The sequence below is a fragment of the Planctobacterium sp. AWH2_060 genome, from assembly GCF_056158425.1.
In genome coordinates this window covers 5,189,172-5,292,637 of record NZ_JBSWTG010000001.1, presented here as the reverse complement: position 1 = coordinate 5,292,637, position 103,466 = coordinate 5,189,172, and the positions used below count along the sequence as shown (strand labels likewise).

Here is a 103,466-nt window from a genome sequence, read left to right as displayed (position 1 = left end):
ATGTACACGGATGTACGAGTGTCGAAACCATTCATGGACGAATGTTTTGTTTCGACCGCTGCTAACTTTGTTAGCTGCTTCGTTTATATCCCGAAGCGGAGGCGCATTCTACGCTGTTGAGTTGAAGTGTCAATCTTTTTTTCTAAAAAATTTTAATTTTCTTTTCAAATCTAAGTTCTGAGAACCTGGACTTGAGCCGTTCAACTCAATGTGGCGCGCATTATAAGCAGATAATTTGCGATTGCAAGCGCTATTTAAGAAATTAATCATTATTTTATTAAATGCCTAAAAAAACGGTTTTATCTATAAAAAACAATTAGTTAATAGAATTCTGTATATTTAAACAACAAAAAAGCCGTCTTTCAGACGGCTTTTTAAGGTTTGACTATATAAAGCAGGTTTAACTTTCTTCGCTTGGTTTTTTATCCGTATTGTTATCAGCTACTTCTGCGGGTTTCGCTTCTTTAAAATCGGCATCACCTTCTTCTGTATCTCCCACCACGTGTTCCAGCTTAACTTTGTCTACAGTTCTGAAAGTATTAATTGGTCCGGCAACGGTATAAAGGGCAAATACGAGGAATAAAACTAATGATGGCTCAGTTGCCACAATGATAAACACAACACAAACCAGCAATAAGGCAACAAAAGGCACTTTGCCGTGCCAGTTTACTTCTTTAAAAGAGTTATATTTAAAATTGCTCACCATCAGTATGCCGGCCGCTGCGGTAATCAAACAAACCAGCACTTCTACAAATGCCAGATTGAACACCTCTTTGACCTGGTATTCTTCACCAACCCAAACCATACCAGCTACCAGTGCTGCAGCAGAAGGACTGGGTAACCCCTGAAAAAAGCGCTTGTCGGCAGTTTCAACTGTAGTATTGAATCGCGCCAGTCTTAGAGCGGCACCTGCTACATAAATAAATGCAGCTAACCATCCTAACTTATTTAATCCTGATAAAGCCCAGTTATAGGCAATCAATGCCGGTGCCATACCAAAAGAAACCATATCCGCCATGGAGTCATATTCAGCGCCAAACTCACTTTGAGTATTTGTCATCCGCGCTACGCGTCCGTCCAGACCATCAAAGATCATGGCAATAAATACGGCAACAGCTGCAGATGTAAACTGACCATTCATTGAAGCAACAACAGCATAAAACCCGGAGAAGATCCCAGCTGTGGTGAGAAGATTAGGCAACAGATAAATGCCCTTCTTTTTAGTTTCTGTCATTCATTCCTCCATAGATGAGGCTTGAAAGTATCATATTTTCCAAAATTTTTTGAGGAATATTGTCGACTTGAGCGGAAAAATTCAAACAACATATTACACAGCGATCTTAGGCCAAAGCCTGGTTAGTTTTCTTTTACTCGTTTGCTTTTATTTAATACAGTCTCTGGGTCTAAAATAATTTCCTGAGACTTTTATGGGCATCACAAATCCAGTTTCAAATCGCGAAACAGAAATGTTTATTCAAACGCTTTATTGTGAGGCTTCAAACATAGCACCAGGAGATTTTCGCAATTGGGCGCTGTTACAATTGACCGAGCTATTGGATGTCGATGCGGCCATATGGGAAACAGGGAATCTTAATAACTTGCAGTTCCATTATCTTGAACACCTGGGACTTGACGCTGACTATGGTAAAAAACTCATCGCAACACTGCATCTAAACCCTATCCGGGAAACTATTTTAAACAACCTCGATAATCCGATTTCAATGAGTGACGTTATCGAAGATTCAAAGTTCTTTAACTCTTCGCTGTATAAACAGTTATTCGAACCCTATGGTATACAGCGAATCCTGGCAACCGGCCATATTGAGCAACACAGCAAATTACACAGCTTGATTAGCTTGTACCGATTTGACCGAGACAGAGACTTCCTGGAAAAAGAAAAGTCCATCATACTGGGCTGATTCCCCTTACGGGTGGCCTGGAGTATCGGCACCAGTACGTTTATCTTCCCGGTTATGAAGTCAGCAATACATTTACCGGCAGTGGTGATACCGAAATTTGCGAAGGTGTTGTGGGCTGGTCCATGACCGCTGGTTCCAGTTGGGATGGTCCCAGCGTTATTCCGGGGGTATTTGAAGGAATGACCGTCGACAATGAAGGCTCTGCATGGAACAAAAACAGCAACCTCTTTGCCAATGCCATTGCAGGCTACCCTATCTTCGCACTCATGAATGGCTTTTCTGACGCGACTTTATTTAATCAAACCGCAGACGACCCTTGCCAATACCCCAAACCCACCTTTGTGAACCGCAAAGTATTAGGGGCAGAACTCTATACCGCACATATTCCTTTTCAGCTGGTTACCATTGGAAATCTGGCCATCATAGCCAGTGCTGGTGAGATGACCACAATGGCAGGTCGCAGACTCCAAAATCAGGTCCTTCAAACTCTTGCTTCTGAGGGAATAGATACCGCAGTGATTGCAGGTTTGGCGAATGCTTATCACGGCTATATCACAACGCCAGAAGAATACCAGTTGCAGCACTATGAAGGTGGGCACACAATATATGGTCCAAATACCTTGCCGGCCTACTTGCAAATTTACAACGAATTAGCATTAGCCATTAAAAATGAATGGGGAGTGAGTGCAGGGCCAACCCCACCTGATTTAAGCAATGACCAAATAATTAAAACCATCGGCGTAGTTTATGACGATAAACGACTCTGGGAATCGTTTGGCAAAGTCACCAAAGATGCAAAAAGCAGTTATGAAACCGGAAAACAAATTAAAGTTACATTTCGTTCAGGTCACCCGAGAAACAATTTCACTAAGATCGATACATTCGTGGAGATACAAAGAAAAGTTAATGGTAAATGGCAAACCTGGTTGAGCGATGATGACTTAGATACCAAGTTTGTCTGGCGGCGAGACACTTCGCCAGATTGCCTGGCCTGTTCTTATGTTGACGCGATCTGGATCCCGGCGGCAGACACCCCTTCTGGTAGCTACCGCATCAAACACAAAGGTTACTGGAAAAGTGGCTGGGACCGAAAGCTACGCAGTTACTCAGGAAAATCACGTACCTTCAGCATAAAATAAGGGTTTTAACACGCTTTATTGGATGGCTCCGGAAAAAATATCCGGGGTGCTTCTGAAAGTCTACACAATATTCAGTTCGAAGTGCCATCGGCGTTTTTCAAGGTAGTTGCCGCCTAAGCCGTTAAGCTGCTTCTTTTTTGCTCTCCGGATTGAGTTCCACAACATCGATCTGATCCCAGTTGCGGGTGTCGCCAGACCACCGGTTAGGATTTGTGCCCTTTGCTTTTGTATATAGATTTGCACGCTTCGCTAGTATCATTTTATCCTCACCATTGTGTCGTTGTTCCGGCGTGACGAATTTGATCCGACTATGGCGATGCTCAGTGTTGTACCATTGAACAAACTCTTTTACCCAAAGCCTCGCTTCTTCCAGTGTTTTAAAGCCTTCACTTGGCCATCGACGACAGTACTTTACTGTGCGAAACAAGGATTCAGAGTAGGGATTGTCATTACTGACACCCGGGCGACTACGTGAGCCAATGACTCCCATGTCGATCATCTTTGCCTGCATCGTCAGGCTCTTCATCGGGCTGCCGTTGTCAGAGTGCAATATAATATCTTCATTAACACACTTCTCTGACCACAGTGTGCGCTCAAGGAGGCGAGCTGCATACTCACCAGATTCACTGTCATGCACTTCCCACCCAACCACTTTGCGACTGAAGATATCCATAATCATGTAGAGATAGAAAAATCGACCAATTACCGTGGACGGACAATAGGAAATATCCCATGTCCAGACCTCGCAGGGCGCTTTAGCTTTAAACCCGTCTGGCTTTATCATACTCCCTTTAGGTTTCGCCTTGCCTCTGTGTTTCAGCTGATTATTCGCTTTCAGAACCCGGTAAAAGCTGGATTCCGAAGCCAGATAAGTCCCTTCATCAGCCAATATGGGGACTATCTGGCATGGCGATAAACTGGCAAACCGCTCCTGATTACAGGTGTCTAAAATTGCCTCCTGTTCCGCTTCAGTCAATTTATTTGCTGGCAGCGGTCTGCTCGCCTCAGGTCTTTTGTCTGCACTTATACCGCCTGCTTCTTGCCATCGTTGCAGTGTGCGAAGAGATAATCCAATTACCTCACAGGCTTTGATTTTTCTGGCTCCAGCCATAACGGCTTCGTCAACCAATGATACATAATATTGCCTATCCGGGAGTGTGGTTAACTGTCCTCGTCTTCCCCCCAGTAGGCATTTAACTTTTTTCTCAGCACCAACAAAGCCGCTGTTTCAGCTAAAGCCGCATCCTTACGTTTGAGTTCCTTCTCCAACTCCTTAATGCGCTTTTTGTCGCTTTTGCGCTCCTGCGCCTGTTGTTTACGCTGCTGAGCTTCTGTCTGATTACCTGAGATACAGCTCTGTTTCCATTGCTGAATTTGCTCAGGATAAAGACCATGCGCCCTACAATATTGACTTAATTCAACTTCCGACAATGTGGCCGTCTCTAAAACCACCGAGAACTTCTGTTCTGCCGACCAGTCTTTAGGGTCATCACTTTTAGTCAAGTTGTAGTCTGCCTCTAAGTATTTATCTCGCCAACTACACAGGGTAGAAAGGTTGATACCTTCTCTCTGTGAAAATTGGCGCAATGATAAACCGCTTTCAACTAACTTGCTAACAACTGCCTTCTTATGCTTCTCTGGATAGTGTTTCACTCAAACCTGTCATCCGCCCCCTGTCTAACAATTCGAAAAACTGAGGCGACAACTATCCTGACACAGGGGGCCATTCGGGGTTCCCTTTACACGCAGTAAGCTAAGTATTCAGATGACACAACAATGAGAGGTATCAGGGAAGATACCTCAATCAATGCCAGCACAGGGACGTGATGTCATTGATGGTCATTGTTGTGCTGAATACGACGGTTACGCTTTGCGTGTCAAGGGCTGCGGAGGATTCTTAAGGAGTGCCGCAGGCAGCATTCCTTAAGGCGCTGCCGGCGCCCCGGCTAAACAACAGCAATAGTTGAAATCTTAATGCTTTCCGAACAATTATCTTTAGCTGGTGATAACTACCAATTGAAGTAGGTGGGTTAAGGCTGAAAATAAAAAAGCACCAACCAAGGTGCTTTTCTACTGTTTTATCGGGTGGTTGCCTTAAGCTTTAGTAAAACTTAACTGGTCATTTTCAACGTCCACCTTAATCTTATCGTCCTTTTTAAAGTCACCGGACAACAATCGTTGCGCCAATGGGTTTTCAATTTCTTGCTGAATTGCCCGTTTCAGTGGGCGAGCACCAAACACAGCATCAAAACCCGCTTCTGAAATTTTGCTTAACGCCGCATCTGTGACTTCTATACTCATCTCCTGCTCTTCCAGCCGCTCACGTAAATGCTGCAACTGAATTGAGGCAATAGATTTAATGTGAGATTGCCCAAGCGGATGAAATACCACAGTATCATCAATACGGTTAATAAATTCCGGACGGAAGTGCTCGGCTACTACCTCCATTACAGTGTTCTTCATTTGCTCATAATCTTTTTCCAGGTGCTGTTCCTGAATCAGATCCGAGCCCAGGTTACTGGTCATAATGACCACAGTATTTTTGAAGTCAACCGTCCGCCCTTTGCCATCCGTCAGACGACCATCATCCAGCAACTGCAACAGAATATTGAAGACATCCGGGTGGGCTTTTTCCACCTCATCTAACAGAATAACCGAATATGGTTTGCGTCTTACCGCTTCGGTCAGATAACCGCCTTCATCGTACCCCACATATCCGGGAGGTGCGCCCACCAAACGTGCGACTGAGTGTTTTTCCATAAACTCAGACATATCTATGCGCACCATGGCATTTTCAGTATCGAACATAAACTCAGCCAACGCTTTACACAGCTCAGTTTTACCGACACCGGTAGGCCCCAGGAATAAAAACGAACCTATGGGGCGATTGGGATCAGACAACCCGGCTCTGGAACGACGAATCGCATTGGATACCACGCCGACAGCTTGCTGTTGACCAATAACCCGAGAATGCAACTGCTCTTCCATTTGCAATAACTTTTCTTTTTCGCCTTCCAGCATTTTATTTACCGGTATACCAGTCCAGCGAGACAGTACATCGGCAATTTCAATATCAGTAACCTTGTTTCTCAGCAATGTGGAATGCTGCTGTTTTTCTGACAGGTTGGCAAAGTCCAGTTTTTGTTCCAGTTCAGGTATACGCCCGTACTGCAACTCAGACATTCTGTTCAGATCTTGTGCCCGACGAGCAATTTCCAGATCCAGTTTTGCCTGTTCAAGCTCTTGCTTGATGTGTTGCGCGCCCTGCATGGCCACTTTTTCTGCTGACCAGACTTTTTCCAGCTCCGCCAAATTATGTTCCAGCTTTTCTCGCTCCAGCTCCATGGCCGCTAAGCGTTTAAAGCTGGCTTCATCGGTTTCTTTGGAAAGGGCTTGTTCTTCCAGTTTGTACTGAATGATTTTGCGTTCCAGACGATCCATATCCTCTGGCTTAGAATCAATCTGCAAGCGAATACGGGATGCCGCTTCATCTATTAGATCTATCGCTTTATCTGGCAACTGACGGTCGCTGATATAACGATGGGATAAGGCTGCGGCTGCAACGATAGCCGGATCGGTGATATCAACCGAATGGTGCAACTCGTAACGTTCTTTTAAACCACGCAGTATGGCGATGGTATCTTCCACTGTCGGCTCTTCCACCAACACTTTTTGGAAGCGACGTTCCAGGGCGGCATCTTTTTCAATGTATTTGCGGTACTCATCCAAAGTGGTGGCACCCACGCAGTGCAATTCACCGCGCGCCAACGCAGGCTTCAACATGTTACCGGCATCCATGGCCCCTTCGCCGCCTTTACCCGCGCCCACCATGGTGTGCAACTCATCAATAAATAAGATGACATTCCCTTCTTCTTTGGCTAACTCAGATAAAACCGCTTTCAAGCGTTCCTCGAATTCACCGCGGTACTTAGCACCAGCCACCAGCGCGCCCATGTCTAGTGACAAAACGCGCTTGTGTTTTAGTCCTTCAGGCACTTCTGCATTGATGATGCGTTGGGCCAGGCCTTCCACAATTGCGGTTTTACCCACGCCAGGTTCACCGATTAATACCGGGTTATTTTTGGTACGACGCTGCAACACCTGGATTGTGCGACGAATTTCCTCATCGCGCCCAATTACCGGGTCCAGCTTGCCCTGCTCTGCTCGAAGAGTCAGGTCGGTGGTGTACTTTTCCAATGCCTGTCTGACATCTTCGGCATTGGGATCAGTCACTTTTTGACCGCCACGCAATTTCTCAATGGCAGCTTCAATATTTTGTTCGGTAGCGCCTAATTTACGCAATAGCTCACCCAACTTGCCCGGCTCTTTGGTAGCAGCCAAAACAAATATTTCCGAGGTGATGTAATCATCTTTGCGCTTTTGCGCCACTTTATCGCACAAGTTCAAGGTGACAACAGCTTCCTTGGAAAGCTGGACATCGCCACCAATGCCGGAGACCCGTGGTAATTTATCAAGTGCTTCAGCAAGTACAGAGCGCAAACTGTTAACGTTGACGCCAGCCGCTTCCATTAACAATTTAACGGTGCTGCCTTCCTGATTCATGAGAGCCATCATGATATGAACCGGCTCGATGTATTGATGATCCCGTCCTAACGCGAGGGATTGCGCATCAGATATAGCGACCTGAAATTTACTGGTTAAGCGATCTAATCTCATTCTTACTTCCGAATAATGCTAACTACAGAACTAGATGGGTTTGCTGGGCACAGATTCAAGAATAGATTTAACTAAAAATAATGCAATTGTGTTGAAAGGAGTTATTGCAACCAGATAAGCGTTGCCATTCGTCCGGTCTGTCCGTCTCTGCGATAGCTAAAAAAGCGAGCCTCATCTGAATACGTACATAGCCCACTGGAATAGACCTGGTTAACACCGCAGGCATTGAGTTTCATGGTTGCTATTGCAAATATGTCCGCCAGATATTTACCGCCGGATAAAGGCTTAAATGCATTTTGCTGTGAGGCAAACGCCTCGCGAACTTCGCTTCCAACCTCAAAGGCTTGGGGTCCAATCGCGGGGCCCAACCAGGCTAATATTTCCCCTTCAGGCGTAATGGTTTGAATTAATTTCTCTAATATTCCAGCCGCCAACCCCCGCCAACCACAATGAAGGGCTGCCACAAAGCTACCAGCGGTATCAGTGAGCAATACAGGTAAACAATCAGCTGTCATTACCACGCAAACACATTGCTTAGCACGGGTATAACTGCCGTCCGCGGTATTGTTTTCAATGAACTGATGGTTGAGTTCGATGATATCAGTGCCGTGCACCTGATTGAGCCATAAGGGCTGTTCGGGACAGGGTAAATTATTGCGATTTTGCTGCACCGACTCCGCGGCATCACCTACATGTAAGCCCAGGTTTTGCGATGCAAAAGGCGCCTGGCTTACGCCACCGGTGCGCAATGTAGAAATGGCCTTAACCGAATCCGGTGCAGGCCATTCAGGAATAAGATAATGGGACATGAAATTTATTGACTATGCAAACTCATCAAAGGCTTCGGTGTCTTCCCGCAGAGCCACCAACAAAGCTTTGATGTCGTCTGGTAACGGTGCCTGCCAACTCATCCACTCACCTGTTAACGGATGGAATAATCCCAACTGCACAGCATGTAAGGCCTGACGTCTGAATCCTCTGAGCTGTTCTGTTAACTGCTCTGTCGCGCCTTTTGGCAATTTCAAGCCAATGCCATAAAGCTGATCGCCCACCAGGCTGTGTTTAATGTAGTCCATGTGCACGCGGATCTGGTGAGTACGGCCAGTTTCCAGTTTTAATCTCAGATGGGTATGTTCGCGAAACCGCTCGATAACGCGATAATGGGTAACCGCTTCTTTGCCCATTTCTTTAACGGCCATCGCAACGCGCTTTGTACTGTGACGGCCGATAGGCTTGTCTACAGTGCCGCCGCCTACCATTGCGCCAATGGCAACCGCTTCATATTCACGGCTGATTTCTCTGGCCTGTAACTGGGTTACCAGTTGTGTATGAGCTGCAATGTTTTTCGCCACCACCATTAAGCCAGAGGTGTCTTTATCAAGGCGATGTACGATACCAGCACGGGGAACCACTGAAATATCAGGATAATGGTATAGCAATGCGTTTAGCAATGTACCGGACTGATTCCCTGCTCCGGGGTGCACCACCAAGCCTACGGGTTTGTTAACAATAATGATGTCATCGTCTTCATACACTACGTTAATTGGCAGATCTTCAGGCTGATAACCTACTTCATCTTCTACCTGTGCTTCCAGCTCCAGGATTTCCACCCCTTTCATTTTTAGTCGGGGTGTCGTAACCACCTCACCATCGACTTTAACATTACCTTCCAGTATCCAGTTTTTTAATCGGGAACGCGAAAAGTCATCGAAACACTCGGCCAGGCACTGGTCGAGACGCATACCAGCATGTTGAAGTTCTAATTCAGCACTTAATGAAACAACTTGCAAAAGAATTTCCTAATAAACTCATCAACGCGAAAACCCCTTGAGGTCTTCAGCTCAGGTTCAAAAAATTAGCGTTATGTTACCAGAATTCGGAACTTTTATAGCAGTTAATTGTTCTTATCAGCACTGTAATCGTATAGTATTGCCGGTCGACGCTTAGTGCGACCCGAATTAAATGAACAACAAGATAAAATTTTATATGAATCGAACAAATATTAGACGCGCCCTTATATCTTTGCTATTTACTGCCGTTCTGGCAGCCTGCTCGTCTTCACCGGATGATGAAGATTTAGCTCTGGCCAACAAAGGTGCTGAAGCTTTATATGAAGATGCTAAAGCAGCTATGAAACTGGGCAACTATAGCAACGCAGCGGCCATTTTGAGTGCCCTCGATTCGCGCTACCCGTTTGGACCATTTTCCAGTCAGGTACAGTTGGACTTGATTTTCGCCTATTTTAAGTCTGGTAAAAACGATGAGGCTTTGGCCACTATAGACCGTTTCACACGCCTTAACCCAAATCACTCTGACGTTGATTATGCCTACTACATGCGTGGCTTGGTGAATATGGAGTTTGATAAGAACTTCTTCCAGGAGTTTTTCAATCTGGACCGTGCAGACAGAGATACATCGAAGGCACGCGAAGCCTTTAATGACTTTAACAATCTGATCTTTAAATTCCCGGAAAGCAAATACGCAGCTGATGCGAAAAAGCGCATGGTATTTATTAAAGATCGCCTGGCCCGTTATGAGTTAGCCATAGCCCGTTATTACATCAAACGCGAAGCTTATGTAGCAGCGGCTAACCGAGGTCAGTATGTTGTAGAAAACTTTTCAGACACAGTACATGTGCAAACCGCCCTGGAAATCATGGTGGAGTGTTACGACTCACTGGGACTGGAAGAACTGAAAAACAATGCCCTGGAAACCCTGAGGCTAAACTATCCAAATAGTGACCTGTTGGGATAAGTTTTATTCAGCTAAACAGATTATAAAAAACGCGCTTCGGCGCGTTTTTTTGTGTCTGTTTAAGAGAAATCTAAATATTTGGCAGGAACGTTTATCTTGGCTAACGGTTTGATTGTTTCTCTCACTATTACGCTGACACTGCCAATTTACGTCGTCAAATTCACCTTTTAAACAAGTAAAAAGCTGGTCATTTTTCGTTCACATCGAATTGATCTAGATACTGTTTAAATATACACTATAATTATATTAGTGCTGATATTGCTTCTCAAAGCTCAGTCATATACATCAAAATTTTTCGAGGCTTGTTTGATATGTCTAACACTACACAACATGTTGTGCGATCTACCGATGGTGGTTGGGTGGTGCGAAAAGGTGGTAGTAGCAAAGCTACAAAGCATTTTGATACGCAAAGCGAAGCTATCGCTTGGGGAAGAGAGATAGCCAAAAATCAAAATGCTGAGTTTTTTGTTCACGGAATGGATGGAAAGATTCGTGAAAAAAACTCATACGGTAAAGATCCACATCCACCAAAAGGCTAGTTCAAGAATTCATGGAAGAATTTGAGTCAAATGTTTTTGTAAATTGTCCCTTCGATGAACAATATCGTGAAACACTATTGTCTATCGTTTTCACATTAAAACACATTGGCTTGCGTCCCAGACTCTCATTAGAACGTGTTGACGCAGCTGAAACGAGGATCGAAAAGATAGTCAGTTTAATTCGGCAATCCAAATATGGTATTCATGACTTATCAAGAATGGTCTCCTCAGACAACAATGAAACTTTCAGAATGAATATGCCTTTCGAACTGGGTATAGATTATGGTTGCCAAAAATTGAATGGTGAACCATGGAGCAAAAAACAAATCCTAATACTGGATACTGAGAGATATAGATATCAAAGAGCTATTTCTGACCTATCCGGCTCCGATATAAGAAGCCACCACGATGATCCCATGAAAGCAATTATTGCAGTAAGAAATTGGTTTAATGTGATACTTGGTCAAAGAATCAAAAGTGGTAACAAGATATGGCAAGATTATAATGATTTTCAGGCAAGTCTATACGTTGAGTTGATAGAGAAGGATGGTCACCAATGCATAGAAGAGGTTGAAGTCGTTGAAATAATTCAACATATGAACAGGTGGCTAGCCTAAAATATTTGCTCTCAAACTACCAGCAAGTAATAACCAAAACAACTCTACCGAATATTCTAAACTAACCAGGCAAAATATTTATCTTTACAAATTAACTAGCTTTCAGGAAGAACACACCATGATCGATTTTATTTCGAGTTCGGACGCCAAAGTACTCAAGGACTTAGCCACTTCATTGGGCATAATTTTTGGTGGAATGTGGGCATTTTGGAAATGGTCTTTATCCGAGTATTTCAAGAAAAGAAATGAAATCCCTTCGATAGATGGAGAGCTAGTATGGGAGTTAACATCCCTTTCAAAAAAACAAGATGCTCTAACTGTGACTTGTAATTGGCGAAATGCGGGCAAAGTAGTACTGCCGGTCAATACAAAAGAAACTCGTTTCACCGTGTATGAATTGGAAAACGATGTTGAGGTGGGCGCTATAGATACGAAACATGGATCACATAGAGTTTACGCTGATCATAAGCCTTGGGAAAAATGGCCTGCAGTTGTACTTGAACCATCAACGACCAGTAAGTTGGTTGCCCACTTTGTGCTCGAAAGAAGAAAGACTTACATAATTGTCTGCAGATTGGAGGCTGCCACTAAGCCAAGCAAATACAAACAAGTTTGGACAAGAGAAATAATTTGGAATCACGAGGTTACAACGGAAACCTAATATCGCAACGATTCGAGTCTGGAGAAATTTTACTTTACCCGGGAACCAGCCGCTTTTAATTAAAGCGGCTCGCTTATTTAAAGAATAAATGGCTAAAGGGGTTTAACAAACGGGCTAATCCCGAAGTAAAATGCAATGGCTGGTCCACAAAGCTAAACACCAAACAGCCATCGTCATGATTTGAAACCGGCATATGAGTATTATCGTGGTTCATCAGGATAAAATCGCCGGTATCGTAACATCGATGCCCATCTTCAAATTCACCATTGATAACCAGAGTCAGCTCATTGCCCCTGTGAGTATGCTCGGGCACGCTGCCACCTTTTTCCATATAGATAAAGTGACCTTTGCCGGTTTCGCCAAGGTCTACCGGAGCCTGCCACAACTTGCCGACTAACTTCGACCAGGAATCGGTTTTTGCAGCAACTCTTCTGAGCGCTCTGGGCAACTCAAACTGTCGTCCTTCCAGTTCCAAAAAGGTTTTTTCTGCTGCAGGGGCCGCCTTAATGGGATCCAGATTCATGATGTCATGCATCATGTTACCGAAGCTGATATCCGGTTCATTGGTGAGCGGCTCAGGAAATTGCTGTGCACTCAACTTTTCGTTAATTGACTCTAACTCGTCTTGGCAATAAGGACACATGTCAACATGGGCAGCAATCACTAACGCCCATGCGGGATTGGCCTCACCTTTGGCGAATTGGACCAATTGATTGTGGTCGGGGTGGTACTTAATCATGTTCCTTTAATAACTCTCTTAATCTTTGTAATGCCAAACGAGTGCGCGACTTTACGGTCCCCAAAGGGATTTGTAATTCGTCTGCGACTTCCTGCTGGGATTTGCCTTTAACATAAATTGATTCGATCACGACCTGCTGTTTAGGCGGCAGCTTGTCCAAGTATTCTCCCACCTGGTCCAGGGTGGTTTGCTCTTCAATATCCGCTTCGGTGGGATCGGCAGTTTGCTCTACCAAAACAGGCCATAAATCATCGGAACAAATGTCCTCTTTGCGATTTTTTTGTTTGCGCAACATGTCAAAACGTATGTTTCTGGCTATGGTGAATATCCAGGTAGAGGGGGAGCCCTTATCCTGATTGAAGAGATGGGCTTTTTGCCAGACGTTGGTCATGGTGTCCTGCACCAATTCCATCGCCAGCGCGTCGTTGCCTATTTGTCGCAAAGCATAAGACTTAACGCGTGGAGCAAAAAAACTGAACAGTGTGGCATACGAGGATCGACATCTCGTTTCTGCCACTTTACGCAGGCAATCAGACATTTCATCAGCGCATTCTTTGGGTTCTCGAACACGCCCCTGCTCTTTAGTCACCGACATTCCAACCAGCATAGTTTCTACCTTAATATGAGCTTATATAAAACTACGGGCTTTAGCGATAAAAAGATCAACTGATCAGTGATTCTAAAAAATCTACGACAACTTTTGGGTTTTGCTGCGTCATCAATTGCTGCTTATCGGCGGCTTTTATCGGCAACAATTCCAGCCATCTGAAAACCACCCAGGATAAGTCTTTGAGAGGCGGATCAACATAAAGGGTGTGTAGTTCCGGATAGCTGGCAATGATCTGCACTAAACGCTCTTGCAATAGTGGCGCTTCAATATCTGGAAAAGTTTCTGAGGACCACAATGCCAATTTTGTTACTTTACCAACCCGCAAGCCATCATGCTGAGTTTCAATCTCTTCAATTGTGAACAGGTATTGCCCTTCTACAGTAATACCGAGCAGGCCGTCCTCAAGCATGTCAAAGTCGATCACTTTGACAAAGGTGCCGATTGGATAAATATGTTGGTTTTTATCCTTGTCGCCATTGGCGTTAAACATGCAGATGCCAAATCCGGTTTGTGCCTTCAGAGTCTCTTTCACCATGCGCAAGTATCGAGCTTCAAAAATCCGAAGCGCCATCTTGCCGCCGGGGAATATGTGGGCAGACAAAGGAAATAACGGAATTTGCAGAGGATCTGACAAAATTTTGTTCTCCGAATAACACAATTACTGTTAATTACTCAAACTCGCGGAAAATGGATTAACCTTGATCTTAAATTCCTTCTGGCCTGTACTTAATCGCAGGAACATTCAGACTCTACCACGAGTAACTTAAATGTCAGTTTTAGATGACTTTACCGATTTCTACAAAGATTTACGAGCAGACAAGCTGGGAAGATTGCCAGCGATTTACCATCAAGAGATAGTGTTTACTGATCCCGTGGGTAGCCACGTAGGGTTAAACACCGTGCATGATTACTTTAAACACCTGCTGGAAACCACCCAGCGCTGTGAGTTCCAGATTCACAATACCGCCAACTCTGCAGATTGCGCCTTTGTTCGCTGGATGATGATACTGGAGCATCCCAAGCTGGCTGGAGGCAAGAAAATTAAGCTGGACGGCGTAAGTGAGCTGAAAATAGAAAACAACTTAATCGTTGCGCAAACCGATTTTTATGACATGGGCGCCATGTTCTACGAGCACATTCCGGTTTTAAAAAGCCTTATCAGGATAGTGAAAAACAAAATCAACGACTACAAGGAATAACTGTGGCTAAAAAGATAGCAATTATTGGTACCGGGATATCAGGATTAACCTGCGGATATTTATTGCATAAGCATCATGACATAACTGTATTCGAAGCGAATGACTACATTGGTGGTCACACCGCCACTGTGGATGTTGAAGTGGCGGGTAAATCTTACGCTATCGATACCGGCTTTATCGTCTTCAATGACTGGACCTATCCCAACTTCATTAAATTGATGGAGCTGTTAAAAGTCCAACGGCAACCCACTGAAATGAGTTTCAGCGTCAAAAACACGGCCCAAAACCTTGAATATAACGGCAACACCCTAAACACCTTGTTCGCACAACGACGCAACCTGATCAGACCCAAATTTATCCGCATCGTCAGAGATATTTTAAAATTCAATAAGATCTGCAAGCAAGAACACAGCGCAGCAAGCTTTGCTGAAAACGCTACCTTGGGGGACTTAATAGATAAGCATCAGTTGAGTGATGATTTTGCGCATAATTACATTTTACCTATGTGTGCCGCTATCTGGTCATCCAGTCTGGAAAGTGTCAGGCAGTTCCCTTTGCGCTTCTTTTTGCAGTTCTTTATGAATCACGGGTTGTTGAATATCACCGACCGACCGCAATGGTACACATTGCCTGGCGGCTCTCGCAGCTACATTGGCCCATTAACGACCAGTTTTAAAGACCGAATTTTTCTGAACAGTGGCGTAACAAAAGTGGTTATAAATGAGCAAGGTTATTTTGTCAAAAGCCACAACGAAAACCTGAATGGTATTTATGATGAGGTAATTTTCGCCTGTCATAGTGACCAGGCGCTGAAGATGTTAGATAACCCCAGCGCACAGCACAAGGCAATTCTGGGGGGCATTCCCTATTCCGACAACGAAGTGGTTTTGCACACTGACACAAACCTGTTACCAAAACGTCCATTGGCCTGGGCCAGTTGGAATTATCTGCTGGATGGAAACAGTGATGAGCAAACCGCACCGGCAACACTGTCTTATGATATGAATATATTGCAGCGTCTGACATCCGACACCACCTTCTGTGTCACCCTGAATGCTACTCACAAAATCAACCCGGAAAAGATTCTGCGTAAATTTAACTATGCACATCCGCAATTTAGTGAGCAGACCATCAAGGCACAGCAACAGCGGGAACAAATTTGTGGTGTTGAGGGATTGCACTTTTGCGGTGCCTATTGGTACAACGGTTTTCATGAAGATGGCCTGAAGAGTGCGTTAGATGTATGCCAACGTTTCGGTGAAACCCTGTGAATGAAGACGATATTCATTTAAACAGTGCTCTGTACATTGGTGAAACCTGGCATCACAGGTACAGCCCTAAAGTGCACAGTTTTAAATACCATATCATGATGTTCTGGCTGGACCTGGACGAAGTTCAGCTTCTGGACAAACAATTGCGCTTTTTCAGTGAAGGCCGCTTTAACTGGGTACAGTTTCGGCGCAGTGACTACCTGTCTAAAAACCAAAACAGTCTGAAACAGGAAGCGCTGGAAACCATGTCTGCGCTTGCCGGTAAAAACTTAACAGGCAAGATATTTCTGCTTTCGCCACTGCGTATCTTAGGAATGTATTTTAGTCCGGTTAATTTTTACTACTTGCAGGATACTGACGGAAACTTCACCCACATGCTGGCTGAGGTGAGCAACACACCATGGAATGAAAGGCATTGCTATCTGGTGGATTTAGCACAACAAAGCGCCACGGATAAGGCCTTTCACGTATCGCCATTTAACCCCATCGACATGCAATATCAATGGCAAATAGCACCACCTGGTCAATCACTGAAATTACAACTGGATTGCATAAAAGAGCACAAGCACTTTTCCGCAGCGATCGCTCTTAAACGCTCCCCCTTAAACAATCGCACTATGGGCAAAACCCTGTTTAAATTCCCCCACATCACCATAAAAACCCTGTGGGGTATTTATTGGCAAGCGCTGAAACTATTGCTAAAAAGAATACCAATTTACGATCATCCGGATAGAATATAGCGTTTTTTTCGGGGTGAATTAAAGTGCATAAAAGAGTTAGCGGCTGTCTGGTGGTGCTGTCAGCTATGGCGATTCTTGCCGGTTGTAGTAGTAACAACCGCATCACGCAAATTAATGGGCCTGATGCCGTTATCAAATACAATGAAAAAGACACCAGCAAAGTGCGTTTTAACAATCTGAATTCCAAAAAGCCAGAATATCCGGTGACCTGCAAAGAGGATTGTTACCCAGAATCTCCCTGGGTTGAATGCCAGACTCCGGCACAGAATTGTCGATACACAGGCCCTCAATCAACCACTGAATTACAAACCGGATTTGAAATACAGTGGCTGGGGCACGCCAGCTTTTCCATTAAAAGCTCAGATGGCAGCCTGGTACTGCTTGATCCTGTCAGTCGGCAATTCGACTGGCCGGTTAACTGGGCCTTCCAACTGACAGGCGGTGTTAAACGCAGTGAACCGGCATGGCTATCTGAGCAAACACTAAAATCTGCAGACGCCGTTTTGTATTCCCATATTCACTATGACCATTTTAACAAAAGTGATATTGAAGCTATCGGTAACCGCGCTGAGTACTATACACCTATGGGTTTTGCAGAGCATTTCCCTGATGGTGGTTATACTATTAATGAGATGAGTTGGTTTTCCGAAACTACAGTGAATGAACTCAATTTGACCTTTGTACCTGCCAATCATTTCAGTGGCAGGATTTGGGTTCCCTTTTTGTACGAAGACGAAGACACCACGCTTTGGGGCGGTTGGGTAATTGAGCAAGCAGAACACAAAGTTTTCTTTGCGGGTGATACGGGCTATTCGCCACATTTCAAAGAGATTAGAAACCGTCTTGGGGCAATGGATATCTGTCTAATGCCGATTGCGTCCTATTATCACCCAGAAGCAGGGGCCTGGTACCGATTTGTTCACACCACGCCTGAGGACGCACTCATTGCCGCCGAAGAGCTGGAATGTAAGGTGATGATCCCCTGGGGTTATGGCAACAACAGTTGGCAAATGGGAGATCGCAGCTCCCACTCTGCCCTGCTCAGACTTTTGCATATGCACCAGCAGTTAAACTCCTCTGTACCACTACTAATTTTGAACGAGAATGACACTGTTCAGCTATAACCGCTAAATCAGTCGCTAGTCTTCATCCGGGCCATTAATACTGTCGGAGATTTTTTTCAGACGCTGCAATGCCTTGTAGTTCACCGATGATTTGGGGAACTTACCTTTTGCAGAGAGTTTTCCGGCATCCATACCGGTAAGAATGGTGACGGCTTCATCGACGTTAGCAACACAATAAATGTGGAATACGCCTTTTTTCACCGCTTCCACCACTTTAGTGTTCAGCATCAGGTTGATCTGATTAGATTTTGGGATCACAACCCCTTGCTTTCCGGTGAATCCGCGGTGCTGACAGAGTTTAAAGAATCCTTCAATCTTCTCATTTACCCCGCCAATGGATTGTACCTCACCATACTGGTTAATAGATCCGGTAACCGCCAACTCTTGTTTCACCGGCACGCCGGTTAAGGCAGACAATAATGCCACCAGCTCCGCCAGTGAAGCACTGTCGCCATCCACATGGCCATACGATTGTTCGATAGCAATATTAGCGGATAAGGTTAGTGGGAAATCCTGTGCGTATTTATGCCCCAGATATCCGGTTAACAACATTACGCCTTTTGAGTGAATGGATTGCCCCAGCTCTACTTCACGCTCTATATCCACAACGCCATTAGAACCGGCATACACGGTAGAGGTAATTCGCGCAGGCGTACCGAACACACTGTCACCAATTTCCAGCACAGTAAGCCCATTGATCTTACCAACAGCCTCCCCTTCGGTATCAATTAATACCTGACCTTCTTTGATGTCGTCCAGAAGCGCCTGACTGATACGGCCACTGCGACGCGTTTTCGCCTCCAGCGCTTCATTGATATGCGAGACATCCATTTCAATCGCACCTTTTTGGCGACAGAAATAGGCAGCTTCTTGCAGCAGTTCGATTACATCGGCAAAGCGGGCAGACAATCGTTCCTGATGCTCCGCTGTGCGCAAACTGTATTCAACCAGTTTGTGCATCGCGGGGTTTGAAATACTGGCCAACTCCAGTTTTTTCACATGATTGCGCACCCGGCCCACGAAATCATACAAGTTGCCCTTGTTCAGCGGGATCTCAGAATCAAAATCCACCAGCACTCGGAATAACTCTTCAAATTCGTCATCATATTCCTGCAGCATGTAATACAAATCTCGCGTGCCCAACAAGATCACTTTGACACCCAAGGGAATTTGCTGGGGATTCAGGGTGATGGAATTCACCATGCCATAGTCATGTTGGGAAATATCCAGTTTTACTTCACCAAACTTGAGCGCCAGCTTCAACGACTCCCAGACAAAGGGCTGATGGATCATCTTGTCGGCATCCAGCAACAGATAGCCGCCATTGGCTTTGTGCAGAGCGCCTGGTCGAATCATACGGAAGTTGGTAAACAATGAACCCTGTATATTGCTATATTCAATGCGACCAAAAATATTCTGATAAGTAGGATTGGGCTCATACACCACCGGCGCGCCGCTGTCCGGCTCATGGCTGGTGATGATATTGGGCAAATACTGCTCTTCTAATATGGTGCGTTTGTCGTATTCGTCATGCTTGTCTTCTTTACTATCCGAAGCAAGCACCTCCACTACAATCTTTACCAGATCCGGCTTCATCTGACGCAGAAACTTCAAGATCCCCAGGTCGGCACTGTATTTATGTTCCAGCTGCTTAAGAATAGGTTTAATGGCCTGTTCTGCTGTTTCCTTTTTCAAGATCCTCAAACGTTCTGATGACTCCCGCTTCCATTGCGGTAACTCAATTAATTTTTCGTTGAGAATTTCTTCCAGGTCATCGATAAGATCATAAAAATACTGACGTTTTTCATCGGAGAGTTTGGCGAACTCCTCATCATCAATGGGCTTGCCATTTATTATTGGAGAAAAACTGATAGTGCCATCTTCTTCGTAAAGCGCGACGTCCTTCTTTTGAGCATAGCTTTCGATTTCATCAATAACCTTGTCATAGCGCTGATCATACTCTCTGGCAACCGCGGCTTTCTTGCGCTGGTAGCCCGGGTTGTCATACACCGCCGGAAAGGTATCCAGCAACTCGTCTATGAGTTCATTAATTTCTTTGACCAACTGTTTACCCTCACCCGGAGTTAATCTCAGGGCGATCGGTTCCCGCTCGTCGTCAAAGTTGTTGATGTAGCACCAGTCATCAGGCGTGTCAGTTTTGCTTACAAATTTTTCTACGTATTCCTGCACCAGGGTATAACGCCCTGTCGCATGCTCTCCCATGACATAGAGATTGTAGCCTTTTGCATCTATGCCTAAACCAAACTCCAATGCTTCGCGAGCACGCTCCTGGCCAATAAAGGTACTGTGTAACACCGCATCATCTTTCAGAGCATGATTAATGATCCGTTTGTGGATATTGGCAGAAAGCTGTTCTGGCGTTAATGGTGCAATAGACTTCATGACTTCCTTAATAAATCGTCGCTTTTTATCATTTCTAGCCTAGTGAAGCTTGATTATTTGTCGCTGTCAAACCATGATTCACTTTGAGCTTTTTTCTGCCCATTTTTCGTTCGACCTGATAGGCAAATAACCATTGTTGAGTAAAGTTATGTTTCTTAAGCCCCTGTATCGCCTTTCCCTGATGTCTCTGTTAATGACTCCGTTTGTACACTCTGAAGTAATCAACATCAGTCAGCATGGTTTTATCATTGAAAACAAGGTCACTACTGAAGCTACTCCGCAACAGGCCTGGCGCGCCTTGATAGATAATGTTGGTCAGTGGTGGCCAGCCGATCACACCTGGTGGGGCAAATCAGAAAACCTGAGTATTGATGAGCAAGCAGGCGGCTGCTTTTGCGAAGAGTCAGGAAACAACTCCGCAGAACACATGCGTATCAGTTTTGTAGATCAATACAATTTGCTGCGTATGACTGGTGGTTTAGGCCCATTGCAGGGCATGGGCATGCACGGCGCGCTAGACTGGAGCTTTGAAGAAACTGAACAGGGGCAGACGCAAATCACGCTGAAATATACCGTCAGCGGCATTAATCCTGGCGGCTATGACACCTTAGCCCCCATAGTCGATAAAGTGCAGGCTCAGCAGTTGGGTGGCTTGGCTAGTTTTATAAAAAAACCCGAATAAAAAACGGTGCATTTAAGGCTTTTGCAAGATTCCAACGGAGAATGCTCAATAAATAGTATTTTTCAGCATCAAGGCTCTAATTAACGGTTGTTCCACAGGTATCGACTATTGTATTCTTGCAGTAATTTTATCACTCGGAAAATGAATACCGAGACTGCAGAAAAAGTTGTATTAAACGGAACCCTGAATGACCTCAGAATATAGTCCTCAAGAAATCGAATCCAACGTTCAAAAATACTGGCAAGAAAACCAATCATTCAAAGCCACAGAAGATGACAGCAAAGAAAAGTTTTACTGTCTCTCCATGTTCCCCTATCCCAGTGGTCGCTTGCACATGGGTCACGTGCGCAATTACACCATAGGTGACGTGATTAGCCGCTATCAGAGAATGCAGGGTAAAAACGTACTGCAACCCATCGGCTGGGATGCATTTGGCTTGCCGGCGGAAAATGCAGCAATTCAAAATAAGACGGCTCCGGCAAAATGGACCTACGCCAATATTGATTACATGAAGCAACAGTTGCTATCTCTGGGCTTTGGTTACGACTGGGACCGAGAACTGGCCACCTGTAAAAAAGAATACTACCAGTGGGAACAGTGGTTTTTCACCCGCTTATATGAAAAAGGCCTGGTTTATCGCAAAAACTCTACAGTTAACTGGGATCCGGTGGACCAAACTGTACTAGCCAATGAGCAGGTTATCGACGGTCGAGGTTGGCGTTCCGGTGCTTTGGTTGAGCAAAAAGAGATCCCTCAGTGGTTTATTAAAATTACCGCATACGCCCAGGAATTACTGGATGAGCTGGACAACATGGAAGGCTGGCCGGACCAGGTCAAAGCCATGCAACGCAACTGGATTGGTCGTTCTGAAGGTGTAGAGATGACCTTCAAAGTGGCGGATTCTGACGAGTCCTTTGATATCTACACTACCCGTCCAGACACCTTAATGGGTGTAACTTATGTGGCACTTGCCGCGCAGCATCCATTAGCGCTGGAAGCCGCAAAAAACAATGCTGAACTTGCCGCCTTTATTGATGAGTGTAAAAACACCAAAGTGGCGGAAGCGGATTTAGCCACCATGGAGAAAAAAGGCTGTGCCACCGGGTTAATGGCAGAGCATCCCATTACCGGTGATTTAGTACCTGTATGGGTGGCTAACTTCGTATTGATGGATTATGGCTCCGGTGCCGTAATGGCAGTACCGGGGCACGACCAAAGAGACTGGGAGTTTGCCACTAAATACGGATTGGATATTAAGCAGGTTATCGCACCTGTCGGCGAAGAAAACTGCGATCTGAGCCAGGCGGCTTACACTGAAAAAGGGTTGTTGATCAATTCTGGTAAGTTCGATGGCCTGGACAGCGAAGCGGCCTTTAAAGCCATCTCGGATGATTTAATCGCCGCAGGTAAAGGCAAGATAAAAGTGAACTTCCGATTGCGTGACTGGGGTGTTTCCCGTCAGCGTTATTGGGGAGCTCCGATTCCAATGATCAACCTGGAAGATGGTACTTCTGTGCCGGTACCGCCGGAGCAGCTGCCTGTTGAGTTACCGGAAGACGTGCAAATGGATGGCGTAACCTCGCCCATCAAAGCGGATCCTGAGTGGCGCAAAGTGCAAATTCAGGGGCAACAAGCAGAGCGTGAAACGGATACCTTTGATACCTTTATGGAATCCAGCTGGTATTACGCAAAATACAGCTCTCCTTCTGCAGAGCAAATGTTAAACCCTGAAGAAGCTAACCACTGGTTGCCAGTAGATCAGTACATCGGTGGTATCGAACATGCGATTCTGCACCTGTTGTACGCACGCTTCTTCCATAAGTTATTGCGCGATGAAGGGTTAGTTAATTCTAGCGAACCTTTCACCCGCCTGTTGTGCCAGGGCATGGTACTCGCCGATTCTTTCCGTCGGAAAGACGAAAAAGGCGGAGATATCTGGTTTAACCCTGCAGATGTTGAAGTGCAGCGGGATGAGAAAGGCCGCATTACGGCTGCTATTTTGAAATCTGACGGTCAACCGGTAGAACACTGTGGCATGACCAAGATGTCTAAATCCAAGAACAATGGTGTTGATCCACAATCCGTTATTGAATTGTACGGTGCTGACACTATTCGATTATTTACTATGTTCGCTGCACCACCAGAGCAAACCCTGGAATGGGTTGACTCAGCGGTAGATGGTGCCCATCGATTCCTGAAGCGTTTCTGGCGCTATGTCACAGAAAACATGGCTCAGGGCGAAGTAGATGCACTGGACATTAACAGCCTGAATGGTCAACAAAAAGCTTTGCGCCGCGATCTGCATAAAACCATTGCTAAGGTGTCTGACGACATTAATCGTCGTCAAACCTTTAACACTGCCATCGCAGCCATTATGGAGCTGTTAAATACGGCGCAAAAAGCACCACAAGATTCTGCTCAAGACAGAGCTATCGCGCGTGAAGTCGCGGTTGCCATGACTCAGATGCTGAATCCTATCACGCCACACATCTGCCATGAATTATGGAAGTTGTTAGGCCATGAATCAGATATTGAAACGGCCGGCTGGCCAGTAGCTGATGAAGCTGCCATGGTTGAAGATGAAAAACTGATCGTGGTACAGGTAAATGGCAAAGTCAGAGCCAAAATTACGGTTGCCGCTGATGCTGCAAAAGAAGCGGTAGAAGCAGAAGGCCTGGCCCATGAAAACGTGAAAAACTTTACTGAAGGTAAAACCATCCGCAAAGTGATTTATGTGCCTGGCAAACTACTGAATATCGTGGCTAACTAGTGGGTTCGCGAATTTTAAGAACAACGCTTCTGGCGGTACTTTCCATCACAATCACTCTGATGAGTGGTTGTGGTTTTAAGTTGCGCAACGACTTTCAGATTGCCGAGCCATTTCACAAAGTCAGAGTTCTGAATGCCACGCAGAAATCACCGCTCACCGACGTATTGATCAAACGTCTGGGAGTCTATTCTGCCGAAGTCATCAACCAGACTCATCCGAAGCAACACCATCAGTTTCAGGTGCCTACCCTGTTTATTTTGCCTGAAAAGCTGGAACGACGCCTGTTATCCCTGTTCCCCACCGGACAGGTGGCAGAATATGAATTGGTATATTTCTGTCAGTATCAGGTGCAATTACCCAGCGGTGATATTAAGAACTTTGAGTTCCAACTCACCCGTGAATATCAGGATGATCCTGACCAGGTACTGGCCAAATCTCGGGAGTTAGATTTGATACTTTCCGAAATGCGTCGCCAGGCGGCAGATCGTATTATTCGTCAACTTAGCAAGACCGATAATCAAAACTGATGCAGATCTACCCCAATCAATTTGCACAACACCTGAATAAAGGGCTACCTAACAATATTCTGGTGTTTGGCGAAGAGCCACAGCAAAAGATGGAAGCCTTGCAACGCATCAGAGAAAAAGCGCAAGTAGAAGGATTTACCGAGCGTCACAGCCTGGTGGCCGACGCCCAGTTTGAATGGCAGCATCTGATTGATGCCTTCCAAAGCATGAGCCTGTTTGCTGAAAGGCAGCTCATTGAACTGGAATTGCCCACCGGTAAACCCGGCACTGAAGGCGCAAAAACCTTGCTGGATATCAGTGGCAAAGCGAATCCTGATATCGTCCTGGTGATCCACGGCGGTAAAATTGGCAAAGATGTGCAAAACACCAAATGGTTTAAATCACTGGATAAACAAGGGGTATTCCTTTCCTGTTTTCAGCCTGAGGGCAACCGATTAAGCCAGTGGATCACAGAGAAACTGCGAGACAATGGTATTCAGAGTACTCCTGAATTAGTGGGCTTTTTCTGCGATTTCTTTGAAGGCAACCTGATAGCCGCCGTACAGGAAATGGAAAAGCTGAAACTGCTGTTTCCGGATGGCCAGATATCCCGCCAGGATATTTCCGGCATGGTGTCGGAGCAATCCAGATACAATGTTTTTCAGCTCACCGATACATTGCTTTCAGGCGATGCCCAAAGATGCATCAAGCTATTAGGCCGCCTGGAAAGTGAAGGCATAGAGCCAACCATTATTTGTTGGGCCTTGACCCGCGAATGGCAGGTATTGGATGCTTTGTCACAGGCACAGCAGGCATCCCAGCCCGTTGACCGGGTGTTTAGCAGCCATCGCATCTGGAAAAATAAACAATCTATGTATCTCAATGTGCTGAGACGTTTAAACAGTCAACAGCTCAATGAGATCCGCGATAAACTATCCGCTTTTGATATCGCAATTAAGAGTAGCGCAGTGCAACGCCCCTACGTGGAACTGTGCCACTTGTGCTTGCTCTTTGTTCCTATGGCATTGAGCGGTATTCAACTGGAATACCACTGAGAGCCCCGTCTGTAAGGGGCTAAATCAGGAAAACGTTTTACCGACAAAGTTTTAATGACGTTATTTTATAAGGCTTTGCCAGGTGAATGACTTATACTTAATATGACAGTAGTAAATGTGCAGGAGAAAAATTGGAGCACGAAGAACTTAAACGTTTTGTGAAAGACAAAATCGAAGATGTAAAAGGCAGAGACATTATTGACATCGATGTTACCGGAAAAAGTACGGTTACCGACACCATGCTTATTTGTTCAGGTAACTCCAAACGCCACGTCGTATCAATCGCACAGAATCTGGTGCAACAAAGCAAGCAAATTGGTGAAAAACCCCTTAATGTTCAGGGTCAGGACACCGGTGAATGGGTGCTTATTGATTACGGTGATGTGGTGGTACATGTCATGCAGGACGAAACCCGCGATCATTATCAATTAGAGAAGATTTGGAACTAAGCCTTTACAATGCAGATTAATGTCGTTGCCGTAGGCAACAAAATGCCTGACTGGGTTAGCCGGGGCGTTGAAGAATACTTACGCCGTATGCCACCCGATTACCGGGTATCCTTTACTGAGATCCCACCCGGAAAGCGCACCAAAAATGCCGATATCGCCAGAATCCTGCAAAAGGAAGGTGAACTGATCCAAAACGCGATCCCAAAGGGCAATCGCGTTATTGCGCTTGAAGTCACCGGTGCCGCCTGGGACACCCATAAATTGGCACAAAACATGGAAAAATGGCAACTAGACGGCCGAAATGTTAGCCTGATGATTGGTGGTCCCGAAGGTTTGTCAAAAGATTGTTTGAACCTTGCCGAACAAAAGTGGTCTCTATCTCCATTGACATTACCCCACCCCTTAGTTCGTATCATCGTAGCTGAAAGCTTATTTCGGGGTTGGTCGCTGAATAATAATCATCCATACCATAGAGAGTAAACAATGGCGCCAAAGCGCGTAGTCATTAGAGACCATTCCGCAGAAGCTAACCTGTTTGCCCGGCGCTCATTCATAGCCCTGATCATTATTACTATGATGGCGTCTGCGTTGCTGTTGAATTTGTATCACTTGCAGATCACCCGCCACGACGATTATCAAACCCGCTCTAACGGCAATCGCATCAAAGTATTGCCAGTGGCCCCTAACCGCGGGCTGATTTACGACAGAAACGGCGTACTACTGGCAGAAAACAGACCGGTATTCAGCCTGCAATTAGTGCCCAATGAAGTCAAAGACTTAGAACAAACCGTTACTGAGCTGGCAGAGCTTTTAGAGATACCCGACAACGAAGTGGAAGACTTTTACAAAGATTATCGGGGCCACCGTCGCTTTAAACCCGTGACGTTGTTAAACCGCTTAAGCAAAGAAAGTGTCGCCCTGTTTTCCGCCAATCAACATCGTTTTCCGGGCGTTTCCATCGAAGCCCGACTGACCCGCTACTACCCACATGGTGATACCCTCACCCATGTTTTAGGCTATGTTTCCAAAATTAATCAAAAGGATCTGAAAAAACTCCAGGAAGCGGATCAGGAAGCTAATTACGCTGCCACTTATGACATTGGCAAACTGGGCATCGAAAAATATCACGAAGCCCTGCTGCACGGTCAGGTTGGCTCACAGGAAGTTGAGGTCAATAATCAGGGACGTATCATTCGCACCTTAAATTTTGTACCGCCAGTGCCGGGTAAAGACATCACGCTAAATATCGATGTCGAGATGCAAAAAGTGGCACAACGAGCGTTGGAGGGCAACCGGGGGGCGGTGGTGGTATTGGATGCCAGAGACGGCGGCGTTTTGACTTTGTACAGTAACCCTGCTTACGATCCCAATCTGTTTGTTCATGGTATCAGTCGTAAAAACTATGGCGCACTACTCAATTCTGCCGATAAACCCCTGATCAATCGAGCCACCCAGGGTCAGTACCCACCAGCTTCCACAGTCAAACCCCACCTGGCCCTGTTAGGGCTGGAAAACAATCACATTACACTAGAATCACAAATTTTTGATCGCGGTGTATTTACCCTGAAAAACGTCACCCACAAATGGCGTGACTGGCTTTCCTGGGGACATGGCCATGTCAATGTCACAGATGCCATTGAGCAGTCATGCGACACCTTTTTTTATGATCTCGCCTATCGCATGGGCATTGACGAGATCAGCGGCTACATGGCGCAGTTTGGTTTTGGAGAATATTCCGGATTGGATCTATACGAAGAGTCCAGTGCCATTCTGCCCTCTCGGGGATGGAAAAAGGCCCGAATGGGTGAACCCTGGTATATGGGGGATACCATAGTAGTTGGTATTGGCCAGGGGCCCTGGACTGCGACTCCGATACAGCTCGCCAGCTCCGTTACCGCTCTGGTGAATCATGGCAAGCGCTATGTGCCACAAATATTCCGGGGCATTCATCAGGAGGGACAAACCCTTGTAGCTGAGCCCAAAACACGAGAACCCATCGAAATCACTGACATGACCAACTGGCATATAGTGTTAGACGCTATGTATGGTGTTAACCACAGGGAAAAAGGCACTGGTCGCAGTGCCTTTAAAAACACCAGCTATCTTTCTGCGGGTAAAACCGGAACCGCACAATTAGTATCTATTGCTCAGGGTGAAAAGTACGATGCAGAAAAAATAGACGAACGGCACCGCGACAATGCCATGTACGTGGGTTATGCCCCATATGATGCACCTGAAATTGTGGTGGCAGTGGCGCTGGAAAATGCCGGTAGTGGTGGCTCCCAGGCGGGCCCAATCGCCAGAATGATCATGGACCAATACTTTGGTGAAGGGAATGCCACCTTAGCTCAAAACAGGAATAACTAAACCGTGAATTCTGAAAAAATGGACTCCAGAAATCAGTCATTTCTGTATAAGCTTCACCTTGATGGCCCCTTACTGCTGGGCCTTTTGACCCTGATGATAGTGGGTCTGTTTACAATTTATTCTGCGGGCGGACAAGACTGGGCCTTAGTGCAACGCCAGATTATTCGTCTGGGGCTTGCCACATTTGTGATGCTGTTGCTGGCTCAGGTTTCTCCTACCGTGTTCCGGCGACTTTCGGTGTATGTCTACATCGTGGGGGTTTTGTTGTTAGTGGCGGTATTGGTGATCGGCGTTACCGGCAAGGGAGCACAGCGTTGGTTAGATCTGGGCTTTTTCCGCTTCCAGCCTTCAGAATTGCTAAAGCTGGCCGTACCCATGATGGTGGCCTGGTATATCGGCAGAAAAGACCTGCCTCCGCGCACACTAAATGTACTGGCAGCCCTGTTTTTAGTTGTCACGCCCACCTTGCTTATTGCCAAGCAACCCGATTTGGGTACCTCATTGCTAATTGCCAGTTCCGGCATTTTTGCTATTTTCCTGGCTGGGATCCGCTGGAAACTGTTGAGCTTTTTCGCTGTAGCAGTATCCGCTTTCACCCCAATTCTGTGGTTCTTCCTGATGAAGGACTACCAAAAACAGCGGGTATTAACCTTCCTTAATCCCGAGTCTGATCCTCTAGGCTCCGGCTACCACATTATCCAGTCTAAAATTGCCATTGGCTCTGGCGGTATGGAAGGCAAAGGTTGGCTGCAGGGAACACAATCACAACTGGAGTTTTTACCCGAGCGCCATACAGATTTTATTTTCTCCGTTTTCAGTGAAGAATTTGGTTTTCTGGGTGTGGTTCTGCTGATTTGTTTATATCTGTTTATCGTATCCAGAGGCATGTATATCGCCATGCGCGCCCAGGAGGCATACAGTAAACTGCTAGCTGGCAGTATTACCCTGACCTTTTTTGTCTATGTATTTGTAAATATGGGCATGGTATCTGGCATTTTGCCGGTTGTGGGGGTGCCATTACCCTTAGTGAGCTATGGCGGCACATCAATGGTGACATTGATGGCGGGATTTGGCATTCTAATGTCAGTGGCAACCCGACGAAAGCTACTTTCGCGAGAATAAAAGCCCAAAAAATCAGACCAAAGCAATACAGTGGAGCAATAACAATAATAAGCTCCCAAAATAAAGAGGCTATTGGCATGTGTGCGCTAAAAAATTTTACAAGGCAACTTAAGCTTGCCCTGCTTGGCTGTGTGTCTTACACCATGGCCGTGAGCAATGTTTCGGCTCAGGAAACCACAACCCCATCGTCAGTCGATGAGCGGGTTGAACAATTCATTACAGATACCGTTGCTGAATACGGACTCGATGCACAGTTTGTTCGTAAAACTATCTTGGCTGCCAGTAAAAATGACGTGGTTCTGGAAAAGATTGCCCGTCCCTGGGAAGCCAAACCCTGGTATCAATACTACCCAATCTTTTTAACCGAAAAGCGTCTCGAACGGGGACTGGCATTTTGGCAAAAACACCGCAAAACACTGGCCAGGGCAGAAGCCGAACTGGGCATTCCGGCCCATATCATTGTGGCGATAATCGGTGTAGAAACCTTTTATGGTTCCTACACCGGCACCTATCCGGTGTTAGATGCACTTTATTCGCTGGGCTTTCATTACCCGCCCCGCTCGGCTTTCTTTAAAAAAGAACTAGCGCAATATCTGAAGCTGGTAAGTGAAGAAGGCTGGGATCCACTTGCAGCTAAGGGCTCTTACGCCGGGGCTATGGGCTGGGGACAGTTTATCAGTTCCAGCTATCGTCATTACGCCATTGACTTTGATGGTGATGGCAAACGGGATTTACTCAATAACCCGGTGGATGCTATTGGCAGTGTGGCCAACTACTTTAAAAGCCACAAATGGCAAACTGGCGAAGCGGTGGCTTTCAAAGCCAGTATCGGAAATGAGCAAGCGTTGGATTTGGTGGAAAGCGACTTAAGCATCAATCATACTTGGCAGCAACTCTCTGAAGCCGGAGTGGTGTTACAGGATTCTATTCAGCCATCGCCTGAGACCCCAGCAAAACTATTGGCTTTGGATTTGGAAGAAGGAAAAGAGTATTGGGTAGTATTGGATAACTTCTATGTAATTACCCGTTACAACCACAGTCCTCTGTATGCCATGGTGGTATTTCAATTTAGCGAGCAGCTAAGAACAGCGATGCAGAGGCAGTAACATGAACCGCATACTGTTTTTGTCTGTTGTGGCCATGTTGTCGGGCTGTATGTCCACAGATCGCTATAGCCAAAAGCATGACTCGGCCCCAAAACACACCCCGGTTGAAGTCAACCTGATTGACGCTCAGCCCCAATACGTGGAATACAAAGAAGCCAACAATCGTCCTTATACCGTGTTAGGCAGACATTACTTCCCAATCCCGGAAGGGAAAGGTTATGAAGCCGAGGGAGAAGCTTCCTGGTACGGCCAAAAATTTCATGGTCACCTTACCGCAAACGGTGAGATTTACAATATGTACGACATGACTGCGGCCCATAAAACGCTGCCGTTACCGTCGTTTGTAAGGGTAACCAATACGGCGAACAATAAAACCGCGATTGTGCGGGTCAATGATCGCGGCCCATTTCACAATGACCGTATCATTGATTTGTCCTGGGCCGCCGCGAAAAAACTGGATGTACTGAAGACCGGCACAGCGCAGGTAAAGCTGGAAGTGATTCATGTGGACGAGGATGGTGTGATCACCATAGGTAAACAGCAGCAATCATCGCCAGAAAAACCCGAACAACAAGGAACTTTTATTCAGGTTGCCGCGTTATCGGACAGTCAAAAGGTTTCAGAGCTGGCCAAGGGGTTGGCACAGCTGTATCAGGTACCCACTCATACACCTGAAGCCGACGGCATTTTTCGTTTGCGCCTGGGACCACTAAGCAGTGATATCGACCCGGAAAAATTATTGCAGGAACTGCGCAGTAATGGCTTTTCTGAAGCCTATAAACTGGTCACTGCCGAATAACACAATTTTTAACGAATGGTTTTTTATTACCTCGCCGTGATCTGTTATATTACGGCGAATTTTCTCAGTCTCAGCGGATGAGATCAAACAGCAACCTATAAAGTCGGATTGAAAATGTTAAGAAATACCAAGCTTTATTCTTTTGTTGCCGCTGTCGCGCTCTCTGTGAGTGCCGTTTCCAGCAGTATTGCAGCAGTCATTGTGCCGCCAGCTCCGGAGGTCAATGCCCAGGGTCATATACTCCTGGATTATCAAACCGGACACATTATCTCAGAACAAAACGCCGATATCAGACTTAACCCGGCCAGTCTGACCAAGATGATGACTCTGTATGTCATTGGTCAGGAATTAAACTCTGGCAATATCGCTCTGACGGACATGGTCACCATTTCAGAAAACGCGTGGGCGAAGAACTTTCCTGATTCGTCAAAAATGTTCATTGAAGTAGGTACTGAAGTGTCTGTCGAAGACTTGATCCACGGTATTGTTGTGCAAAGTGGTAACGATGCCTGTGTGGCTATGGCCGAACACGTCGCCGGAAGTGAATCAGCCTTTGCCACTATGATGAATTCTTACGCAGCCAAACTGGGCATGAATTCAACCAATTATGTCAATAGTCACGGCCTGCATGATGAAAGCCATTACACCTCCCCACGCGACATGTCTATTCTGGCGAAAGCTTTGATTCGAGATGTGCCTGACGCCTACAAGTACTATTCAGTTAAAGAATTTACTTACAATGGTATCAAGCAATACAACCGCAACAGTTTGCTTTGGGATCGCAGCATGAGCGTCGACGGTATTAAAACCGGCTACACTTCTGACGCCGGATACAGCCTGATCACTTCCGGCACTCAGGATGACATGCGTTTAATCAGCGTGGTCATGGGCACAGAAAGCGAAAGAGCCCGTAAAGTCGAAAACAAAAAGCTGTTGAAATACGGCTTCCGCTTTTTTGAAACCATTACCCCCTATACGGCAGGAGAAAGCTTTGTTTCTCACCGTATCTTCATGGGCGACCGCGACACGGTTGATTTGGGTATCACGGTTGACACCCCCATTACTATTCCAAGAGGGCAACGCAAAAACCTGCAAGCCAACTTTGAGTTAAATCAAAAGCTGGAAGCACCGCTGGAAAAAGGCGAAGTGGTGGGAACCCTGTACCTGCAACTGGAAGGTGAAGACATAGCAGAATACCCGCTAGTTACGCTGCAGTCCGTTGCTGAGGGTGGCTTTTTTGATCGCATGACCGATTACATCAAGCTTAAGCTTGGTATGGACAATTAAGATTCCACTTTTTGTTGCCCCGCTCGGGGCAACCATTTCCTTTCTCCGCTTACATTCAGGTATAATGACAGGCTATTTCGAACTATTTGAGTAGAAGTCATGGATACGCGTTTTGATGAACTACTAGATTTCCCCTGTAATCAAACCTTTAAGGTAATGGGTGTTGCCGGTGAGCAACTGCCACTGGACGTGATTGCTTGTCTGCAACAGCACGCGCCCGGCGATTACCATCCTACTATTAAGCCCAGCTCAAAAGGCAATTATCATTCGGTGTCTGTTAGCGTCAGAGTCACCAGCAAAGAGCATATGGAAACGATATACACTGAGCTTGGCAAGCTGGAACTGGTCAGGGTTGTTTTATAATTGATGATTGTCAGACAATTAGAAACTCAAGATTACATTCCTATCTGGAATGAGATGCAATCCTTTACCGATAACCGCGATAAGGACACGTCAGACGAAATCTGGTTAGTGGAACACAACCCGGTATTCACCCAGGGCCAGGCCGGTAAAGAAGAGCATATTTTAGCACCGGGTGACATTCCGATTGTCAAGGTGGACCGAGGCGGACAGGTTACCTATCACGGTCCCGGACAACAAATGATGTATATCTTATTAGATATTCGCAGGCTCAAAACCGGTGTCAGAGAGTTGGTAACTGCGCTGGAACAATGTATCGTCAACACCCTGAAAAAAGATGGCATCGAAGCCTACCCAAAAGCTGATGCGCCTGGCGTCTATGTCAATGAGCAAAAGGTCTGCTCGGTGGGATTGCGCATTCGCAAAGGGTGTTCTTTTCACGGTTTGGCGTTTAACGTCAACATGGACTTGTCGCCCTTTCAACGCATTAATCCCTGCGGTTATCAGGGACTGGAAATGACTGACAGCGCTCGCCTTGGCGGTGTAGATAACATGAAAGACGCCGGCAACGCTATAGTGCAAGAGTTTTGTTCTTTGCTGAACATCCAGGATTTACAATTTAAAGAAGGTTTCAATGAGTAATGCAAAACCCGCCGCAGGTGTAAAACTGCGCGATGATGAAAAAGTAAAGCATATTCCAATCACCATCATTCCTACTGAAAAGGAAGAGATGCTGCGTAAACCTGAGTGGATAAAAATAAAATTACCTCGCACCACAGAGCGCATTGAGAATATTAAAAAGACCCTAAGAGCTAATAAGCTTCACTCCGTTTGTGAAGAAGCCAGTTGCCCTAATCTGGCTGAGTGCTTTAACCATGGTACCGCTACCTTTATGATTCTGGGTGATATCTGTACTCGCAGATGCCCGTTTTGTGACGTTGCCCACGGTAAACCCCTCCCCCCCAGTGCAGAAGAGCCGCTTAAACTGGCAAAAACTATCGCTGAAATGCAGTTAAAGTACGTGGTTATCACCTCGGTAGACAGAGATGATTTACGCGACGGTGGTGCCCAGCACTTTGTAGACTGTATCAACGCCATTCGCGAGCATAGTCCCGCGACAAAAATTGAAGTATTGGTACCTGATTTCCGCGGTCGTATGGATCGCGCACTGGAAATATTCAAACAAGGTGTTCCTGATGTGTTTAACCACAATCTGGAAACCATTCCACGCCTGTATCGTGAATGTCGTCCTGGTGCCAACTATCAATGGTCACTGGACTTATTGAAGAAATTTAAAGCGCAGCACCCGGATGTTGCCACAAAATCTGGACTTATGATGGGAATGGGAGAAGAAATCCCGGAGATTGAAGTGGTATTGGAAGATCTGCGCGCTCACGATGTGGACATGCTGACTTTGGGCCAGTATCTACAACCCAGTAAGCACCATTACCCGGTTAAGCGCTATGTGCATCCTGAAGAGTTTAACGCACTCAAAAGCAAAGCCGATGAGCTGGGCTTCTTACATGCTGCTTGTGGACCGCTGGTACGCTCCAGTTATCACGCTGATAAACAAGCTGCGGGTGAAGAGGTTAAATAACTCCTTTGGCAAACAGAGGTTACAGTTCTGACTGTAGCCTCTGAGAAAACTCCTTGGCGTGAATAGCGAATTGTTCTAACACTTTATCTTCTTCGGTTTCCGGAACCCAGCGATCGATCTCTACGGGCTTACCCTGTTCATCAATGGCCACAAACGAAATAATACAGGTGCAGGTTTCCTGTAAATCTAACTCTTTGGGATCACCGGCATTTACCGTGATAAATATATGCATACTGGTCTTGCCGGTATGGGCAACTTTGGCATTCAGTACCACTTTTTGCCCCACCAGAATAGGTTTTTTAAATCGGATCCCACCCACTGAAACTGTTACACAATAACAGCCGCTCCATTGCGAGGCACAGGCATAACCGGCCTGATCCAGCCACTTCATCACCATGCCACCATGCACCTTACCTCCGTAATTAACATCGGTTGGCTCGGCTAAAAATCTAAAATCTATTTCGCGTTTGTGTAACATACCCTTCTCAACATTCATCGCTGTTGTTATTCAGTATTGGTGAGAAGTGCCGTTTTAGCCAGGTATTGTTGATATCCGTTTTTTATCGCCACTCATTGTAGCGTTGCCACCATTTCTGGGCGGCCGGTACATTGCCCACTTGCTCTAACGATTGAGCGATATCAAGCGCGGCGGTTCGCAAATGCTCACGGGATTGCAGGCGTTCAAGCCAGATAGCTTTGTATATATCAGGAATATACCCCGTATCGTGAAACTCCATAAAAGTGAGTTTTTCGGAAAACTTGTATGCCTGAGCACTGTGATTTTTACAGGTATTGGCTCTGGCAAATACAAGATTTTGGGACAGGTTCTGCCACTTATCCAGCGATACGTCATCCAGAGTTTGAGATTCAGGTACTACGATGACGTTAGGGAACTCCTGTTCTCCTTCGCAGTAATAGTGGGCAAACTGCTCACTTAATGGATATTCATCAACAAAGCCCACAAAGTGCGCCAGTTCGTGCACAAACACCGAGTACTTGTCAGCTAAATCCAGATACATCACGCCGTTAACCACATTGGCCTTTCCTTGTTTGGCAAAGATGGCTAAATGCGTGAAACTGTCGGGCTCCAACACTTTATCCAGAAAGTGCAAAGGGCACTCAATACGATAATTGTTGGTAGCACGACTGCGACAATTGAAGCCGCTGTCTTCAATCCAAATGGGAGGATTGAGGCAAATAGGTAAACTGGCCAGCCTTTTATCCTGATTAAATGTCTGATAAAACTCATGAGCTTGCTTAATCGAATCCAGCGAAGTGGCAATAAACTGCAATTGCATTGAACACTGAAGTTCACTTTGATTAACCTTGACTGTTGTAGCTGGTTTATTCCAATAGCCAGAAATGAGGTCTATGTAGGCTTTAGCCTGTTTGCCGCCTGCTTCAGCGGCTTTTTCTAGCCAGTTTCGGGCTTCCTGGCGATTTCGGGTGCGCCAAAAATGGAGTGCCAGGGTCGTGGCTTCATTGGCATCTTTACGCGCAACTTTTTTCAGCCAGGGCAATGCTTCCGTGTAATCTTCATGAAACCAGTGCCACTGATACAGCGCCCGTTGCGCCGGAAAATAATCGAGTTCGGCAGCAGCCTGGAGAAAGTGAACCTTAGACTCGGGGGTATTGTCGTGTATGCCTAATTCAAACAGCGCCGGAGCATAATCGCGCTCTCCAGCTGCCATTAGATGCATTCTTTTTTCGGAAGGACTTTCGGCTCTCATGGCCAGAAAAAAACGGGCTTCAGGCATATCATCCTGCGCCAGAACTCTGACCCAATGAAGTGCTTGATTTTGCTCTGCCAGCTGCAACAAATGATATGCTGCACTGTCATCACCTAATTTAAAAGCGGCATAATAGTTAACTTCTGGCGCAATGCCCTGCTCTGCCCAGGCGATTAATCTGGGCACATAGCTGCAGCCGGAACCCAGCAACTGCCCGCTTAACAGGATCATTACCAGCAAATAGAACTTTGCTTTAATTAAGAGAAGCAGTTTTGTAAAAATAACCGGTCCCGCTCAAATTAATTGAAGTTCTGTTCGCGCAGCATGTTGAGCTCCAGACGTGCATATCGGTGTTCAACGTACTGATAAACATTGGTGCTCAGGGTTAACTTAAAGTAGTTAGAGGCCTTGCCGTATTTTTCATTGGCAGAGTGATGTTTGCCAAGATAAAAATAAGCTTCACACAATCTATCTGTCAGCTGTTCCTGCGAAGTCACGCCGTTAACCAATACTGATAGCAATTGATTTTCGCTTATCCTGCCCAGGTATAAGTCGACAATTTGGGTAGCCCAGTTATCGTCACTGAGCTGCTCTCTGGCAGTCAACAAAGATTGATAGGCGTTATCTGCATCTATTTCACGTTCAATGATGTAATGCCACAAAGCGCGATAAGGATCGTGTTTGTCTTTTTGATAAAACAGTTCCAGATCCTGTACAGCCAATTCAGGGCGACCGCCGTAATACAGTGCTATACCGCGATTAAGCAGCGCAAAATCGTGATCCGGCTGAATTTCCAACGTGGAGTCAAAAGCGTCATAGGCCTGAATAAAGTCACCGTTTTGGGTGTGGTGAATGCCAATAAAGTTATGAGCTTCGGCCATATCAGGCTTAAACTTCAATGCGCTGTCAAAATCGTATTGCGCCAAACCTCTTAACCCGACACTGTCGTATAATGTGCCGCGTTGATAAAGCAATTCTGCACGTTGTTCGTTGCTGATCTGCTCTACCTCTGCCAATACCTGGTTGAGACGGGCGAGTGCCATCTGACTTCTGAAACTAGCAGGTGCTGGTTCAGCTAACAATAAATTGCCCATTTGCTTGGGAGCGTCTTCCGTGTCCACTGCCGCGGTATTGACCGCACAACCAGATAAACTGAGCAATGCCACTAACAGACCGCCGGATACAGCCAGTCTGGATTTCAATGTATGCACGATTTTCTTCATTCTTTCCTGTTACTTAGGACTTTTTACTTTGTTTGGCCTCATAGGCCGCTAACTGCTCTGGTGTCGCGGGTAGTTGATGTTTTTCCTTCCACTCAGAATACGGCATGCCATAAACGATTTCTCTGGCCTGCTCATAGTCTATTTCCACGCCTTCCTCAGCGGAGGCTTTAACATACCATTTTGACAAGCAATTTCGACAAAAATCCGCCAGAATCATTAAATCAATGTTTTGCACCTCTTTGTGATTATCGAGGTGATTGAGTAATTGACGCAGTACCTTAGCTTCTATTTTGTCTCTGGTAGATTGTTCCATGTTTTGCCCGATTTTCGAAATACTATTGTGTAACTAAAAATGGGAGCATAAGCTCCCATTTCAAGTCATCTTTGGCTGATTTAATTATTCAGCGCTGTTGCCTTCTTCCGCAGGCTTTTCTTCAGCAGGTTGTGGTTTTTCCAACAACTCTTTAATGCTCAGACGTACGCGGTTCTGACGATCGATTTCCATAACCTTAACGTCAACCATTTCGCCTTCTTTCAGGTAGTCAGCAACCTTATTCACTCGCTCATGAGCGATTTGTGAAATGTGCACCAGGCCTTCTTTGCCAGGCAACACTTCAACAAAGGCACCAAAGTCTACAATACGAGTAACTTTACCGTTGTAAACCTTACCTACTTCGATATCAGCTGTTATGGCTTCGATTGCCGCAATCGCTTTTTCAGCTTTAGCTAATTCAGTAGCGAAAATCTTGATAGTGCCGTCATCTTCAATCTCGATGTTACACTCAGACACTTCTGTGATTTGGCGAATGTTTGCGCCACCTTTACCGATAACATCACGGATCTTGTCTTGCTCAACCTTCATGGTGTAGATACGCGGTGCAAATTCAGACAGGTCTGTTCTGTGACCACCGATTGCCTGGTCCATTACGCCCAAGATATGCAATCTGGCTTCTTTCGCTTGCTTAAGCGCGATCTGCATGATTTCTTTAGTGATACCTTCGATTTTGATATCCATCTGCAGAGCAGTGATACCTTCAGAAGTACCCGCTACTTTAAAATCCATATCACCAAGGTGATCTTCATCACCTAAGATGTCAGAAAGAACAACAAAGTTTTCATCACCTTTAACCAGCCCCATTGCGATACCCGCAACAGATGCCTTAATAGGTACACCTGCATCCATCAGTGCCAGGGAAGTACCACAAACAGAGGCCATTGAAGAAGAACCGTTAGATTCTGTGATCTCAGAAACCACACGTACAACGTACGGGAACTCTTCAGCACTTGGCATTACTGCCTGAATACCGCGCTTCGCCAATCGGCCGTGACCAATTTCACGACGCTTAGGTGAACCCACCATGCCAGTTTCACCAACACAGTAAGGAGGGAAGTTGTAGTGCAACATAAAGCGGCTATTAGAAACGCCACCTAGTTCGTCAATCATCTGTGCGTCACGCTCAGTACCCAAGGTAGCGGCAACAATCGCCTGAGTTTCACCACGAGTAAACAGGGCAGAACCGTGAGTACGAGGTAAAATACCAGTAGACACGTCCAGGGCACGAATCATTTGTGGATCACGACCATCGATACGTGGTTCACCCGCCAGAATGCGAGAGCGTACTACGTCACTTTCCAGTTCGTGCAACAGTTCGCGAACTTCTTTTTCGTCCAGTTCTGCGTCAGCTTCAAGTAAAGCGGCAGTGGCTTTTGCAGTAGTTGCATCAACCGCAGCTTTGCGCTCAAGCTTGTCAGAAATCTGATAAGCCGCAGCCATTTCAGCTTCTGCAGTGGCTTTGATTTTTTCTTTTAATTCGGTGTTTTCAACCGGAGGCTGCCAATCCCATGCAGGAGTATTAACTTCAGCAGCAAACTCATTAACAGCGTTCACTACAGCCTGCATTTCCTGGTGACCGTACATAACAGCACCCAGCATAACTTCTTCAGACAATACAGAAGCTTCTGATTCCACCATTAATACCGCATTGGAGGTACCTGCAACCACTAAATCCAACTGGCTGTTTTCTTGCTCAGAAGTCAGGGTATTCAAAACGTACTGATTGTCTTGATAACCAACACGCGCAGCACCAATTGGGCCATTAAACGGAATACCTGAGATCGCTAATGCGGCAGAAGTACCGATCATTGAAATGACGTCAGTTGGAATTTCTGGGTTTGCAGAAACAACTGTGATAATTACCTGAACGTCATTCTTAAAACCTTCAGGGAATAAAGGTCTGATTGGACGGTCGATCAGACGGGCAATTAACGTTTCGTTTTCAGAGGGTCTGCCCTCTCTCTTGAAGAAACCGCCAGGAATCTTACCAGCCGCGTAGGCTTTTTCCTGGTAATTAACGGTTAAAGGGAAGAAATCTTGGTCAGCTTTCGCTTCTTTTTTACCAACAACAGTAACCAATACTGCTGTGTCGTCCATGCTGGCCATAACGGCTGCTGTGGCCTGGCGAGCAATAACACCGGTTTCCAGTGTTACTGTATGTTTTCCATATTGGAATGTCTTTGTAATAGGAGTCACAATGTATCCTTTAATATCTTACTTTTACTTTCATTTTGCGGCGCACAGTATAGCTAGTGTTGTGCATTAAAAACAGTCAAAAACATCAGTTTAGTGCAATTTTATTACTCTGACAGGGTCATGGATTTGTAACAATTCACAGAAGTACATGATTATTTGCAAACAACGGGATTTCAGTCCTTCGATTACGTCGGCATTTGTAACTCAGGTGAGCTAATCAAACCTGCAAATCCGCTTTGCATGACGCCGCAGTGCAGCATACACTAGCTGTAAGTTCTGATGTAAAAAGCCGATAAATTAATGCTCAAAAAACTGTGTTTGTTATTTTTGCTGCTAGTGCCGTTTTATTCTCAGGCCAATACCTCGTCTTTTGAACAGGTCAAAAACACAGTGTTCTGGCAACAGCTTTACAACCAGCAATATCACACCCTGTATTGCGCCATGTCCAACAACACATCGCAAGACGTAACAGTGGGCCACGTATATCCTATGGCCTGGATGGCGAATGCAATGAATTGCTCAGCTGAAAACGACTGTGATTACGCCCGTTACCTGGAAGCCAGTTCAGATTTGCACAATTTGTGGCCTACAGCAGAAAAATCCTTACGTCTCAGACAGCACTATCTGTTTATTGAAAGCGATAAAAACAGCGGCGAAGCCAGTTACTGCAATTTCACTATTTTTGATAAGGGCATAGAACCCAGAGAGTTTGCCAAAGGCGAGCTGGCCCGTTCAATGCTCTATATTATCTGGCAATACCAACTCCCCGATTACGGACAATTGCCACTAATGTTGAAGTGGCACAAAAGATACCGACCGAACTCAGAAGAAAAGTGGCGCAATGAACGCATCCTCGCAATTCAGGGCAAAGAAAACCCCTTCATTACTAATCCTGGCTTTGTGGATGAAGTATTTAGAAGTTTTTCTGGTGACTGATAATTTACTTCATTGATTCGCCATGTGCATCACGACAACTGCCTCAAAAAATAGGACACTTTTAATTCAGAAAATGTTGTGAAATTAGCAGTATTTAGATTCGACCTTGTAAAAACAAAAAAATCAATATGAACAATGCCAATACAACACTAATTTTCAACAAAACTTTTACGCCTTTGAATATCAACCCTACGGCTTTAAACAAAGTCCAAAAAGCAGCGCTGACTAAACCATACGCTACAAAACCACCAAACACATATTCAGATGTTTCCGCCCCCTCTCTATACATCGCAAATCCGATAAAAATAGCCGCAATTAAACCCAGAAAACCAGCGTAATATTCACTTTCACTTTCCAGTTTTTTAGGGGTACTTGTTTGCGCTGATGTAATAACATTTTGCTCATTCTTTTTTTGAGCAGCTAAGTGATTTCGCTCAACAGATTTTTGTTGTTCGTCCCAAAACGCCTTGTCTGCCTGTTCTTTTCTAACGCGCTCATCCTCGATACGACGACGCTCCCCCTCATTAACCATTGTTCCGGTATCATGTCCGGCTTGGGCCTGCTGAATTTCATAAGCTTGCCACTGGGCAGTATTCGGTTTATGAGGATTAGACATCGATATTCTTGTTAGATCTGTTGATTTGTTTTTTACTTTAATGGAATTCTCTAAATTTGCATACTTAGTTTACCATCTAACAAGGACAGAATCATGAATAGTTATGGTCGGCACCGTAGACCAGGTGATTTTTACTTCTGTGTGGTTAAGTAGGGTTGTTTTATACGCCATTTAGGAGCGCTCGTATTCTAATTTTTTGCTGTAATAGTAAAGCGATAAATATTCACAAATTGCTCCAGGCATTTTTGTACTCGGGCTATCCCTGCCCTCGCCTTTCAGGCCATCGTCGTTCCTCCGATGTTCTGGATTGTTCCCGACAATCCAGTCGAACCGAAGGGTTCTCTTCACATACTCTCTCACCGCCATATACGAAAAACCCCGCTTGATGTGATAATTATTGATTGAGTGGTCTGATACCAGAAACTGCTACATATAAAAGACGATTCGGAAAAAGGGGCCAGGTGCGAGATTCAACCAGAGAGGAATTGTAAATACTTCCCTGTATTTTGTCGCTTCGCGACCATCGCAAGCGATGTCCACCAAGATTTGTAGGAACAAATCAGAACAGACGGAGGCTGGCTTGCGAAGCAAGTGGCGTACAGGGATGTACGACATAAAAATGCTCCCGGCTTTTTTGTACTCGGGCTATCCCTGCCCTCGCCTTTCAGGCCATCGTCGTTCCTCCGATGTTCTGGATTGTTCCCGACAATCCAGTCGAACCGAAGGGTTCTCTTCACATACTCTCTCACCGCCATATACGAAAAAACCCGCTTGATGTGATAATTATTGATTGAGTGTTAGGCATACGAAACAGAGGAGGAGGGATTACGAAATACATCCATGTATTTCGCCCTTCGGGCCGTCGCAAGCGACGTTCCAGATTGCTCCCGGCAATCTGGTCGAACCCTCCGGGTTCGGAATCCATTCAGCAACATATAAACAAAGAGGCCCTGCTCTTTCGAGCAGGGCCTCTTTGTTTATATGGCGGTGAGAGAGGGATTCGAACCCTCGTTAGGGGTTAACCTAAACACACTTTCCAGGCGTGCGCCTTCAGCCAGCTCAGCCATCTCACCTATTAACTTGTTCTATGTGACATACAAACTTCGGTGGTATTTGTATGTCGGCGCACTACTTGTGTGCGTTACTCCGGCATCCTGCCTTCGCCCTTCGGGCCATGCTTCGCATGGTCTAATTTGTTCCAGACAAATTAGTCAGCCAGCTCAGCCATCTCACCTATTAACTTGTTTTATGTGACATACAAACTTCGGTGTTATTTGTATGTCGGCGCACTACTCGTGCGCGTTATTCCGGCATTCTGCCTTCGCCCTTCGGGCCATGCTTCGCATGGTCTAATTTGTTCCAGACAAATTAGTCAGCAAGCTCAGCCATCCCACCTATTAACTTGTGCTTTTTGAGGTTTTGTTAGCGCCTCAAAACAGGTGGCGTATTTTAGGGGTTTAAAAACACTGAATCAAGTAAAAATTACTAAAATATGACTTAAGTGGCGAAATAGCCGCCTGTCACAGTTAAAACCCACTAAAACCAATCAAATAATAGGCTAATTTCTGAGGTTTACTTACGTGCTGTCGAAAAATTCAACATGCGATTTAAAGGAATCAAAGCCTTTTCCCGTAAGGCATCATCTACAAATATCTCATGCCCACTGGTATCAGTTAACGCGCTTTCTATCGCTGCCAGACCATTCATTGCCATCCAGGGACAATGAGCACAACTTCTGCATGTTGCGCCATTACCCGCCGTCGGCGCTTCGATAAAGGTTTTACCGGGTGCGAATTGCTGCATTTTATAGAAAATGCCTTTATCAGTAGCCACTATCAACTGTTGATTTGGTAGCTCCTGAGCCGCTTTTATTAGTTGCGAGGTAGAGCCGACAGCATCAGCCATATCTACCACACTGGCGGGCGATTCAGGGTGTACAAGAATTGCAGCGTCTGGGTAAACGTTTTTCATGTCTTGCAAAGCTTTTGAGGAAAATTCATCGTGAACTATGCACTCCCCTTGCCACATCAACATGTCTGCGCCAGTTTTCTTTGCGATATAGTTGCCCAAATGGCGATCGGGTCCCCATAAGATCTTTTGGCCCTGACTATCCAGGTGTTCAACCACATCCAGTGCGATACTGGATGTCACTACCCAATCGGCACGCGCTTTAACCGCAGCAGAGGTATTAGCATAAACCACCACAGTTCTGTCTGGATGAGCAGAACAAAACTCATCAAACTCTTTGATTGGGCAGCCCAAATCCAATGAGCAGGTTGCTTCCAGAGTTGGCATCAGTACCGTTTTTTCCGGACTTAGTATTTTAGCCGTCTCACCCATAAACTTAACGCCAGCCACAATCAGCGTTTTTTGTTCAGCATTCTTTCCAAATCGAGCCATCTCCAGAGAGTCAGAGATAAAACCTCCGGTCTCTTCAGCCAAAGCCTGAATTTCAGGGTCTGTATAATAGTGAGCAATCAATACGGCATTCTTTTCTTCTAATAAAGCTTTAATACGTTGCTTATATTCTGATTGCTGCAGTTCACTTAAAACCGCAGGTTTACCAGGGAAAGAATATTCGATATCAATTTTTGCCGGCTGCATCTTAAACCACGTCAAGTTTCAAAAGGGTGCGGATTATACTAGAAACTATACGAAAGAGCAGCACTGATAGATTATTTATTAGCCATTTATTATGTTTTTATGTTTTAAGGCAGAAACGGTTGCGTCAGGCGATGTGTGATTTGTAGGTTCGACTGAGCTACATGGATGTAGTGAATGTCGATTTTGCAGGAGCAAAAATCTGCCAGTCGGACAGCGGTGGTGGAATTGTAAGTTCGACTTCAGTCGGACAGCGGTGGTGGGTTTAACATTAATGTCGGAATAAATTCCGACCTACAACGATTTTGATATATGCTGATGATTGAGTGGTGGGTCGTGCTGGATTCATTCGTATCGTCCATGATACTCACCCTTCGGGCAGCCTTCGGCTGTGCAAATCGTTCCCTACGATTTGTCGAACGCGCTGATTCTCATCCGGCACTCAACGAGTACTGAATAATTGCTTTCGGGGATTTAAATATATGCTGATGTTTGAGTGGTGGGTCGTGCTGGATTCGAACCAGCGACCAATTGATTAAAAGTCAACTGCTCTACCAACTGAGCTAACGACCCACATATCAGATTGTCTTAGATAGATTTTGAAGAAGAAGTGGTGGGTCGTGCTGGATTCGAACCAGCGACCAATTGATTAAAAGTCAACTGCTCTACCAACTGAGCTAACGACCCTTTCTTCATGTGCCTCTCGGCGACGGAGGCGTATAATACTTAAATCTTAGCGAGGTGCAAGGAGAAATTTGATAAATATTGCAGAAACATGATCGAACGATGAATATCTCCGCAATTCGACCATATTTACAACACTAATTTGCGCCGTCTCTGATATTTTTCAGGCGAGTCTCTGCTAAACGTTTTTCCGATGCATCCGGATATTCGGCAATGACTTGCTCAAATAATTGCGTGGCTTTCGCAATATTAGACCTTCTCTGAGCGATCACCCCTAGTTTTAATAAGGAATCTGCTCGTTTGCCAGAATCAGGATAAAACTTCACAACCTGTTCAAAGTGTTGCTCAGCATTACCAAACTCTCGCTTGTTGAATAGTAGCTGCCCCAACCAATAATGTGCATTAGGTGCATATTCAGATTGCGGGTAACTTTTCAGGAAGGCTCGAAACTCCGGAATTGCTTCGTCGTATTTCTTTTCCTTAAGGATCAGATTTACCGCACCGTCGTACATTTGTGACTCTAATTGAGACTCATCTACCACGGTTTCCGGAACTGCCGGTTCATTAACTGGAGCCTGGGCTAAAGACTCAACCCGACGATCTATTTCCAGATACAGTTCACGTTGTCTTTGTAAAATCTGTTCGAGTTTGTGAGTGTGTAATTCTACAGCACCACGCAACTCGTTAACCTCTAGCTGCATTTCGTCTAATTGCGTTTGGATCACCTGTTGCGCGTCGTTACGCGCAGAAATAGTGCGTTCCAAAATAATTAGCCGTTCCTGCAAACTTTTAGAGTTAAGATTTTCAACTGGTGCCTGGGCAGCCGCATTGGCTCCCCATAGCACCAATGTGCAACCAACTAGTTTGTTAAGTTTCATTAACATTCAGCTTAGTTGTACACCAATACAGCTCTACGGTTTTGCTTGAATGCACGCTCTGTGTCACCCATAGCAACAGGCTTCTCTTCACCGTAAGAAACTACTGAGATTTGAGATGCACTTACACCTGCGTTCTGCATAAAGGTTTCAACTGACTTAGCACGACGCTCACCCAGTGCAATGTTGTACTCAGGAGTACCGCGCTTGTCACAGTGACCTTCAATCGTTACGCGCTGTGAAGGGTTGTTACGCAAAAACTCTGCATGTTCATTTAGCAGGCTGTAGAATTCGCTGCTTACGCTTGAGCGGTCGAAGTCAAAATACACAATTTGATTGCGCATAAGAGCTTCTTTTTGTTCCTGACGAATTTCTTCAGGCGACTTTTCTTGTGCAACAGTGCCGACAACAACACCTGAGTTTTCTGAACCAGAGGTCTGTGAGCTCGCAGCAGACTCGTTGCTTCTCGCTGTTTCAGCATCAGAAGAGCTGGGGCTTGAAGAACAGGCCATAAGCGTAACGACTGGCAGAGCGATGAACACTCCTTTCATGATTTTATTTAGTTGCATCCTCTTGATCCTTATTATTTATGAATCTTATTAACAAATTGTCTTACAGTAGAAAGGGTGACCAGCTAGGAGATTTCACCTCGCCTTCTACTGCCGGTATTCTTGCCTTAAATCGACCATCCAGTGACACCAACGACAACACTTGCTGTCCCTGATGTAAGGTACTGTAGATGATCATAGCTCCATTTGGTGCAATGCTCGGAGACTCATCCAGATAAGTCTTCGTTAGTACTTGCATTGTACTGGTTTTAAAATCTTGTCTGGCGATATGATAATCACCCCTCGTCCGGTTTACCATCACCAACTCATTACCGTCTGGTGTCACAGTTCCGCCGAGATTCATTTCACCTTCGAAAGTTATTCTACGAACTTTACCAGATGCTAAATTTACGCGATAAATCTGAGGTTTACCACCCCGTTCTGAGGTAAATATGATGCTTTTTCCATCTGGGGTCCAACTTGGTTCTGTATCTATATACCTGTTACGGGTCAATCTGCGAGTTTCTCTGCTTGCAATATCCAATAAATAGATTTCTGCGTTACCGTCCTTTGACAGCACCATGGCGATTTGCCGTCCGTCCGGAGAGAATACCGGTGAGCCATTAATCCCCTCATAATCGGTCAGACGGGTACGACTACGGGTATAGATATCTTGCAAAAAGATTTGTGGTCTGCGATTTTCAAAACTGACATAGGCCAGCTTGTTGCCATCCGGGGACCATGAAGGTGACATCAGCGGCTCAGGAGATTTCAACAAGATATTTTCATTCTCGCCATCATAATCAGCCACAACTAATTGATAAGGGGTTTTATTGCCCTCTTTGATGTTCACTGTGACATAAGCAATACGGGTGCGAAATGCCCCTTTGATGCCGGTTAACTCTTCATAAATGACATCACTAATGTAATGGGCATGGCGACGGAATTTATTACCATCTACGACAATCTGGCGGGTATCCAGTATGTGATCCTGTGAATCCACCAGTTTGCCGGCGCTTAACACCCGGGCATTACCACCAGTGATCTGGCCGCGAATCACATCGATAAGCTCAAAACTGACCAGATAGCGATCCAGGGAATATGGCTCAACCGTGCCCACCAGAATAACTTCCACGCCTTTCGACGCCCAAGCGGTATAATCTACTTCGGCATCCGAAGTGGGGAACTGAGGCATGTCCTGCTGGGAAAGCGGATTGAACTTACCACTGCGCATCAGGTCTGCAGAAATGACATCTGCCAAAGTGCCAGGCATTGCGCCCTCACCTTTCCATTTGAAAGGCACTACACCCACCGGACGCGCCGAATCTATACCTTCGGTAATAACAATTTCCAAAGCAGCATGAGCGTTACCAGCAATGAGTAACAGTAACAACAAGCTGTATGTTTTAAGTCGGTTTAGTAGCGCATGAGACGATTTTGTTATTGTCATATTTACTTAAACACCATTAGGGTTTTAACGTTAAATTAATTTCTTTCATTTCTGCGAACACATCGGGATCTGAGGAAACCGGCAGTGTTTCGGCTTTTAGCACGGCAGATTGTGCAGAGCGACAAACATTAGAATCCCCTTCCAACTGAGTCACCTGAATAACCAAACCACTGGATGCCAATCGGATATTCAATCGACAAGATTTGCCTTTCATCGAAGGATCTACAATCCAGTTACGCTTAATAGTTTGCTCAATCAAAGCGGTGTATTTGCCGATTTCAGAAATCACCTGACGACGCTTACGGGCATTTCTGGCCGCCTGCTCCGCTCTGAGCTGCTCTTCTAATATGCGCTCTTGTTCCGCCATTTCAAGCGCTTCTTGCTCTTTGCGTTTGGCTTCCTCTCTGGCTCGCTCTTCCGCTTCTTTCCGCTTACGCTCTTCTTCTGCTTTTTTGCGCTTCGCTTCTTTGCGTTCGCGCTCTTTCTTTTCTCGTTCTTCTTTCAGCCGTTTAGCCTTTTCTTGCTCGGCTATTTTGCGCTGCCGGGCTTCTTCCGCAGCGCGCTGTTCTTCTTCTTTTTTCTTGCGTCTCGCTTCAGCAGCAGCTTGTTCAGCTCGTCTGACTTCTTCTTCCCGTTCACGAATGCGACGCTCCTGTTCTTCTTTCTTACGTCGCTCAGCTTCCAGCTTTTGACGTTTTTCGTCTTCTATTTTCTGCAATTGTTCGTTGATCACTGCAGCGTCGACCACCACAGCTTCAATGGGCTGAGACGCCGCATTCAATTGCGGCACTTCAGGTGTTGGCGAAAAGTGCACACTGGTAACCAGCACCGCTCCCAGAGCAAAATGTAATGCAAATGATTTCCCTACGGGATGCTCAATAAACTTCATTTTTCGGGCATGTCGGTCATCAAGCCAACCGATGGCGCTCCGGCTCTTTGTAACAGCACCATCAACTGGATCACATTGTTATAGGGTACATTGCCATCACCTTTAACCACCACAGGTGTGCCTGGTTCTTTTTGCAGATGCTTAGCCACCAGAACCGCTAAATCTTCAGCGCTCATTGGGTCTTTTTGGGTGTCTCCCACATTCAAATAGTACTTACCTTCAGCATCAACAGAAGCAATTAAAGGTGGCTTGGTATCTTCTTTTAATGGCTCGGCTTCAGCTTTTGGAAGGTCTACCTTAACTCCCTGGGTTACCAACGGCGCTGTAACCATAAAGATAATGAGCAAAACCAGCATGACGTCAATATAGGGAACTACATTGATTTCAGAGACCGGACGCCTGCGTTTTCTGACATAAACAACCATTAGTCGCTCCTCTGCCCTATTGACCTTCGCGACTATTCGCTAAAGCTTGCCTGTGCAGTATGCTGGAAAACTCTTCCATGAAGTTGGCGTAATTGTTTTCTAATTTTTCGACCTGGTGGCTAAACCGGTTATAGGCGATTACTGCCGGTATCGCGGCAAACAAGCCCATTGCTGTCGCAATCAGCGCTTCGGCAATACCGGGAGCCACCATGGCCAGGGTTGCCTGGTGCTGTCCACCTAAGGCGATAAATGAATTCATAATCCCCCAGACAGTACCGAACAATCCAATATAGGGACTGATTGAACCTGCTGTTGCCAGAAAGGGTAAGTGACTTTCCAGATTATCGACTTCCCGAGACAGGGACACACGCATGGCTCTGTGAGTGCCATCCATAATGGCATCAGGATGCGTGGTGGAGCTTTTACTCAGGCGTACGAATTCTTTAAAACCGGCGCAGAATAAACTGGCCAAACCGCCTATCGACTGTCTGGCAGAAAGTTCCTGATATAAACGATTCAGGTCAGCACCGGACCAAAACCTGTCCTCAAACTTTTTGATTTCTTTGCTGGCCAGGGAAAGCGCTTTATTACGCTGAAAAATGAAAGCCCAGGAAACCACTGAAATAATCAGCAGCGTAAGCATTACCAACTGTACTAAGATACTGGCCTGCCAAAACAGGTCGAAAAAGGATAGCTCAGACGACACGAGAAAGTTCCCCTACAATAGATTTTGGAATAGCCAGTGGCTTCATTTTATTTAGATCCACACAGGCTACCCGTATTAACGCACTGACCAGCTTATTATTGCTTTGATTTCGTATTTCCTGTTGGAATACTAAACTGGCTCGTTTCAATTCTACAATTTGACTGGAAATACACAACAGATCATTAAATCTGGCGGCTTGTATATTTTCCATTTCTACGTGTCTGACAACAAAACCCACGGATTGTTGCAACAAATCGGTTTGTTCAATGCCCAAACTTCTCAGCCACTCAGTTCGGGCACGCTCCATAAACTTCAAATAGTTGGCGTAATAGACAATTCCACCCGCATCAGTATCTTCGTAATAGACTCTGATTTGCCAATTATGCATTTTGCTCCTCGTTGCAATACTGAAATATCACAAATTTTATTGTGCTTAAGATAGCACACTTGCAAAGGAATGCGTTCAGGTTGGATTCATTCTGAGAAAATGTCACTTTTCGGTTTTATTAAAGGATAATTATGCAGAACCCTGCAAAAGCACATGAAAACATTATAAAGCATTGTTTTTAATGTAATTATATAAATTGCTCAGCAATCATTGACCTGCAAAGTTATGCAATGAAGTAATTTAATCATTAAAATTTTGATACATATTCTGGATCATCGGGCAAGCTTACCAATGCCCACACCTCACACCTGCCGCAAAACTTATATTAATAGCCAAAACGTTTTATTCAAATTGATATATAACACTGTATTTATTATAGTTTTTTATTTTATCGTTTGAATATCAGACTAAATCAAAAATCTTTAACCATTTTTTAACATTAGTTTTTCTAATCTCAACTATTAATTTATTTCAGTTGAAGGAAATGCCTGTGGCTGTACAATGCTCGCATCTTCAGAGAGGCAGGTAACTGTTTAAATTTGCACAGCAGTTCTTCAAAACTTGATTCTCATGGATATGTTCCTTGGATTTATTTTCCTTCAACACTTGTTGTTTTCGCCCGCTTTTTAGCGGGCATTTTTCTTTCTGCAGCCAGCAAAAATTACTTTCGTGTTTTACCGGCCTTGCTCTGGATTTTCGTAACTCAAACCAAAATGAGTGAATGTGCGCTGTGTGGCAATGCGACCACGAGGAGTGCGCTGCAGGAACCCTTGCTGAATTAAGAATGGCTCAATAACATCTTCTATCGTATCTTTGGCTTCACCGATTGCTGCCGCTAAATTATCCAGACCTACCGGTCCTCCGGAAAACTTCTCCAGAATTGCGCTCAATAACTTTCGGTCCATATAATCAAAGCCTTCAACATCCACATTGAGCATATCCAGTGCTTTCGAAGCGATGTCTTTATCTACAATGCCATTGCCTTTTACATCGGAATAGTCACGTACCCGGCGTAATAAGCGATTGGCAATTCTGGGAGTACCACGAGAGCGCGCAGCAATTTCAAATGCGCCCTCCTCACTCAAGTCCATATTAAGATAGCGTGCGGAGCGGGCAACAATGCTGGCCAGGTCTTTTACGTTATAAAACTCCAGGCGCTGTACAATACCAAAGCGGTCCCGCAGTGGTGACGTTAATGAGCCAGCTCGAGTGGTTGCGCCAATAAGGGTAAAGGGTGGCAAATCGAGTTTAATGGAACGAGCGGCTGGCCCTTCACCGATCATAATATCCAACTGATAGTCTTCCATTGCCGGATACAACACCTCTTCCACCACCGGACTCAGGCGATGAATTTCATCGATAAATAAAACATCATGGGCTTCCAGGTTGGTAAGCATAGCAGCCAAGTCACCGGCTTTTTCCAGCACCGGACCTGAAGTGGTTTTTATATTTACATCCAGTTCGTTGGCAACAATGTTGGCTAAAGTGGTTTTACCCAGTCCGGGCGGGCCAAATATCAACAGATGATCCAGGGCGTCCTGCCTTTGCCTGGCGGCCTGAATAAAAATCTCCATTTGCGCACAAACGTGATCTTGTCCGGTGTAATCCGCCAACATTTTAGGTCTGATGGCGCGATCTACTGCCTCTTCCTCGCTCCGCGCATCACTGGAGATAATACGATCTGCTTCAATCATAGATAGTTATGGTCCTGGCGGTTAAGCGACGCTTTTAAGTGCATCTCTGATTAATTCTTCCGCTGATGACGCCTCATTAAAGACGGTCTTCAACATTTTCTCAGCCTGTGGCGGCTTGTAGCCCAGTGCTAACAGAGCGCTCAGCGCTTCGTCTCTGGCACCACCAGCAGTAGTTGGCAGTACTGAATTACCGATATCCACTGGCGTGATTGCCATAGCATCAACGTCGCCAAATACGGTTTTAAGCCGATCTTTCATTTCAACTAATAATCGTTCTGCGGTTTTTTTACCAACACCGGGTAATTTTACTAAAGAAGATACATCGCCCTGATTAACCACCTGAGCAAATTGTGCTGCCGTCATGCCAGACATAATAGTTAGCGCCATCTTTGGCCCTACACCATTCGCTTTGATTAGCTCTCTGAAGAGTGCTCTTTCCTGACGATCGGCAAAACCAAATAACAACTGCGCGTCTTCACGCACCACAAAATGCGTGTAAACGATGACTTCTGAGCCTAATTCCGGCAATTGATACAAGCTGGTCATTGGCATCTGAATTTCGTAACCCACTCCAGAGACATCAATCAATACTTCTGGTGGTAATTTTTCAACCAGTTTGCCTCGAATACGACCAATCATGCGCTTCCTCTATCATTCGCTTTTAAACTGGTTTTTTATACAGTATTAACGCCGTTAGCGCAAGCGACCACGTACGGTTTTGGAGGCCTGTCCGGCTAATTTGATTAGGTTCTGTTGGGTGTGCAGGTGGCACAAAGCGACGGCCAGCGCGTCGGCGGCATCAGACTGCGGCTTTTTATTGAGAGATAGCAAATGCATCACCATGTGCTGCACCTGGGCTTTTTCCGCGCTACCCTTGCCCACAACAGACTGCTTTATCTGACGTGCAGAATATTCGCTAACAGGCAATTGCTTTTGAGTGGCAGCGACAATAGCTGCGCCTCTGGCCTGTCCCAGTTTCAAAGCAGAGTCAGGATTTTTTGCCATAAAGACTTGCTCGATGGCAAATTGCTGCGGTTGATATTGTTCAATGACCTGAGTAATACCCGCATAGATTTGCTCCAGCCTGCCAGCCAGATCATCGCCCTGCACTCTGATACAACCGCTCCCCACATAGCTGGTGCGGTTAGCGCGTTGCTCTATTATGCCAAAGCCAGTCACTCTGGAGCCGGGGTCGATACCTAATATAATTGCCAAATTGATTTTGCCTGCGCCAACATGACGAGGCTCCGTTTATTGTGCTGGCTCTGAAGGTACAGCAATTGCGAAGTGCCTTGCAATGGCATCTTTATTACTTTGTGACCAAACTTTTTGTTGGGCATCTTCTGGCAACATCCAGTCATGAGTCAGATGCTCGGTGAGCGTCAATGGCAGCTCACTGTTAACACAGACGCTAAACACGTATTCGGTGTTAGTAAACTCACCAGGAGGGTATTTATAGCGCCACTCAGGACGGATCTCGTACTGATTAATTACCCGTGTATCCACTAAATCGTAGCCTTGGGTGACTATGTCAATGCCGGTTTCTTCCAATACTTCGCGAATCGCCGTTTCGATGGGGAGTTCTTCAGCCTCAATAGTGCCAGTGACGGACTGCCAGAACTCCGGGTCATCTTTGCGCTGTAACACCAGAACCTGGCCCAGATGATCATAAATCATCACAAGCACAGATTCGGGTCGTTTATAGTTCATGACTTAGTCGTTTTCCTTAGCAATCGAGGCGATCGCCAATTCCTGTAACTGTTGCGGATTAGCGAATCCAGGCGCATCAGTTAACGGACAAGCCGCAGTAGTAGTTTTCGGGAATGCCATCACGTCGCGAATAGAATCGGAACCTGTCATCAACATTACCATGCGATCCAAACCAAAGGCTAAACCAGCGTGCGGTGGCGCACCAAACTTCAAGGCGTCTAATAAGAAGCCAAATTTCTCTCTGGCTTCCTGCTCATCAATACCCAGAATTGAAAACACCTGTTGCTGCATTGCCTGATTGTGGATACGCACCGAACCACCACCCAATTCAACACCGTTTAACACCATGTCATAAGCGTCAGACAAAGCCGTGCCTGGCGACTGCTCTAATTCTTCAGGAGTCATGTTGCGCGGCGCAGTGAAAGGATGATGCAAAGCGTGGAACTGACCGTCTACTTCTTCAAACATTGGGAAGTCAACCACCCAAAGCGGACGCCAGTCGCCTTCTAACAGATCTAAGTCGTTACCTAATTTAAGACGCAACGCGCCCAGTGCTTCGCACACGACAGTATAGCTGTCAGCACCGAATAACAAGATGTCTCCGGTTTCCGCGCCAGTGCGCTCCAGAAGACCATTAGCTACGTCTTCTGACAGGAATTTCAGGATCGGCGATTGCAAACCATCCATACCAGCAGACTTATCATTAACTTTTAACCAAGCAAGGCCTTTGGCACCGTAGATACCCACAAACTTGCCATATTCGTCGATGTTCTTACGGGACAGACTGGCACCGCCAGGTACGCGGATCACCGCCACACGACCTTTGGGATCATTAGCCGGACCGCTAAATACTTTGAAATCCACGTCTTTTACCAAATCGGCAACGTCAACGATTTCCAGCGGATTACGCAAATCAGGCTTATCGCTGCCGTAGCGTTGCATGGCTTCGGCATAAGACATTTTGGGGAACTCACCAAACTCAACGTTGAGCAAATCCTTAAACAGACCGCGCACCATCTCTTCAGTCACCGCCATTACACCGTCGGCATCCATAAAGGTGGTTTCAATATCAATCTGCGTGAACTCAGGTTGTCTGTCGGCACGTAAATCTTCGTCACGGAAGCACTTTACGATCTGATAATAGCGATCCATACCTGACATCATCAGCAATTGTTTAAACAACTGCGGTGACTGAGGCAATGCAAAAAACTGCCCTTTATGAGTACGACTGGGCACCAAATAATCACGGGCCCCTTCTGGTGTCGCTTTGGTTAAGATGGGGGTTTCGATATCCAGAAAACCATTTTGATCCAGGAAGTTACGTACCGCGCTGGTGACTTTGGCGCGGAACTTAATCTTTTCCGACATTTCAGGGCGACGCAGATCCAGATAGCGATAACGCAAGCGTTGCTCTTCAGAGTTTTCCTGGTTAAAGTCTAATGGCAGTACATCGGATTTACTCAAAATTTCCAGACCTTTACCCAGAATTTCGATTTCGCCGGTACGCATCTGCTTGTTAATTTGTCCTTCCGGACGCGCCCGTACCAGACCTTCGACTTTTACACAGAACTCCTGACGCAAAGAATTTGCGGTGTCGAACAGTTCAGGTAAATCCGGATCATAAACCACCTGGACAATCCCTTCTCTGTCGCGAAGATCAAGGAAGATTACGCCTCCCAGATCACGTCTACGATTCACCCAGCCACACAGGGTAACAGTTTGGCCTACATAACTTGCATCTATGTTTCCGCAATAATTCGTGCGCATTAAAAAACCTTTATTTCTTAATATTTGATGGCAACCGGCGTTGATTTATCTTACGACGCCATATCAAAAAGCGACCCGATTAAATCAGTCGGGCCAAAAATCAGAGGATTATAAACTAAAGCGTGGCGTAGCACAGCATAGAAATCAGGCGTCCGGACATTATTCTGTGATAAATAGTAAGGATAACGCGGGCCAGTAGGTAATTATTAAAAGGGAAAGCAGCAACACCGCCATAAAGCCCAACGTCGCCTTGTAAATTTCAGTGATGGGTTTACCAAAGCGATAACTGGCGATAAAGAGATTCATACCAACAGGTGGCGTTAAATAGCCGATTTGCATGTTAGCGAGGAAGATTACGCCTAGATGCACCGGGTGTATGCCAAATGACACTGCAATGGGTAACAGCAAAGGCACCATAATCACTATGGCTGAAAAGATATCCAGAAAGGCCCCAAGTACCAATAAAAACAAATTCAATGTGATTAAAAAGCTCAGTGGACTTTGAATTTGTTCACTTACCCAATCGAACAATCGAGTAGGCGCTTCTATCTCAATAAAATAACTGGTTAACACCAATGATGCGGTAAGAATAATTAAAATTCCGCCCACCATCACCATGGATTCACAGATCAGACCCGGCAGCTTTTTAAAAGGAATATCGCGATAAATCAGCACTTGTACAATCAACAGATAAACCACGGTAACAACAGCGGCCTCAGAGAGTGCGAAAAAGCCAGAATAGATACCTCCGAGCAGCACGACAGGTAGCGGGATCTCCCATTTTGAGTCTTTGATTGCAGCTGTCAGTTCATTAAAGGAAAAGGCCTGACGAGCAATGCGATTACCTCGCTGCATCCACATACTCCAGAGCGATAACATGGCAATCATCAGCAAACCTGGTAACAACCCCGCCACCAGCAAATCTTCAATGGTCATGGCCACCGGCATATCCAGTTGCAGGGCAATAACCCCGAACAAAATAAGCGGTAATGACGGCGGAAACAGTAACCCAAGACTGCCCGACGTGGTCACCAGACCCAGACTGAATTTTTGTTGATAACCGGCTTGTTGTAGCGCCGGATATAACAAGGCACCTAAGGCCACAATGGTGACACCAGAAGCACCTGTAAAGGCAGTAAACAAAGCGCAGGTAATAAAGGCGACGATTGCCAGACCGCCGGGGATCCAGCCCAAAATAGCCTGGGTTAACTTAACCAGACGTTTTGAACTTTGACTGGCACTTAATAAATATCCGGCAAAGGTAAAAAGTGGGATAGCTTCAATGAGCGGGGTTTCAGTGATGCGGTACATGTCTATGGCGATGACCATGAGATCGATATCCACCGCATAAAAGCCCAGCATGGCGATGGCGAGAATACCGGCAAATAATGGCATTCCCATAAGCAGCGTGGCGACCACCAGCCCCATCATCAATAAAATCATGGCTGCTCCGGCTCTATTTCTTCAGGCAAAAAGACACTTGTCCAGACAAAGCGAACTGCCATCAGCAGTAACACTAAAGGAATAATGGCCTGTGTAAACCAGGTGGGCACCTGCAGAAACGCGAGCATGGGATCTTCCAGTTCCAGCAGCACAAACTGATAACTGTGCCAGGCGGCACTGACACATATGCCAGCAGTAATAAAAAACAAAATTCTTCGAATTAGGCGCGCAGTAGCCAAAGGCAAGAACCGGGTTATAACATCAATACTGATGTGGCGCGCTCCTCTGGTAGCATACAAGGCGCCGGTCATTGCCACCCACAAAACTAAAACCTTGATGGCATCATCGGCCCACACCAGTCCGGAATCAAAAATATTGCGCAAAATTATTTGTGCCAGTGTGAGCCCAAGAAGTGCAAAAAACAGCAACACAATGATACTTTGTTCTGCAACATCAACACATCTGAATAAGCGCGGGAACTTCCCTTTTCTCTGCGTCATCAAATCACTCAGCTTCGGCCAGCAAGCTTTCCAGTTTGTTCACCATGGGTTGCGATACTGAGCCTTGCTTAATCATGGCCTGTGCCGCTTGCTGCCCAAGCGCTTTCCAGGCTGCTAATTGCTCTGAGTTTGGCGTGATTATATTGATACCCTGTGCCTCCAGCGCAGCCAATGCCTTTTCATTGTCTTTTTCGCTTTCTTTATCCAGCTCCACAAATGCTTTGGAGAAAACCTTGCGCACTATCTGTTGATCGTCTGATTTTAGTTTATCAAACGCCTTCTTTTGAACCGCCATCACAGCGTACAAGTAAATCAGAGGCACCTTGGTCACATGTTTTATTTGGGTATGCCATTGCAGAGTAATAGCAGCCACCGGAGAGGTGGCCACTGTGTCAATTAAGCCAGTTTGCAGCCCTGCAAGAACATCACCAATACCCAGCGGAATGGGAGAAATAGAAAAGGTCTCAAATGACACAACTGTTGCCGGATCAGCGTTGGGTGCCCAGCTTTTGGTACCCAATAAATCCTGTGGATGGGCAATGGGCTTTTTAGACATGATGTAAGCAAAGCCACCACCGGCCAGACCAAAGGTGACAAAACCACCATCTTCGTAGCCTTGCAGGATTTCCGCATCAATGGCCTCGCGCACTTGACTTACCTGTTGCAGGTTATCAAACTTCAAAGGCAAAGAATAAACCTGGCTGTCGCTATAAAAACGCGCCAGTGAACCACCCGTCATAGCACCGCCGTGCAACTGACGGATTTTAATTTTTTTCAGAACGGCTTCATCGTCTCCCATCACACCGCCGGGATAAAACTTAATTTTTACCCGCCCGTCAGTCTGAGATTTAATATCTGCTGCCGCTTTGCGAAACTTTTGCATCCAGGTCGAACCTTCCGGCGACAAGGTGGCAATTTTTAAAGTGGCTGCCGATACGGAAACTGACAACATCGCGGCTAAAAAGATCAGTACTCTGAATAACATAGTAGACTTGCTCATCGTTAAAAATAGTCTTCGGCACTGGCCAGCAACTGTTGCGCTGCCTGTTGTGCCAAAGTGTTGTTAAGGGTCAAATCTGGTACCACAGGATCCGCTTGCAGTACTTCATTCAGCAAGCGATCGTGTAACTCCTGATCAAACATCATACGGGCGTATTGTTGCGCATAAGTGACTTTTACCATCAGGTTTTTACCGTCAGAAAGTTCAATAGCGCGCTCGAAGTGCCGCTTAGCGAGTTCCGGTTTGCCCCCTACTGCGGGCGGCGTCAGAGAGTGAATTAATCCAAGATACAGATGCCCGTTGCCCTGCTGAAAATCATCTTCGATGGCCACCAGACGCTCCATTAACCGGGTAACTTTTGGCAAATCCGCTATCGCATTAAAATCATCACTGTTGGCTTTCAGCCAATTTCCCCAGGCAACACCATAAGTCGCTAAAACCGAGACATCATCTTCTTCTACCTGCTCAATTATGTCTAAAAACGCTGCATAATTTTTAGATTTTAGCTCACAAAGCTGGGTTTTGTGCAGACATACAGCCTCTTTAGCATAATCAAATCCGCGCCCGGATAGTTTCTTTTGTCGCTCAATATCGTCCACAAACGCGCCGCTGTAGGCGATATACATTTCCGCTGCCGCCTGCAACATATCCTGGCTGGGTTCTTCCTTATCAATAAAGCTTTCCAGCATCAGCATATAGCCAGGCAGCGCTTCTTTGATTAATTGCGGATCATTGTGATTGCTCATGGTGGATTGTAATTTCTGAGCGAGCTCCTGAGAGGCGCCTGAAATCACAGAAGAACAACCTGACATCAGGAACACAGTGCCTATAAAAGTAAGGACACCGGAAAGGGAAAAACGGCCTTTATTAAACATAAATTACTTTTAAGTCGAAGTTACAACAGCCATATCTGGATTTCAGAAGGCCGCTAAAATGCAGGCGCACTTTAACATCAAGTACGCATCTATTGAAGTATACAATGGTCGTATTAGAACTAAATCTAAGTCATCGGAGCTTTACATTTTTTGTAACAAAAATGTGGACTAGGAGGCGTATTCCACCAAAGAAAACTCGGTGCCTTCGGGTGCATCAACATAGATATGGCACTGCCCCCAGGATTCGGGGATGACAAAGCCTTGTTGTTTAACGCCACCATAGGTAGAACGTTTGTTTTTACAGCGAATTTCAATCCGCTCAAAAGCATTACCTTTAGATACTAAGTCAAACCTGTTAAGCAACAACTGATGATGCCAGGCTTTCATACCTTCAATTTTGCCATCCACAACAATTGAATCCTGTGTCTTGAGATAGTCATTAACTTTTACCACTAAATCATTGATCGCCTGCAAACCCGGCGCTTCAGGGCTGACTATTTCATTGATCTTGCTAGCTAACTCCAGCACCTCAGAAATCTTATTTTGCTCAATCTGGAGCATTAATAATTTACTGGTAAGCGTGATGTAAGCAGAGTCCCCCAGATAGTGATGACCATTATTGGCAATGGTTTGCAACTCTCTTTGCAGGGCCGGCAGATCCTTCTTTGCTTCGTAATACATGGCGGAAACCACAGCGGCATGAACTGTTTCGGCATAATTGTGATGGGCCTCATCAGTAAACTCTGAAAATAACTCATCAGCTTGCGCTTCATCCCCAGCGATAATGGCTTCCTTTAACGCCTGATATTGACTGCGAAAAGCGCGGGTTACTCCTTTTTGGGAGTTATGCAGTTTAAAATCCAACTGCACTTTAGAGTCACACTGTTCCACCGGCTCGCCATCATAACTCGCTGGACTGTACTTCCATTTTTTTACCGCCCTAATTGCGGCTCTTTCAAAAGCTTTAATGCCAGAAGAATCGTGCACAATGGGATCCTGCACATTGCCTTCTTCATCCACCACAAAACTGACGCGAACCCAACCTTCCTGACCTTTACGAGCTGCCGTCTTGGGATACTTAGGAACGGCGCGCTCCACAGGTTCTGCATTGATTAAGGTTGCCAGCGAAATATCGCTTGAGTCGTTATTGTCAGCAAATGATGACCCACTGCCCAGTGCCAGGGATAAGGCCAGTGGTATTAGTCTTGATTTCAAAAATCCATTTTTCATTGAGTAATCCTTTATTCGAAATAACTGTATAAGAGGCAATAAATTACCCGGCCACTAGCCGGGTTGTCAATTATCTGGAAGGCTTTTTCTTAACGTTGCGGGTTTTGTGCTTTTGAATAGAGCGACGCATGCGCGACAGGCGAACATGATCCAGTTTGCCCTGTTCCTTTTTGATTTTGGTTTCAGTTTCAGGCGGCAATTGCACACTGCTGCGCAACTTATTGATGTCCTTTAACTCCATCTCTACCCAGGCACCTTGCGGCAAGCGTTTGTTCAGTTCAACGCTGCCATAACGAGTACGAACCAGGCGACTTACCTGAACACCTTGTGATTCCCAGATGCGACGCACTTCGCGATTGCGGCCTTCGGCAATAGTCACACTGAACCACTGGTTATGACCGGAATCTTCCGGATTGCGTCGTTTAACATCTAAAAACTTAGCCTCGCCATCTTCCAGCATCACACCTTTTTTTACAGTGCGCAGCATAGCGTCATCCACTTCGCCAAACACTCTGACCGCATATTCTCGCTCAACCACATGGCGGGGATGCATAAGCCTGTTAGCTAACTCACCATCATTGGTGAACAGCAAAAGGCCACTGGTATTGATATCCAGGCGGCCAATGGAAATCCAACGCCCCACAGCAATATTGGGCAGGCGTTCAAAAACGGTGGTTCTGCCTTCGGGGTCTTTTCGGCTGCAGATCTCACCTTCGGACTTGTTGTACATTAACACCCGGCAAAAGGTTTCTGCCAGATTTTGTCTCAATGGTTCGCCATCCACACGGATGTCATCGCTACTCTCGACGCGCGCTCCCAATGTGGCAATGGTGCCATTCACGGAGATACGACCGGCTTCAATCCAACGCTCCATTTCTCTGCGGGAGCCAACACCGGCATTCGCCAGCACTTTCTGTAATTTGTCACTCATGCTTTGTTATTTCTCAATAATAATTAGTGTATCAGGCTTCTTCCCGGACGGGTTCGTCGGGGAAAAGCGGTTGATTGTCTTGTTTCTGATGTTCTTCAAATAAAGCAACTGATGGCAGTTCTGCCAGGTTCTTTAAGCCAAAATAATCCAAAAATTCATTTGTGGTGGCATACAATGCTGGCCGACCCGGCACTTCTTTGTGACCGACGGTTTTAATCCAGTCGCGCTCCATCAGGGTTTTAATGATGTTTGAACTAACACTGACACCGCGCACTTGCTCTATTTCACCACGCGTTATAGGTTGCCGATACGCAATCAGGCTCAGTGTTTCCAGCAAGGCACGTGAATAACGCGGCACCTGTTCCTGCCACAATCGGCCCACCCAGGGATTTAAACTGGCGTCAGATTGAAACCGATATCCAGAAGCCACTTTCACCAGATGAATACCCTTGTCGGCATAATCTTTTTCAATTTCGTTGAGCAATTGGGTCAGGTACTTTTTAGACAGCTCAAATTCCGCCAATACTGACTCCTGCAACAACTCATGAGTTATCGGTTTGTCGGCCACAAAGATAGCAGCTTCGATAATTTGTTTTAACTGTGCCTTTTTAACCTTTGCCACGTGCTTATTTCGTTTTTATGTCAGCTGTCGGAATATTCGTCATCATTGTACAGTTTAACATGAATCAGACCATAGGGTTCTTGTTGTTGCACCATCAACATTTTTTCTTTTACCAGCTCCAGAATTGCCAGGAAAGTTACGACAACACCCGCCTTGCCCTCATCAGCCGTAAAAAAAGCTTCGAAACCGGTATAACTGTGCTCTGTTACCAGATCCAATATCTGGCTCATGCGTTCCCGGGTAGATAAAGCCTCTCGCTCAATATGATGATGTTCAAAGGCCGCTGCGCGTTGTAACGCCGACTGAAAACTATAAACCAGTTCCTGCAGACTGACATCAGGCAGTATTTTAAGGGGTTCACAATCTTCATCTGTGCTGGCTTTGGCTCGCCGGAAATCGCGTTCCATGCGCGGAATGCCATCCAGCTCTTCCGCAGCCCGTTTTATTAGTTCGTATTCCCGTAAGCGCCGCACCAATTCGGCGCGCGGATCTTCTTCCTCATCGTCGTCATTGATGATTTTAGGCAGTAATAAGCGACTCTTAATCTCAGCTAAAATGGCCGCCATCACCAGATACTCAGCGGCCAACTCCAGCTTGATATCTTTCATCACCTCAACATATTCCATGTACTGTTGGGTGATTTGCAAAATGGGCAGGTTCACCACGTCAAAGCGCTGCTTTCGAATCAGATAAAGCAACAAGTCCAGTGGTCCTTCGAACGCTTCCAGGATCACTTCCAGTGCATCCGGTGGAATGTATAAATCTTCCGGTTTATCGAGCAGGGCTTCGCCATTGATAAAAGCCAACGGCAAAGGCTGTTGCTGGGTAATTTGTTCGGAGGATGTTTCCTGCAGGTCTTCGCTCAACTCAGAATCCCAACTGCGATAAGTCACCGCTGCCTTCGCGGATCAGCTCAATATTGCCTTCCGACATATCCACCACGGTAGTGGGCTGTTCACCCAGATAGCCGCCGTGCACAATCAGGCCTACTTGTTTTTCCAACTTATCTCGAATTTCATCCGGGTCCGACTCGGCCATTTGCTTGCCGGGCAGAATCAAGGTAGTGGACATCAAAGGCTCACCCAACTCTTCTAAAATAGCCAGTGCAATCGCGTTATCAGGTACCCGAATTCCTATGGTTTTTTTCTTGGGATTCATCACCCGTTTGGGGACATCTTTGGTGGCTTTTAAAATAAAAGTGTAAGGTCCTGGCGTATTGTTTTTGATGATGCGAAAGGCTTCATTGTCCACTCTGGCATAGAGGGATAGTTCCGACATATCACGACACATCAGGGTAAAGTTGTGGTTTTTACCTATATCCCGAATACGACAAATTTGCTCCAATGCGGTTTTATTATCAAGCTGACAGCCCAATGAATAACCTGAATCGGTGGGATAAACGATAACCTCCCCCGCTTTGATTAACTCACAGGCCTGGCGTACCAGCCGTGCCTGAGGATTATCCGGGTGAATGTAAAAAAATTGGCTCATGACGATACTTCTTTGTTGTTATTATTGGAAATAGTGGACCAGTTGTGCCAAACCGGCGTGAGATGTTCAGGGATATTGAGATGTCGTCCCAATTCTGTCCAACGCCCAGGGGCGTGAAAATCGGAACCAGCGGATGCGAGTAATTGATACTCCTCGGCGTAAGTGGCCATCTGACGTTGCCTGTCTGGCGGCAAGTGTGGATGACACACTTCCATGCCATCGCCCCCGGCCTGTTTAAAATAGACAATCAGGCGTCTGAGCCATTTGGCGCTGAGATCATAATGACCCGGATGCGCCAATACTGCGCTGCCTCCGGCTTCCTGAATCCACTGAATGGCCTCTTCAATGCTGATCCACTTGGGACTGACATGGGCCCGCTTGCCCTTACCTAAATACTTTTTAAAGGCCGCATCAAAATTGTGCACATGGCCCTTTTCAACCATGACTCGGGCAAAATGAGCACGAGTAATTTGCCCTTTCCCGGCATAGCGACAGGCCGCTTCATAGACATCATCAAGCCCGCATTTGGCTAGCTTTTCAGCGATAGCTAAGGCACGTTCATGTCGAGCCGCAGCTTGTTGCTTAAGGCGTTGCTGAAAAACGCTATCCTCGCGGTCGATATTCAAGCCAAGTATGTGAATATCAAAACCGTGCCAACCAGTAGACAGTTCTATGCCGGGAATAATATTCAGAGCGCGTTTTTGTTGCTGCTGAAATGCCAACGCTTCGTCAATGGCGGCAACAGTATCGTGATCGGTAATCGCAATCGCATCCAGTTGCATATTGTGAGCCCGCATTATCAATTCTTCCGGACTCAATTGCCCATCAGAATAGTATGTGTGGCTATGTAAATCGATTTTCATTTAAATAATCTGGTGTGGGTAGGACATTTTTGCAGACCGGCTCGTGTTAAAAAGTGGTAAATTCCTGCTTGACATAAAACCCAATTTGTTTTCTTCTATATATCATAACGGCAAACAAAGTATTCACCAAAAGAAAGTCTGCATAAAACATAATCAGACGTTACTTTGACAGCAGTACTCAGACAGAATTATTCAAAAATTAAAAGATTTAATCGCAATGCAAAACTTAACAGTTAAAACAATTTGGTGGTGGCACGTCCTGACATATCGCGGGTTGTGACCTTTTTGCATTGCTGAAATTTGTGAAAAACCCGCTTCAAGAGCGGGTTTTTTAGTTTTTATCCCTGGAAAATATAGAGAACAACATGAGTCTGGCAGAATTAAGCGAGCAACCGGGAAAGGTTGCCACAATAGAGAGTGAATGCCCTTATATTCACGATCCACTGGATACCTTTATCAGCCTGTGCGCCAAACAGTCTAATTGCATGTTATTGGAATCGGCTGAGATAGACAGTAAGAACAGCACCAACAGTTTAATTATGGTGGATGCCGCAGTGAAACTCACCTGTCAGGGCACTCAGGTAACAGTTGACGCATTGAGCGACAATGGCACACCCGTTTTGAGTTTCTTGCACAGCCAGTTGCAGTCTTTGGCTGGGGCAGAAAGCAAACTGGATAATCAACAACTGCTCATCTCATTTTCCACCGCACAGAGCATATTGGATGAAGATGCCAGGCTTAAATCCGCTTCGGTGTTTGACGTTTTGCGTATCTTACAGCATCAACTGGAAGCCTTAAGCTGCCATCCGATGGCAATCTTTGTGGGCGGCACCTTTGCCTATGACTTATTAGCCACCTTTGAAAACTTACCTGAGGTGGAAGAAGGCGACAACGATTGCCCTGACTATGTATTTTATCTGGCTGAAACCCTGATCACCATCGACCACCAGCAACAAACCTCACGCATTTTGGGCAGTGTGTTTAGTGGTGAACAGGTAGCACAATCTTATTTTCAGTTGAGCCAGCGCATTGAGTTTTTGAAACAACAACTGCAGAGTTCTGCCACAGCGGAGTCGGATGAGCAGGTTACCCAAATCGATAATACATTGCGGGTTAACCAATCAGATGAAGAGTATTGCCAGCATGTGCGTAACCTTAAAGAAAATATCCTGGCAGGTGATATTTTCCAGGTGGTTCCCTCCCGAACTTTCTCATTGCACTGCCCTTCTCCCTACCTCGCCTATCGCAAATTAAAACAAAGTAATCCCAGCCCCTATATGTTCTACATTCAGGACAGCGATTTTGTGATATTTGGTGCCAGCCCGGAATCCGCGCTGAAATATCAAAAAGATAACAATGTGGTAGAGGTTTACCCCATCGCCGGTACCCGCCCCAGAGGTAAGCGTGAAGATGGCAGCATCGACCATGATCTGGATAGCCGCATAGAACTGACCTTGCGGGAAGACGACAAAGAAAAGTCAGAACACTTAATGTTAGTGGACCTGGCGCGTAACGATATCGCCCGGGTATCCACTCCCGGCACACGTCACGTCAAAGACCTGTTAAAAGTGGACAGATATTCTCATGTGATGCACCTGGTATCTCGTGTAGTAGGACAACTTCGGGAAGATCTGGACTGTTTACATGCCTACCAGGCTTGTATGAATATGGGCACTCTGGTGGGCGCTCCGAAAGTGAAAGCCGCCACTCTGATCCGCGAAGTTGAACAAAAGCGCCGTGGCAGCTACGGAGGTGCGGTGGGTTATATCAATGGCCACGGAGATATGGACACCTGTATCGTGATACGTTCTGCCTACGTTAAAAATCAGACCGCCTATGTGCAAGCAGGTGCCGGTGTCGTTTACGACTCAGATCCCCAATCTGAAGCCGATGAAACCCGCGGTAAAGCTCAAGCCGTTATCAGCGCCATTCAACAAGCCAACCAATCATTAACGGTAGAGGGATAACACCATGTCAAACGTCGTTTTATTGGATAACTTTGACTCGTTTACTTATAACCTGGTGGATGAACTCAGGGCAGCGGGTATGTCTCTGACCGTATTTCGCAACAACGTACCGGCCGAACATGTACTGAATAAAATGCAGGAGTTAGGCCCTGACACCCTGCTGCTGTTATCACCCGGACCGGGTAACCCGGCCAGCGCCGGCTGTATGTTGGAACTTATCGCATTAGTACAGGGTAAATTCCCGATCTTGGGTATTTGTCTGGGTCATCAGGCCATAGTGCAGCATTATGGCGGTGAAATTGTCAGAGCGCCGGAAGTGCTGCATGGCAAATCCTCTTTTATCAATCACTGCGGCGATAAAATGTTTGCCGATTTACCCAACCCTTTCCCCGTGGCGCGCTATCATTCATTGGTAGCGGAAAACATGCCAGATGGATTGCAGTGTATAGCCAAATACGAGCCAGAAGGTGGCGAAGATATTATCATGGCGGTATGGCATGAGTCCGACAAGATGCTGGGGATGCAATTTCATCCGGAATCCATTTTAACTTCTCAGGGTAGTAAACTACTTAAACAAAGTATTTTATACCTCACCAATAATTTTAGCGGAGCATAAACCATGGCGGATATACATGCGTTACTGGAAAAGATTTACGCGCAAGCGGATTTAAGCCAAAGAGAAAGCCAGTGCTTTTTTAATGCCGTGATGCAAGGTGATTTAGACGATATCGTTTTGTCTTCAATGCTGACCGGATTAAAAATCAAAGGTGAAACCCCGGAAGAAATCGCCGGTGCCGCTGGTGCCATGATAGAAAATGCAGCGCCTTTCCCTCGTCCAGATTATGTCTTTGCCGATATTGTTGGCACGGGTGGAGATGGCCATAACACCATTAATATCTCATCGGCTTCGGCAATTGTTGCGGCCAGTTGCGGATTACCAGTGGCTAAACATGGCAATCGCAGCGTTTCCAGCAAATCTGGTTCGGCTGATTTATTTCGCGAATTCGGTTTAGATCTCACCATGACGGCAAAAACAGCACGTCAGTGTTTAGATGACAGCGGCTTATGCTTTCTGTTTGCGCCTAATTACCACGCCGGTGTGCGTTACGCCATGAATGTGCGCACCACCCTGAAAACCCGTACTTTATTCAATTTATTAGGGCCATTGGCGAATCCGGCTAAACCCAGTCACATTATGATTGGCGTTTACAGCCCGGAGTTAATTTCGCCTTATGCCGAAACGTTGCAATTACTGGGATATCAAAATGCCATGGTGGTACACGGTGACGGCCTGGATGAAATCGCCCTGCATGGCACCAGTAAAGTGGCCGAAATCCACGGTGACAAAATCAGTTACAGCGAAATCAGCGCCAAAGACTTTGATTTACCGGCTTATCCTTTGGAAGCTATCAAAGGCGGTGAACCGGAGGAAAATAAAAAACTGATTGAGGCCGTATTACAAGGCAAAGGCGAGCCAGCTCACATGGCTGCGGTTGCAGCAAATACCGGTGCCCTGTTGAAACTGGCCGGTATCGCCCAAAGCTTTGCACAAGGGGCTGAATTAGCAATGCAAAGTATGCAACAGGGTAAGCCTTTAAAAACCATCGAGCTGGCAGCACAAATCAGCCAGCACAATCAAATCCAGCAAGACACAGTGGAGTAATGGCAAACACGATGAATGTTTTACAAAAAATCGTCGCCGATAAAGAGGTTGAATTACAGCAGCGCAAAGCTGAATTGCCGCTTGAATCATTTATAGCGCAACTCACCGCGTCTCAGAAAAGTCTGTTTGAGGCGTTAAAGCAGCCCAATGCCGGCTTTATTCTGGAGTGTAAAAAAGCCTCGCCATCAAAAGGGTTGATTCGTCCAGTATTCGATTTAGATGAGATCCTGCAAGCCTATACACCACATGCGGCGGGTATTTCAGTACTGACCGACGAAAAGTATTTTCAGGGCAAGTACGAGTATCTGGAATATGTCACCAGTCGGGTGCCGCAGCCGGTACTCAACAAAGACTTTTTCATTGATGAATATCAGGTACACCTGGCCAGAAAATATCAGGCCGATGCCATTTTGCTGATGCTTTCGGTATTGGATGATGAGCGCTACAAAGCGTTAGCCAATTTAGCGGAACAGTATCAGCTGGATATTCTGACGGAAGTCAGCAACGAAGAAGAGGCCCATAGAGCAGTGGCTTTGGGCGCTAAGATCATTGGCATTAACAACCGCAATTTACGGGATTTAAGTACCGATCTTGGTGCCACTGAACACCTTGTGCCACTCATCAAACAGCAACTGGATTATGATGCGGTGATCATCTCAGAATCTGGTATTTATACTCATCAGGACGTGTTGCGTCTGGCACCGCTGGTAGATGGCTTTTTAGTGGGCAGCTCGCTCATGGCTGAACAGGATCTCAATCAGGCTGTGAATAACCTGGTATTAGGCAAAACCAAGGTATGTGGTATTACCCGGGTTGAAGACGCGGCAAAAGCCAAATCGCTGGGAGCCAGTTATCTGGGACTTATTTTTGCACCAAAATCCAAACGCTGCATTGATAAGCAAACGGCGCAGCAAATAGTAGCTCAGGAGCCGTTTAACTATGTGGGTGTATTTGTTGACGCTGATACCAAAGACGTAGCGAATCTGGCCAAAGAACTCAATCTGGCAGCGGTGCAATTGCATGGTCAGGAAGACCAGGACTACATCAATGAATTACGAAAATTACTGCCGCAAAGCACTGCCATTTGGAAAGCGAAAGGCGTAGAGAATGCACTCCCGGAATTCCATGAACAACAGGTGGATTTGTTTCTGTTGGATTGCAAAGTGGGCAACGAAACTGGCGGCACCGGGCAGCAATTTCCCTGGCACCTGTTACAAAGCCTGTCACAAACAGATCGTTTTGCGCTGGCAGGCGGTATAAACCCAAGCAACATTAAAAGTGCAGTGGCTCAGGGTTTACACCTGATTGATATCAACTCTGGTGTGGAATCAGCACCTGGCATCAAAGATCACCAAAAATTAACCGCGGCCTTTGCCGCCTTACGAGACTATTAAGCTAAATCCGAGTATTAAAACCTTATGAACAAATTAGATAGTAAATTTGGCGATTTTGGAGGTATGTATGTACCCGAATTGCTGATCCCCGCGTTAGACCAATTAGAAGCCGCTTTCATCGATGCGCAAGCCGATCCCGAGTTTCAAAAACAATTTTATGAGTTGCTCACCGACTATGCGGGCCGTCCTACTCCGTTATTTTTAACCCGCAACCTGGTTAGCAACCCCAAGGTAAAGCTGTACCTGAAACGCGAGGACTTGCTACACGGCGGTGCGCACAAAACCAATCAGGTATTGGGACAGGCACTCTTAACCAAACGCATGGGTAAAACCGAAGTCATCGCTGAAACTGGCGCTGGTCAACACGGTGTTGCCACGGCATTGGCCTGTGCTCTGCTAGGCTTAAAAGCCCGAATTTACATGGGTGCAAAAGACGTTGAGCGCCAGGCTCCCAACGTATTCAGAATGCGCCTGATGGGAGCTGAGGTTATTCCGGTAAATGCCGGTTCTGGCACCCTGAAAGATGCCGTTAACGAAGCCATGCGCGATTGGTCTGCCACTTACAACGACGCCCACTATTTATTGGGCACAGCAGCTGGTCCACACCCGTTTCCCACCATTGTGCGAGAGTTTCATCGCATGATCGGCGAAGAAACCCGCAAGCAGATTATGGAAAAAGAAGGCCGCCTGCCGGATGCCGTTGTGGCTTGTGTCGGCGGTGGCTCCAACGCCATTGGTATGTTTGCCGATTTCATTGATGAATCCAGTGTACGCCTGATTGGTGTAGAACCAGGTGGTAAAGGTATCCACACCGCAGATCACGGCGCAGCTATTGCTACAGGCAGCAAAGGTATTTTGCACGGTGCTTACAGCTACATAATGCAAACCCAGGAAGGCCAGATTGAAGAGTCGTATTCAGTTTCTGCCGGTCTGGATTATCCAGCAGTAGGGCCACAACACGCCCATTTACACGCTTCTGGTCGCGCCGAATACGTAGCCATTGATGATGATGAAGCTCTGAACGCCTTCCAGATTCTGGCGCAAAAAGAAGGCATTATTCCGGCTCTGGAATCTTCTCACGCCCTGGCACATGCGTTAAACATGGCCGATGAAGCCGAAGAGGAAACCATCATAGTAGTGAACCTTTCCGGTCGCGGAGATAAAGATCTGACCCATGTTCACTCCATCCTGGAAGCCCGCAACAAGGAGGCACAATAATGGCTGACAAAACCCAACGCTACGACAATTTATTTAACGCTCTGGCAGAAAAAAATCAGGGCGCATTCGTGCCATTTGTCACCATTGGCGATCCGGATAAACAAACCAGTGTCGATATTATTTGTGCATTGGTAGAAGGCGGTGCAGACGCGCTGGAACTAGGTATCCCCTTTTCTGATCCCATCGCTGATGGCCCCACTATTCAAAAGGCCAGTATCAGAGCATTAGGGGAAGGTGTTTCACCAAACGACTGTTTTGATATTATCAGAGCCGTGCGTGAGCGCCATCCAGAAGTCCCCATTGGTTTATTGTTGTACAGCAACCTGGTACTGGCACAAAGCATCGAAGGGTTTTATCAACAGGCAGCCGACGCGGGGGTGGACTCCATTCTGATCGCCGATGTCCCGGTGCGAGAATCTGCGCCATTTATTCAGGCAGCCAACAACACCGGTATTCAGCAGATACTTATCGCTCCGCCTAACGCCAGTGAAGAAACCTTAGCCACCATTGCAAAACACAGTGAAGGCTACACCTATTTACTAGGTCGTGCCGGAGTAACAGGCGCGGAAACCAAAGCAGAAATGCCCGCCTCTGAACTGGTGGACAGATTAAGCGCCCTGAAAGTAGCCCCGCCGCTATTAGGTTTTGGTATTTCTAAGCCGGAACAGGTGAAAGAAGCCATTAGTGCTGGCGCAGCTGGAGCCATTTCAGGCTCAGCGACCGTTAAAATTATTGAGGATAATCTGGGCGATAAACAGGCGATGCTGACAGCGCTTAAGAATTTTGTTGCTGAGATGAAAGCCGCGACTCAGAAGTAGTATCGTTGTTTTTGCCATGCGCACAGCGATGGTTGAATTTGACTGTGGGTTCGACTTTAGTCGGACAACAGTGGCTGGATTTGATTTGTGGGTTCGACTTTAGTCGGACGACGGTGGCTGAATTTAATTTGTGGGTTCGACTTTAGTCGAACAACGGTGGCTGAATTTGATTTGTGGGTTCGACTTTAGTCGGACAGCGATGGTTGAATTTGATTTGTGGGTTCGACTTTAGTCGGACAGCGATGGTTGAATTTGACAGCGGCGTCTGAATAAATTCAGACCTACAGGTGGTTGAATTTAATTTGTGGGTTCGACTTTAGTCGGACAACGATGGTTGAATTTAGCAACAGCGTCTGAATAAATTCAGACCTACAGGTGGTTGAATTTAATTTGTGGGTTCGACTTTAGTCGGACAACGGTGGCTGAATCTGGATTCGGTGTCTGAATAAATTCAGACCTACAAATAAATCTTTATTCGCTAGAAACAGTGATAATTCAATAAAACAAGCTTGCCTGGACCACGCCCAGCAAGCTTGCTCTATTCACACCTATTAGTTCTTGTTTTACAAAGACAAATTCCATACCATAGTTTGGTATCAAAATTACCCTCACACTCTGTGAGTTAAAAGGAATTTGCTTATGTTGCAACGTCGCGCTTTAACCTGCCTGATATCAGCACTATTCATCAATGGATGTGGCTCTGACAGCGTCACCAACATTACCATTATCGAAGCGCCTAAATCCCCTCAAGCTCCGCTGGTTTTTAGTACAGCTACGCAGAGCTATTACATTGACGAAACTCCTGAAGCCAACCGCGTATCAGGTGGTTCTGGTGCGGGAAATCTGGTATACACCAGCAGCAATTCTGATATAGCAACAGTGGATGCCGATACAGGTCTGGTAACCTTGTTAGACGATGGAACTGTAACCATCACCGCCACTAAAGCTGGCGATGATATCTATGGCGCAACCTCCGCCAGTTATGCGTTAACTGTTAGCAAGTATGACCGATGGTACAATGCACAGTGGCAATTTGTAGAGCAGGAGTACACTGTTGCTATGGCTGACAATGAAGTGGCCGGGAACACCTTTATACCCACCAATCAAACCCCAGTAGCAACTACAGAGGTTAGGCTGGAAGCGAATCTACCTGCTGCAGATACTTACATCGACCCTGATGATTTCAATCCGAACGATACCACTACCTACAACGCCTCTGTGTCCTGGATAATATACGATAGCCAGGGCGAGTCTCACCTGCAGTCGCTGTACTTTATTAAAGAGTTTGGCAACGAATGGTTGATGGTAACGGCGATAGATGACGAATTTTATGATATTACCAATTCTGACGGAACTGATCCTGCAGATGCGTGGGGAACAAACGATGGCCCGAGGGCAGGAGTACCTCAGAATTACGTAGGTTTTGGGCAAACCTTGAACACGGCAGGTAGTACAACAACAAACCAAGGGATCTGGGGAAGCCGCCTGGTTTTTGATTCATCTGGCGACTATATCGCTATTCAGGCTGCAGATGGCGAAAGTCTGCCTACTGGCGTCGCAGGCGATATGATTCTGCCCACAACGGTTGCTATAACGGGCCTGACCACTGGCGCAGATACTTCACAAACTATCGCTTTCAATACCAGTTTAGATGCCAGCGGCACTCAATACGACGGCTTTAGCCAATTTGCCAGCCCATTCGAAATATCGCGTCTTGAGCAAGACGGGCTGCCTATAGGCACATTGGATCCGGCGTTAGTAAGCTATCATTCGGGTGATACCAATATCGCATTGGTGAATGAAAACACGGGTTGGTTAACCTTGGTCAGTAACGGTGAGACAGAAATCACCGCCACCATTGCCGAAGATGACTATTACGCAGAGACGCAAGTAAGTTATCGATTAATAGTGCAATAACCAAATGTAGATTGAAGGCGTTGAGTCACACCAATTGCAGACTCAGCTCCTTTTTCTGATGGCTTTGCACAAAGACAAAGGCCTGCTCAGCAGTTTCAAAAACACCTACCGGGTGTAAATGGACTTCCCTCACATCTGAGAAAGGTTTCATTTTGTTGCCAACCCAGTCACAGATTGGCTCCACAGCAAAATCCCGCTGCTCTTCACACCAAAGCACCACAACAGGAGCATCCTGTTCCAGATCAGTAAAAAACAATTGTTCCGCCATTATGCTCAAAAAAATGCCATTTGAGGTTATTTTATTGACCTTAACGCTAAAACGGTAAATTTTCAAGGCAAATAAAGTGCAATTGACTTTATATCGTCAAATGACTTTAAAACAAGCTCACTGCACTGAGTAACAACATACTGGCAATCGCAACATTGAATACCATTCGTTGGGTCTTATTCTGCAAGGTTTTCATAAGCAGGCTTCCGGCCCATGCCCACAGAGTTGTAGACAAAAAACAGACAACCAGATAAATCCCTAAAAACAACGCGAACTCCAGTTGGGTTTTGCCGATAATAAATGCTGACGCACCTGCCAGACATGCAACCCAGGCTTTTGGATTAATCCACTGTATTAAAGCACCAGTGATAAACCCTTGTTTCTTAGTAGCGGATTGCGCTTCTACTCCACCACTTCGGAGCACAGTCCAGGCGAGATAAATCATATAAAGTGCCCCAGCATAGCGCAGCACGCCATCGTATTGCCCGATGAAACCAGCTAACAGACTTCCGGCAATGCCAACAATAAAAAGTAGTAAGATAAATCCCAGTACAGCACCGGAAACAAACAACATAGCAAATCTAAAGCCGTGCAAGCTGGCGGTGTTCATAGAGATAAGGTTCACCGGTCCGGGTGAAATGGACATGGACAAAGAAAACATAAACATCGCAAATAACATCAGCAAAAATCCTCCAAAAGACTGGATGGAAAGCATATTCGCCTCTATTATTTTCAACAATACAGAACATTAAGAACTCACTGTTCGGATAAATTCAATAATGATTGATGATTTAAAGTCACTGGCAATATTCAGGGAGGTGGCCAGGCTGCAGTCTTTCAGAGCGGCAGCCAGGGTATTGTCGTTATCGCCTTCGGTGATCAGCCAGCACATTTCCAACCTTGAACAAAAGCTGGCTACCAAACTACTGCACCGTACCACCCGAAAACTACAACTTACGGAATCAGGCAACGCGTTATTACAACACGCTGATGCCATGTACCAGCAAGCACAAATCGGCTTTGCTCAGGTGGCTCAAAATACCGGGGAGTTACTGGGCAAGCGAACAATTACCTTGCCGTCTGCATTATTAGAATCCGCCTGGATTAAAGGATTAGCCACATTCGCCAAAGCCCAATCTAAGTTATCCATCACTCTGGAATTTACCGATAAACAACTGGATCTGTTAGAAAACAATATTGATTTAGCATTTCGAACAGGGCAACTCAGCGACAGTTTAATGAAGTGCAAACGTATTGGCGGTATTCCACGCACCCTGGTGGCATCACCGGACCTGTTAAAACAATATAAACTACCAGCAAAAATAGAAGACCTGGGAACACTCCCCTGGGTTTACCTGAACCGACTCCCTGCTAATCGTGAATTTACCAACGCCGCGGGTAACACAATTTCAGTGCCCATCAACCCCGCAATCACAGTAAACAGCGTCATTGCCATGAAAGAACTGACATTACAGGGATTGGGTCTCAGCTCCCCACCGACTCACTTGATCCAATCCGAACTTAAATCTGGCGAATTAGTGGAGATTCTGCCAGATTGGAAAATCCCTGATATCCCCCTGTGCCTGGTCTGGTTGGACAGCCCGGAAAACAGCTTGTTAGTAAAGCGGTTGATGGAGTATCTGGATAATCAAGAGCCAAGATTAGTGAAGGAAAAACCTGAAACATCTGGTTAGCAGTGGCTTTGCAGAGTTAAACTCCCCCAACTCGGCACAACAGATGCTCCCCTTCCCGCCTAATTTATGCTTCAATGCACCCACCAAACAATTTGAATAATGCACTATGTACTATCTAATCTACTCCGAAGATGTTGAAAACAGTTTGCCAATGCGCAAGCAGGCCAGGCCTGCTCATATCGAACGCCTTATTGCATTAAAAGAAGAAGGTCGATTGTTAGTGGCGGGTCCTTGCCCTGCCATCGATGCAGAAGATCCAGGTGAAGCAGGTTTTACTGGCTCAATGGTGGTGGCTGAATTTGCCGATTTGGCCAGTGCTCAAACATGGGCTGACGCCGATCCCTACATTATGGCAGGAGTGTATCAACGCACAGTGGTAAAACCTTACAAAAAAGTATTACCTTAACTCTCCGCTTCCAATGTGCTTTGGCATTGCGCTATAACATAAGTACAGTTCCATCCGGGCCGATGCCAATACGGCCCGCCATTTTAATACATTCGAATTCATTCCCTTAAGCTTCCCTGGCACTTGCTCAATTTTGTGAAATACGATAAAACGTAAAATAAATGTAAACATATTTCAGTTTTAGTCTGAAATTCAACAATTATTGTCTATAACTAAAGGTTGTAGCGACAAAACTGTAATTTGTTTTCGTTTTATTCAAGGTCTGCCTCAAACCAGACGATAACTGTGAATCGATAAAGTATAAGACGGTCCAATCTATGAGATTAATTTCTGCCTTTTTTATCATCATTTCGATGTGTATTTCTATTACAACTTCTGCGGCTGAAATTTCCGTAAAACATCCAAATGTAGACCCCAGTTCAGCAAGAGACTACTGGCCTGTAGAATTGCTCAAAATGGCGCTGAGTTACGACACCAACAACACTTACATCACTTCACCGGCAGCTGAGCAGGAAGTAAATCAGGCCCGATTGAAAAGCATGATGAACGATGGTTCATTGCATGTTTTTTGGATTGGAACCTCTAACGAAGTAGAAAATGAATTCCGACCAGTGCGCATTCCCTTATTTAAAGGTCTGTTGGGGCATCGCATTTTTATTATCCGACAGGGTGATCAAGCCAAGTTTAGTCGGGTAAATACTATGTCTGACCTGTTGCAACTTCAGGCGGGTCAGGGCCGTTTCTGGTCAGACACCCCAATCCTGGAATCGGCAGGTATAGGCGTAGTAAAACCGGTTAAATACATTAATCTGTTCCACATGCTGGACGGTGGTCGTTTTGATTATTTCCCCAGAGCGGTTCATGAGCCCTGGTCAGAAATAAACCGGGATCCGAAACTGGCGTTGACCATAGAAACGGATTTGATGCTGATTTACCCTATGCCTTTATACTTCTTTACGGCACTGGACAATATCGAACTGGCTTCTGCGATAGAGTCAGGCCTGAGAAAGAGCATTGCCGATGGTACCTTCGACAGAATGTTTTTGGAGAACCCCGATATCCGCTCGGCACTGGAAAAAACCAATGTCGCCCGTCGTAAAGTATTCCGTATCGACAATCCTGGTTTATCCCCAGAAACCCCTCTGGATGAAAAAGCCCTTTGGTTTGATATCGAAAGCGTTTCAAACCTCTAAGACTGTTTAGATTCAAATAACTGGTGTAAGTGTACTTACACCAGTCCTTCATTCCCCACTTCACAATAGCACTGCAAGCGGTTAACGTTGACCACTGAGCAGGATAAATTTCATTAGTCCTTGCCTTCTGCGTATGGTAACGTAAACTACAAGTCTTATATAAGATACATGTTTTAATCTGTTAATGGCTGGAATGATGAATCTTCGCAAAAGTAATCTCGCAAAACTCGGCACACAAGACTTTGATGTATTGATTATCGGAGGCGGAATCAATGGCGCTGTTTCGGCTTCGGCACTGGCGGCCAAAGGGGCTAAAGTTGCTTTAATTGATAAAGGCGATTTCGCCGGTTTTACCAGCTCCAATTCCTCAAACCTGGCCTGGGGTGGCATCAAATATCTTGAATCTCATGAATATGGTCTGGTTTACAAACTTTGTAAAAGCCGTAACCATTTGATGCGTAATTACCCATCGACGGTTCAAGAAATTCGCTTTCTCACCAGCATTCAAAAGGGCTTTCGCTTTCCGCCCTTTATGGTTTTCCTCGGCACAATCTTATATTGGATGATCGGCAAATTCTTTACTGTCGCACCAAAATTCCTCAGTGCCAGCAAAATTAAAAAGTTAGAGCAAGTTGTTAATACCAAAAATGTTGTAGGTGGATTCGAGTACTCTGATTGTTACCTCCATGACAATGACGCCAGATTTGTATTCAACTTCATTCGGCAGGGTATGAGTTATGGCTGCATTGCAGCAAACTATGTCGAAGCAGTAAACGCTGAACACAAAGACGGTATTTGGCAAACTCAGGCACGAGATACCATCAGTGGCGAAACATTTAACATCCGCTCTAAAGTGTTCATCAATGCCGCTGGTCCCTTTGTAGATTCAATAAATCAAACCGTAAAGCAGCAAACAGAGCATCATCATGTGTTTTCCAAAGGTATTCACCTTATCGTGGACCAGATCACCGACAGCGGCAAAGTACTGACTTTCTTTGCTGATGATGGCCGACTCTTTTTTGTTATTCCCATGGGGCGCTGCACCTGTATTGGAACCACCGACACTCAGGTAGAATCCCCCCACTCCAAAGTTACTGAACAAGATCGACAATTTGTGCTGGACAATGTGAACCGTCTGCTGGATCTGAAAAAACCCTTAACCCAGGATGATATTATCGCAGAGCGCTGTGGCGTCAGACCATTAGCTATCAAGGGAAAAAATGGCAAAGCTGATTGGGTCCAACTGAGCCGCAAACATGCAGTAGATATCAATAGCCAATATAAGCACTTGTCTATTTTTGGTGGCAAGCTTACTGATTGCATCAACGTAGGTGATGAAATTGCCAGTGAAGTGCAAAAACTGGGCATTGACCTCCCCTACCCGGAGCAAAAATGGTACGGCGAGCCAGGTGAGGTGGTTAAACAAGAATTTCTGCATCGCGCACGCTTAATGGACCTGGATGGAATGACGCCTGAAGGGGCGTCAGAACCATTAACCCAGCGCTTCTGGCGGCGTTATGGACGCAATGCCATGAGTATGCTGGAGAGCATCCGCGAAGACGCCAGCAAAGCAGAAAGGCTAATTGAAAATGCGGAATATCTAAGAGTTGAAATAGAGCATGCCGCACGGCGCGAAATGGTAACCAAACTGGAAGATTTTCTGCGTCGACGCTCAAAGATTTCCTTGGTAGTGCGCCATGAAGATGTATTAGCAGCCCCCGGACTAAAAGAAGCCTGTGATATTTTATTTGGCGAAGAAGCAGAAGCCAAATTACAAGAGTACATACAGGATATGGCTAAAAAGTAATTGACCCCAATTCGCAGGTTTACCGGTATTAAAATTTGGCAATCTTGTCTAAATGAATTCCAATACGCTCTAAACTTTACGTTTAGCTATAGGCATTTCCACAATTATAGTTATAATCGAATCCGATTATAAGCTTCTGGCAGGATAGCAATGGGCAAGGATCCGAAAGAAAAGAGTAAAATTGAAAAGCAGTTGGATAAAATCGCTGCCACAGAGATCAAACGCCACATCAAAGCTGAAATGGCGTTAGCTGGACTCAATTACAAAGAGCTTGCCGACAGAATGTGTCAACTAGGCCGACCTATCTCTGAACAAAGCCTGCGCAATAAGGTCAGCAAAGGCTCACATCGAACGACCTGGTATTGGGACCTGATGCGGATCATACGTAGCAACCCGGAAAAACCTATTCAAAATACCCCAGAAAACCTTTAATCGGCCACTTCCTGCCCGACGGGTTGCCCCTTGATTATGTTATGCACAAATTCCAGCTTTGCAATAACCTTTGGGGACAACACAAAAGGATAGGCGTGGCTGTGCCCCATACTGCGATTCAGACTATTAAGCGCATAAGTTAATGGTAACCAATGCTCAATAATAGTTTTGAAGTCCGATTGGTTATAGGGGTTAAATTCCACATCAGCCTGATACCCTTCCGATTTTGCAACTCTGGGACGCACCTGTAAATCGAATTGATAAGCTGTTTCAAGCGTATCTACAATGTGCAGATAATGCGCAAAACTCTCCGCCCAGTCTTCCCAGGCATGACTACTGGCATAACTACTGACATATTCATTTTGCCAGTTTTCGGGAGGGCCTGATGCATAATGAGCCTGCAGCGCCTGAGAATAATCCTGAGTTTCATCACCAAACATTGCACGGCAAGCCTTCAAACAAGGGCTGTCGGCAATGAGCCTATCCCAATAATAGTGCCCAGACTCATGTCTAAAATGGCCTAAAATAGTGCGATATGGCTCCGCCATCTGATTTCTCATGCGTTCCCGCTCTGCCGGGTCAGCTTCGGCAAGATTAATGGTGATATGGCCCTGACTGTGCCCGGTCATCACCCGCTCGCGCTCAGAAAACTGCGCTGGGGAATCCCTCAAAAATGAAAAAGATAATCCCTCCACTTCATCCTGCTCTTTACCGGTATGTGGCAAACCAAGCTGAATGACACTGTAAATCAAACGGCGCTTTTCTTTTTCCATGGTATGCCAAAGTGCCAGGTTACCCTGTGCAGACAAATTAGGGATGGTGTCGTTAAGGCGACAGGCGCGGCAATATTCCTCATTGTCCTGCTCTGCAACTAACCAGTTGCAAACATTGTGCTCCTGATAGTTTTTACACTTTTTATAAGTGCCTGTTGCACCGATAGGAACCAAGGTGTCGGTTGCACCGTCTGGCAATGCCACGATACTCAGAATATCAGGAGCAAAGCCCAACTGATGCCCACATTGAGTACAGGCAACATTTTCAAAATACACTAAATTACGGCAAACCGGACAATTGAATAAACGCATGAGTTGCTCCTAAGCAATACCCTTATCCAGACTAAATCGTGCACTGAAAAGTCACATTCAAGCCTCTAATTTGTGAAAGTATTCGCCAACAATACGGTTGCGACCTTCACTCTTGGCTCGGTAGAGAAGCTTGTCGGTCATCTTCACTAAGGTTTCTGCCGCTTGTTCAGCGGGAAAAGCTGTACACAAACCGGCACTAAATGTGGCGTAGTCGGCAACGGCAGAAGCCGCATGAGGGATAGCCAAAGAAGCGAAGTCCTGGAGCAACTCTTCCATGATTTTGGATGCCTGCTCCAGATCACAATCAAATAAGATTACGGCAAATTCCTCTCCGCCATATCGGGCTACATAATCTGAACCTCGTTTTATATTGGACTGCAGACAATTGGCCATGGCCTTCAGGCATTCATCCCCAGCTGGATGACCATAGATGTCGTTGTACTGTTTGAAAAAATCGATATCTATCAACGCCAGCGAAATAGGCGCTGAAATGCGACGGGCATGGCTCCAGGACTTCTCCAGGTAATCATTAAAGGCGCGCCTGTTGGATATTTCGGTTAAACCATCGATTCGCGCCAGATTGGCCAATAATTCAGTTTTGCGAATTAGCTGCGCCTGCAAGTCTACACGCGCTTTTAATACCGAGACATTAATCGGCTTTGAGATGTAGTCACTAGCGCCTAATTTAAGCCCTTCAATCTCGTCTGCTGGCTTATCTTTACCGGTGATAAAGATAACATTGATGTCACCGTATAGTTCGTGATTTGCTTTAACTTCGCGACAAATATCGAGACCACTGCCATCCGGCAGGCCGATGTCCAGCAAAACAATCTCAAATGGTTGCGTTTTCAGTTTTTGCATTGCTTCGGTTTTATTGTTAGCAATGCTGAGGCGGTAATTTTCGTCTAATTTTTCAGCGATAATCTGCTGACTGGCGACATCATCTTCAACGATGAGAATGCGGTAATTATATTGAGAGTTAGGCATAAGTCACGGTCCTGTAGGTCATCACAACTACCATACAGGAGGAAACTAATATATGTACAGTTGCGGGCTGGAATTTATTCCTGCACCGATATTAAGTTTAACCTTGTAGGTCTGAATTTATTCAGACGCCGATGCCAAATTCAACCGCCGCCGTCCGACTAAAGTCGAACCCACAAATCAAATTCAACCATCGCCGTCCGATTAAAGTCGAACCCACAAATCAAATTCAGCCTTGTAGGTCTGAATTTATTCAGACATCGCAGGCAAATTCAACCGCCGCCGTCCGACTATAGTCGAACCCACAAATCAAATTCAACCATCGACGTCCGACTAAAGTCGAACCCACAAATCAAATTCAACCGCCGCTGTTCGAATGGCGGATTTTTGCTCCTGCAAAATCGGCATTCACTACATCCTTGTAGCTCAATTCGAATCTACTATGCCTGCTCTTCTCGCAAAAATACCAGCTCTTTATCTGTGCTGTCAGCTTCACTAAAGTAATATCCTGCGGAATTAAAGTCCTTTAACTGTGCCACTTCCGACAACTGATTTTCCAGGATATAACGGGCCATCAGACCGCGAGCTTTTTTCGCGAAAAAGCTTATCACCTTGTACTGTCCGTTCTTCTTGTCTTTAAATACCGGCGTATAAATTTGTGCCGCTAGCTTTTTCGGCTTAACAGACTTGAAATACTCGTTAGAAGCCAAATTGATCAGCACGTTATCTCCCTGCTCTTCCAGCACCTGATTCAGCTTCTCAGTAATTTGTTCGCCCCAGAATTCATACAGGTTTTTGCCTTTGTCAGTATCCAGTTTAGTGCCCATTTCGAGGCGATAAGGCTGCATCAAATCCAGTGGACGCAACAATCCGTACAATCCAGAGAGAATGCGCAAGTGCTGTTGACTGTATTGCAATGTATCTTCGCTCAGACTGTTGGCATCCAGCCCGGTATAAACGTCGCCGTTAAAGGCCAATAAGGCCTGTTTAGCGTTTTCCTGGGTGAATGGCGTTTGCCAGCTGGCGTAGCGCTCGGCATTGAGCAGTGCCAGTTTGTCACTAATATGCATTAGTGAACTAATTTCATGGGGAGCCAGTTGCTTACAACGGTCAATGAGCTGCTGTGCCGGTTGCAACATTTCTGGTTGAGTATAATGCGAAGTGTTGGCCGGGGATTGGTAATCCAGATTCTTAGCGGGGGAAATGACAACTAACATAAAACAGGGGCACTCCAGTCAAAAAGCGTTAATGTTGTGGCTTTTTACTGAATTTCAATGCACCTGGATCGATTGCATGGCCTTAATGTATGCCTGATACACCAAATCATCAAAAGCACAAAAAATCACTTTGCGAATATCAGGATAAAAACTGGTTTGTTCAACCACGCTCGTCATGGCTATTTCACAAGCCTGCTCAACCGGATAACCGTACACGCCACAGCTTATGGCTGGAAATGCAATACTGCGCAATTGATGCTCCGCAGCGAGTGTCATGACCCGCTGATAGCACTGAGCCAATAGCATGGCTTCCTGTTGCTGACCACCTCGCCAGATAGGCCCTACTGTATGAATGACTTTTTTACAGGGCAGCTGATATGCATCGGTAATTTTAGCCTCACCGGTCAGGCACCCACCCAGGGTCTTACACTCGGCCAATAGTTCGGGTCCTGCCGCTTTATGGATAGCGCCATCCACGCCACCGCCCCCCAATAAACTGTTATTAGCGGCATTTACTATAGCGTCCACTTGCAATCGGGTTATATCTTCCTGAATGATTGTGATTTTTGCTGTCATTTGAAACTTCACCACCCATTGATTACTATGTTCACTTGTAAGATACTTTGATTATCAACATCAGCTTTTATTGCCTTTACTACGCTTTTTTATTCAGAACCGGTTAGGTTTTCGATATCACGAAAATTCATTCTGTAGTAACAATAAAAGGTTATACCCTGTGTAATACCAATAAGTTATTTAGCCCTGTAAAATAACATGACTATTATGTCATGTTAGTCCATATTCGGAATACTTTTGAGGAAATTATGAGTAACCAACTTGAAGCCCTTCGCGCGGTAACAACGGTCGTCGCCGACACCGGTGATATCGAAGCCATTCGTCAGTATCAACCTGTTGATGCCACGACTAACCCTTCCTTGTTGCTTAAAGCTGCACAGATGGAGCAGTATCAGTCATTGATTACTGAATCTGTTGAGTGGGCAAAACAGCAATCTGACGACGTTGCTCAACAGTTACAAGACGCCAGCGATAAATTGGCGGTTAAATTTGGTTGTGAGATCTTAAACATCGTTCCAGGCCGTGTATCTACCGAAGTGGATGCCAGATTGTCTTTTGACAAACGCGCAACTATCGAAAAAGCACATCGTTTGATTGAGTTATATGAAGAAGCCGGGATCAGCAAAGAGCGCATCCTGATCAAAATCGCGTCCACCTGGGAAGGGATTCAGGCGGCTGAAGAGCTGGAAAAAGAAGGCATCAATTGTAACCTGACACTGCTGTTTGGTTTTGCCCAGGCACGCGCTTGTGCTGAAGCGGGTGTTTTTCTGATCTCTCCTTTCGTAGGCCGTATCCTGGACTGGTACAAAGCCAACACAGATAAAAAAGACTATGCGCCAACAGAAGATCCGGGCGTGCAGTCGGTAACCAGCATTTACAACTATTACAAGCAGCACGGTTACAAAACCATCGTAATGGGTGCCAGTTTCCGTAACATTGGCGAAATTACTGAATTGGCGGGTTGTGACCGTCTGACCATCAGTCCAGCATTGTTACAAGAACTGAAAGACAGCAATGCTGAACTACCGGTTAAACTGCAAGATAGTGGTGCCACAGCTGAAGCCCCTGGAGCCCTCTCAGAGCGTGAGTTCCGTTGGCAAATGAACGAAGATGCTATGGCCACTGAAAAGCTGGCTGAAGGTATCCGCAATTTCGCAAAAGACCAGCTGAAGCTGGAAGATATGCTAAAAGCCAAACTATAAAAATAATGATGCACAAAGCCATCCAACGGGAGTTGTTCTGATGAGATGGCTTTTTTATTCGGCTCAAAAAATCAATAGCAAAGGCCCTACAACAATCCAACAAGTGTTTAATTTACGAGGAAGATTATGGCCCACCTGAACGAACAACCCGCCTGGCAAAAACTGTCGGATATAGCTGATGCGATTAAGTTTGAGCACATGCGAGACTGGTTTAATAACGATCCACAACGCGCCCAAAAGTACACTGCAGAAGCGGTTGGCATTACCCTGGACTACTCCAAAAACCGGATTAATCAGGAAGTGATGGAGTCGCTGTTCGAATTAGCCGAGCAATGTCAGGTGGCCCAAAAACGTGAGGCCATGTTTAGCGGTGAGCAAATTAACTTTACTGAACAACGTTCGGTACTGCATACCGCCTTGCGCAACTTTTCTGGCAATCCGGTATTGGTAGATGGTCAGGACGTGATGCCAGAAGTTTTGGCCACACAGGCCAAAATGAAAGCCTTTGTCTCCAGTATCCTTGATGGCGAACACAAAGGCTATACCGGCAAAGCCATTACTGATGTAGTGAGCATCGGTATCGGTGGTTCTTTCCTTGGCCCCAAAATAATGTCGGAAGCGCTAAAGCCCTATTGGCAGTCGGATGTCAAAGTGCATTTTGTGGCAAATGTCGATGCTTGTCATATTCAGGACGTTTTAGCCGAGCGTGATGCGGAGCAAACCTTGATCCTGATGTCTTCCAAATCCTTCAGTACCCAGGAAACTTTGCAAAACACCCTGACGGCGAAAAAGTGGTTTTTGGCCCAGGGCGGCACCGAAGCCGATATTGCCAAGCACTTTATGGCGGTTTCTTCCAATATCAAAGCGGCCACCGAATTTGGTATGGCAGAAGAGAACATCTTCCCCATGTGGGACTGGGTAGGTGGTCGTTATTCACTGTGGTCAGCTATCGGTTTGCCCCTGGCATTAACCATTGGCTGGGAAAACTTTGAAGCTCTGCTAGACGGTGCTTATGAAATGGATTGTCATTTTCAATCGGCACCCGCTGAACAGAATTTGCCCATGATTCTGGCACTAATTGGCCTCTGGTATCGCAATTTCTTTAACGCCCAAAGTTATGTGTTGTTGCCTTATTACCACTACCTGAGAGGCTTTCCTGCCTATGTACAGCAATTAGATATGGAAAGTAATGGTAAGCAGGTGGCCGGTGAAGAAACCGTCGACTATGAAACCGGGCCAATAGTCTGGGGCAGTGAAGGTACCAATGGCCAGCATTCATTCCACCAGCTTATCCACCAAAGCAATACGCTTATCCCGGCGGATTTTATGCTGCCATTAAATGTACCAAATCAGGACAACAGCCACCATGCGATGTTGGCCTCAAACTGCTTTGCACAATCTCAAGCGCTCATGCAGGGACAGTCTCACAAAGAAATTGTGGAAGCACTAAAAGCTAAAGGCATTAAAAAACAACAAGCTGAACTGTTGGCTACACACAAAACCATGCCGGGTAACAAGCCTTCTAATACCCTTTTATTCCAACAACTGGATCCGAAAACCCTTGGTGCACTGGTGGCGCTATATGAGCACAAGGTGTTTGTGCAAGGGACGATTTGGGGTGTGAATTCCTACGATCAATGGGGCGTTGAATTAGGTAAAGTATTAGGTAATCAAATTCTGGATAAGATTCAGTCTGAAGATACTAATCCCGGATTTGACGCTTCCACCAATCAATTGATCTCTCGTTTTATTGACAGTTTAAAATAGCGACATCTTGACACTGCAGAATGCGATTAAGCAGCTGCAGTGTCACCCAGGGCGAGAGCATGAGTGCTCATTTAGTGTCTGGAAACTAATAATGTTCATTTGGAGATAATCCAAAACTGATTCGTTTGCGGGTTCGGTTCCGCCAATATTTTTTCGGAGTGCTGAACCTAATCTCCCTTTACGCGCAATAAACTGCGACATCAGTTAAAACAACGATGAGAGCTATCAGGGATGATAGCTCAATCAATGCCCAGCACAGGGATGTGCTGTCATTGATGGTCGTCGTTGTTCTGATGGCGAAGTTTATGCTTTTGCGCGTCAGGGGCTGCGGGGGATTCTTAAGGGGGGCGCAGCCCGGTCCCCTTGAGGCGCAGTCGGCGCCCCGACAATGATTTCAATCAAATGATAATGGTTGAATTAGACCGCGGCGCCAAAAAGGCTTACCTAACAGCACACTCAAAACCAGCGCCTGTAGGTAGGTTGAGTACTGCAATATCGATAATTTAAGACGTAGTCAAAATAATTAGCTTTTAGCTTCGGTTGGCTGTGCCGGAGTGTTGGTCAAAAATCGTTCGCGATCTTGCCCTGCAGTGTCACCACCCTATATTATTGGTATTAAATCCTTCACCTTTGTACAACTTCTCTGCAATTGTTAAGTGACTCCCACAAAAAAGCGGCTAATCGCTCATTTTTCAACCACCTATTGTTCCATTCTTATTAGTTTCATAGTTTGTTAATAAAAAGTTAACATTTGCCCTTTACTTTTACCTCGCCTGTGATAAAACAGGTATCGAAACCGGTTGTTAATTAATTGTTAAACCGGAATTTTAGCGGTGTGATGTAAGGAGTTTACCGTGGATAAGAATGACTTAATGTCTAAACTAGACGAAGAAACTCGCTCAACTAAATCTCGTAAGAAAAAGCGCATGTGGCGCGAAATCGAAGCTATCAAGGATAAATATAAGCTTCGCAAAGAACTCGAAGACATGGATATGTTCAATGAGTACGAACTAAGCCAAATCGACATCTAACCGCAAAAGCCCCTGTTATTGGGGCTTTTTGGTTTTTGACGATAAGGAAATTATTGCGGGCTAATCTGTATCGCCCGCAACGTTAGGCTTTTTGATTTCTATCAGACCTGCCAGGTAATTGGGCTTAGTCCTTGTTGATCAAGAAGTTGGTTGCACTGAATAAAGTGACCACAACCTAAAAAGCCACGGTGTGCAGAAAGTGGTGATGGGTGCGTAGTCTTCAACACATGATGCCTTTGGGTATCGATGTGAGCGCCTTTTTTGTGGGCATGACTGCCCCATAGCATAAATACCAAGCCCTTGGCGTGCTGGTTCAGTAGCTCGATGACCTTGTCGGTAAATTGCTCCCACCCAATCTTACTGTGGGAATGTGCTTTGCCTTGTTCAACAGTCAGCACAGTATTGAGCAATAATACCCCCTGCTCTGCCCATGATTGCAAATTGCCATGTGACGGGACCTCAAAACCGGGAACCGATTGCTGCAATTCCTTGTACATATTCCTTAAAGACGGTGGCGTTTTAACGCCGTGCTTTACTGAGAAGCAAAGACCATGGGCCTGTCCAGGGCCGTGATAGGGATCTTGTCCCAAAATGACCACTTTAACTTTATCAAATTCAGTAGCCTGAAAAGCGCTAAACACCTCTTCTTGCGGAGGGAAAATGGCTTTGCCTGCTCGCCTTTCCTGCTCAACAAATTGCAGAATTTGCTGAAAATAAGGCGCCTGTTTTTCGGCGCCTAATAGTTCCTTCCAGCTCGCCATGGCTACTTAAGAAGTTCAAACAGATGTGCTTTAAGTGTCTCGTACGAGGCATCCTTAGTGGCGGACAAGATCTCTTTACCTGCACAATCAGCTAAAGGCTGCGGTAGGCTGATGGGTTGTCCCAATACATTTTCCACCGTTTCTTTGAACTTAGCGGGGTGCGCTGTGCCCAGGAAAATACCAGTTTCACCTTCCTGCAACTGACGCTTCAGGCTCTTGTATGCGATAGCCGCATGAGGCTCGCTGACATAACCATCTTTCATCAGCTGGCGCATCGCCACCTGGGTGTATTCTTCGTCGATGGCTTCGGCTGATAAAATCTCTTTGTCCAGGTAGCCGTATTCAAACAGGGCTTCAATACGCGGCCAGTTGTTGGGCTGGCTTACGTCCATGGCATTAGACATAGTGGCTACTGTCGGCTTAGGTGCCCACTCACCGGATGCCCAGTAACGCGGTACGGTATCGTTTTTATTAGTAGAAGCAATAAAGCGTTTTATCGGCAGTCCCAGCGCTTTGGCAATCATACCTGCGGTTAGATTCCCGAAATTACCACTGGGTACAGAAAATACCACGTCACTGCGTTTATCTTCTGGCACTTGTGAGAAGGCTTCAAAGTAATAGCAAACCTGCGCCAGTAAACGGCTGATATTAATAGAGTTTGCGGAATTCAGATGCAAACCATCGCGCACTTCCGGATCGTCAAAAGCTGCCTTGACCAACTGCTGACAGGCGTCAAAGTCACTTTCTACTGCTACGGTGTGAATATTGTCACCCAGCGTCGTAAACAGCTTTTCTTGCAGAGTGGATATTTTGCCTTTCGGATACAGGATAACGACCTGGATATTGTCGATTCCGTGAAACGCATGTGCTACGGCCGCACCGGTATCACCAGAAGTTGCGGTAAGAATAGTAATAGGATTGGCTTTTTCTTTGGTTAAATGTGACAAACACTGTGCCATAAAACGGCCACCAAAGTCTTTAAATGCCAGGGTCGGACCGTGGAATAACTCAAGACAATAGATATCATCTTTTACCTGTGCCAGTGGTGCCGGAAAACAAAAGGCGTTTTCCACCAATTCCGCCAACACATCTGCCGGAATATCATCCCCAATCAAGTGGGATAATATCGCCGCACTGCGCTGGGTAAAGGGTTGCTGTAACAGGGCTTCTACATCGGCCAGTGGCGTGATATTTTTGGGAAAATACAGGCCCTGGTTCTTACCCAGTCCTTTTTGCACCGCCTCACAGAAATTAACGGTATCGCTATTGTCTTTCAGATTGAATAATTGCACTTAAGATTCCTTCACAACTGTTGAACCTTTCAGGTCCAATTTACAGACATGACTAAAACCATCTTCATTCTGGATATAATTTTCGGTTAGCCAGTCACTTATTTTATTGGCCTCATCGAGGCTCTCACATACGGCAAAGACAGTGGGACCAGAGCCGGAAATACTGAAGGCCAGGGCACCATTATCTAATGCAAATTTTCTGGATTCATCAAATTTAGGTAACAAACTCTTACGGTAGGGTTCAGCAATTACGTCCTGCATCATACTGGCCGCCAGCTTGCCATTGTTTTGATGCAGCGCATCAACAAACACTGCCAGTTGCTTGCCAAATTGCAGTGCGGTTTTAACACTGACTTCTTTGGGTAAAATCTCACGAGCCGCAGAAGTAGAAACCGATATACCGGAATAACAACTCACCCAATACCAGCCGTCTATCACAGGTAATTGCGTGGTAATCTGCTCGCCATTCTCCACCATCAGGGTCATGCCACCCAAATAGCAAGGAGCGACATTGTCATAATGAATACTGCCGCTGATCTGCCCCTCTAACTCACCCATCAACAATAACATCTCATCTTCGCTGAATGGCGTGCCGTAAAAGCTATTCAAGCCATCCAGAGCGGCCACGATTGAACTGGCACTAGAGCCCAAGCCACTGCCAATAGGCAAGTGCTTGTCGAGCGTCATCTTACAGGCTGGCGCTTCTATATTGCGCGCTTTTAGCTTTTCGTGAAAGGCATTGTAACAGTGGGTCACAATATTAGTGGACGTATCGGCAGGTAACTTATGAGCAAACCGACCAACAACAGCTAAGCTGAACTGCTCAGCTTGTTCGAGCGTTACTGTGTCACCCAAAGGTGAACCATCTATAGGGGCAATTGCAGCTCCCAGGATATCAAAACCCAGGCAGACATTTCCTATCGAAGCAGGCGCGTAGGCGATGTGCTTCATCGAGATTTTCCTATCAATTTGATAAAAGGGTCATAAGGCTAACACACCCAATCTGATTGTACAGCGCCGCCTTATGCCTAATATTTAGTTTTACTTTAACACGGGAATTAATGCACTAAAACGCACACTTAATGGGTTCCCGCCCATGGCATAGTGCGCAGCACATCGGCAAAAACACCAGCGGCCGTCACTTCTGCTCCGGCCCCGTAGCCGCGGATCACAAAGGGGATTGGCTGATAATATTGGCTGTGGATGGCCAACGCATTTTCACCATCCTTAATAGTATATAAAGGATGCAGCGCATCAACGGCCAATACTTTTACTGCACATTGCCCTTCTTTGATGGTCCCCACGTAACGCAGTACCTTACCTTCCGAGGCCGCTTTGTCGATCAATGTCGCAAAGTGGCTGTCCAGTTCTGGTAGTCTGGCGACAAACTCTTCCACCGAACCGGAGGCATCAAAGGACTCGGGAAGCACTGATTCAATGCTGATATCAGAAAGTTCCAGTTTCAAACCCGATTCACGTGCCATGATCAGCAGTTTACGGGCCACATCCATGCCGCTTAAGTCGTCTCTGGGATCCGGCTCAGTAAAGCCATTGTTCATTGCAATTTTGGTGGCTTCAGAAATGCTTAAACCTTCGTCCAGTTTGCCAAAAATAAAAGACAACGAACCAGACAGGATACCTTCAAATTGCAATAATTCGTCACCGGCATAGAGCAGATTTTGCAGATTATCAATCACCGGCAATCCCGCACCCACTGTGGTTTCGTAAAGAAATTGACGATTGTTCTGACGCGCCACCTCTCTTAACTTTTTGTAAAAAGCTAAATCGGATGAATTGGCTTTTTTGTTAGGCGTGACTACGTGAAAGCCTGCCTCCATAAAATCAATATATTGCTCAGCGATATCATCACTGGTGGTACAGTCGATAATCACCGGATTCACCAAACTGTTATCGTGAGCGAAGCGCTGTAGGGTTCTGACATCGAGGTTCTCTTCACTGGCTTCCAGTTCTTCACGCCAGCCATTCGCCAGATCGATGCCCCCTTCCCTTAGCAACAGGTTACGGCTATTGGCAATACCATACACTCGCAAGCTGATGTCGCGTTTTAGCAAGGCAGCTTGCTGTTTACTGATTTGGTTGAGGAGTTCTGCGCCCACGGTGCCACACCCCACCAAAAAAGCGTCAATGGTGTGGAGATTGGAGAAAAAATTCTGATGAATCACCTTAACTGCCTTTTTCGCCTTTCTGGCTTCGATAACCGTTGAAATGGAACGCTCTGATGATCCCTGAGCAATGGCTACATTGTTCACACGAGCCTGCGCCAGAGCACTGAAGAATCGGGCAGCCAAACCCTTGGTATGGCGCATACCGTCACCAACCAGGGTTACTATGGCCAGGTTTTCCTTAGTCTGGATAGGCTCCAACAGGTGGTTGTCAATTTCTAACGCAAAAGCGTCTTCCAGTACATTTCTGGCCCGCTCCTGGTCTTTACCCTGAATACAGAAACTGATGGAGTATTCTGACGAGGATTGGGTGATCAGGCTGATAGAAATATTGGCGTTGGAGATCACTTCGAATACCCGTGCAGCCATGCCTACCATGCCCTTCATACCAGGACCTGAAATGTTGAACATGGACATGTTTTCCAATAGCGAAATCCCCTTAACCTGTACCCATTTTTCGCTGGCTTCATTGCTGATCAAAGTGCCCGGTGCCGCAGGGTTCAGGGTATTGCGAATAAGACACGGAATTGAGTATTGAGCGATAGGACCAATGGTTTTTGGATGTAATACTTTGGCACCAAAGTAAGATAATTCCATCGCTTCCTGATAAGTCAACTTATCGAGCAGTACTGCGCCTTCCACCTGACGTGGATCAGCGTTGTACACACCATCAACATCAGTCCAGATTTCACAACACTCAGCGTCAATACAGGCAGCTAAAATGGCAGCAGAATAGTCAGAACCATTGCGTCCCAATGTCACCTTTTCACCGGCTTCATTAGCGGCCACAAAACCAGGCATAATCAGTAAACAATCTTTATCGGTATTTAAATCGGCAAAACGGGCGCGGCTGGCGCTGAGATCAGCGATAGAGTCCAGGTAATCGCCTTCGGCAACCACGTACTCAACCGGGTCTATAATGTGATTTTTTACGCCCGAAGCGGTCAGGATCTGACTGAATATATTGACACTAACATATTCACCTAAACTTAAAATCTGCGCGGTAATAGCGGCCGGGCTGGCGTTAAGCAAGGCAATGCCCTGTAAATGTTTTACCAGACCATTGAGCTTTTCGGTAATTAAGGTGTTGAGTTGCTGGTAATTGAAATTGTCGAGAGAATCATTTAAATCGGAGGCGATGCTGGTAAGAGTTTGTTTTAAAGCGGCAAATTCCACTTCGTAGTTTTCCCCCTGCTCGGCTTTGTGACAAAGCGTTTCAAGGGTATTAGTGACGCCTTTAGGGGCAGACAATACCACGCCTGCACCTGATTCCCTGTGAGCCTGCAGGCTGATATCCCTGACACTCAAATATCTGACCGCATCTGCCAGCGAAGACCCACCAAATTTCAATACTTTCATTTTACGCTCCGATTACCGCTATTTACCGATTTAACTTTTGACTCTGACAGAGCCACTCAATTTTTTAAACCTAAAAAAAAGCCCGTTTCCTGGTAGGTCACGGGCTTTTGCTATTCTTATGCTTGCACTAGCCAGTGACCCTCTCCGAAGAGATGGTGCCGGTCATAATAATCGTCATCATAATGCTGGTAAAAAGGTGCATGTGAGTCTTCCGATTGAGTGCCTGTGCAAGCTTATTTATTGAACTTGAGATGAGATTGCCATCTAGACGTCTAAATGTCAACAGCCATTTTTTGACAATTTTGCGAAAGTTAAGACTCGCTTCAGTTTTGAATCCATTTTCCTGCCATCAGATAGCGATAAGATTTTCTTTTAAAGACAAAATATTTGCTATTTACCAGTATAAATAGTAAACCCAGTGTACTACTCGGTTTTTAAGTGCTTCGATATCTCAAACTTTACAGCGAAACGTTAGCAAGAGAGTCTGAACTATAAACAATGTTTAACTTCAATTTAACAAGACCTGACTCATTAAACAAAAGCCAGTTACCACAAATATCGTATATCCCCCGAATAATTGGTTATGTAATCATGGGGATTATGATGCTGGCGGTATTTTACCCTGTAGAATCTTTCAATGTGGTAATAGGGTTAATAGCTAACTGTTTAGTCTGGCCTCATGTTGCACGTCTGCACAGTAAACTCGCTGGCGAAACCCGGCAATCAGAACTAATTAATCAACACTGCGATGCCTTTTTTTATGGTTTATGGTCTGCAGTAGTAGGGTTTCAATTGTGGATAGTATTCGCATTATTAATTGTAACTTCGTTAAATAGCCTTATCGCAGGTGGATTAAAAAATTACGCTATCGCTATCCTGGTTATGTTGCTGGGAATGCTGTCAGGTGGATTGTGGCTTGGGTTTGAATTAATTGAGTACACCCCTTTCAGTGGAAAAGTTATTGCCGCCACGAGTATTTACCTCTACTGCTGTAATGTCGGATATTTCAATAGTCAATCCACAAAAATCATTAATCGCTCCAAGAAAGAAATAAAACGGCAAAATCAAGAGCTGAAAAGCGCATGGCTTAAAGCTGAGGAAGGTTCCAGAGCAAAAAGTGAATTCCTGGCTAACATGAGCCATGAAATCCGCACGCCAATGAATGGCATATTAGGCACCCTGCAATTAATTCAGCAAGACCTGCAGGACAAATCCTTGCAACCTCTGGTTTCCAAAGCGCTCTACTCTACAAAATCCCTATTAACTATCATTAATGACATTCTGGATTTTTCAAAAATAGAAGCCAATAAACTCTCGCTGGAAAGCGCACCGTTCTCAATGGTGGAAGTGGTCGATTCGGTGAGTGCGGATTTAACCCCTGCCGCCGGCGAAAAGGGTCTTCAGCTAAAAACGGAAATAGTGCCCGGATTCCCTGATGGTTGGCTGGGAGACTCGGTCCGCATCAGACAAATTTTGCTTAACCTGGCTTCCAACGCCGTCAAGTTTACTCATGAGGGCAGTGTTCACATAGCACTTAAAACGGTCCAACATGAGGGGAAGACGGCGATCCAATTCACTGTAGCAGACACAGGTATTGGCATGAACCAGGCTGCCCAAAACAAAATCTTTGAACGATTTACCCAGGCCGATACCTCTACCACCAGGAAATATGGTGGTACCGGTTTGGGCATGTCGATTACTGTTAGTCTGGTCCACCTGATGAATGGTCTTATTACAACGGACAGCGAAGAAGGCAAAGGCACCAGGGTGCAGGTTACTCTGCCGTTACCGAAAGCCAACATTCAACCTTTAGTGAATGATGAAAAGGCGACTGAAATTCCTGATTTAAGCGAGTTTCATATACTGATCGCCGAGGACAATGAAATAAATCAGGCCATTATTGAATCAATGTTGCAGAAAACCCAAGCCAACATTGACATAGTTGAAAACGGAAAACTGGCGGTTGAAGCATTTAGTAACAAGCAATACCACATAGTATTAATGGATATTCAAATGCCTGAAATGGATGGTATCGAAGCCTTCAAACGAATTAAGCAATTAAATCCCGATGTGCCTGTCATCGCCCTGACTGCCAATGTCATGGCTGATGACATTCAACGCTATGAAGAGCTGGGGTTTGTTAACCATGTGGGCAAACCCTTTAATATGGATTATTTATTCCAGGTACTGAGCAGTAGTTTGCAGCTGTCCACCCAGAAATAGGTAAATACTATGGCGAAATTTTTCATTTTGGCTTTTATCGCCATTGTTTGTCTGGCTGTATACGGCATTGTTCGAAAAGCGCGGGGACTCAAAAGAGAAAACCTAATCGATAGTTTTGAATTTCCCGCCAACATTGCCGAAAAAGTGCTGGACAAATACCCACATCTGAAGACCGCAGAAGTGGATATGGTGATGGATGGTCTGCGAGAGTACTTTCACATTTGTAATATCGCGGGTCGAAAAATGGTGTCCATGCCTTCACAGGCGGTTGATGTGGCCTGGCACGAATTTATTCTCTTTACCCGGTTGTACCAGAATTTTTGCACCCGCTGTTTTGGCCGCTTTTTACATCACACGCCGGCCGAGGCCATGAAATCCCCTACAGACGCACAAAAAGGCATAAAAACCGCCTGGCGTATCGCCTGCTTCCGGGAAAACATTCAGCCCAAATCGCCAAACAAATTGCCTTTGTTGTTCGCACTGGATGCCAAACTGAATATTCCGGATGGCTTTAAATATGCTGTGGATTGCACTAAAGCTGGTAATCATCCCTATTGTGGCTCACATATCGGCTGCAGTACCGGGTGTGCAGGAAGTTGTTCAGGAGACAGCAGCGGATGCAGCAGTGGCTGTGGAGGTGGAGACTGATCAGCCATGGCGCATCAGCCCCCTTGCTTTTGGCGTCTTGAAGATACGGGGCTACTGAAGCAATTGTAAAAACAAAGCCGGTTGCTCAATCATCACCAGATGCTCCTGACTTTCCAGTACCAGTAACTTGCGGTGTTTAGCTTTGGTCAGCGATTTATAATGTGAGCGGGCGTCTTTTCGCCACAGTTGCAAGCCTTCGATGGCTTCAGCATCATCACTGCGGTTGATATAGCCCTGTTCAAAATCAGTATCAACAATAACCATTGCGGTTTCTTCCGGCCAGGCGAGCTGGATTGCGGTCTGCAGATCCTCGCCATAAATCGCAATTTCCTTAAACAAATTTACCTGGTTAGGGATCTGCTCACGGGCCTCCATAACCTGTTGCAACCAGCTTTTCTGTGCTTCGCTCAGATTCGGAGCCAACTGTGTAATCTGTTCCAGCTCAATGGCATTCTTCTCCTGAACACGAGCAATATACTTTCCTTCAGATAAATACTCAGCGTACTTTTTCTGGTTTTCTTTAAAGGGCTTGGCATCAGATTGATAACGTGCCACAGAAAACTCAGTCAATACATCCGGATCCACCAATAACACTTTTTCCGGAGACCATTGGGGGTAATCAGCCAGCAACTTTAAAACCGTCATGTTGGACGATGCAAAGGCCAATATCGAAAATTGCTTAACCTGGTACTCCTTAAGTGCAGCATTCACCTGACTGGCAAAAGCGATATAGCCAAGTTCTGGCGATTCACTACCCAATCCGATAGCAGGTCTGTCGACGGCCAAAACATTGTATTGTTGTTGCAGTACAGGGGCCACGGTTACCCACCAGGCGGCATCTGAATTCCAGTGATCGTTTGGGCCCGATAGCAGCACAACGGTTGGCGCGGATGGCTCAGTGGCGGCCCAATAAAAAGTTTGAAATTGCTGTTCGCCGTCTTGTAACACTTTTGCTTCAGCGGCAGCCAAACTGGTGGTGCTCATTAAGAGCACAAAAAACAGAATAATTTTCCCCGGCATTCTATTGCTCCGATATTTTTTATCTATTTGTTGCATAGCCACAGATAAAAGCAAAGTCGCAATCGGTCAGCGCCATAAATTTCCGATAAATGACATAAGACAGGTTTTATTGCTGGATTTCTGAAAAGTCGGCATTGACTAATTTAGCCAGATCGTGGGCAGATAACTCGATTTCCAGCCCCCGCTTGCCAGCGCTGACATAAATAGTATCCAGTACCATTGCGGATTTATCGATGATGGTTTTTAGGCGCTTCTTTTGACCCAATGGACTGACGCCACCTAAAACATAACCCGTAGAACGTTGCACAGCAGCCTGCTGAGCCATTGATGCCTTTTTCACTTTGCAGGCAGTGGCCATTAACTTCATACTTAGCATTGAACAGACCGGCAAAACCGCCACAGCCAGACTGCCGTCGTCCAGCTCCACCACCAGGGTTTTAAATACCCGCGCCTCGTCAACCCCCAACTTCTCGGCAGCTTCGCTACCATAGGATTCAGTCGTAGAGTCATGTTGATATTGGTGAATTTTGTGCGCTACTCTGGCCTTTTTAGCCAGATTAATTGCTGGGGTCATGATCTTCCTTAATATCTTCGAGATAAGGTTTAAACAGAATTATCAGGCAATCGCCTTTTCATATTGGTCACGGCGGATTTTTAACACGTAGCAGCTCTCTCCCTGAATTTTCTTACTTTCAATAAATTTAAAACCCAGACGGGCGTAAAAGCGCTGCGCTTTAACATTGTTAGCTATCGGGTCCACCAGCAAGGCGTGTACATCCGGATTGGCAAAGCACAATGCCATAGCCAGTTGCATCATTTGAGTGCCATAACCTTTATTTAAATTTTCCGCTTCCCCTATCCAGATTTCAATAGCGCGAAGCTTTCTGGATACGTTCCCCCAGCGGTGTGCTTCGTCGTCATATGGATCATAAATTTGCAAAAAACCAATGGGTTGACCGTTTTCCTCAGCCATCAGTTGCTCTCGCCATTCGGGCTTGCGCTGCAACTCTTTTTCCCAATTATAATTTGCGTCTGAACCGGCATCTACCACATGGGCCTGCTGATGCCACCATTGTAACACCTCTAGATCGTCGATTGAGGCGGGACGAAGTTCCATGTAGGTTTCCGATTAATAACAAGGAGTTAATAACCTAAGTATTGTCGATCTCAAAGAAATTGCATTATACAAAATCATCAAAGTGCTTGTGACCGTCTTTGTCCCTGTATAATCCCGGGGATTCTTCGTCATCCACAATTTTTTGCTGGTGATTAACCTTAGCTGTCAGCTGTTTTTCTTCATCATTTAACGGCCGAAAGCGGGCTTCCTTATCAACAGGCTTAACGTTTCTCGGCTCGGGCTTGTAGGGCACCCGGCTCAATCTGGGTAGTATGTAAAACAACATATCTCCAGCCATGGCCTTACTCCATATCAATGGTCTTACCTTTTATATCGGTCACAATTCAAACAATTCAAGTTTTAAGGTTTGTTTTATTCCCGAATTCGTACAAAACTTGTATATAAGATACCATTTTGGAATACCTGACCATGAAACAGGCGATTGCAATTTGCCGAAATGTTGGTTATTGTTTTTCACGAATTATTTAACAGCCACCTATTTGGAAAGAATTACCGAATTATGTTTAACCTGAAAGCACACTCTCACCACCATCATCCAGCGTGACCTTTCAGGTTTATGCCGGAAGGTCTATATGATTGCCTTCCGGAGAAAAAATTTTATTACCCCCGGAAGGAGACTTTCGGGGGTTTTTTCGTTTTAGGGGCCAAACTTTTTAGCATTGATTAACAGGAATGAACCATGACAGATGCCAAAAGACTCAGAATTGCAGTACAAAAATCTGGACGACTTAGCGAGAAAAGTATCAGTTTGCTCAAAGCCATTGGCGTGAAACTGGCAATTCAGGACCGTTTGTTAATGGCGCATTCCACCAACATGCCCATCGACCTGATGCGGGTGCGTGATGACGACATTCCCGGCCTGGTAATGGATGGTGTGGTTGACCTTGGCTTTATCGGTGAAAATGAGCTGGAAGAAAAGATGCTGGAGCGCCAGTCTGCCGGTAAAAATTATAAATACGAAGTATTGCGCCAACTGGACTACGGTGGTTGCCGCTTATCTATTGCAGTTCCCAATGAGTTTCAGTACGACTCGGTGAACTCACTTGCCGGTAAAACGGTAGCGACGACCTACCCTTACTTGCTGGAACGCTTCTTTAAAGAGCAGAAAGTGGATGCCACCTGTGTCATGTTAACAGGCTCAGTAGAAGTGGCTCCGCGAGCCGGGCTGGCCGATGCTATCTGCGACCTGGTTTCTACCGGTGCCACACTGGAAGCCAATGGCCTGAAAGAAGAGGAAGTGATCTTCCGCTCCACGGCAACCTTAATTCAAAGACCGCAACCGTTAAGCCCTGAAAAACAAAATCTGATTGACCGACTACTGCCCAGAATCAATGGCGTAATGCAGGCTAAAGAAAGTAAATACATTATGCTGCACGCCCCGATAGCCTGTATTGAGGAAGTGAAACAACTATTGCCAGGCTCTGAAGATCCAACGGTACTGCCATTGGCCGGAAACCAGGAAAGCGTAGCAGTACACGTAGTCAGCCCAGAAAATCTGTTTTGGGAAACTATGGAACGCTTAAAAGCCCTGGGCTGTCGCTCTATCCTGGTAATGCCCATCGAAAAGATGATGGAATAACCATGTCAGCAATCATGCCAAACCTAATCGACTGGCAACAGGCTAGTCCGCAACAGCAACAAGAAGCCCTTGCTCGTCCGGTGGCGAGTAATGCCGATAATGTCAGAGTGGCGGTTGCACAGATACTGACCCGCATCAAAAACGAAGGGGACACCGCTCTAAAGCAGCTAACTCTGCAATTTGATAAAGTGCAATTGCAATCGCTGCAACTGAGTGCCGCTGCAACTCAGGCATTAGCCGACAAACTGGATGCTAAGGTGAAAAGGGCCATTGATGTAGCCTATGAGAATATTCTGAAGTTTCACCAGAAACAGGCTTATCAGGACTTCGCCACAGAGACATCGCAGGGGGTAACCTGTGAACTGCGCTACGCTCCGATAGAAGCCGTGGGTCTTTACATTCCCGGCGGTACGGCTCCTCTGCCTTCAACCGTATTAATGGTGGGCGTTGCTGCCAAAGTGGCCGGATGTGAAAAGCGCATTCTGTGCACTCCGCCCAATCAGCAAGGCGAAATCCATCCCGCGATTGCCTATGCAGCTTTGCGCTGTGGTATTACAGAAATCAATCTTGTGGGCGGTGCTCAGGCTATTGCCGCCATGGCATTTGGCACAGAGACGGTCAGTCGTGCTGATAAAATATTTGGCCCTGGCAATGCTTTTGTTACTGAAGCCAAGCAACAGGTGAGTACCCTGCCCGGTGGCCCGGCAATTGACATGCCTGCTGGCCCGTCAGAAGTGTTAGTGCTTGCCGACAATACCGCCAACCCAGATTTTGTAGCTTCTGATTTGCTGTCTCAGGCTGAGCACGGCACAGATTCCCAGGCCATCCTGGTGTCTGACAGCCAATCACTTATTGAAGCAACACAACAAGCAGTTACCCAACAATTGCAGACGTTGAGTCGCAACGAAATTGCCACAGCAGCAATGCAAAATGCGCGCTACATCCTGACCGATTCAGTAGCAACCTCAGTTGCTGTGAGTAATCTGTATGCGCCAGAACACCTGATTGTACAAACTCAGGATGCCAGAGGGTTATTGCCCGCCATAAAAAATGCTGGCTCTATATTTCTTGGCAAGTGGTCGCCTGAATCAGCGGGTGACTATGCCAGTGGCACCAATCACGTATTGCCTACCTACGGCTATGCCCGCAATTACTCCAGCCTGGGGGTCGCTGACTTTTTGCGACGTTACACAGTGCAGGAATTAAGTTTTGACGGACTGCAATTAATTGGTGACGCCATCATGGACCTGGCCGATGCAGAAGGTCTGGATGCCCACAAAAATGCCGTCGCCATTCGCTTAGCGGCTCAGGAGGAAAAGTAACCTCATGGACAAACAATTTATCGATAATTTAACCTGCGACTTCGTACGGGATCTCACTCCATACGAGTCAGCCAGACGTTTATTCAGTGGCGGCAACGATTGGCTAAATGCCAACGAGTCGCCTTTCAGCAACGAGTTTAGTCTCAATACACAGCGCTTTAACCGCTATCCTGACTGTCAGCCTGAACCCCTATTAAACGCCTATGCACAATACGCCGGTTTAGACAAAGAACAGGTGCTGGTGTCTCGTGGTGCCGATGAGGGCATTGAGCTATTGATCCGTGGCTTTTGTAATCCGGGCAAAGACAGCATATTAATCTGTCCGCCAACCTACGGCATGTATGCCATCAGCGCACAGACCTTTAATGTTGATGTGCAAAAAGCCCCGTTAAACAGTGACTTTAGTCTGGATCTTGCGGCACTAGAGAACATTGCTCAGTCAGGTAACTTACCAAAACTGGTATTTTTGTGTTCCCCGAATAACCCGACTGGGACGGTAATTCCACAGAATCAAATTCTGGCAGTGCTGGAGCTTTTTGCCGGAAAATCGCTGGTGGTGGTTGATGAGGCATACATCGAATTTAGTAAAGACCAGACTCAAACCCAGCTATTAGCGCAAAACCCGCACCTGGTTATTTTGCGCACCCTGTCTAAAGCATACGCACTGGCGGGGATCCGCTGCGGATTCATCCTGGCCAGCAACGACATCATCAAAGTGTTGCTTAAGGTTATCGCACCCTATCCGGTGTCAGATCCCGTAGCCCAGATAGCCAAACAGGCGTTATCCAGCTCAGGCGTCGCATTGATGCAAGAGCAGGTAAGCTATCTGCAAAATGAGCAGGAATGGTTGCGCACACAACTGGCGAGCCTGCCGGGCATGCAACTGCAAGGTGACAACAAAGCTAACTTTCTGCTGTATCGCTGTCAGCAAAAAGACGCGCTGATGCAATACCTGGTACAAAATGGCGTGCTTATCCGCGACCAGTCAAAACAAATATTATTACAAGATTGCCTGCGCATCACAGTGGGTAACCGCGAAGAAAACCAGCGTCTGGTGGCGCTTATTCAACAGTTTTATCAAGAAGGACAAGCCGCATGAGCCAGCAAGCTATTTTATTTATCGACCGGGACGGCACACTAGTAGAAGAGCCGCCCATCGACAAACAGTTAGATACCCTGGAAAAGCTGGTATTTGAACCCAATGTCATTCCGGCACTCCTAAAATTACAGTCTCAGGGGTTCAGACTGGTTATGGTATCCAATCAGGACGGTCTGGGAACCGATAGCTTTCCACAGGCTGATTTTGATGCGCCTCATGACAAAATGATGCAACTATTTGCAAGTCAGGGCGTTCACTTCGACGAGGTATTAATCTGTCCGCATTTTCAGGAAGACAATTGCAGTTGCCGCAAACCAAAGCTGGGACTGGTGCAAAGTTACCTCACAGAAGGCAAAGTGGACTTTACCCGCTCCTGGGTTATAGGTGATCGCGATACCGACATTCAACTGGCACAAGCCATGGGCATACGCGGCATCAAATACAGTCGCGAAACCCTGAACTGGTCTCACATTGTAGAACAGTTTAATCAGTCAGAGCGCACTGCAACTGTGGTAAGAACCACCTCAGAAACCGATATCCGGGTCGACGTTGACTTAGACAAGCAAGCAAAATCCAGTATCGATACCGGCATTGGCTTTTTTGATCACATGCTGGATCAGATTGCCACTCACGGCGGTATTACCCTAAACGTCAATGTTAAAGGTGATTTGCACATAGATGACCACCACTCAGTAGAGGACACTGCACTGGCTATTGGTGAAGCTCTGCGCAAAGCACTAGGCGATAAACGCGGTATTGGCCGTTTTGGTTTTGCCCTGCCAATGGATGAATGCCGCGCCGAGTGCGTACTGGATATTTCCGCCCGCCCCTTCTTAAAGTTCCAGGCAGATTTCAGTCAGGAAAATGTCGGTGAGATGAATACCCAAATGGTGGGGCACTTTTTCCGCTCGCTGAGTGACAGCATGGGCATTTCATTGCACCTGTCCACGACCGAAGGTAACGCTCACCATCAGGTAGAAAGCCTGTTCAAAGTGTTTGGCCGGGCATTACGTCAGGCGGTTACTAAACAAGGTGATGTGTTACCCAGCAGTAAAGGAGCTTTATAAATGAGCCAGAATCTGGTTATTGTGCACACGGGGTGTGCCAATATTTCCTCATTACAATTTGCGGTAGAGCGCCTGGGCTATAAGGTACTAGTTACCGATGACCCGGCCAGAATTAGCGCTGCGGATAAGGTGTTTCTGCCAGGTGTAGGCGCTGCCGCTGCGGCCATGCAACAAATTGCTGAAAAAGGACTGACCGACTGCTTAAAAACTTTGACTCAACCGGTTTTGGGAATTTGTCTGGGTATGCAGTTACTCACTCGCCATTCCGAAGAAGGCGATGCCGAATGCCTGGGTCTGGTGGATACACAAGTTAAATTGATGCAATCTGACACCCTGACTCTGCCCCACATGGGCTGGAACCAAATTCAGGTAGAACAAGACTGCCCACTGTTTCACAACATCGACAGTGGCAGCTGGTTCTATTTTGTACACGGCTACTGTGTACCCGTGGGGCCACATACATTGGCCAGCACTGAATACAGCCAGCCGTTCTCCGCCAGCATCCGCAACAACAATGTCTACGGGGTACAGTTCCACCCAGAGCGTTCCGGTGATGCCGGCGCACAACTGATTAAAAACTTTATTGAGCAGATTTAAGGACACAGCGTGATTATTCCAGCAATTGATTTAATAGACGGCAGTGTCGTCAGGCTCTATCAGGGCGATTACCAACAAAAAACCCAATATCAACTGGCTCCAGTGGACGTGGTGCACAGTTATGCCGATCAAGGTGCCGAGTGGCTACACATCGTTGATTTAACCGGAGCCAAAGATACCGATAAACGTCAGCTTAGCCTGATCAAAGAAATGGTTGCCACCAAACGCATGCAATTTCAATGTGGCGGCGGTATCCGCAGCGAACAGGACGTGCAACAACTTCTCGATATCGGTGTGGCTCGTGTGGTGATTGGCTCACT

Annotated in this window: 100 protein-coding genes, 3 tRNA genes and 1 other annotated feature (1 of these 104 only partly in view); of the genes, 48 read left to right on the top strand and 55 right to left on the bottom strand. The window is 46.0% G+C overall.

What is annotated here, in order from left to right:
• Nucleotides 1-400 precede the first annotated feature (400 nt).
• Nucleotides 401-1,234 carry a CDP-diacylglycerol--serine O-phosphatidyltransferase gene (gene pssA / locus ACXAD8_RS23020; RefSeq protein ID WP_475232829.1) on the bottom strand — a complete coding sequence of 278 codons (834 nt, stop codon included), beginning with the start codon at nucleotides 1,232-1,234 and terminating at the stop codon, nucleotides 401-403.
• A gap of 193 nt (nucleotides 1,235-1,427) precedes the next feature.
• On the opposite strand from pssA, the gene ACXAD8_RS23015 reads away from it, so the two are divergent.
• On the top strand, nucleotides 1,428-1,919 hold the full coding sequence (locus ACXAD8_RS23015) for a hypothetical protein (protein ID WP_475232827.1): 492 nt from the start codon (nucleotides 1,428-1,430) through the stop codon (nucleotides 1,917-1,919).
• Nucleotides 1,916-3,058, top strand: coding sequence for a neutral/alkaline non-lysosomal ceramidase C-terminal domain-containing protein (locus tag ACXAD8_RS23010; RefSeq protein ID WP_475233080.1), 1,143 nt, complete (start codon nucleotides 1,916-1,918; stop codon nucleotides 3,056-3,058). Before ACXAD8_RS23015 ends, ACXAD8_RS23010 begins: the two co-directional genes overlap by 4 nt.
• A 121-nt stretch (nucleotides 3,059-3,179) precedes the next feature.
• On the opposite strand, the gene ACXAD8_RS23005 is transcribed toward ACXAD8_RS23010, so the two are convergent.
• From ACXAD8_RS23005 to rluD, 4 genes are all read right to left on the bottom strand, one after another.
• Nucleotides 3,180-4,711 (bottom strand): IS3 family transposase gene (locus tag ACXAD8_RS23005; protein WP_475230033.1). Its coding sequence is split into 2 segments (ribosomal slippage): nucleotides 3,180-4,249 and nucleotides 4,249-4,711, totalling 1,533 coding nucleotides; the frame shifts between segments, so codons are not numbered across the junction.
• A 441-nt stretch (nucleotides 4,712-5,152) separates the two neighbouring features.
• Entirely contained in the window at nucleotides 5,153-7,735 is a 2,583-nt protein-coding gene (clpB, locus tag ACXAD8_RS23000) for an ATP-dependent chaperone ClpB (RefSeq protein WP_475232825.1), read from the bottom strand.
• A 101-nt stretch (nucleotides 7,736-7,836) separates the two neighbouring features.
• Nucleotides 7,837-8,544, bottom strand: a complete 708-nt coding sequence (gene pgeF / locus ACXAD8_RS22995; RefSeq protein WP_475232823.1) for a peptidoglycan editing factor PgeF — start codon at nucleotides 8,542-8,544, stop codon at nucleotides 7,837-7,839.
• A 12-nt stretch (nucleotides 8,545-8,556) separates the two neighbouring features.
• Nucleotides 8,557-9,477, bottom strand: a complete 921-nt coding sequence (rluD, locus tag ACXAD8_RS22990) for a 23S rRNA pseudouridine(1911/1915/1917) synthase RluD (protein ID WP_475233078.1) — start codon at nucleotides 9,475-9,477, stop codon at nucleotides 8,557-8,559.
• Nucleotides 9,478-9,721: 244 nt separating this feature from the next.
• Between rluD and ACXAD8_RS22985 the strand changes: the two genes are divergently transcribed.
• From ACXAD8_RS22985 to ACXAD8_RS22970, 4 genes are all read left to right on the top strand, one after another.
• Nucleotides 9,722-10,489: an outer membrane protein assembly factor BamD gene (locus ACXAD8_RS22985; protein WP_475232821.1), complete on the top strand. Its 768-nt coding sequence runs from the start codon at nucleotides 9,722-9,724 to the stop codon at nucleotides 10,487-10,489.
• A gap of 311 nt (nucleotides 10,490-10,800) precedes the next feature.
• Nucleotides 10,801-11,028, top strand: a complete 228-nt coding sequence (locus tag ACXAD8_RS22980; protein WP_475232819.1) for a DUF2188 domain-containing protein — start codon at nucleotides 10,801-10,803, stop codon at nucleotides 11,026-11,028.
• Between the two features lie 11 nt (nucleotides 11,029-11,039).
• Nucleotides 11,040-11,645, top strand: coding sequence for a hypothetical protein (locus tag ACXAD8_RS22975; protein ID WP_475232817.1), 606 nt, complete (start codon nucleotides 11,040-11,042; stop codon nucleotides 11,643-11,645).
• Nucleotides 11,646-11,763: 118 nt separating this feature from the next.
• Nucleotides 11,764-12,306 (top strand): hypothetical protein, encoded by a 543-nt coding sequence (locus ACXAD8_RS22970; RefSeq protein ID WP_475232816.1) that lies wholly within the window; start codon nucleotides 11,764-11,766, stop codon nucleotides 12,304-12,306.
• 73 nt (nucleotides 12,307-12,379) lie between these two features.
• Here ACXAD8_RS22970 and ACXAD8_RS22965 read toward each other — a convergent pair whose 3' ends face one another.
• The 3 genes from ACXAD8_RS22965 to ACXAD8_RS22955 are packed head-to-tail and all read right to left on the bottom strand — an operon-like array spanning nucleotide 12,380 to nucleotide 14,289.
• Entirely contained in the window at nucleotides 12,380-13,045 is a 666-nt protein-coding gene (locus ACXAD8_RS22965; RefSeq protein ID WP_475232814.1) for a ChrR family anti-sigma-E factor, read from the bottom strand.
• Nucleotides 13,038-13,652 carry a sigma-70 family RNA polymerase sigma factor gene (locus ACXAD8_RS22960; protein WP_475232812.1) on the bottom strand — a complete coding sequence of 205 codons (615 nt, stop codon included), beginning with the start codon at nucleotides 13,650-13,652 and terminating at the stop codon, nucleotides 13,038-13,040. Before ACXAD8_RS22960 ends, ACXAD8_RS22965 begins: the two co-directional genes overlap by 8 nt.
• Before the next feature lie 55 nt (nucleotides 13,653-13,707).
• Nucleotides 13,708-14,289 (bottom strand): LON peptidase substrate-binding domain-containing protein, encoded by a 582-nt coding sequence (locus ACXAD8_RS22955; RefSeq protein ID WP_475232810.1) that lies wholly within the window; start codon nucleotides 14,287-14,289, stop codon nucleotides 13,708-13,710.
• 133 nt (nucleotides 14,290-14,422) lie between these two features.
• Here ACXAD8_RS22955 and ACXAD8_RS22950 point away from each other — a divergent pair, with 133 nt between their 5' ends.
• The 4 genes from ACXAD8_RS22950 (at nucleotide 14,423) to ACXAD8_RS22935 (ending at nucleotide 17,989) form a co-directional block, all read left to right on the top strand.
• On the top strand, nucleotides 14,423-14,854 hold the full coding sequence (locus ACXAD8_RS22950) for a nuclear transport factor 2 family protein (RefSeq protein ID WP_475232808.1): 432 nt from the start codon (nucleotides 14,423-14,425) through the stop codon (nucleotides 14,852-14,854).
• Between the two features lie 2 nt (nucleotides 14,855-14,856).
• Nucleotides 14,857-16,125, top strand: a complete 1,269-nt coding sequence (locus ACXAD8_RS22945; RefSeq protein ID WP_475232806.1) for an NAD(P)/FAD-dependent oxidoreductase — start codon at nucleotides 14,857-14,859, stop codon at nucleotides 16,123-16,125.
• On the top strand, nucleotides 16,122-16,865 hold the full coding sequence (locus ACXAD8_RS22940) for a DUF1365 domain-containing protein (protein WP_475232804.1): 744 nt from the start codon (nucleotides 16,122-16,124) through the stop codon (nucleotides 16,863-16,865). Before ACXAD8_RS22945 ends, ACXAD8_RS22940 begins: the two co-directional genes overlap by 4 nt.
• Before the next feature lie 65 nt (nucleotides 16,866-16,930).
• Nucleotides 16,931-17,989 (top strand): MBL fold metallo-hydrolase, encoded by a 1,059-nt coding sequence (locus ACXAD8_RS22935; protein WP_475233076.1) that lies wholly within the window; start codon nucleotides 16,931-16,933, stop codon nucleotides 17,987-17,989.
• A gap of 15 nt (nucleotides 17,990-18,004) precedes the next feature.
• Here ACXAD8_RS22935 and ACXAD8_RS22930 read toward each other — a convergent pair whose 3' ends face one another.
• Entirely contained in the window at nucleotides 18,005-20,392 is a 2,388-nt protein-coding gene (locus ACXAD8_RS22930; protein WP_475232802.1) for a Lon protease family protein, read from the bottom strand.
• A 148-nt stretch (nucleotides 20,393-20,540) separates the two neighbouring features.
• Between ACXAD8_RS22930 and ACXAD8_RS22925 the strand changes: the two genes are divergently transcribed.
• The 14 genes from ACXAD8_RS22925 (at nucleotide 20,541) to lipA (ending at nucleotide 34,492) form a co-directional block, all read left to right on the top strand.
• Entirely contained in the window at nucleotides 20,541-21,074 is a 534-nt protein-coding gene (locus tag ACXAD8_RS22925) for an SRPBCC family protein (protein ID WP_475232800.1), read from the top strand.
• Nucleotides 21,075-21,261: 187 nt separating this feature from the next.
• Nucleotides 21,262-23,844, top strand: a complete 2,583-nt coding sequence (gene leuS, locus ACXAD8_RS22920) for a leucine--tRNA ligase (protein WP_475232798.1) — start codon at nucleotides 21,262-21,264, stop codon at nucleotides 23,842-23,844.
• Nucleotides 23,844-24,371 carry an LPS-assembly lipoprotein LptE gene (locus ACXAD8_RS22915; protein ID WP_475232796.1) on the top strand — a complete coding sequence of 176 codons (528 nt, stop codon included), beginning with the start codon at nucleotides 23,844-23,846 and terminating at the stop codon, nucleotides 24,369-24,371. The genes leuS and ACXAD8_RS22915 overlap by 1 nt, the downstream gene beginning before the upstream one ends.
• Entirely contained in the window at nucleotides 24,371-25,405 is a 1,035-nt protein-coding gene (gene holA, locus ACXAD8_RS22910; RefSeq protein ID WP_475232794.1) for a DNA polymerase III subunit delta, read from the top strand. Before ACXAD8_RS22915 ends, holA begins: the two co-directional genes overlap by 1 nt.
• Nucleotides 25,406-25,536: 131 nt before the next feature.
• A complete protein-coding gene (gene rsfS / locus ACXAD8_RS22905) occupies nucleotides 25,537-25,854 on the top strand; it encodes a ribosome silencing factor (protein WP_475232792.1) in 318 nt (105 codons plus the stop codon).
• A 9-nt stretch (nucleotides 25,855-25,863) separates the two neighbouring features.
• Nucleotides 25,864-26,334 carry a 23S rRNA (pseudouridine(1915)-N(3))-methyltransferase RlmH gene (gene rlmH, locus ACXAD8_RS22900; RefSeq protein ID WP_475232791.1) on the top strand — a complete coding sequence of 157 codons (471 nt, stop codon included), beginning with the start codon at nucleotides 25,864-25,866 and terminating at the stop codon, nucleotides 26,332-26,334.
• Between the two features lie 3 nt (nucleotides 26,335-26,337).
• On the top strand, nucleotides 26,338-28,221 hold the full coding sequence (gene mrdA, locus ACXAD8_RS22895; protein WP_475232789.1) for a penicillin-binding protein 2: 1,884 nt from the start codon (nucleotides 26,338-26,340) through the stop codon (nucleotides 28,219-28,221).
• 18 nt (nucleotides 28,222-28,239) lie between these two features.
• The gene (gene rodA, locus ACXAD8_RS22890) at nucleotides 28,240-29,343 is read left to right on the top strand and encodes a rod shape-determining protein RodA (protein ID WP_475233074.1); all 1,104 of its coding nucleotides are present in this window, start codon (nucleotides 28,240-28,242) and stop codon (nucleotides 29,341-29,343) included.
• A gap of 77 nt (nucleotides 29,344-29,420) precedes the next feature.
• A complete protein-coding gene (gene mltB, locus ACXAD8_RS22885; RefSeq protein WP_475232787.1) occupies nucleotides 29,421-30,449 on the top strand; it encodes a lytic murein transglycosylase B in 1,029 nt (342 codons plus the stop codon).
• 1 nt (nucleotide 30,450) lies between these two features.
• Nucleotides 30,451-31,248: a septal ring lytic transglycosylase RlpA family protein gene (locus ACXAD8_RS22880; protein WP_475232786.1), complete on the top strand. Its 798-nt coding sequence runs from the start codon at nucleotides 30,451-30,453 to the stop codon at nucleotides 31,246-31,248.
• 114 nt (nucleotides 31,249-31,362) lie between these two features.
• Nucleotides 31,363-32,535: a serine hydrolase gene (locus ACXAD8_RS22875; RefSeq protein WP_475232785.1), complete on the top strand. Its 1,173-nt coding sequence runs from the start codon at nucleotides 31,363-31,365 to the stop codon at nucleotides 32,533-32,535.
• A gap of 99 nt (nucleotides 32,536-32,634) precedes the next feature.
• Nucleotides 32,635-32,898: a DUF493 family protein YbeD gene (ybeD, locus tag ACXAD8_RS22870; protein WP_475232784.1), complete on the top strand. Its 264-nt coding sequence runs from the start codon at nucleotides 32,635-32,637 to the stop codon at nucleotides 32,896-32,898.
• Between the two features lie 3 nt (nucleotides 32,899-32,901).
• Nucleotides 32,902-33,537, top strand: a complete 636-nt coding sequence (gene lipB / locus ACXAD8_RS22865) for a lipoyl(octanoyl) transferase LipB (protein ID WP_475233072.1) — start codon at nucleotides 32,902-32,904, stop codon at nucleotides 33,535-33,537.
• Nucleotides 33,530-34,492 (top strand): lipoyl synthase, encoded by a 963-nt coding sequence (gene lipA, locus ACXAD8_RS22860; protein ID WP_475232783.1) that lies wholly within the window; start codon nucleotides 33,530-33,532, stop codon nucleotides 34,490-34,492. Before lipB ends, lipA begins: the two co-directional genes overlap by 8 nt.
• 19 nt (nucleotides 34,493-34,511) lie before the next feature.
• On the opposite strand, the gene ACXAD8_RS22855 is transcribed toward lipA, so the two are convergent.
• From ACXAD8_RS22855 to pnp, 5 genes are all read right to left on the bottom strand, one after another.
• A complete protein-coding gene (locus ACXAD8_RS22855) occupies nucleotides 34,512-34,970 on the bottom strand; it encodes an acyl-CoA thioesterase (RefSeq protein ID WP_475232782.1) in 459 nt (152 codons plus the stop codon).
• A gap of 82 nt (nucleotides 34,971-35,052) precedes the next feature.
• On the bottom strand, nucleotides 35,053-36,462 hold the full coding sequence (locus ACXAD8_RS22850) for an SEL1-like repeat protein (RefSeq protein WP_475232781.1): 1,410 nt from the start codon (nucleotides 36,460-36,462) through the stop codon (nucleotides 35,053-35,055).
• A gap of 59 nt (nucleotides 36,463-36,521) precedes the next feature.
• Nucleotides 36,522-37,445, bottom strand: coding sequence for a lipoprotein NlpI (nlpI, locus tag ACXAD8_RS22845; protein ID WP_475232780.1), 924 nt, complete (start codon nucleotides 37,443-37,445; stop codon nucleotides 36,522-36,524).
• A 13-nt stretch (nucleotides 37,446-37,458) separates the two neighbouring features.
• On the bottom strand, nucleotides 37,459-37,758 hold the full coding sequence (locus ACXAD8_RS22840; protein WP_475232779.1) for a DUF1244 domain-containing protein: 300 nt from the start codon (nucleotides 37,756-37,758) through the stop codon (nucleotides 37,459-37,461).
• 84 nt (nucleotides 37,759-37,842) lie between these two features.
• Complete coding sequence (gene pnp, locus ACXAD8_RS22835; RefSeq protein ID WP_475232777.1) at nucleotides 37,843-39,975, bottom strand: polyribonucleotide nucleotidyltransferase; 2,133 nt, start codon at nucleotides 39,973-39,975, stop codon at nucleotides 37,843-37,845.
• Nucleotides 39,976-40,275: 300 nt separating this feature from the next.
• Here pnp and ACXAD8_RS22830 point away from each other — a divergent pair, with 300 nt between their 5' ends.
• Nucleotides 40,276-40,911 carry an endonuclease gene (locus ACXAD8_RS22830; protein ID WP_475232775.1) on the top strand — a complete coding sequence of 212 codons (636 nt, stop codon included), beginning with the start codon at nucleotides 40,276-40,278 and terminating at the stop codon, nucleotides 40,909-40,911.
• A 94-nt stretch (nucleotides 40,912-41,005) separates the two neighbouring features.
• On the opposite strand, the gene ACXAD8_RS22825 is transcribed toward ACXAD8_RS22830, so the two are convergent.
• From ACXAD8_RS22825 to ACXAD8_RS22695, 27 genes are all read right to left on the bottom strand, one after another.
• Nucleotides 41,006-41,527, bottom strand: a complete 522-nt coding sequence (locus ACXAD8_RS22825) for a hypothetical protein (protein WP_475232773.1) — start codon at nucleotides 41,525-41,527, stop codon at nucleotides 41,006-41,008.
• A gap of 982 nt (nucleotides 41,528-42,509) precedes the next feature.
• A tRNA-Ser gene (locus ACXAD8_RS22820) sits at nucleotides 42,510-42,600 on the bottom strand.
• Between the two features lie 499 nt (nucleotides 42,601-43,099).
• Entirely contained in the window at nucleotides 43,100-44,131 is a 1,032-nt protein-coding gene (gene nadA / locus ACXAD8_RS22815) for a quinolinate synthase NadA (RefSeq protein ID WP_475232771.1), read from the bottom strand.
• 494 nt (nucleotides 44,132-44,625) lie between these two features.
• Nucleotides 44,626-44,701: transfer RNA gene (locus tag ACXAD8_RS22810), tRNA-Lys, on the bottom strand.
• A gap of 38 nt (nucleotides 44,702-44,739) precedes the next feature.
• Nucleotides 44,740-44,815, bottom strand: a tRNA-Lys gene (locus tag ACXAD8_RS22805).
• 134 nt (nucleotides 44,816-44,949) lie between these two features.
• Complete coding sequence (gene ybgF, locus ACXAD8_RS22800; RefSeq protein WP_475232770.1) at nucleotides 44,950-45,690, bottom strand: tol-pal system protein YbgF; 741 nt, start codon at nucleotides 45,688-45,690, stop codon at nucleotides 44,950-44,952.
• Between the two features lie 11 nt (nucleotides 45,691-45,701).
• Nucleotides 45,702-46,256: a peptidoglycan-associated lipoprotein Pal gene (pal, locus tag ACXAD8_RS22795; protein WP_475232769.1), complete on the bottom strand. Its 555-nt coding sequence runs from the start codon at nucleotides 46,254-46,256 to the stop codon at nucleotides 45,702-45,704.
• 43 nt (nucleotides 46,257-46,299) lie between these two features.
• The gene (tolB, locus tag ACXAD8_RS22790) at nucleotides 46,300-47,685 is read right to left on the bottom strand and encodes a Tol-Pal system beta propeller repeat protein TolB (RefSeq protein ID WP_475232768.1); all 1,386 of its coding nucleotides are present in this window, start codon (nucleotides 47,683-47,685) and stop codon (nucleotides 46,300-46,302) included.
• Between the two features lie 16 nt (nucleotides 47,686-47,701).
• Complete coding sequence (tolA, locus tag ACXAD8_RS22785; RefSeq protein ID WP_475232766.1) at nucleotides 47,702-48,574, bottom strand: cell envelope integrity protein TolA; 873 nt, start codon at nucleotides 48,572-48,574, stop codon at nucleotides 47,702-47,704.
• Nucleotides 48,571-48,999 (bottom strand): protein TolR, encoded by a 429-nt coding sequence (tolR, locus tag ACXAD8_RS22780; RefSeq protein WP_475232764.1) that lies wholly within the window; start codon nucleotides 48,997-48,999, stop codon nucleotides 48,571-48,573. The genes tolA and tolR overlap by 4 nt, the downstream gene beginning before the upstream one ends.
• A gap of 16 nt (nucleotides 49,000-49,015) precedes the next feature.
• A complete protein-coding gene (gene tolQ / locus ACXAD8_RS22775) occupies nucleotides 49,016-49,705 on the bottom strand; it encodes a protein TolQ (RefSeq protein ID WP_475232762.1) in 690 nt (229 codons plus the stop codon).
• Nucleotides 49,695-50,093 carry a tol-pal system-associated acyl-CoA thioesterase gene (gene ybgC / locus ACXAD8_RS22770; protein WP_475232760.1) on the bottom strand — a complete coding sequence of 133 codons (399 nt, stop codon included), beginning with the start codon at nucleotides 50,091-50,093 and terminating at the stop codon, nucleotides 49,695-49,697. The genes tolQ and ybgC overlap by 11 nt, the downstream gene beginning before the upstream one ends.
• A gap of 674 nt (nucleotides 50,094-50,767) precedes the next feature.
• Entirely contained in the window at nucleotides 50,768-51,787 is a 1,020-nt protein-coding gene (gene ruvB / locus ACXAD8_RS22765) for a Holliday junction branch migration DNA helicase RuvB (protein ID WP_475232758.1), read from the bottom strand.
• Nucleotides 51,788-51,808: 21 nt separating this feature from the next.
• Nucleotides 51,809-52,426: a Holliday junction branch migration protein RuvA gene (gene ruvA / locus ACXAD8_RS22760; RefSeq protein WP_475232757.1), complete on the bottom strand. Its 618-nt coding sequence runs from the start codon at nucleotides 52,424-52,426 to the stop codon at nucleotides 51,809-51,811.
• A 54-nt stretch (nucleotides 52,427-52,480) separates the two neighbouring features.
• Nucleotides 52,481-53,002 carry a crossover junction endodeoxyribonuclease RuvC gene (gene ruvC, locus ACXAD8_RS22755; RefSeq protein ID WP_475232755.1) on the bottom strand — a complete coding sequence of 174 codons (522 nt, stop codon included), beginning with the start codon at nucleotides 53,000-53,002 and terminating at the stop codon, nucleotides 52,481-52,483.
• Between the two features lie 36 nt (nucleotides 53,003-53,038).
• Nucleotides 53,039-53,497, bottom strand: a complete 459-nt coding sequence (nudB, locus tag ACXAD8_RS22750) for a dihydroneopterin triphosphate diphosphatase (protein WP_475232753.1) — start codon at nucleotides 53,495-53,497, stop codon at nucleotides 53,039-53,041.
• A 3-nt stretch (nucleotides 53,498-53,500) separates the two neighbouring features.
• Nucleotides 53,501-55,264: an aspartate--tRNA ligase gene (gene aspS, locus ACXAD8_RS22745; RefSeq protein WP_475232751.1), complete on the bottom strand. Its 1,764-nt coding sequence runs from the start codon at nucleotides 55,262-55,264 to the stop codon at nucleotides 53,501-53,503.
• A 159-nt stretch (nucleotides 55,265-55,423) separates the two neighbouring features.
• Nucleotides 55,424-56,707, bottom strand: coding sequence for a TRAP transporter large permease (locus tag ACXAD8_RS22740; protein ID WP_475232749.1), 1,284 nt, complete (start codon nucleotides 56,705-56,707; stop codon nucleotides 55,424-55,426).
• Complete coding sequence (locus tag ACXAD8_RS22735) at nucleotides 56,704-57,207, bottom strand: TRAP transporter small permease (protein ID WP_475232747.1); 504 nt, start codon at nucleotides 57,205-57,207, stop codon at nucleotides 56,704-56,706. Before ACXAD8_RS22735 ends, ACXAD8_RS22740 begins: the two co-directional genes overlap by 4 nt.
• Before the next feature lie 4 nt (nucleotides 57,208-57,211).
• Nucleotides 57,212-58,207: a TRAP transporter substrate-binding protein gene (locus ACXAD8_RS22730; protein ID WP_475232745.1), complete on the bottom strand. Its 996-nt coding sequence runs from the start codon at nucleotides 58,205-58,207 to the stop codon at nucleotides 57,212-57,214.
• Between the two features lie 2 nt (nucleotides 58,208-58,209).
• Nucleotides 58,210-59,082: a TRAP transporter TatT component family protein gene (locus ACXAD8_RS22725; protein WP_475232743.1), complete on the bottom strand. Its 873-nt coding sequence runs from the start codon at nucleotides 59,080-59,082 to the stop codon at nucleotides 58,210-58,212.
• A gap of 168 nt (nucleotides 59,083-59,250) precedes the next feature.
• On the bottom strand, nucleotides 59,251-60,312 hold the full coding sequence (locus ACXAD8_RS22720) for a TonB family protein (RefSeq protein WP_475232740.1): 1,062 nt from the start codon (nucleotides 60,310-60,312) through the stop codon (nucleotides 59,251-59,253).
• 70 nt (nucleotides 60,313-60,382) lie between these two features.
• Nucleotides 60,383-61,243 (bottom strand): 23S rRNA pseudouridine(2605) synthase RluB, encoded by an 861-nt coding sequence (rluB, locus tag ACXAD8_RS22715; protein WP_475232738.1) that lies wholly within the window; start codon nucleotides 61,241-61,243, stop codon nucleotides 60,383-60,385.
• A gap of 31 nt (nucleotides 61,244-61,274) precedes the next feature.
• Nucleotides 61,275-61,865: an SMC-Scp complex subunit ScpB gene (gene scpB / locus ACXAD8_RS22710; RefSeq protein ID WP_475232736.1), complete on the bottom strand. Its 591-nt coding sequence runs from the start codon at nucleotides 61,863-61,865 to the stop codon at nucleotides 61,275-61,277.
• A gap of 20 nt (nucleotides 61,866-61,885) precedes the next feature.
• A complete protein-coding gene (locus tag ACXAD8_RS22705) occupies nucleotides 61,886-62,731 on the bottom strand; it encodes a segregation and condensation protein A (RefSeq protein WP_475233070.1) in 846 nt (281 codons plus the stop codon).
• A 1-nt stretch (nucleotide 62,732) separates the two neighbouring features.
• Complete coding sequence (locus ACXAD8_RS22700; protein WP_475232734.1) at nucleotides 62,733-63,356, bottom strand: L-threonylcarbamoyladenylate synthase; 624 nt, start codon at nucleotides 63,354-63,356, stop codon at nucleotides 62,733-62,735.
• Complete coding sequence (locus ACXAD8_RS22695; RefSeq protein WP_475232732.1) at nucleotides 63,353-64,219, bottom strand: PHP domain-containing protein; 867 nt, start codon at nucleotides 64,217-64,219, stop codon at nucleotides 63,353-63,355. Before ACXAD8_RS22695 ends, ACXAD8_RS22700 begins: the two co-directional genes overlap by 4 nt.
• Nucleotides 64,220-64,584: 365 nt before the next feature.
• Here ACXAD8_RS22695 and ACXAD8_RS22690 point away from each other — a divergent pair, with 365 nt between their 5' ends.
• The 7 genes from ACXAD8_RS22690 (at nucleotide 64,585) to ACXAD8_RS22660 (ending at nucleotide 73,196) form a co-directional block, all read left to right on the top strand.
• Nucleotides 64,585-66,186 (top strand): anthranilate synthase component 1, encoded by a 1,602-nt coding sequence (locus tag ACXAD8_RS22690; RefSeq protein ID WP_475232729.1) that lies wholly within the window; start codon nucleotides 64,585-64,587, stop codon nucleotides 66,184-66,186.
• A gap of 4 nt (nucleotides 66,187-66,190) precedes the next feature.
• Nucleotides 66,191-66,802 carry an aminodeoxychorismate/anthranilate synthase component II gene (locus ACXAD8_RS22685; protein WP_475232727.1) on the top strand — a complete coding sequence of 204 codons (612 nt, stop codon included), beginning with the start codon at nucleotides 66,191-66,193 and terminating at the stop codon, nucleotides 66,800-66,802.
• Nucleotides 66,803-66,805: 3 nt separating this feature from the next.
• Nucleotides 66,806-67,849, top strand: a complete 1,044-nt coding sequence (trpD, locus tag ACXAD8_RS22680) for an anthranilate phosphoribosyltransferase (protein ID WP_475232725.1) — start codon at nucleotides 66,806-66,808, stop codon at nucleotides 67,847-67,849.
• Nucleotides 67,849-69,243 (top strand): bifunctional indole-3-glycerol-phosphate synthase TrpC/phosphoribosylanthranilate isomerase TrpF, encoded by a 1,395-nt coding sequence (gene trpCF / locus ACXAD8_RS22675; protein ID WP_475232723.1) that lies wholly within the window; start codon nucleotides 67,849-67,851, stop codon nucleotides 69,241-69,243. The genes trpD and trpCF overlap by 1 nt, the downstream gene beginning before the upstream one ends.
• 24 nt (nucleotides 69,244-69,267) lie before the next feature.
• Entirely contained in the window at nucleotides 69,268-70,461 is a 1,194-nt protein-coding gene (gene trpB, locus ACXAD8_RS22670; protein WP_475232722.1) for a tryptophan synthase subunit beta, read from the top strand.
• Complete coding sequence (gene trpA / locus ACXAD8_RS22665; RefSeq protein ID WP_475232720.1) at nucleotides 70,461-71,279, top strand: tryptophan synthase subunit alpha; 819 nt, start codon at nucleotides 70,461-70,463, stop codon at nucleotides 71,277-71,279. Before trpB ends, trpA begins: the two co-directional genes overlap by 1 nt.
• A gap of 639 nt (nucleotides 71,280-71,918) precedes the next feature.
• Complete coding sequence (locus ACXAD8_RS22660) at nucleotides 71,919-73,196, top strand: flagellar basal body FlgE domain-containing protein (protein WP_475232718.1); 1,278 nt, start codon at nucleotides 71,919-71,921, stop codon at nucleotides 73,194-73,196.
• A gap of 25 nt (nucleotides 73,197-73,221) precedes the next feature.
• On the opposite strand, the gene ACXAD8_RS22655 is transcribed toward ACXAD8_RS22660, so the two are convergent.
• Nucleotides 73,222-73,464 carry a hypothetical protein gene (locus ACXAD8_RS22655; protein WP_475232716.1) on the bottom strand — a complete coding sequence of 81 codons (243 nt, stop codon included), beginning with the start codon at nucleotides 73,462-73,464 and terminating at the stop codon, nucleotides 73,222-73,224.
• Between the two features lie 106 nt (nucleotides 73,465-73,570).
• Nucleotides 73,571-74,143: a LysE family translocator gene (locus tag ACXAD8_RS22650; protein WP_475232714.1), complete on the bottom strand. Its 573-nt coding sequence runs from the start codon at nucleotides 74,141-74,143 to the stop codon at nucleotides 73,571-73,573.
• A 100-nt stretch (nucleotides 74,144-74,243) separates the two neighbouring features.
• Between ACXAD8_RS22650 and ACXAD8_RS22645 the strand changes: the two genes are divergently transcribed.
• The 5 genes from ACXAD8_RS22645 (at nucleotide 74,244) to ACXAD8_RS22625 (ending at nucleotide 78,996) form a co-directional block, all read left to right on the top strand.
• Nucleotides 74,244-75,158, top strand: a complete 915-nt coding sequence (locus ACXAD8_RS22645; protein ID WP_475232713.1) for a LysR family transcriptional regulator — start codon at nucleotides 74,244-74,246, stop codon at nucleotides 75,156-75,158.
• Nucleotides 75,159-75,264: 106 nt separating this feature from the next.
• Nucleotides 75,265-75,564, top strand: coding sequence for a YciI family protein (locus tag ACXAD8_RS22640; protein ID WP_475232711.1), 300 nt, complete (start codon nucleotides 75,265-75,267; stop codon nucleotides 75,562-75,564).
• A 317-nt stretch (nucleotides 75,565-75,881) separates the two neighbouring features.
• A complete protein-coding gene (locus ACXAD8_RS22635; protein ID WP_475232709.1) occupies nucleotides 75,882-76,757 on the top strand; it encodes a diguanylate cyclase in 876 nt (291 codons plus the stop codon).
• 193 nt (nucleotides 76,758-76,950) lie between these two features.
• Nucleotides 76,951-78,564, top strand: coding sequence for a glycerol-3-phosphate dehydrogenase/oxidase (locus ACXAD8_RS22630; RefSeq protein ID WP_475232707.1), 1,614 nt, complete (start codon nucleotides 76,951-76,953; stop codon nucleotides 78,562-78,564).
• 150 nt (nucleotides 78,565-78,714) lie between these two features.
• On the top strand, nucleotides 78,715-78,996 hold the full coding sequence (locus ACXAD8_RS22625) for a DUF6471 domain-containing protein (RefSeq protein ID WP_475232705.1): 282 nt from the start codon (nucleotides 78,715-78,717) through the stop codon (nucleotides 78,994-78,996).
• Here the strand turns inward: ACXAD8_RS22625 and ACXAD8_RS22620 are convergent.
• The 4 genes from ACXAD8_RS22620 to ACXAD8_RS22605 form a co-directional block, all read right to left on the bottom strand.
• The gene (locus tag ACXAD8_RS22620) at nucleotides 78,993-80,081 is read right to left on the bottom strand and encodes a zinc-binding metallopeptidase family protein (protein WP_475232703.1); all 1,089 of its coding nucleotides are present in this window, start codon (nucleotides 80,079-80,081) and stop codon (nucleotides 78,993-78,995) included. The two genes, ACXAD8_RS22625 and ACXAD8_RS22620, sit on opposite strands and share 4 nt — an antisense overlap.
• 57 nt (nucleotides 80,082-80,138) lie before the next feature.
• On the bottom strand, nucleotides 80,139-81,068 hold the full coding sequence (locus tag ACXAD8_RS22615) for a GGDEF domain-containing response regulator (protein WP_475232701.1): 930 nt from the start codon (nucleotides 81,066-81,068) through the stop codon (nucleotides 80,139-80,141).
• 437 nt (nucleotides 81,069-81,505) lie between these two features.
• Nucleotides 81,506-82,282 (bottom strand): peroxide stress protein YaaA, encoded by a 777-nt coding sequence (yaaA, locus tag ACXAD8_RS22610; RefSeq protein ID WP_475232699.1) that lies wholly within the window; start codon nucleotides 82,280-82,282, stop codon nucleotides 81,506-81,508.
• 54 nt (nucleotides 82,283-82,336) lie between these two features.
• Nucleotides 82,337-82,858 carry an O-acetyl-ADP-ribose deacetylase gene (locus tag ACXAD8_RS22605; protein WP_475232697.1) on the bottom strand — a complete coding sequence of 174 codons (522 nt, stop codon included), beginning with the start codon at nucleotides 82,856-82,858 and terminating at the stop codon, nucleotides 82,337-82,339.
• Between the two features lie 248 nt (nucleotides 82,859-83,106).
• Between ACXAD8_RS22605 and tal the strand changes: the two genes are divergently transcribed.
• The 3 genes from tal (at nucleotide 83,107) to ACXAD8_RS22590 (ending at nucleotide 86,858) form a co-directional block, all read left to right on the top strand.
• The gene (gene tal / locus ACXAD8_RS22600) at nucleotides 83,107-84,060 is read left to right on the top strand and encodes a transaldolase (RefSeq protein ID WP_475232695.1); all 954 of its coding nucleotides are present in this window, start codon (nucleotides 83,107-83,109) and stop codon (nucleotides 84,058-84,060) included.
• A gap of 126 nt (nucleotides 84,061-84,186) precedes the next feature.
• A complete protein-coding gene (gene pgi, locus ACXAD8_RS22595) occupies nucleotides 84,187-85,827 on the top strand; it encodes a glucose-6-phosphate isomerase (protein WP_475232693.1) in 1,641 nt (546 codons plus the stop codon).
• Between the two features lie 854 nt (nucleotides 85,828-86,681).
• Nucleotides 86,682-86,858, top strand: a complete 177-nt coding sequence (locus ACXAD8_RS22590; RefSeq protein WP_229528788.1) for a DUF3545 family protein — start codon at nucleotides 86,682-86,684, stop codon at nucleotides 86,856-86,858.
• Nucleotides 86,859-86,959: 101 nt separating this feature from the next.
• Here ACXAD8_RS22590 and ung read toward each other — a convergent pair whose 3' ends face one another.
• The 4 genes from ung to thrA all read right to left on the bottom strand — a co-directional run bounded on the left by ung (nucleotide 86,960) and on the right by thrA (nucleotide 92,453).
• Nucleotides 86,960-87,619, bottom strand: a complete 660-nt coding sequence (gene ung, locus ACXAD8_RS22585) for a uracil-DNA glycosylase (RefSeq protein ID WP_475232691.1) — start codon at nucleotides 87,617-87,619, stop codon at nucleotides 86,960-86,962.
• Between the two features lie 2 nt (nucleotides 87,620-87,621).
• On the bottom strand, nucleotides 87,622-88,911 hold the full coding sequence (gene thrC, locus ACXAD8_RS22580) for a threonine synthase (protein ID WP_475232687.1): 1,290 nt from the start codon (nucleotides 88,909-88,911) through the stop codon (nucleotides 87,622-87,624).
• Complete coding sequence (gene thrB / locus ACXAD8_RS22575) at nucleotides 88,912-89,862, bottom strand: homoserine kinase (RefSeq protein WP_475232683.1); 951 nt, start codon at nucleotides 89,860-89,862, stop codon at nucleotides 88,912-88,914.
• Nucleotides 89,863-89,990: 128 nt separating this feature from the next.
• Nucleotides 89,991-92,453 carry a bifunctional aspartate kinase/homoserine dehydrogenase I gene (thrA, locus tag ACXAD8_RS22570; protein WP_475232681.1) on the bottom strand — a complete coding sequence of 821 codons (2,463 nt, stop codon included), beginning with the start codon at nucleotides 92,451-92,453 and terminating at the stop codon, nucleotides 89,991-89,993.
• A 498-nt stretch (nucleotides 92,454-92,951) separates the two neighbouring features.
• On the opposite strand from thrA, the gene ACXAD8_RS22565 reads away from it, so the two are divergent.
• Both ACXAD8_RS22565 and ACXAD8_RS22560 read left to right on the top strand, forming a co-directional pair.
• On the top strand, nucleotides 92,952-94,676 hold the full coding sequence (locus ACXAD8_RS22565; protein WP_475232679.1) for an ATP-binding protein: 1,725 nt from the start codon (nucleotides 92,952-92,954) through the stop codon (nucleotides 94,674-94,676).
• 9 nt (nucleotides 94,677-94,685) lie between these two features.
• Nucleotides 94,686-95,324, top strand: a complete 639-nt coding sequence (locus tag ACXAD8_RS22560) for a glycine-rich domain-containing protein (protein WP_475232677.1) — start codon at nucleotides 94,686-94,688, stop codon at nucleotides 95,322-95,324.
• A 51-nt stretch (nucleotides 95,325-95,375) separates the two neighbouring features.
• Here the strand turns inward: ACXAD8_RS22560 and ACXAD8_RS22555 are convergent, their stop codons facing one another.
• The 4 genes from ACXAD8_RS22555 to ACXAD8_RS22540 form a co-directional block, all read right to left on the bottom strand.
• A complete protein-coding gene (locus ACXAD8_RS22555; protein ID WP_475232675.1) occupies nucleotides 95,376-96,308 on the bottom strand; it encodes an alpha/beta fold hydrolase in 933 nt (310 codons plus the stop codon).
• A gap of 142 nt (nucleotides 96,309-96,450) precedes the next feature.
• Nucleotides 96,451-96,918: a Cys-tRNA(Pro) deacylase gene (gene ybaK, locus ACXAD8_RS22550; protein ID WP_475232673.1), complete on the bottom strand. Its 468-nt coding sequence runs from the start codon at nucleotides 96,916-96,918 to the stop codon at nucleotides 96,451-96,453.
• A 42-nt stretch (nucleotides 96,919-96,960) separates the two neighbouring features.
• On the bottom strand, nucleotides 96,961-97,461 hold the full coding sequence (locus ACXAD8_RS22545; RefSeq protein WP_475232671.1) for a GNAT family N-acetyltransferase: 501 nt from the start codon (nucleotides 97,459-97,461) through the stop codon (nucleotides 96,961-96,963).
• A gap of 64 nt (nucleotides 97,462-97,525) precedes the next feature.
• Complete coding sequence (locus ACXAD8_RS22540) at nucleotides 97,526-97,759, bottom strand: hypothetical protein (RefSeq protein WP_475232669.1); 234 nt, start codon at nucleotides 97,757-97,759, stop codon at nucleotides 97,526-97,528.
• 245 nt (nucleotides 97,760-98,004) lie between these two features.
• Nucleotides 98,005-98,118, top strand: a sequence feature (His leader region).
• A 43-nt stretch (nucleotides 98,119-98,161) separates the two neighbouring features.
• On the opposite strand from ACXAD8_RS22540, the gene hisG reads away from it, so the two are divergent.
• The 6 genes in view from hisG to hisA are tightly spaced (at most 9 nt apart) and all read left to right on the top strand, a layout consistent with a single transcriptional unit that may run on beyond the window.
• The gene (hisG, locus tag ACXAD8_RS22535) at nucleotides 98,162-99,061 is read left to right on the top strand and encodes an ATP phosphoribosyltransferase (protein WP_475232667.1); all 900 of its coding nucleotides are present in this window, start codon (nucleotides 98,162-98,164) and stop codon (nucleotides 99,059-99,061) included.
• 2 nt (nucleotides 99,062-99,063) lie between these two features.
• Entirely contained in the window at nucleotides 99,064-100,383 is a 1,320-nt protein-coding gene (hisD, locus tag ACXAD8_RS22530) for a histidinol dehydrogenase (RefSeq protein WP_475232665.1), read from the top strand.
• Between the two features lie 4 nt (nucleotides 100,384-100,387).
• Nucleotides 100,388-101,482, top strand: coding sequence for a histidinol-phosphate transaminase (gene hisC / locus ACXAD8_RS22525; RefSeq protein WP_475232663.1), 1,095 nt, complete (start codon nucleotides 100,388-100,390; stop codon nucleotides 101,480-101,482).
• Nucleotides 101,479-102,549, top strand: coding sequence for a bifunctional histidinol-phosphatase/imidazoleglycerol-phosphate dehydratase HisB (hisB, locus tag ACXAD8_RS22520; RefSeq protein ID WP_475232662.1), 1,071 nt, complete (start codon nucleotides 101,479-101,481; stop codon nucleotides 102,547-102,549). Before hisC ends, hisB begins: the two co-directional genes overlap by 4 nt.
• The gene (gene hisH / locus ACXAD8_RS22515; RefSeq protein WP_475232660.1) at nucleotides 102,550-103,146 is read left to right on the top strand and encodes an imidazole glycerol phosphate synthase subunit HisH; all 597 of its coding nucleotides are present in this window, start codon (nucleotides 102,550-102,552) and stop codon (nucleotides 103,144-103,146) included.
• 9 nt (nucleotides 103,147-103,155) lie between these two features.
• A protein-coding gene (gene hisA, locus ACXAD8_RS22510) for a 1-(5-phosphoribosyl)-5-[(5-phosphoribosylamino)methylideneamino]imidazole-4-carboxamide isomerase (RefSeq protein ID WP_475232658.1) crosses the window boundary here: on the top strand, nucleotides 103,156-103,466 show its beginning. Its footprint extends 436 nt past the window's final position; the window shows 311 of its 747 coding nt (coding positions 1-311); the start codon lies at nucleotides 103,156-103,158; its stop codon lies beyond the right edge, outside the window.

What these genes read in the sequence shown, in the direction of transcription:
- pssA (WP_475232829.1), bottom strand. Translation starts at nt 1,234, where the DNA reads ATGACAGAAACTAAAAAGAAGGGCATTTATCTGTTGCCTAATCTTCTC.
- ACXAD8_RS23015 (WP_475232827.1), top strand. Translation starts at nt 1,428, where the DNA reads ATGGGCATCACAAATCCAGTTTCAAATCGCGAAACAGAAATGTTTATT.
- clpB (WP_475232825.1), bottom strand. Translation starts at nt 7,735, where the DNA reads ATGAGATTAGATCGCTTAACCAGTAAATTTCAGGTCGCTATATCTGAT.
- pgeF (WP_475232823.1), bottom strand. Translation starts at nt 8,544, where the DNA reads ATGTCCCATTATCTTATTCCTGAATGGCCTGCACCGGATTCGGTTAAG.
- rluD (WP_475233078.1), bottom strand. Translation starts at nt 9,477, where the DNA reads ATGCGTCTCGACCAGTGCCTGGCCGAGTGTTTCGATGACTTTTCGCGT.
- ACXAD8_RS22985 (WP_475232821.1), top strand. Translation starts at nt 9,722, where the DNA reads ATGAATCGAACAAATATTAGACGCGCCCTTATATCTTTGCTATTTACT.
- ACXAD8_RS22980 (WP_475232819.1), top strand. Translation starts at nt 10,801, where the DNA reads ATGTCTAACACTACACAACATGTTGTGCGATCTACCGATGGTGGTTGG.
- ACXAD8_RS22975 (WP_475232817.1), top strand. Translation starts at nt 11,040, where the DNA reads ATGGAAGAATTTGAGTCAAATGTTTTTGTAAATTGTCCCTTCGATGAA.
- ACXAD8_RS22970 (WP_475232816.1), top strand. Translation starts at nt 11,764, where the DNA reads ATGATCGATTTTATTTCGAGTTCGGACGCCAAAGTACTCAAGGACTTA.
- ACXAD8_RS22965 (WP_475232814.1), bottom strand. Translation starts at nt 13,045, where the DNA reads ATGATTAAGTACCACCCCGACCACAATCAATTGGTCCAATTCGCCAAA.
- ACXAD8_RS22960 (WP_475232812.1), bottom strand. Translation starts at nt 13,652, where the DNA reads ATGCTGGTTGGAATGTCGGTGACTAAAGAGCAGGGGCGTGTTCGAGAA.
- ACXAD8_RS22950 (WP_475232808.1), top strand. Translation starts at nt 14,423, where the DNA reads ATGTCAGTTTTAGATGACTTTACCGATTTCTACAAAGATTTACGAGCA.
- ACXAD8_RS22935 (WP_475233076.1), top strand. Translation starts at nt 16,931, where the DNA reads ATGGCGATTCTTGCCGGTTGTAGTAGTAACAACCGCATCACGCAAATT.
- ACXAD8_RS22930 (WP_475232802.1), bottom strand. Translation starts at nt 20,392, where the DNA reads ATGAAGTCTATTGCACCATTAACGCCAGAACAGCTTTCTGCCAATATC.
- ACXAD8_RS22925 (WP_475232800.1), top strand. Translation starts at nt 20,541, where the DNA reads ATGTTTCTTAAGCCCCTGTATCGCCTTTCCCTGATGTCTCTGTTAATG.
- leuS (WP_475232798.1), top strand. Translation starts at nt 21,262, where the DNA reads ATGACCTCAGAATATAGTCCTCAAGAAATCGAATCCAACGTTCAAAAA.
- holA (WP_475232794.1), top strand. Translation starts at nt 24,371, where the DNA reads ATGCAGATCTACCCCAATCAATTTGCACAACACCTGAATAAAGGGCTA.
- rlmH (WP_475232791.1), top strand. Translation starts at nt 25,864, where the DNA reads ATGCAGATTAATGTCGTTGCCGTAGGCAACAAAATGCCTGACTGGGTT.
- mrdA (WP_475232789.1), top strand. Translation starts at nt 26,338, where the DNA reads ATGGCGCCAAAGCGCGTAGTCATTAGAGACCATTCCGCAGAAGCTAAC.
- rodA (WP_475233074.1), top strand. Translation starts at nt 28,240, where the DNA reads ATGGACTCCAGAAATCAGTCATTTCTGTATAAGCTTCACCTTGATGGC.
- mltB (WP_475232787.1), top strand. Translation starts at nt 29,421, where the DNA reads ATGTGTGCGCTAAAAAATTTTACAAGGCAACTTAAGCTTGCCCTGCTT.
- ACXAD8_RS22880 (WP_475232786.1), top strand. Translation starts at nt 30,451, where the DNA reads ATGAACCGCATACTGTTTTTGTCTGTTGTGGCCATGTTGTCGGGCTGT.
- ACXAD8_RS22875 (WP_475232785.1), top strand. Translation starts at nt 31,363, where the DNA reads ATGTTAAGAAATACCAAGCTTTATTCTTTTGTTGCCGCTGTCGCGCTC.
- ybeD (WP_475232784.1), top strand. Translation starts at nt 32,635, where the DNA reads ATGGATACGCGTTTTGATGAACTACTAGATTTCCCCTGTAATCAAACC.
- lipB (WP_475233072.1), top strand. Translation starts at nt 32,902, where the DNA reads ATGATTGTCAGACAATTAGAAACTCAAGATTACATTCCTATCTGGAAT.
- lipA (WP_475232783.1), top strand. Translation starts at nt 33,530, where the DNA reads ATGAGTAATGCAAAACCCGCCGCAGGTGTAAAACTGCGCGATGATGAA.
- ACXAD8_RS22855 (WP_475232782.1), bottom strand. Translation starts at nt 34,970, where the DNA reads ATGTTACACAAACGCGAAATAGATTTTAGATTTTTAGCCGAGCCAACC.
- nlpI (WP_475232780.1), bottom strand. Translation starts at nt 37,445, where the DNA reads ATGAAGAAAATCGTGCATACATTGAAATCCAGACTGGCTGTATCCGGC.
- ACXAD8_RS22840 (WP_475232779.1), bottom strand. Translation starts at nt 37,758, where the DNA reads ATGGAACAATCTACCAGAGACAAAATAGAAGCTAAGGTACTGCGTCAA.
- ACXAD8_RS22830 (WP_475232775.1), top strand. Translation starts at nt 40,276, where the DNA reads ATGCTCAAAAAACTGTGTTTGTTATTTTTGCTGCTAGTGCCGTTTTAT.
- ACXAD8_RS22825 (WP_475232773.1), bottom strand. Translation starts at nt 41,527, where the DNA reads ATGTCTAATCCTCATAAACCGAATACTGCCCAGTGGCAAGCTTATGAA.
- nadA (WP_475232771.1), bottom strand. Translation starts at nt 44,131, where the DNA reads ATGCAGCCGGCAAAAATTGATATCGAATATTCTTTCCCTGGTAAACCT.
- ybgF (WP_475232770.1), bottom strand. Translation starts at nt 45,690, where the DNA reads ATGAAACTTAACAAACTAGTTGGTTGCACATTGGTGCTATGGGGAGCC.
- pal (WP_475232769.1), bottom strand. Translation starts at nt 46,256, where the DNA reads ATGCAACTAAATAAAATCATGAAAGGAGTGTTCATCGCTCTGCCAGTC.
- tolB (WP_475232768.1), bottom strand. Translation starts at nt 47,685, where the DNA reads ATGACAATAACAAAATCGTCTCATGCGCTACTAAACCGACTTAAAACA.
- tolA (WP_475232766.1), bottom strand. Translation starts at nt 48,574, where the DNA reads ATGAAGTTTATTGAGCATCCCGTAGGGAAATCATTTGCATTACATTTT.
- tolR (WP_475232764.1), bottom strand. Translation starts at nt 48,999, where the DNA reads ATGGTTGTTTATGTCAGAAAACGCAGGCGTCCGGTCTCTGAAATCAAT.
- ybgC (WP_475232760.1), bottom strand. Translation starts at nt 50,093, where the DNA reads ATGCATAATTGGCAAATCAGAGTCTATTACGAAGATACTGATGCGGGT.
- ruvB (WP_475232758.1), bottom strand. Translation starts at nt 51,787, where the DNA reads ATGATTGAAGCAGATCGTATTATCTCCAGTGATGCGCGGAGCGAGGAA.
- ruvA (WP_475232757.1), bottom strand. Translation starts at nt 52,426, where the DNA reads ATGATTGGTCGTATTCGAGGCAAACTGGTTGAAAAATTACCACCAGAA.
- nudB (WP_475232753.1), bottom strand. Translation starts at nt 53,497, where the DNA reads ATGAACTATAAACGACCCGAATCTGTGCTTGTGATGATTTATGATCAT.
- aspS (WP_475232751.1), bottom strand. Translation starts at nt 55,264, where the DNA reads ATGCGCACGAATTATTGCGGAAACATAGATGCAAGTTATGTAGGCCAA.
- ACXAD8_RS22740 (WP_475232749.1), bottom strand. Translation starts at nt 56,707, where the DNA reads ATGATTTTATTGATGATGGGGCTGGTGGTCGCCACGCTGCTTATGGGA.
- ACXAD8_RS22735 (WP_475232747.1), bottom strand. Translation starts at nt 57,207, where the DNA reads ATGACGCAGAGAAAAGGGAAGTTCCCGCGCTTATTCAGATGTGTTGAT.
- ACXAD8_RS22730 (WP_475232745.1), bottom strand. Translation starts at nt 58,207, where the DNA reads ATGAGCAAGTCTACTATGTTATTCAGAGTACTGATCTTTTTAGCCGCG.
- ACXAD8_RS22725 (WP_475232743.1), bottom strand. Translation starts at nt 59,082, where the DNA reads ATGTTTAATAAAGGCCGTTTTTCCCTTTCCGGTGTCCTTACTTTTATA.
- ACXAD8_RS22720 (WP_475232740.1), bottom strand. Translation starts at nt 60,312, where the DNA reads ATGAAAAATGGATTTTTGAAATCAAGACTAATACCACTGGCCTTATCC.
- rluB (WP_475232738.1), bottom strand. Translation starts at nt 61,243, where the DNA reads ATGAGTGACAAATTACAGAAAGTGCTGGCGAATGCCGGTGTTGGCTCC.
- ACXAD8_RS22700 (WP_475232734.1), bottom strand. Translation starts at nt 63,356, where the DNA reads ATGAGCCAATTTTTTTACATTCACCCGGATAATCCTCAGGCACGGCTG.
- ACXAD8_RS22695 (WP_475232732.1), bottom strand. Translation starts at nt 64,219, where the DNA reads ATGAAAATCGATTTACATAGCCACACATACTATTCTGATGGGCAATTG.
- ACXAD8_RS22690 (WP_475232729.1), top strand. Translation starts at nt 64,585, where the DNA reads ATGAGTCTGGCAGAATTAAGCGAGCAACCGGGAAAGGTTGCCACAATA.
- ACXAD8_RS22685 (WP_475232727.1), top strand. Translation starts at nt 66,191, where the DNA reads ATGTCAAACGTCGTTTTATTGGATAACTTTGACTCGTTTACTTATAAC.
- trpD (WP_475232725.1), top strand. Translation starts at nt 66,806, where the DNA reads ATGGCGGATATACATGCGTTACTGGAAAAGATTTACGCGCAAGCGGAT.
- trpCF (WP_475232723.1), top strand. Translation starts at nt 67,849, where the DNA reads ATGGCAAACACGATGAATGTTTTACAAAAAATCGTCGCCGATAAAGAG.
- trpB (WP_475232722.1), top strand. Translation starts at nt 69,268, where the DNA reads ATGAACAAATTAGATAGTAAATTTGGCGATTTTGGAGGTATGTATGTA.
- trpA (WP_475232720.1), top strand. Translation starts at nt 70,461, where the DNA reads ATGGCTGACAAAACCCAACGCTACGACAATTTATTTAACGCTCTGGCA.
- ACXAD8_RS22660 (WP_475232718.1), top strand. Translation starts at nt 71,919, where the DNA reads ATGTTGCAACGTCGCGCTTTAACCTGCCTGATATCAGCACTATTCATC.
- ACXAD8_RS22655 (WP_475232716.1), bottom strand. Translation starts at nt 73,464, where the DNA reads ATGGCGGAACAATTGTTTTTTACTGATCTGGAACAGGATGCTCCTGTT.
- ACXAD8_RS22650 (WP_475232714.1), bottom strand. Translation starts at nt 74,143, where the DNA reads ATGTTATTTGCGATGTTTATGTTTTCTTTGTCCATGTCCATTTCACCC.
- ACXAD8_RS22645 (WP_475232713.1), top strand. Translation starts at nt 74,244, where the DNA reads ATGATTGATGATTTAAAGTCACTGGCAATATTCAGGGAGGTGGCCAGG.
- ACXAD8_RS22640 (WP_475232711.1), top strand. Translation starts at nt 75,265, where the DNA reads ATGTACTATCTAATCTACTCCGAAGATGTTGAAAACAGTTTGCCAATG.
- ACXAD8_RS22635 (WP_475232709.1), top strand. Translation starts at nt 75,882, where the DNA reads ATGAGATTAATTTCTGCCTTTTTTATCATCATTTCGATGTGTATTTCT.
- ACXAD8_RS22630 (WP_475232707.1), top strand. Translation starts at nt 76,951, where the DNA reads ATGATGAATCTTCGCAAAAGTAATCTCGCAAAACTCGGCACACAAGAC.
- ACXAD8_RS22625 (WP_475232705.1), top strand. Translation starts at nt 78,715, where the DNA reads ATGGGCAAGGATCCGAAAGAAAAGAGTAAAATTGAAAAGCAGTTGGAT.
- ACXAD8_RS22620 (WP_475232703.1), bottom strand. Translation starts at nt 80,081, where the DNA reads ATGCGTTTATTCAATTGTCCGGTTTGCCGTAATTTAGTGTATTTTGAA.
- ACXAD8_RS22615 (WP_475232701.1), bottom strand. Translation starts at nt 81,068, where the DNA reads ATGCCTAACTCTCAATATAATTACCGCATTCTCATCGTTGAAGATGAT.
- yaaA (WP_475232699.1), bottom strand. Translation starts at nt 82,282, where the DNA reads ATGTTAGTTGTCATTTCCCCCGCTAAGAATCTGGATTACCAATCCCCG.
- ACXAD8_RS22605 (WP_475232697.1), bottom strand. Translation starts at nt 82,858, where the DNA reads ATGACAGCAAAAATCACAATCATTCAGGAAGATATAACCCGATTGCAA.
- tal (WP_475232695.1), top strand. Translation starts at nt 83,107, where the DNA reads ATGAGTAACCAACTTGAAGCCCTTCGCGCGGTAACAACGGTCGTCGCC.
- pgi (WP_475232693.1), top strand. Translation starts at nt 84,187, where the DNA reads ATGGCCCACCTGAACGAACAACCCGCCTGGCAAAAACTGTCGGATATA.
- ung (WP_475232691.1), bottom strand. Translation starts at nt 87,619, where the DNA reads ATGGCGAGCTGGAAGGAACTATTAGGCGCCGAAAAACAGGCGCCTTAT.
- thrB (WP_475232683.1), bottom strand. Translation starts at nt 89,862, where the DNA reads ATGAAGCACATCGCCTACGCGCCTGCTTCGATAGGAAATGTCTGCCTG.
- thrA (WP_475232681.1), bottom strand. Translation starts at nt 92,453, where the DNA reads ATGAAAGTATTGAAATTTGGTGGGTCTTCGCTGGCAGATGCGGTCAGA.
- ACXAD8_RS22565 (WP_475232679.1), top strand. Translation starts at nt 92,952, where the DNA reads ATGTTTAACTTCAATTTAACAAGACCTGACTCATTAAACAAAAGCCAG.
- ACXAD8_RS22560 (WP_475232677.1), top strand. Translation starts at nt 94,686, where the DNA reads ATGGCGAAATTTTTCATTTTGGCTTTTATCGCCATTGTTTGTCTGGCT.
- ACXAD8_RS22555 (WP_475232675.1), bottom strand. Translation starts at nt 96,308, where the DNA reads ATGAGCACCACCAGTTTGGCTGCCGCTGAAGCAAAAGTGTTACAAGAC.
- ybaK (WP_475232673.1), bottom strand. Translation starts at nt 96,918, where the DNA reads ATGACCCCAGCAATTAATCTGGCTAAAAAGGCCAGAGTAGCGCACAAA.
- ACXAD8_RS22545 (WP_475232671.1), bottom strand. Translation starts at nt 97,461, where the DNA reads ATGGAACTTCGTCCCGCCTCAATCGACGATCTAGAGGTGTTACAATGG.
- ACXAD8_RS22540 (WP_475232669.1), bottom strand. Translation starts at nt 97,759, where the DNA reads ATGGCTGGAGATATGTTGTTTTACATACTACCCAGATTGAGCCGGGTG.
- hisG (WP_475232667.1), top strand. Translation starts at nt 98,162, where the DNA reads ATGACAGATGCCAAAAGACTCAGAATTGCAGTACAAAAATCTGGACGA.
- hisD (WP_475232665.1), top strand. Translation starts at nt 99,064, where the DNA reads ATGTCAGCAATCATGCCAAACCTAATCGACTGGCAACAGGCTAGTCCG.
- hisC (WP_475232663.1), top strand. Translation starts at nt 100,388, where the DNA reads ATGGACAAACAATTTATCGATAATTTAACCTGCGACTTCGTACGGGAT.
- hisB (WP_475232662.1), top strand. Translation starts at nt 101,479, where the DNA reads ATGAGCCAGCAAGCTATTTTATTTATCGACCGGGACGGCACACTAGTA.
- hisH (WP_475232660.1), top strand. Translation starts at nt 102,550, where the DNA reads ATGAGCCAGAATCTGGTTATTGTGCACACGGGGTGTGCCAATATTTCC.